This is a genomic window from Rhodoferax sp. OV413, from assembly GCF_900104385.1.
In the GTDB taxonomy this organism is placed as follows: domain Bacteria; phylum Pseudomonadota; class Gammaproteobacteria; order Burkholderiales; family Burkholderiaceae_C; genus Rhodoferax_B.
On the sequence record NZ_FNJA01000001.1, the window covers coordinates 57,672 to 160,375 of the forward strand.

The 102,704-nt window shown below is 64.5% G+C and carries 106 protein-coding genes (2 of these 106 cut by a window edge); 71 read left to right on the top strand and 35 right to left on the bottom strand.

The window, feature by feature from the left end:
• Position 1, bottom strand: a 1-nt sliver of a protein-coding gene (locus BLT66_RS00225; protein WP_092754199.1) for a hypothetical protein. It extends 401 nt beyond the left edge of the window; only 1 of the gene's 402 nt is visible here; its start codon straddles the left edge of the window (only 1 of its three bases is visible, at position 1); its stop codon lies beyond the left edge, outside the window.
• On the bottom strand, positions 1-291 hold the 5' portion of the coding sequence (locus BLT66_RS00230) for a heavy-metal-associated domain-containing protein (protein ID WP_255406701.1). The gene continues 3 nt to the left of window position 1, outside the view; the window shows 291 of its 294 coding nt (coding positions 1-291); it begins with the start codon at positions 289-291; its stop codon lies beyond the left edge, outside the window. The genes BLT66_RS00225 and BLT66_RS00230 overlap by 4 nt, the downstream gene beginning before the upstream one ends.
• 87 nt (positions 292-378) lie before the next feature.
• On the bottom strand, positions 379-1,014 hold the full coding sequence (locus BLT66_RS00235; protein ID WP_092754205.1) for a hypothetical protein: 636 nt from the start codon (positions 1,012-1,014) through the stop codon (positions 379-381).
• A gap of 100 nt (positions 1,015-1,114) precedes the next feature.
• Entirely contained in the window at positions 1,115-1,507 is a 393-nt protein-coding gene (locus tag BLT66_RS00240; RefSeq protein WP_092754208.1) for a hypothetical protein, read from the bottom strand.
• Positions 1,508-1,603: 96 nt separating this feature from the next.
• Here BLT66_RS00240 and BLT66_RS00245 point away from each other — a divergent pair, with 96 nt between their 5' ends.
• Entirely contained in the window at positions 1,604-2,647 is a 1,044-nt protein-coding gene (locus BLT66_RS00245) for a DMT family transporter (protein WP_092754222.1), read from the top strand.
• Between the two features lie 4 nt (positions 2,648-2,651).
• Here BLT66_RS00245 and BLT66_RS00250 read toward each other — a convergent pair whose 3' ends face one another.
• Entirely contained in the window at positions 2,652-3,353 is a 702-nt protein-coding gene (locus BLT66_RS00250; RefSeq protein ID WP_092754226.1) for a heavy-metal-associated domain-containing protein, read from the bottom strand.
• Between the two features lie 20 nt (positions 3,354-3,373).
• Positions 3,374-5,656, bottom strand: coding sequence for a heavy metal translocating P-type ATPase (locus BLT66_RS00255; protein ID WP_092754229.1), 2,283 nt, complete (start codon positions 5,654-5,656; stop codon positions 3,374-3,376).
• Between the two features lie 83 nt (positions 5,657-5,739).
• On the opposite strand from BLT66_RS00255, the gene BLT66_RS00260 reads away from it, so the two are divergent.
• Complete coding sequence (locus BLT66_RS00260; RefSeq protein ID WP_092754232.1) at positions 5,740-6,153, top strand: MerR family transcriptional regulator; 414 nt, start codon at positions 5,740-5,742, stop codon at positions 6,151-6,153.
• On the opposite strand, the gene BLT66_RS00265 is transcribed toward BLT66_RS00260, so the two are convergent.
• The 9 genes from BLT66_RS00265 to smpB form a co-directional block, all read right to left on the bottom strand.
• Entirely contained in the window at positions 6,154-6,453 is a 300-nt protein-coding gene (locus tag BLT66_RS00265; protein ID WP_092754235.1) for a copper-binding protein, read from the bottom strand.
• A 16-nt stretch (positions 6,454-6,469) separates the two neighbouring features.
• The gene (locus tag BLT66_RS00270; protein WP_092754238.1) at positions 6,470-6,967 is read right to left on the bottom strand and encodes a cupredoxin domain-containing protein; all 498 of its coding nucleotides are present in this window, start codon (positions 6,965-6,967) and stop codon (positions 6,470-6,472) included.
• 89 nt (positions 6,968-7,056) lie between these two features.
• Positions 7,057-8,421 carry a multicopper oxidase family protein gene (locus tag BLT66_RS00275; RefSeq protein ID WP_092754241.1) on the bottom strand — a complete coding sequence of 455 codons (1,365 nt, stop codon included), beginning with the start codon at positions 8,419-8,421 and terminating at the stop codon, positions 7,057-7,059.
• Between the two features lies 1 nt (position 8,422).
• Positions 8,423-9,826: a TolC family protein gene (locus tag BLT66_RS00280; protein ID WP_092754243.1), complete on the bottom strand. Its 1,404-nt coding sequence runs from the start codon at positions 9,824-9,826 to the stop codon at positions 8,423-8,425.
• Between the two features lie 7 nt (positions 9,827-9,833).
• Positions 9,834-10,100, bottom strand: a complete 267-nt coding sequence (locus BLT66_RS00285; RefSeq protein WP_092754246.1) for a hypothetical protein — start codon at positions 10,098-10,100, stop codon at positions 9,834-9,836.
• A gap of 82 nt (positions 10,101-10,182) precedes the next feature.
• Positions 10,183-10,410 carry a hypothetical protein gene (locus BLT66_RS27005; protein ID WP_255406702.1) on the bottom strand — a complete coding sequence of 76 codons (228 nt, stop codon included), beginning with the start codon at positions 10,408-10,410 and terminating at the stop codon, positions 10,183-10,185.
• 209 nt (positions 10,411-10,619) lie between these two features.
• The gene (locus tag BLT66_RS00295; protein WP_092754252.1) at positions 10,620-12,212 is read right to left on the bottom strand and encodes a methyl-accepting chemotaxis protein; all 1,593 of its coding nucleotides are present in this window, start codon (positions 12,210-12,212) and stop codon (positions 10,620-10,622) included.
• A 62-nt stretch (positions 12,213-12,274) separates the two neighbouring features.
• Complete coding sequence (locus tag BLT66_RS27355; protein WP_143029120.1) at positions 12,275-13,813, bottom strand: methyl-accepting chemotaxis protein; 1,539 nt, start codon at positions 13,811-13,813, stop codon at positions 12,275-12,277.
• A gap of 142 nt (positions 13,814-13,955) precedes the next feature.
• Positions 13,956-14,429 carry an SsrA-binding protein SmpB gene (smpB, locus tag BLT66_RS00305; RefSeq protein WP_092754255.1) on the bottom strand — a complete coding sequence of 158 codons (474 nt, stop codon included), beginning with the start codon at positions 14,427-14,429 and terminating at the stop codon, positions 13,956-13,958.
• Between the two features lie 60 nt (positions 14,430-14,489).
• Between smpB and BLT66_RS00310 the strand changes: the two genes are divergently transcribed.
• Positions 14,490-14,930, top strand: coding sequence for a type II toxin-antitoxin system RatA family toxin (locus tag BLT66_RS00310; protein WP_092754258.1), 441 nt, complete (start codon positions 14,490-14,492; stop codon positions 14,928-14,930).
• Positions 14,923-15,264 (top strand): RnfH family protein, encoded by a 342-nt coding sequence (locus BLT66_RS00315; protein ID WP_092754261.1) that lies wholly within the window; start codon positions 14,923-14,925, stop codon positions 15,262-15,264. The genes BLT66_RS00310 and BLT66_RS00315 overlap by 8 nt, the downstream gene beginning before the upstream one ends.
• Before the next feature lie 7 nt (positions 15,265-15,271).
• On the opposite strand, the gene BLT66_RS00320 is transcribed toward BLT66_RS00315, so the two are convergent.
• Positions 15,272-15,760, bottom strand: a complete 489-nt coding sequence (locus tag BLT66_RS00320) for a DUF4124 domain-containing protein (protein WP_092754264.1) — start codon at positions 15,758-15,760, stop codon at positions 15,272-15,274.
• A gap of 120 nt (positions 15,761-15,880) precedes the next feature.
• Between BLT66_RS00320 and guaB the strand changes: the two genes are divergently transcribed.
• Both guaB and guaA read left to right on the top strand, forming a co-directional pair.
• Positions 15,881-17,350 (top strand): IMP dehydrogenase, encoded by a 1,470-nt coding sequence (gene guaB / locus BLT66_RS00325; protein WP_092754267.1) that lies wholly within the window; start codon positions 15,881-15,883, stop codon positions 17,348-17,350.
• 70 nt (positions 17,351-17,420) lie between these two features.
• Entirely contained in the window at positions 17,421-19,037 is a 1,617-nt protein-coding gene (gene guaA / locus BLT66_RS00330) for a glutamine-hydrolyzing GMP synthase (protein ID WP_369821580.1), read from the top strand.
• Between the two features lie 24 nt (positions 19,038-19,061).
• Here the strand turns inward: guaA and BLT66_RS00335 are convergent, their stop codons facing one another.
• The gene (locus BLT66_RS00335; RefSeq protein ID WP_092754273.1) at positions 19,062-20,042 is read right to left on the bottom strand and encodes a LysR family transcriptional regulator; all 981 of its coding nucleotides are present in this window, start codon (positions 20,040-20,042) and stop codon (positions 19,062-19,064) included.
• A gap of 100 nt (positions 20,043-20,142) precedes the next feature.
• On the opposite strand from BLT66_RS00335, the gene BLT66_RS00340 reads away from it, so the two are divergent.
• The 18 genes from BLT66_RS00340 to BLT66_RS00425 all read left to right on the top strand — a co-directional run bounded on the left by BLT66_RS00340 (position 20,143) and on the right by BLT66_RS00425 (position 40,084).
• On the top strand, positions 20,143-20,844 hold the full coding sequence (locus BLT66_RS00340) for a pirin family protein (RefSeq protein ID WP_092754276.1): 702 nt from the start codon (positions 20,143-20,145) through the stop codon (positions 20,842-20,844).
• A gap of 163 nt (positions 20,845-21,007) precedes the next feature.
• Positions 21,008-21,661, top strand: a complete 654-nt coding sequence (locus BLT66_RS00345; protein WP_092754279.1) for an isochorismatase family protein — start codon at positions 21,008-21,010, stop codon at positions 21,659-21,661.
• Positions 21,662-21,712: 51 nt separating this feature from the next.
• Positions 21,713-23,599, top strand: a complete 1,887-nt coding sequence (locus BLT66_RS00350; RefSeq protein WP_092754281.1) for an amidohydrolase — start codon at positions 21,713-21,715, stop codon at positions 23,597-23,599.
• A complete protein-coding gene (locus BLT66_RS00355) occupies positions 23,599-24,027 on the top strand; it encodes a DoxX family protein (protein WP_092754285.1) in 429 nt (142 codons plus the stop codon). Before BLT66_RS00350 ends, BLT66_RS00355 begins: the two co-directional genes overlap by 1 nt.
• Complete coding sequence (locus BLT66_RS00360; protein WP_092754289.1) at positions 24,017-25,654, top strand: MFS transporter; 1,638 nt, start codon at positions 24,017-24,019, stop codon at positions 25,652-25,654. The genes BLT66_RS00355 and BLT66_RS00360 overlap by 11 nt, the downstream gene beginning before the upstream one ends.
• Complete coding sequence (locus BLT66_RS00365; RefSeq protein ID WP_092754292.1) at positions 25,651-26,634, top strand: SLAC1 anion channel family protein; 984 nt, start codon at positions 25,651-25,653, stop codon at positions 26,632-26,634. The genes BLT66_RS00360 and BLT66_RS00365 overlap by 4 nt, the downstream gene beginning before the upstream one ends.
• Positions 26,635-26,707: 73 nt before the next feature.
• Positions 26,708-27,544, top strand: a complete 837-nt coding sequence (locus BLT66_RS00370) for an alpha/beta fold hydrolase (RefSeq protein ID WP_092754296.1) — start codon at positions 26,708-26,710, stop codon at positions 27,542-27,544.
• Positions 27,541-27,903 (top strand): helix-turn-helix domain-containing protein, encoded by a 363-nt coding sequence (locus tag BLT66_RS27015; RefSeq protein ID WP_255406703.1) that lies wholly within the window; start codon positions 27,541-27,543, stop codon positions 27,901-27,903. Before BLT66_RS00370 ends, BLT66_RS27015 begins: the two co-directional genes overlap by 4 nt.
• A gap of 133 nt (positions 27,904-28,036) precedes the next feature.
• Complete coding sequence (locus tag BLT66_RS00380; RefSeq protein WP_092754299.1) at positions 28,037-28,951, top strand: AraC family transcriptional regulator; 915 nt, start codon at positions 28,037-28,039, stop codon at positions 28,949-28,951.
• A 235-nt stretch (positions 28,952-29,186) separates the two neighbouring features.
• A complete protein-coding gene (locus tag BLT66_RS00385; protein WP_092754301.1) occupies positions 29,187-29,693 on the top strand; it encodes a sigma-70 family RNA polymerase sigma factor in 507 nt (168 codons plus the stop codon).
• Positions 29,690-30,670, top strand: coding sequence for a FecR domain-containing protein (locus BLT66_RS00390; protein WP_092754304.1), 981 nt, complete (start codon positions 29,690-29,692; stop codon positions 30,668-30,670). Before BLT66_RS00385 ends, BLT66_RS00390 begins: the two co-directional genes overlap by 4 nt.
• A 224-nt stretch (positions 30,671-30,894) precedes the next feature.
• On the top strand, positions 30,895-33,375 hold the full coding sequence (locus BLT66_RS00395) for a TonB-dependent siderophore receptor (RefSeq protein WP_092754307.1): 2,481 nt from the start codon (positions 30,895-30,897) through the stop codon (positions 33,373-33,375).
• A gap of 4 nt (positions 33,376-33,379) precedes the next feature.
• Positions 33,380-33,649, top strand: a complete 270-nt coding sequence (locus BLT66_RS00400; RefSeq protein ID WP_092754310.1) for a hypothetical protein — start codon at positions 33,380-33,382, stop codon at positions 33,647-33,649.
• Positions 33,646-35,301, top strand: coding sequence for a PepSY-associated TM helix domain-containing protein (locus tag BLT66_RS00405; protein ID WP_255406704.1), 1,656 nt, complete (start codon positions 33,646-33,648; stop codon positions 35,299-35,301). The genes BLT66_RS00400 and BLT66_RS00405 overlap by 4 nt, the downstream gene beginning before the upstream one ends.
• Entirely contained in the window at positions 35,298-35,636 is a 339-nt protein-coding gene (locus BLT66_RS00410; RefSeq protein ID WP_092754316.1) for a DUF3325 domain-containing protein, read from the top strand. Before BLT66_RS00405 ends, BLT66_RS00410 begins: the two co-directional genes overlap by 4 nt.
• A 10-nt stretch (positions 35,637-35,646) precedes the next feature.
• Entirely contained in the window at positions 35,647-36,813 is a 1,167-nt protein-coding gene (locus BLT66_RS00415) for an efflux RND transporter periplasmic adaptor subunit (RefSeq protein WP_092754318.1), read from the top strand.
• Complete coding sequence (locus BLT66_RS00420) at positions 36,810-38,780, top strand: MacB family efflux pump subunit (RefSeq protein ID WP_092756945.1); 1,971 nt, start codon at positions 36,810-36,812, stop codon at positions 38,778-38,780. The genes BLT66_RS00415 and BLT66_RS00420 overlap by 4 nt, the downstream gene beginning before the upstream one ends.
• A gap of 8 nt (positions 38,781-38,788) precedes the next feature.
• Positions 38,789-40,084, top strand: coding sequence for an efflux transporter outer membrane subunit (locus tag BLT66_RS00425; RefSeq protein WP_143029121.1), 1,296 nt, complete (start codon positions 38,789-38,791; stop codon positions 40,082-40,084).
• Here the strand turns inward: BLT66_RS00425 and BLT66_RS00430 are convergent.
• From BLT66_RS00430 to BLT66_RS00440, 3 genes are read right to left on the bottom strand one after another with little or no spacing between them, the layout of a single operon-like run.
• Entirely contained in the window at positions 40,081-40,953 is an 873-nt protein-coding gene (locus BLT66_RS00430; protein ID WP_176954931.1) for a patatin-like phospholipase family protein, read from the bottom strand. The two genes, BLT66_RS00425 and BLT66_RS00430, sit on opposite strands and share 4 nt — an antisense overlap.
• On the bottom strand, positions 40,946-41,527 hold the full coding sequence (locus BLT66_RS00435; RefSeq protein ID WP_092754327.1) for a GNAT family N-acetyltransferase: 582 nt from the start codon (positions 41,525-41,527) through the stop codon (positions 40,946-40,948). The genes BLT66_RS00430 and BLT66_RS00435 overlap by 8 nt, the downstream gene beginning before the upstream one ends.
• A gap of 50 nt (positions 41,528-41,577) precedes the next feature.
• Positions 41,578-42,135: a DNA-3-methyladenine glycosylase I gene (locus tag BLT66_RS00440; protein ID WP_092754330.1), complete on the bottom strand. Its 558-nt coding sequence runs from the start codon at positions 42,133-42,135 to the stop codon at positions 41,578-41,580.
• Positions 42,136-42,241: 106 nt separating this feature from the next.
• Here BLT66_RS00440 and BLT66_RS00445 point away from each other — a divergent pair, with 106 nt between their 5' ends.
• Together BLT66_RS00445 and BLT66_RS00450 are read left to right on the top strand one after the other, a co-directional pair.
• Entirely contained in the window at positions 42,242-42,946 is a 705-nt protein-coding gene (locus BLT66_RS00445) for a response regulator (RefSeq protein WP_092756946.1), read from the top strand.
• A complete protein-coding gene (locus BLT66_RS00450; RefSeq protein ID WP_092754332.1) occupies positions 42,912-44,828 on the top strand; it encodes a sensor histidine kinase in 1,917 nt (638 codons plus the stop codon). Before BLT66_RS00445 ends, BLT66_RS00450 begins: the two co-directional genes overlap by 35 nt.
• A 9-nt stretch (positions 44,829-44,837) precedes the next feature.
• On the opposite strand, the gene BLT66_RS00455 is transcribed toward BLT66_RS00450, so the two are convergent.
• Complete coding sequence (locus BLT66_RS00455) at positions 44,838-45,173, bottom strand: hypothetical protein (RefSeq protein ID WP_092754335.1); 336 nt, start codon at positions 45,171-45,173, stop codon at positions 44,838-44,840.
• 130 nt (positions 45,174-45,303) lie between these two features.
• On the opposite strand from BLT66_RS00455, the gene BLT66_RS00460 reads away from it, so the two are divergent.
• From BLT66_RS00460 to BLT66_RS00530, 15 genes are all read left to right on the top strand, one after another.
• On the top strand, positions 45,304-45,507 hold the full coding sequence (locus BLT66_RS00460; RefSeq protein ID WP_092754338.1) for a hypothetical protein: 204 nt from the start codon (positions 45,304-45,306) through the stop codon (positions 45,505-45,507).
• An 86-nt stretch (positions 45,508-45,593) separates the two neighbouring features.
• Positions 45,594-46,685: a tRNA adenosine(34) deaminase TadA gene (gene tadA / locus BLT66_RS00465; RefSeq protein WP_092756947.1), complete on the top strand. Its 1,092-nt coding sequence runs from the start codon at positions 45,594-45,596 to the stop codon at positions 46,683-46,685.
• Complete coding sequence (locus BLT66_RS00470) at positions 46,682-47,707, top strand: LD-carboxypeptidase (protein ID WP_092754341.1); 1,026 nt, start codon at positions 46,682-46,684, stop codon at positions 47,705-47,707. Before tadA ends, BLT66_RS00470 begins: the two co-directional genes overlap by 4 nt.
• A 72-nt stretch (positions 47,708-47,779) precedes the next feature.
• Positions 47,780-48,709 carry an adenylate/guanylate cyclase domain-containing protein gene (locus BLT66_RS00475; RefSeq protein ID WP_092754344.1) on the top strand — a complete coding sequence of 310 codons (930 nt, stop codon included), beginning with the start codon at positions 47,780-47,782 and terminating at the stop codon, positions 48,707-48,709.
• A 51-nt stretch (positions 48,710-48,760) separates the two neighbouring features.
• Positions 48,761-49,447: a flagellar brake protein gene (locus BLT66_RS00480; protein ID WP_092754347.1), complete on the top strand. Its 687-nt coding sequence runs from the start codon at positions 48,761-48,763 to the stop codon at positions 49,445-49,447.
• Between the two features lie 38 nt (positions 49,448-49,485).
• Entirely contained in the window at positions 49,486-50,400 is a 915-nt protein-coding gene (locus BLT66_RS00485; protein WP_092754350.1) for a branched-chain amino acid ABC transporter permease, read from the top strand.
• Position 50,401: 1 nt separating this feature from the next.
• The gene (locus BLT66_RS00490) at positions 50,402-51,553 is read left to right on the top strand and encodes a branched-chain amino acid ABC transporter permease (protein WP_092754353.1); all 1,152 of its coding nucleotides are present in this window, start codon (positions 50,402-50,404) and stop codon (positions 51,551-51,553) included.
• Entirely contained in the window at positions 51,550-52,305 is a 756-nt protein-coding gene (locus BLT66_RS00495; RefSeq protein WP_092754355.1) for an ABC transporter ATP-binding protein, read from the top strand. The genes BLT66_RS00490 and BLT66_RS00495 overlap by 4 nt, the downstream gene beginning before the upstream one ends.
• Positions 52,305-52,991, top strand: coding sequence for an ABC transporter ATP-binding protein (locus tag BLT66_RS00500; RefSeq protein ID WP_092754358.1), 687 nt, complete (start codon positions 52,305-52,307; stop codon positions 52,989-52,991). The genes BLT66_RS00495 and BLT66_RS00500 overlap by 1 nt, the downstream gene beginning before the upstream one ends.
• A gap of 99 nt (positions 52,992-53,090) precedes the next feature.
• Entirely contained in the window at positions 53,091-54,404 is a 1,314-nt protein-coding gene (locus BLT66_RS00505; protein ID WP_092754361.1) for a lactonase family protein, read from the top strand.
• 121 nt (positions 54,405-54,525) lie between these two features.
• On the top strand, positions 54,526-56,625 hold the full coding sequence (locus tag BLT66_RS00510; protein ID WP_092754364.1) for a 3-hydroxyacyl-CoA dehydrogenase NAD-binding domain-containing protein: 2,100 nt from the start codon (positions 54,526-54,528) through the stop codon (positions 56,623-56,625).
• A 12-nt stretch (positions 56,626-56,637) separates the two neighbouring features.
• Positions 56,638-57,813, top strand: coding sequence for an acetyl-CoA C-acyltransferase (locus tag BLT66_RS00515; protein ID WP_092754367.1), 1,176 nt, complete (start codon positions 56,638-56,640; stop codon positions 57,811-57,813).
• 114 nt (positions 57,814-57,927) lie between these two features.
• Positions 57,928-58,137, top strand: a complete 210-nt coding sequence (locus BLT66_RS00520) for a hypothetical protein (RefSeq protein WP_092754370.1) — start codon at positions 57,928-57,930, stop codon at positions 58,135-58,137.
• A gap of 33 nt (positions 58,138-58,170) precedes the next feature.
• Positions 58,171-59,100: a glutathione S-transferase family protein gene (locus BLT66_RS00525; protein WP_092754373.1), complete on the top strand. Its 930-nt coding sequence runs from the start codon at positions 58,171-58,173 to the stop codon at positions 59,098-59,100.
• A gap of 2 nt (positions 59,101-59,102) precedes the next feature.
• Complete coding sequence (locus BLT66_RS00530) at positions 59,103-60,023, top strand: SDR family oxidoreductase (protein ID WP_369821562.1); 921 nt, start codon at positions 59,103-59,105, stop codon at positions 60,021-60,023.
• 8 nt (positions 60,024-60,031) lie between these two features.
• On the opposite strand, the gene BLT66_RS00535 is transcribed toward BLT66_RS00530, so the two are convergent.
• The gene (locus BLT66_RS00535; protein ID WP_092754376.1) at positions 60,032-60,235 is read right to left on the bottom strand and encodes a hypothetical protein; all 204 of its coding nucleotides are present in this window, start codon (positions 60,233-60,235) and stop codon (positions 60,032-60,034) included.
• Between the two features lie 110 nt (positions 60,236-60,345).
• Between BLT66_RS00535 and BLT66_RS00540 the strand changes: the two genes are divergently transcribed.
• Both BLT66_RS00540 and BLT66_RS00545 read left to right on the top strand, forming a co-directional pair.
• Complete coding sequence (locus tag BLT66_RS00540) at positions 60,346-60,840, top strand: hypothetical protein (protein ID WP_092754380.1); 495 nt, start codon at positions 60,346-60,348, stop codon at positions 60,838-60,840.
• Between the two features lie 9 nt (positions 60,841-60,849).
• Complete coding sequence (locus tag BLT66_RS00545) at positions 60,850-61,074, top strand: helix-turn-helix domain-containing protein (protein ID WP_092754383.1); 225 nt, start codon at positions 60,850-60,852, stop codon at positions 61,072-61,074.
• On the opposite strand, the gene BLT66_RS00550 is transcribed toward BLT66_RS00545, so the two are convergent.
• Positions 61,071-61,697, bottom strand: coding sequence for a DUF1223 domain-containing protein (locus tag BLT66_RS00550; RefSeq protein ID WP_255406706.1), 627 nt, complete (start codon positions 61,695-61,697; stop codon positions 61,071-61,073). The genes BLT66_RS00545 and BLT66_RS00550 overlap by 4 nt on opposite strands.
• Before the next feature lie 319 nt (positions 61,698-62,016).
• On the opposite strand from BLT66_RS00550, the gene pgm reads away from it, so the two are divergent.
• The 9 genes from pgm to BLT66_RS00595 all read left to right on the top strand — a co-directional run bounded on the left by pgm (position 62,017) and on the right by BLT66_RS00595 (position 71,090).
• Positions 62,017-63,663 carry a phosphoglucomutase (alpha-D-glucose-1,6-bisphosphate-dependent) gene (gene pgm / locus BLT66_RS00555; RefSeq protein ID WP_092754389.1) on the top strand — a complete coding sequence of 549 codons (1,647 nt, stop codon included), beginning with the start codon at positions 62,017-62,019 and terminating at the stop codon, positions 63,661-63,663.
• Between the two features lie 10 nt (positions 63,664-63,673).
• Positions 63,674-64,021, top strand: coding sequence for a winged helix-turn-helix domain-containing protein (locus BLT66_RS00560; protein ID WP_092754392.1), 348 nt, complete (start codon positions 63,674-63,676; stop codon positions 64,019-64,021).
• Positions 64,022-64,061: 40 nt separating this feature from the next.
• Complete coding sequence (modB, locus tag BLT66_RS00565) at positions 64,062-64,736, top strand: molybdate ABC transporter permease subunit (RefSeq protein ID WP_369821563.1); 675 nt, start codon at positions 64,062-64,064, stop codon at positions 64,734-64,736.
• Between the two features lie 23 nt (positions 64,737-64,759).
• On the top strand, positions 64,760-65,494 hold the full coding sequence (gene modA, locus BLT66_RS00570) for a molybdate ABC transporter substrate-binding protein (RefSeq protein ID WP_092754398.1): 735 nt from the start codon (positions 64,760-64,762) through the stop codon (positions 65,492-65,494).
• Entirely contained in the window at positions 65,491-66,270 is a 780-nt protein-coding gene (locus tag BLT66_RS00575) for an ABC transporter ATP-binding protein (protein WP_092754401.1), read from the top strand. Before modA ends, BLT66_RS00575 begins: the two co-directional genes overlap by 4 nt.
• A gap of 105 nt (positions 66,271-66,375) precedes the next feature.
• A complete protein-coding gene (locus BLT66_RS00580) occupies positions 66,376-68,733 on the top strand; it encodes a Tex family protein (protein WP_092754404.1) in 2,358 nt (785 codons plus the stop codon).
• Positions 68,734-68,823: 90 nt separating this feature from the next.
• Positions 68,824-69,648: an HDOD domain-containing protein gene (locus BLT66_RS00585; protein WP_092754408.1), complete on the top strand. Its 825-nt coding sequence runs from the start codon at positions 68,824-68,826 to the stop codon at positions 69,646-69,648.
• 78 nt (positions 69,649-69,726) lie between these two features.
• Entirely contained in the window at positions 69,727-70,656 is a 930-nt protein-coding gene (locus BLT66_RS00590) for an alpha/beta hydrolase (RefSeq protein ID WP_255406707.1), read from the top strand.
• Positions 70,653-71,090: a GNAT family N-acetyltransferase gene (locus BLT66_RS00595; protein ID WP_092754414.1), complete on the top strand. Its 438-nt coding sequence runs from the start codon at positions 70,653-70,655 to the stop codon at positions 71,088-71,090. The genes BLT66_RS00590 and BLT66_RS00595 overlap by 4 nt, the downstream gene beginning before the upstream one ends.
• Here BLT66_RS00595 and BLT66_RS00600 read toward each other — a convergent pair.
• Positions 71,076-71,981 (bottom strand): CAF17-like 4Fe-4S cluster assembly/insertion protein YgfZ, encoded by a 906-nt coding sequence (locus BLT66_RS00600; protein ID WP_092754417.1) that lies wholly within the window; start codon positions 71,979-71,981, stop codon positions 71,076-71,078. The genes BLT66_RS00595 and BLT66_RS00600 overlap by 15 nt on opposite strands.
• 47 nt (positions 71,982-72,028) lie before the next feature.
• Between BLT66_RS00600 and mltG the strand changes: the two genes are divergently transcribed.
• From mltG to BLT66_RS00630, 6 genes are read left to right on the top strand one after another with little or no spacing between them, the layout of a single operon-like run.
• The gene (gene mltG / locus BLT66_RS00605) at positions 72,029-73,012 is read left to right on the top strand and encodes an endolytic transglycosylase MltG (protein ID WP_092754420.1); all 984 of its coding nucleotides are present in this window, start codon (positions 72,029-72,031) and stop codon (positions 73,010-73,012) included.
• On the top strand, positions 73,009-73,662 hold the full coding sequence (gene tmk / locus BLT66_RS00610) for a dTMP kinase (protein WP_092754423.1): 654 nt from the start codon (positions 73,009-73,011) through the stop codon (positions 73,660-73,662). Before mltG ends, tmk begins: the two co-directional genes overlap by 4 nt.
• Positions 73,659-74,672: a hypothetical protein gene (locus tag BLT66_RS00615; RefSeq protein WP_092754426.1), complete on the top strand. Its 1,014-nt coding sequence runs from the start codon at positions 73,659-73,661 to the stop codon at positions 74,670-74,672. The genes tmk and BLT66_RS00615 overlap by 4 nt, the downstream gene beginning before the upstream one ends.
• Positions 74,673-74,692: 20 nt before the next feature.
• Positions 74,693-75,052 (top strand): PilZ domain-containing protein, encoded by a 360-nt coding sequence (locus tag BLT66_RS00620; protein ID WP_092754429.1) that lies wholly within the window; start codon positions 74,693-74,695, stop codon positions 75,050-75,052.
• 35 nt (positions 75,053-75,087) lie between these two features.
• On the top strand, positions 75,088-75,882 hold the full coding sequence (locus tag BLT66_RS00625; protein ID WP_092754432.1) for a TatD family hydrolase: 795 nt from the start codon (positions 75,088-75,090) through the stop codon (positions 75,880-75,882).
• On the top strand, positions 75,879-76,538 hold the full coding sequence (locus BLT66_RS00630; RefSeq protein WP_092754436.1) for an ankyrin repeat domain-containing protein: 660 nt from the start codon (positions 75,879-75,881) through the stop codon (positions 76,536-76,538). Before BLT66_RS00625 ends, BLT66_RS00630 begins: the two co-directional genes overlap by 4 nt.
• A 160-nt stretch (positions 76,539-76,698) precedes the next feature.
• Here BLT66_RS00630 and BLT66_RS00635 read toward each other — a convergent pair whose 3' ends face one another.
• Positions 76,699-77,718, bottom strand: a complete 1,020-nt coding sequence (locus BLT66_RS00635; protein ID WP_092756949.1) for a LacI family DNA-binding transcriptional regulator — start codon at positions 77,716-77,718, stop codon at positions 76,699-76,701.
• A gap of 270 nt (positions 77,719-77,988) precedes the next feature.
• On the opposite strand from BLT66_RS00635, the gene BLT66_RS00640 reads away from it, so the two are divergent.
• The 6 genes from BLT66_RS00640 (at position 77,989) to tauD (ending at position 86,367) form a co-directional block, all read left to right on the top strand.
• Positions 77,989-79,260 (top strand): ABC transporter substrate-binding protein, encoded by a 1,272-nt coding sequence (locus BLT66_RS00640; protein ID WP_176954932.1) that lies wholly within the window; start codon positions 77,989-77,991, stop codon positions 79,258-79,260.
• A 174-nt stretch (positions 79,261-79,434) separates the two neighbouring features.
• Positions 79,435-80,424: a carbohydrate ABC transporter permease gene (locus tag BLT66_RS00645; RefSeq protein WP_092754439.1), complete on the top strand. Its 990-nt coding sequence runs from the start codon at positions 79,435-79,437 to the stop codon at positions 80,422-80,424.
• 10 nt (positions 80,425-80,434) lie between these two features.
• Entirely contained in the window at positions 80,435-81,499 is a 1,065-nt protein-coding gene (locus tag BLT66_RS00650) for a carbohydrate ABC transporter permease (RefSeq protein WP_092754442.1), read from the top strand.
• Positions 81,500-81,517: 18 nt separating this feature from the next.
• Positions 81,518-82,519, top strand: a complete 1,002-nt coding sequence (locus BLT66_RS00655) for an ABC transporter ATP-binding protein (protein WP_092754444.1) — start codon at positions 81,518-81,520, stop codon at positions 82,517-82,519.
• Positions 82,520-82,539: 20 nt separating this feature from the next.
• Positions 82,540-84,954, top strand: coding sequence for a glycoside hydrolase family 31 protein (locus BLT66_RS00660; RefSeq protein ID WP_092754446.1), 2,415 nt, complete (start codon positions 82,540-82,542; stop codon positions 84,952-84,954).
• A 579-nt stretch (positions 84,955-85,533) separates the two neighbouring features.
• A complete protein-coding gene (gene tauD, locus BLT66_RS00665; RefSeq protein ID WP_092754449.1) occupies positions 85,534-86,367 on the top strand; it encodes a taurine dioxygenase in 834 nt (277 codons plus the stop codon).
• Between the two features lie 30 nt (positions 86,368-86,397).
• On the opposite strand, the gene dnaE is transcribed toward tauD, so the two are convergent.
• Positions 86,398-89,928: a DNA polymerase III subunit alpha gene (gene dnaE, locus BLT66_RS00670; RefSeq protein WP_092754452.1), complete on the bottom strand. Its 3,531-nt coding sequence runs from the start codon at positions 89,926-89,928 to the stop codon at positions 86,398-86,400.
• A gap of 47 nt (positions 89,929-89,975) precedes the next feature.
• Here dnaE and BLT66_RS00675 point away from each other — a divergent pair, with 47 nt between their 5' ends.
• Entirely contained in the window at positions 89,976-90,728 is a 753-nt protein-coding gene (locus BLT66_RS00675) for a sulfurtransferase (RefSeq protein WP_092754455.1), read from the top strand.
• 53 nt (positions 90,729-90,781) lie between these two features.
• Here BLT66_RS00675 and BLT66_RS00680 read toward each other — a convergent pair whose 3' ends face one another.
• Both BLT66_RS00680 and BLT66_RS00685 read right to left on the bottom strand, forming a co-directional pair.
• Positions 90,782-91,240 carry a CYTH domain-containing protein gene (locus BLT66_RS00680; protein WP_092754458.1) on the bottom strand — a complete coding sequence of 153 codons (459 nt, stop codon included), beginning with the start codon at positions 91,238-91,240 and terminating at the stop codon, positions 90,782-90,784.
• Positions 91,230-91,706, bottom strand: coding sequence for a MarR family winged helix-turn-helix transcriptional regulator (locus BLT66_RS00685; RefSeq protein ID WP_092754461.1), 477 nt, complete (start codon positions 91,704-91,706; stop codon positions 91,230-91,232). The genes BLT66_RS00680 and BLT66_RS00685 overlap by 11 nt, the downstream gene beginning before the upstream one ends.
• 126 nt (positions 91,707-91,832) lie before the next feature.
• Between BLT66_RS00685 and BLT66_RS00690 the strand changes: the two genes are divergently transcribed.
• Positions 91,833-93,107 carry an MFS transporter gene (locus BLT66_RS00690; RefSeq protein ID WP_092756951.1) on the top strand — a complete coding sequence of 425 codons (1,275 nt, stop codon included), beginning with the start codon at positions 91,833-91,835 and terminating at the stop codon, positions 93,105-93,107.
• A 67-nt stretch (positions 93,108-93,174) separates the two neighbouring features.
• Here BLT66_RS00690 and BLT66_RS00695 read toward each other — a convergent pair whose 3' ends face one another.
• The 4 genes from BLT66_RS00695 to BLT66_RS00710 form a co-directional block, all read right to left on the bottom strand.
• Entirely contained in the window at positions 93,175-94,056 is an 882-nt protein-coding gene (locus BLT66_RS00695; protein ID WP_092754464.1) for a pirin family protein, read from the bottom strand.
• Positions 94,057-94,091: 35 nt separating this feature from the next.
• Positions 94,092-94,646, bottom strand: a complete 555-nt coding sequence (locus BLT66_RS00700; protein WP_092754467.1) for a flavodoxin family protein — start codon at positions 94,644-94,646, stop codon at positions 94,092-94,094.
• Between the two features lie 64 nt (positions 94,647-94,710).
• Positions 94,711-95,115: a DoxX family protein gene (locus BLT66_RS00705; protein ID WP_092754470.1), complete on the bottom strand. Its 405-nt coding sequence runs from the start codon at positions 95,113-95,115 to the stop codon at positions 94,711-94,713.
• A 39-nt stretch (positions 95,116-95,154) separates the two neighbouring features.
• A complete protein-coding gene (locus BLT66_RS00710) occupies positions 95,155-95,856 on the bottom strand; it encodes a pirin family protein (RefSeq protein WP_092754471.1) in 702 nt (233 codons plus the stop codon).
• A 130-nt stretch (positions 95,857-95,986) separates the two neighbouring features.
• On the opposite strand from BLT66_RS00710, the gene BLT66_RS00715 reads away from it, so the two are divergent.
• From BLT66_RS00715 to BLT66_RS00735, 5 genes are all read left to right on the top strand, one after another.
• Entirely contained in the window at positions 95,987-96,928 is a 942-nt protein-coding gene (locus BLT66_RS00715) for a LysR family transcriptional regulator (RefSeq protein WP_092754474.1), read from the top strand.
• 235 nt (positions 96,929-97,163) lie between these two features.
• Positions 97,164-98,234 (top strand): NAD(P)/FAD-dependent oxidoreductase, encoded by a 1,071-nt coding sequence (locus tag BLT66_RS00720; protein ID WP_143029122.1) that lies wholly within the window; start codon positions 97,164-97,166, stop codon positions 98,232-98,234.
• 6 nt (positions 98,235-98,240) lie between these two features.
• Positions 98,241-99,194: a tRNA glutamyl-Q(34) synthetase GluQRS gene (gene gluQRS / locus BLT66_RS00725; RefSeq protein WP_092754477.1), complete on the top strand. Its 954-nt coding sequence runs from the start codon at positions 98,241-98,243 to the stop codon at positions 99,192-99,194.
• Between the two features lie 63 nt (positions 99,195-99,257).
• Positions 99,258-99,983, top strand: a complete 726-nt coding sequence (gene trmB / locus BLT66_RS00730) for a tRNA (guanosine(46)-N7)-methyltransferase TrmB (protein ID WP_255406709.1) — start codon at positions 99,258-99,260, stop codon at positions 99,981-99,983.
• Positions 99,980-100,855: an RluA family pseudouridine synthase gene (locus BLT66_RS00735; protein ID WP_255406710.1), complete on the top strand. Its 876-nt coding sequence runs from the start codon at positions 99,980-99,982 to the stop codon at positions 100,853-100,855. The genes trmB and BLT66_RS00735 overlap by 4 nt, the downstream gene beginning before the upstream one ends.
• On the opposite strand, the gene BLT66_RS00740 is transcribed toward BLT66_RS00735, so the two are convergent.
• The 3 genes from BLT66_RS00740 to BLT66_RS00750 all read right to left on the bottom strand — a co-directional run bounded on the left by BLT66_RS00740 (position 100,845) and on the right by BLT66_RS00750 (position 102,462).
• Positions 100,845-101,141 (bottom strand): hypothetical protein, encoded by a 297-nt coding sequence (locus tag BLT66_RS00740; protein ID WP_143029123.1) that lies wholly within the window; start codon positions 101,139-101,141, stop codon positions 100,845-100,847. The two genes, BLT66_RS00735 and BLT66_RS00740, sit on opposite strands and share 11 nt — an antisense overlap.
• 77 nt (positions 101,142-101,218) lie before the next feature.
• The gene (locus BLT66_RS00745; protein ID WP_176954933.1) at positions 101,219-101,935 is read right to left on the bottom strand and encodes a response regulator transcription factor; all 717 of its coding nucleotides are present in this window, start codon (positions 101,933-101,935) and stop codon (positions 101,219-101,221) included.
• 173 nt (positions 101,936-102,108) lie between these two features.
• Positions 102,109-102,462 carry a hypothetical protein gene (locus BLT66_RS00750; RefSeq protein WP_092754492.1) on the bottom strand — a complete coding sequence of 118 codons (354 nt, stop codon included), beginning with the start codon at positions 102,460-102,462 and terminating at the stop codon, positions 102,109-102,111.
• Between the last annotated feature and the right edge of the window lie 242 nt (positions 102,463-102,704).

A 102,704-nucleotide genomic window follows, 5' to 3' on the forward strand; every position in this document is an offset into this window, starting at 1 on the left:
TTTTTGCGCCCGGGTGGCGGCCTGGATATCGGCCACCGACTGCGGCACGGTCTCCATGCGCACCACGTCGTAGCCCGCGTCCACGATCTCGGCGGCAATCGCTTTGCGGTCCAGCGCGTGGCCGTCCTTGGCCTCTACCGCAACCACCTTGTGTTTCAGGTCGACGAACACCGCCTTGGTGGCCGGCATGGCGGACAGGCCTTTTTCTATGCCCTGGGCGCAGAACGCGCAGACCATGCCGTTGACGGTGACCTTCAGGGCTTCGCCCGCCAGTGCAGCATGAAAAGGCATGCTGGCGCTTATGAATACAGCGGTAGCAGCTATGGAACTAGTAGCAAAACGGATCATGGTGTATCTCCGGTAACAGGGGAAATGGGTTTAAAAAATGAACATGAAATTGGCCCGCGCCTCGCGCTGCTGGTTCATGCCCAGCTCCACGAAGTAGCGCTTGTGGATCAGCCGCAGCATGGGTGTGACTTCGGTGCGCTCGGACAAGCCGCGCATGCGCCGCGCCTCGACCACCAACCAGGGCTGCACCTCGTCGTAATCGACGGGGTAGAACGAAAACCCGGCACGGGCTGCTGCGTAGTCGTGCCGCAAGCCAGGTGCGCGGTACAGCCGGGCCGACGCCGACAGGTAGACCCGGGTGGTCTCGAAGTCAGCCGACAGGCCCGGTGCCAGCATGCCACGGCTACCGCCAAAGTCGTTGCCGGTGACCGGGCCCGCACCCAATACGAACCACACATTGGCCTGCGAATGCTCGCCGTTCCAGCGCTGCACCAGCCGGGTGTAGCTGAGCTCGCTGAAGGTCCGGCTGCGCAGCCGGTCGTCCGAGCGCATCCACAGTGCGCCCGCGCCAAAAGCGTCGCGCGGCGTGGTCGCGTAGTTGACCCAGCCCTCGCGCCAGTTCGGGCCAAAGTCGCCCATGGCCATAGTGCTGCCTTTAAAGCCCATGGGGCCGGCCTGAGCCGCGGCGCAGAGCCACAGCGCACAGGCCATCAATGGTTTTTTCATCCTGCTGTCTCCGATGCCGGTACAGAGCCGGCGCGAGCACGGTTGTCTGCCGCGGTGCACCCTGGTGGGGCCGATGGCAGACGCACTTTGGGCGTGGAGCTCAGGAAATCGGTGGTTTCAGGGCCGGCGCGGCGGTGGCGCTGCGAAAGTCGCCACCTTGCCAGTGCGGCAGGGCGGGTGGCCAGGCGCTGCTGAGGATAGATGCGCCGTGCGACCAGGCGGCCAGCGGCAGGCACAGCTTGCAGGTATCGCAGGCCGTGCAATGTGGCACTTCCTGGCGGTCTGCGGGCGCCGCCAGCATCTCGCAGTCGGCCGGCATGGCGGCCAAAGAATCTGCATCGAATATGCCGTTGGCGCTTTGTGTGCCAGCGCTGGCAGCTATTGTTTGCATAGCGTGTAGCTGCTGAGCCGCCATGTCCAGCGCCATCGCGTCGCCGACCCAGCCGCGCAAGGGCAGCAGGACGACCATGAGGGCGATGAGGATGTGGCGCATGTGCAGGCTGGGACCAGGTGGCGTGGCTAAAGTTCCAGCGCACTATGTTAGCCAATCTGCGTACCTAGAATTGCCTAAAGCCCCAAGGAGCCCCAGATGCCCATCCACGCCCTGTACGCGCTAAGCGCCGCGCTGTTGTTCGGCATGGCCACGCCGCTGGCCAAGCTGCTGCTGAATAGCGTCAGCCCGCTGATGCTGGCGGCCCTGCTGTACCTGGGCTCGGGCCTGGGTCTGGCCTGCGTGCGCCTGCTGCGGCGCCAATCCACCGTGCTGCCGCAGGGGCCTGAATGGCTGTGGCTGGCGGGCGCGGTACTGGCTGGTGGCGTGGCCGGCCCGGTGTTGCTGATGCTGGGCCTGGGCGGCTTCAGCGCCTCGGGTGCGTCCTTGCTGCTGAACAGCGAAGGCGTGCTGACGGCCTTGCTGGCCTGGTGCGTGTTCAAGGAAAACTTCGACCGCCGCATCGCCCTGGGCATGCTGGCGATTGTGGCCGGTGCATTGGTGCTGGGCTGGCCTGGTCCTGCGGGTCTGCAGGGCGGCAGCCTGGCGAGTGCGGGGCTGATCGTCGCCGCTTGCCTGGCCTGGGCCATAGACAACAACCTCACGCGCAAAGTGTCCCTGGCCGATGCCGGCTTTATCGCCATGGCCAAGGGCCTGGCGGCTGGCAGCGTGAGCCTGCTGCTGGCCTGGGCCAGTGGCGCGGTGCTGCCGCCGGCTGGCGTGGTGGCGCAGGCGGCGCTGCTGGGCTTTGCCAGCTATGGCGTGAGCCTGGTGTTGTTTGTGCTGGCATTGCGGCATCTGGGCACCGCCCGCACCGGCGCGTATTTTGCGGTGGCACCGTTTGCCGGCGCGCTGCTGTCGGTCTGGCTGCTGGACGAGCCCGTGACCTGGCAGTTGCTGCTGGGCGGGGCACTGATGGCCGTGGGTGTGCTGCTGCATCTGGCCGAACGCCATGTGCATGCCCATGCGCATGGGCCGCAAGAGCACGACCACATGCACACCCATGGCGCTGATGAGCACCACCACCACGACCATCCGTTCCCGGTGGCCGCTGGCACATCGCATCGGCATCTACACCAGCACCTGCCGCTGGTGCATACCCATCCGCACTTCCCCGATGCCCACCACGGGCACAGCCATTAAGGCCTTATAGCCAGAGCGCCGCAGCGGCCATCAGCACCATGCCGACGTCTTCGATGATGGTCACGGTGGACATGGGCAGCTGGAACACCGTGCCCAGGCAGGCACAGCGGATCGCGCGTTTGTCCAGCACCGCGCCAATCACGCCGATGGCCGAGAAGCCCATCACCACCAAGGTCACTGCATTGGTCCACAGCGGCGCGAAGTTGGCCAGATAGGCCACGCCCAGCGCCAGCTCGACATACGGGTAGATATGGCCCCAGGGCCGCCAGCGCCGTGCCAGCAGGTCGTAGCCCGCATAGGCATCGGCAAATGCGGGCACATCCAGCAGCTTGAAGAACGAGAACACCAGGAAGAAGCCGGCCATGAAGTAGCGCATGGTTTCCATGCCGTGGACCTGCGCGCCTTGCACCAGCATGCTGGCACCGAGGATGTAGGCCAGGATCAGGAGCAGCGGGCGGTAGGTGGCGAACCAGCTGGGGGCGAGGGCGGCTGGCACGGGTGGAGGCTCGACCACGGCAGGGGCTGTGACTCCGTAGTGACTGCCCGCCAGCGCGGCTTGCAGGGTGTTGACATCCGCCGGGCCTGGCACCGTGGCCTGCGGTGGTTTCAACTGGACTTGTACGCCAGGGGCGACGGCTTCCAGTTTGGCTTGCACGCGCTTGACGCAGCCGCCGCAGGTCATGCCGGTGATTTCAAAGGTGGTCATGGTGGTTTCACTCCAAGTGTTTAGTGTGTATCGGTTTTCAGCTTCGCATGGCGCAGCCGCAAGGCATTGCTGATGACGGAGGCCGAGCTCAGGCTCATGGCCAGCGCCGCCACCATCGGCGACAGCAGCCAGCCGGTCCATGGGTACAGCACGCCGGCCGCCAGGGGCACGCCCAGCGCGTTGTAGACAAAGGCGAAGCCCAGGTTCTGCCGCATATTGGCAATCGTGGCCTGCGACAACGCCCGCGCCGTGGCAATGCCGCGCAGATCGCCTTTGACCAGGGTGACCTGGGCGCTGTTCATCGCCACATCGGTGCCAGTGCCCATGGCGATGCCTACATCGGCCTGGGCCAATGCCGGCGCATCGTTGATGCCGTCACCGGCCATCGCCACCTTGCGGCCTTGTTGCTGCAGTTTTTTGACCAGGGCCAGCTTGTCGGCCGGCTTGACTTCGCCGTAGACCTCGGTGATGCCCAGCTGCCGGGCCACCGCCTGTGCCGTGCCCAGGCCGTCGCCGCTGGCCATCACGATGCGGATGCCCGCTGCCGTCAGCGCGGCCAGGGCTTCGGCGCTGCTGGGCTTGATGGGGTCGGCCACGGCCAGCAGCCCGGCCAGCCGGCCATCGACCGCCAGGTAGATGACGCTGGCGCCCTCGCTGCGCAAGGCTTCGGCCTGTGCCGCCAGCTCGGCCACCTCCACCCCGGCCTGCTGCATCAGTGCGGTATTGCCCAGGGCCAACGCTTGTCCATCCACCTGGCCGCTTACGCCTATGCCACTGGCAGACTCAAAGCCCGTGACCGCCGACAGCGCCAGATTGCGGCTACGGGCGGCACGCAGGATGGCGTCGGCCAGCGGGTGCTCGCTGCCCTGGTCCAGGCTGGCGGCCAGGCGCAGCAGTTCGTCGGCCTGGAAGCCGTTGCTAGGGATGACGCGGTGGAAGACCGGCTTACCTTCGGTCAGCGTGCCGGTTTTGTCGACGATCAAGGTGTCGATCTGGCGGAAGTTCTCTATCGCCGCGGCATCGCGGAACAGCACGCCGTGGCTGGCGCCGCGCCCGGTGGCCACCATGATGGACATGGGCGTGGCCAGGCCCAGCGCGCACGGGCAGGCAATGATCAGCACGGCCACCGCATTGATCAGGCCGTAAACCCAGCTGGGCGCGGGGCCGAAGATGCCCCAGGCCAGCAGGGTCAGCACGGCTACCGACACTACGCCGAACACAAAGTAGCCGGCAACAGAGTCGGCCATGCGCTGCATGGGCGCTTTGGAGCGCTGGGCCTGCACCACCATCTGCACGATCTGCGCAAGCATGGTGCTGGAGCCCACGCGTTCGGCCCGCATGGTGAGCGCGCCCGTGGTGTTCAGGGTGGCGCCGATCAGTTTGTCGCCGCTGCGCTTGGTGACGGGCATGGGCTCGCCGGTCAGCATGGATTCGTCCACCGCGCTGCTGCCGTCCAGCACCAAACCGTCTACCGGCAGTTTTTCGCCGGGGCGCACGCGCAGGCGGTCGCCTATGTGCACATGGCTGAGCGGGATGTCGGCTTCGCTGCCGTCGTCGGCGATGCGGCGGGCGGTTTTCGGCGCCAGGCCAAGCAGGGATTTGATCGCCGCCGAGGTCTGCGAGCGGGCTTTCAGCTCCAGCAACTGGCCCAGCAGGGTGAGCGAAATGATCACCGCCGCCGCCTCGAAGTACACCGCCACCCGCCCCATGGACACAAAGGACGCGGGAAACACCTGCGGCGCTAGCGTGGCCACCAGGCTGTAGACAAAGGCCGCGCCCGTGCCCAGGCTGATCAGGGTCCACATATTCGGGCTGCGCGTGCGTACCGACTGCCAGCCCCGGACAAAAAACGGCCAGCCCGCCCACAGCACCACGGGCAGGCTCAGCAGCAGCTCGATCCAGCTTTGCACCTGCATGTCGAACCACTGCAGGCGGTGGCCGAGCATGGCTAGCAGCATCACCGCGGCACTCAGCGGCAGGGTCCACCAGAAGCGCCGGCGAAAGTCGGTCAGCTCGGGGTTTTCTGCCTCGTCCAGGCTGGGCATTTCGGGCTCCAGCGCCATGCCGCAGTGCGGGCAGCTGCCCGGGTGGTCTTGCCGCACCTCGGGGTGCATGGGGCAGGTGTAGACCGTGCCGACCACCGCCGCTTCCTGCTTACTCGCCGGAGGTGCCAGGTATTTTTGCGGGTTGGCGGCGAACTTGGTTTTGCAGCCTGCGCTGCAAAAGTAATAGCTGTGGCCCGCGTGGGTGTGGGCGTGGGCGGACTGTGCGGTCACCGTCATGCCGCAGACAGGGTCTTTCATGGCGGACTCCTTTGCAAACTGAATGCGCCGAGCATAAACTCCGTAGTCAACCCCAGAGTCAAGGGGTTTTACAAAGGTTTTTTATGGATGCAGCCGCGACCACCCATCTCACCATTGGCAAACTGGCCAAAGCCGCCGGCGTGGGGGTGGAAACCATCCGTTACTACCAGCAGCGCAATCTGCTGCCGGTGCCCGCGTCTTCGGGCGCCTACCGCTACTACCCGGTGGCGCTGGGCCAGCGTATACGCTTCATCAAGCGCGCGCAGGAGCTGGGCTTCTCGCTGGACGAAGTGGCCGAGCTGCTGTCGCTGGAAGACGGCCTGGACCGCCAGTCGATACGCCAGATCGCCGGCCAGCGGCTGGACGAAATCCGCAGCCGCATGGCCGACCTGCAGCGCATGCAGCAGGCGTTGTCGCATCTGATAACCACCTGCGAGCACACGGGCAAGGAGCAGCCTTGCCCGATCATCGACACCCTGGCGGCGGACCGCCACTGATTACGGCGCGGGCTGGATATCGGTCACCACCAGCGCGCTGCCGATCTGCTCGGCGGTGAACTTCACCTTGTCGCCGGCCTTGATCTTCTCCAGCAGCGCCGGATTCTTCACCTGGAACACCATGCTCATGGGCGGCATCTCCAGGTTCTTGATCTCGCCGTGCTTGAGGGTGATTTTCTGGGCCGACAGGTCGACCTTGCGGACTTCGCCGTCGGTGTAGGGCAGGGCGGTCTGGGCCAGGGCTGCAGCGCTGATGCAGGCGATGGCCAGGGCTTTGAGCAAAGTGTGGGTGAACTGCATGTTGTTTCCTTGAAAGTTATTTGGCGGCGACGGTGATCTTGCCGACCATGCCGGCCTGGTAATGGCCGGGGATCAGGCAGGCAAAGTCGAAGTTGCCGGCGCGGTTGAAGGTCCAGACGATGTCGCCGGCTGCCTTGGGCCCTACATGCGCCATATAGGGTTCGTCGTGCTCCATGGTGGAGAACTTGGCCATCAGGGCTGCGTGCTCGTCCAGCTTGGCCTTGGTGCCGATCACCAGCTCGTGGCCCAGCGCGCCGGTGTTCTTCATGCGGAAGCGGATGGTCTCGCCCAGCTTCACGGCGATGTTGTCGGGGCTGAAGCGCATGGTGTCCAGCATAGTGATCTGCACGGTGCGCTTTACTGCTTTGGCATCGCCGGCAATGCCCCATTCGGTTTGCTCCTTTTTCACCGGACCATGGGGTTTGTCGTGGCCGGGGCTAGCCACTGCGCGGCCGACTGCGGCCATGAGTGCGGTGGAAGCCAAGGTTTGAAGTGCGTGTCTGCGGTTTTTCATGTTTGCCTTTAAGAAGAAGTTATGAATGAAATCGGGCTCTAGCGCATATTTAATCTGCGCGAGCGGCTATAAAGTTGATAGCGGTTGCTTCAGTGGCTGGTATGTGCGCCTCCGCTGGGTTTGCGTACCTGTAGCGCCGCAGTCGGGGCTACGGCGGCGGGCCGGGCGGGTTCGGCCAAAGCGCCAGTCCATTCGAACGCCTGTGTGCCCGGTGGCTGCCGATAAGCACCGGGGTCGCTGTAGTCGCCGGGCTTTTGCTCCTTGCGCACCTTGAGGGTGGTGAACATGCCGCCCATCTCAATCGGGCCGTAGGGGCCGCTGCCGCTCATCATGGGCAGGGTCTGGTCGGGGATGGGCATCTGCATTTCGCCCATGTCGGCCATGCCGCGCTCGCCCATCAGCATGTAGTCGGGCACCAGCTTCTGGATCTTTTGCACCAGGCCGCGGTGGTCCACGCCGATCATGTTGGGCACGGTGTGGCCCATGGGGTTCATGGTGTGGTGGCTCTTGTGGCAGTGCAGGGCCCAGTCGCCGGGCTCGTCGGCCAAGAACTCTATCTGCCGCATCTGGCCTACCGCAATGTCGGTGGTGACCTCGGGCCAGCGCGCGCCGTGCGGCACCGGGCCGCCGTCGGTGCCGGTGACCATGAACTCGTGGCCGTGCAGGTGGATGGGGTGGTTTGTCATCGTCAGGTTGCCCACGCGAATGCGCACCTTGTCGCCATGGCGCACGTTCAAGGTGTCGATGCCGGGGAAGGCCCGGCTGTTCCAGGTCCACAGGTTCTGGTCCAGCATGGTGTTGGGCCGCGGCGTGGTGCTACCGGGGTCGATGTCGTAGGCGTTCAGCAGAAAGCAAAAGTCGCGCTGCACGGTGTCGATCAGCGGATGTTTGGCCTTGGGGTGCGTGACCCAAAAGCCCATCATGCCCATGGCCATCTGCACCATTTCGTCCGCATGCGGGTGGTACATGAAGGTGCCGGGGCGGCGCGCCTCGAACTCGTAGACAAAGGTCTTGCCCACCGGGATCTGCGGTTGCGTGAGGCCACCCACGCCGTCCATGCCGTTGGGCAGGCGCTGGCCGTGCCAGTGGATGGTGGTGTGCTCGGGCAGGCGATTGGTGACGAAGATGCGCACCTTGTCGCCTTCCACTACTTCAATCGTCGGGCCGGGCGACTGGCCGTTGTAGCCCCAGAGCGTGGCCTGCATGCCGGGGGCGATTTCGCGCACCACCGGCTCGGCCACCAAGTGGAATTCTTTCACCCCGGCGTTCATGCGCCAGGGGCAGGTCCAGCCGTTCAGGGTGACTACTGGGTTGTACGGCCGGCCATTCGGTGGCACGAGCGGCGGGGCGGTTGCGGGCGTGGTGGCGATCACCGGCTCGGGCAGGGCGGCCATCGCCACCTTGCTGACGCTGGCAACCAGCACAGCGCCGCCAAAAAATGTTCTGCGGTCCATTTCAATGTCCTTGGGTAGCGGAGGCTTCTGCGGCAGCGCCGGAAGCCAAAGAGGCGGGGGCGCCGGGCGAGGTGCCGCTGAGTACGGTTTGCAGATCGGTCTCGGCCAGCCAGAAGTCGCGCTGGGCCTCGATGGCGCTGTTCACGCTCAGCACCTGCTGGCGTGTATCGGCCAGCAGCTCCCATACACTGGCCAGCATGCCGCTGTAGCGCAGCACCAGCTCGTCGTTGATGAACTTGCGCAGCGGCACGATCTCGTCGCGGTAGTGCACTGCCAGGTCGTAAGCCGTGCGGTAGCCGAAGTAGGCTTCGCGGGCTTCCGACCTTGCCTGCACCGCCACGCCGCGCACCCGCGCTGTTGACTGCAAGACCAGCGCCTTCGAGCGCGCATGGCGGGCACTGCCCCAGTCGAATACGGGCAAGGGCAGCTCCAGCTCCCAGCCGCGCTTGGTCTCCTTGCTGCCTGCGGCGTTGTCGAACGTGGTGTTGCGGGTGTAGCCCATAGTCAAGCCGTCGAAGTAGCCCGCCACGTCGCTGAAGCCCTGCTGCCGGGCCACATAGCCCGCTGCCGCAACAGCCGAGCGCACATCCAGCCGCTCACGCAGTGCGCGCGCTTCGATGTCTTGCATGTTCGTCACCGTCTTGGGAATGTCGGGCAGGCGATGGGCCAGGGTGAAGCCGGTTTGCGCGCCCCACAGACCCATCAGGCGGGTGAGCTTTTCGCGCGCGCTGAAGGTGGTCTGCTGGGCCCGGGCCAGCTGGGCCGTGGCATCGGCCAGGAACACCTGTTCGCGCGCCTGCTCCAGCCGGCTCCAGTTGCCGACGCGGGCCATGCGCCGGGCCAGCTCGGCGCCGGCTTCGGCTGCGTCTTTCACGTCGCGCAGGTAGAGCGCGCTTTGCTGGGCCGCCACCGCGCTGATCCAGGCCTTGCGGGTGTCGGCCGCCAGCCGCACCACGTCCTGCGCGGCCTGCAGCTTGGCCAGCTCGTGCTGCTGGCCTTGCCACTCGGCGCGCCAGGGCAGGGCCAGTAGGCCCAGCACATTGAAGCTGAGCACGCGTTCGATCTCCCGCGTGCTGCCTTCGGTGAAGCGGCCAATGGCGAAGTGCGGATTCGGCAAACGGTCCATTTGTACCCGTTCGGCATCGCTCAGGCCCAGCGTGGCCAGCGACTCCTGCATTTGCGGGTTGTTCAGCAATGCGATGCGTACCGCGGCTTCGGCATCCAGCGGCTGGGCCAGCAGGCCGGCCACCGCCTGCGGGTCGGGGCGCAGGCTGGCGGTGCCGATGCGGGGCTGTGCGAGCTGCTGCACCGCACCCAGGTCGCCATCGGGCGAGAGCGTGGCGCAGCCGGTGAGCGCCAGCATCAGCAGGGCCGCAGCGCTGCGTTGGATTGAAATGGTAGACATCAGCGGCCTACCGTTTCTGCGCGTCGGGGTGCGGTGCGGGCGGCTGGGCCTGCTCCCACTTCAGCACATCGGCATGGCCGCGGTGGAACTGGCCGACGTCGGCATTGGCCTTCTTCCAGTCGAGCGACTGGGTTTCGACGCCGCGGGCGGTGGTATCAAACACCGAGCGGTAGGGCACAGCGGGCACGGCAGCCGCAGGGTCGGCGGCAGCCGGCAGCTGGGCGAGGGCCGGTAGGCACAGCAGTGCCCCGGCCAAAAAGAATGGGGTTTTCACAAAAATCTCCTGAACGACACAAGCAAACCCTCTGCACGCCGCCGATCGGGGGCGGATTACAGACGGACTAAGGCTGGGACGTTCAGGAAATGGGTGGCTTGAGCGCGAACGCGGCGGGCGCGCTGGCGAAGCGGGTGTGCGCCACGTCGGGCAGCGCATGGCTCAGCCAGCCGCTGGGCTGGGCGGACCAGGGTGCCGGCGCTGCCACGGTATGGCAGATCTGGCAGAGAGGGCAGCTGCCGCAATGGTTTGGAGTTGTATCGCTGGCTGGCGTCACCGACTCCGCATGGCCCGGACATTCGGCTTGCATTTCTGCATCAAACAGCTCGCTAGCGCTTGATGTATCTGCGCTGGCAGCTATATTTTGCATAGCAATTGGGTGCTGCACCAGCATCTCCATAGCCATCGCATCACCGACCCAGCCGCGCAAAGGCAGCAGGGCGATCATGAGGATGAGGAAAAACCGGCGCATGCAGGAATGATAGCGGGGGCGGCGAAAGGTTCCCTGGTTTTGCCTGCTCAGCGGTTGAATCCCAGCGACAAGCCCTGGGCTCCATCGTGCTGGCCTAGCTTGAATACGGCTACCACCTGCACCAGGTCTTGCGCCTGGGTGCGCAGGCTGCTGGCGGCGGCGGCCATTTCTTCTACCAAGGCGGCGTTCTGCTGGGTGGCCTGGTCCATCTGCGTGACGGCTTCGCCAACCTGGGCCACGCCCAACGACTGCTCATTACTGGCCGCGCTGATCTCGCCCATGATGTCGGTGACCCGGCGGATGGAATTGACCACCTCGGTCATCGTCGATCCCGCCTGGTCGACCAGGGCTGTGCCCTGGGCCACGCGGTCCACGCTGGCGCCGATCAGGTTCTTGATTTCCTTGGCGGCTTCGGCCGAGCGACCGGCCAGGCTGCGCACCTCGCTGGCCACCACCGCGAAGCCGCGGCCTTGTTCGCCGGCGCGGGCGGCTTCCACAGCGGCATTCAGCGCCAGGATGTTGGTCTGGAACGCGATGCCGTCGATCACCTGGATGATGTCCGAGATCTTGCGCGAGGATTCGTTGATGCCCTTCATGGTTTCCACCACCTGGGTCACCACTTCGCCGCCGCGGATGGCCACGGTAGATGCGCTCATGGCCAGCTGGTTGGCCTGGCGGGCGTTGTCGGCGTTTTGCTTGACGGTGGAGCTAAGTTCTTCCATCGAGGCAGCCGTCTGCTCTAGCGCGCTGGCCTGGCTTTCGGTGCGGGCGCTGAGGTCGTTGTTGCCCTCGGCAATCTGGGCGCTGGCAGTGGCCACGCTCTCGGAACCCGAACGCACATTCGCCACCACCTGCACCAGGCCCGCTTGCATGGTCTTCAGGCTGGTCAGCAGCTGCCCGAGCTCATCGCTGCGCTGGGTGTCGATGCGTGCGGTCAGGTCGCCCGAGGCCACCTGGCGGGCGATCACACTGGCTTGCGCCAGCGGGCCGGTGATGGTGCCCGACAGCAGCCAGGCGATCACGATGCTCAGCAGTACGCTGACCACGCCCAGGGCGACCATCAGGTTGCGGCTGGTGGCATAGCTGTCCTGGATGGTGCGCGACTGGTCGTCGATGTCCTTGCGCTGGGTGTTCAGCAGCTCTTCCATCTTGGACATATAGGCCTTGGACGCAGGGGTGAACTTCTGGTCCAGCATCTGGCTGGCTTCTTCTGCCTTGCCTTCCTTCTTCAGGTCCAGGATGGCGTCACGCACCAGGATGTAATTTTTGCGCTCTTCCGATATCTGCTTGAACAGGGTTTTTTCTACATCCGTGTCCATCAAAAGCTCTACCTGCTTTTGAAATTCGGAGGAGCTTTTGGTCGAAGCCGCCTGGTCTTCGGCGAAGTAGGTGGCAACGGCGGGGTCGTTGCTCTTGGCAATGGCTCCGGTACGGCGCACACCTGTGTGGATGTTGCGGTACCAGTCGCTCACGATGCGCTCGGTCTTGATGGGGCTGGCTACCATGTACTGCGCGGCTTCGGCCACCGCATTCAGGCGCGAGATGCCGAAGATGATGGTAATAACCGACAGCACCAGCACCAGGGCAAAGCCCAGGCCGAGCCGTTTGGCCACCGAGAGGCCGGCGATGAATGAGGGCATTTTGTCTTCCTGTCGTTATAAAAATACTTTTACGGAATCCGCCCCGCGCGGCCCCGGGAGAACTAGGCGCGGTGGCTGAGCTTGAAGACCGCCACACCTTGCACCAGTTCGTTGGCCTGGTTGTTCAGACTGCTTGCGGCAGCGGCCATTTGCTCGACCAAGGCCGCGTTCTGCTGGGTCGCCTGGTCCATTTGTGTGACGGCTTCGCCGACCTGGGCCACACCCGAAGCCTGCTCGCTGCTGGCGGCGCTTATTTCGCCCATGATGTCCGTGACGCGGCGGATCGCGCTGACCACCTCGGTCATGGTGCTGCCGGCCTGGTCCACCAGGCTCGTGCCCTGGGCTACGCGTTCCACGCTGACGCCGATGAGGTTCTTGATCTCCTTGGCGGCCTCGGCACTGCGACCGGCCAGGCTGCGCACCTCGCTGGCCACCACCGCGAAACCGCGGCCTTGTTCGCCGGCGCGGGCGGCTTCTACGGCGGCGTTCAGGGCCAGGATATTGGTCTGGAAGGCAATGCCATCGATCACGCTGATGATGTCGGCGATCTTGGTGGAGCTGTCATGTATGCCCTTCATGGTCTCGACCACCTGGCCCACCACCTGGCCGCCTTGTACCGCAACCGCCGAGGCGCTCATGGCCAACTGGTTCGCCTGGCGTGCGTTGTCGGCGTTCTGTTTGACGGTGGAGCCCAGTTCTTCCATGGAGGCGGCGGTCTGCTCCAGTGCACTGGCCTGGCTTTCGGTGCGCGCGCTCAAGTCCTGGTTGCCTTGCGAAATTTCTGCGCTGGCGGTGGCCACGCTATCGGCATTGCTCTTCACGGTGTGGACGATGCCAGCAAAGTTGGTTTGCATGTGCGCCATCGACTTCAGCAGGCGCACGGTTTCTTCGTTGCCCGTGGGCTGCACCGACATCGATAAATCCCCTTGGGACAGCTGGTCGGCGATCTGCATCGCGTAGTCCATGGGGCGGGCCAGGTACTTGGCCAGCCACAGCGCAGCCACCACCAGCACCGCGCTGGCCAAGGCCAGGGCTACGCCGATCTGTACCAGGGCCAGGCTCGCATAGTCTTGGGCCGCCTGGTGCATGTCGCGGCCGCTTTTTTCGATGGCGTCGGACTGCTCGGCCATTTGTTTTTCCAGGTCGGTAAAGGCCTTCTGGAAGGCTGGCACCGCCGCCTGCGCCGCCGCCGGATCGGTGGCAGCCAGCCCGAGAACCGTGGCAGCCGAGTCGGTGTAGCTCTTCACCATGGGCAATGTTTTTTCGATCACCGCCTTGACCTCGGGCGAGATCGGCAGGCCTTGCAAGGTCTTCAATGCGTCGTTGAAGGTCTTGGCATGCTCGGGCAACCCCTTCTTGGCCTCGTCGATCTGGCCCTCGTCTTTGCTGATCGCACCCAGCAGGGCCAGCAACACGTCGCCGCGCACCGCGTCGTGCATCATGTCGGCCTCCTGGCTGCTTTGCAGGGCCACGCCCATGCCGATGGAGTCGCCGATCGCTCCCGTCAATCGCTTGGCGTTCAGCAGGCCGATGCCGCCGACCAAGCCAGCCATCAGGATACCGACCAAACCCAAGGAAAGAATCTGGTTGCGTAGTTTCATAGTGGCCTTTCGTCGCAAGAAGGAGTGCGTATCCGCCGCACCCTGCGACAGCAGGGGGCGTTACATATGCTAACGAACATTGTGGGCCGAAGCCAGAGGCAGTTTTACCAAGGCCGCCGGCCCGGGCCAGCGCCCCGTGCGCCTAGCGCTGGCGGGACTTCATGGCGCGCTCGACCTCGCGCTTGCCTTCGCGGTCCTTGATGGTGTCGCGCTTGTCGTGCTCGGCCTTGCCCTTGGCCAGAGCGATTTCGCATTTGATCTTGCCGGCCTTCCAGTGCAGGTTCAGCGGCACCAAGGTGTAGCCTTTTTGCTCGGTCTTGACGATCAGCTTCTTGATCTGCTCCTTGTGCAGCAATAGCTTCTTGGTGCGCACTTTGTCTGGGCTGATGTGGGTCGAGGCCGAATTCAGCGGGTGGATCTGGCAGCCGATGATGAACAGCTCGCCATTGCGCACCACCACATAGCCGTCGGTCAGCTGTACCTTGCCTTCGCGCAGGGACTTGACCTCCCAGCCTTCCAGTACCAAGCCGCACTCGATGCGCTCCTCGAAGAAGTAATTGAAGGCGGCCTTTTTGTTGTCGGCAATGCGGGTATTGGTATCAGGTTTTTTGGCCATGGGGTACGAGGTGAGGGGAGCGCAAAGCTGGTTCTACAATCCCGCGCAGCCCTCCATTCTATGAAAAACGTCCATAAGTCCGTCCTCATCTGGTACAGCGCCGAAGAAATGTTCGCGCTGGTCACCCAGGTTGCGCAATATCCGCAGTTTTTACCTTGGTGCGACCATGCCGCAGTGCTGTCGGAAGACGGCAGCGGTATGACGGCCGAAGTCGGTATCGCTTTCAGTGGTCTGCACCAAAAGTTCATCACCCAGAACACCCATGTGGAGGGGCGCCAGGTGGTGATGAAATTGATCAAGGGGCCGTTTTCCAACCTGGACGGTACCTGGAGCTTTACCCCGGTGGGCGACGGCACACAGCGCGCTTGCCGGGTCGATCTGCAGCTGCACTATGGCTTCGACAACATCGCGCTCTCAGCCTTGATCGGCCCGGTATTCGACCGGATTGCCGGCAGCTTGGTGGACGCCTTTGTGAAGCGTGCCGAACAGGTGTATGGCTAAGCTGCTGCAGATCACTGTGGCCTGGTCTCCTGCGCCGCGCGAGGCCTATGAGTTGGTGTTCGAGCTACCCGAAGGGCAATCCGTAGGCGATGCCTTGGCTGCCTGCCAGGGATTGGAGCCGTTTGCCGGCCTGGATGTGACTGGCTATACGCTGGGCGTGTGGGGGAGGTCGGCTGTACCCGGCCAGCTGCTGCAAGCCTACGACCGGGTGGAGCTGTACCGCCCATTGACCGTAGACCCCAAGGTGGCCCGCCGTGAGCGCTTTGCCAGCCAGGGTGCGCGGGGCACCGGTTTGTTTGCCAAGAGGCGCGCCGGGGCGAAGGCCGGTTACTAGCCGCTTGTTACTGACAGTCCGACGCCATCACGTCCTGCAGGCGCTTGGTCTCAGCAGCCCGAGCGGCATCGTCCAGAATTTCCCGCTCGCCTTTTTCATTGACCCGAGCAATGCGCATGCCAGAGTCGTAGTTGGCCTTGGATTGCTTGGCGCGTTGGCAGTTTTCTGCCTTGGTCGCTGCAATTTTGTCGGTTTCGGCTTTGCGTTTGGCGGCTTCTGCGTCTTCTGCTTGCTTCTTTTTTTCTTCCAGCGCTTTGTCGGTACCGCTGATTTTGGGCGCCGAGGCTGCGGAGGCAGGAGCTTCGGCGGCCGCTACGGCCTTCGGCTTGGGCGTTCCGCCGGGCTGGCGCAGGATGTTCTTGCTGGGGATGTCAGGCGGTGGCGCTCGGTCGCTGAAGACCTTGTTACCACTGTTGTCCAGCCACTGCCATTGCGCAGATGCGGCCAGCGAAAGGACACATCCAAAGGCGACGACGAGGGCTTTGTGAATTTGCATTCCGCAAGTTTAGCTGGGGCAGGCGCACTTTTCCAAGGGGAGTAGGGTTGGGATTGTCATAACCCGGTAAAGAAAAGGGCGGGCGCAGGCTAGTACAATCTGCTTTTTGGAGCTTTGTATATGCGCCTGCTAGGAAAAGCGCTCACTTTCGACGATGTGTTGTTGGTGCCAGCGTTCTCCCAAGTCCTTCCCAAGGACACGTCTCTTGCGACCCGTCTGTCGCGCAATATCACCCTGAACCTGCCGCTTGTGTCCGCCGCTATGGACACCGTGACCGAAGCCCGTCTGGCCATCGCCATGGCGCAAGAAGGTGGTATGGGCATCGTGCACAAGAACTTTACGCCCAAGCAGCAAGCCGCTGAAGTGCTCAAGGTCAAGCGCTACGAGTCCGGCGTGCTGCGCGATCCGGTGATCATCACCCCGACCCATACCGTGCGCCAGGTGATCGATATGTCGGCCCAGCTGGGCATTTCCGGCTTCCCCGTCTGCGACGGCGGCAAGGTGGTCGGTATCGTCACCAGCCGCGATTTGCGCTTTGAAACCCGTTACGACGTGCTTGTCAGCGAGATCATGACGCCGCGCGAAAAACTGGTCACCGTCCAGGAAGGCGCTTCGCTGGCCGAAGCCAAGGCGCTGCTGAACAAGTCCAAGCTGGAGCGTCTGCTGGTCATCAACGACGCGTTCGAGCTCAAGGGCCTGATCACCGTCAAGGACATCACCAAGCAGACCAGCTTCCCGAATGCAGCGCGCGATGCCCAGGGCCAGTTGCGTGTAGGCGCAGCGGTCGGCGTGGGTGAGGGCACTGAAGAGCGTGTTGAAGCCCTGGTGCGTGCCGGTGTTGACGCTATCGTGGTGGACACTGCCCATGGTCACAGCAAGGGCGTGATCGATCGCGTGCGTTGGATCAAGCAAAACTACCCGAATATCGACGTCATCGGCGGCAATATCGCCACCGGCGCGGCAGCTTTGGCCCTGGCGGAAGCCGGCGCCGATGCAGTCAAGGTCGGTATCGGCCCCGGCAGCATCTGCACCACGCGCATCGTGGCCGGTGTCGGCGTGCCGCAGATCATGGCCATCGATAACGTGGCCACCGCCTTGCGCGGTTCGGGCGTCCCCCTGATTGCCGACGGCGGCATCCGCTACAGCGGCGACATCGCCAAGGCCATCGCCGCCGGTGCCAGCACCGTGATGATGGGCGGCATGTTTGCCGGCACCGAGGAAGCACCGGGCGAAGTGGTGCTGTTCCAAGGCCGCAGCTACAAGAGCTACCGCGGCATGGGCAGCATTGGCGCGATGCAGCAGGGCAGTGCCGACCGCTACTTCCAGGAAGTCAGCACCGGCAATCCGAACGCCGACAAGCTGGTGCCCGAAGGCATCGAAGGCCGGGTGCCGTACAAGGGTTCCATGGTTTCGATCATTTTCCAGATGGCCGGTGGTATCCGCGCCAGCATGGGCTATTGCGGTTGCGCCACCATCGACGAGATGAAGGACAAGGCCGAGTTTGTGGAAATCACCTCGGCCGGCATCCGCGAAAGCCATGTCCATGATGTGCAGATCACCAAAGAAGCCCCCAACTACCGCTCGGAATGAGCGCAGTCGGTAAGTAGTCTCCATCCGGGCAGCCAAGCGCTGCCCGTTTTTGATTTTGACCCCCATGTCCATGTCTACCCATCAAAAAATCCTCATCCTCGATTTCGGCTCCCAAGTCACCCAACTCATCGCTCGTCGCGTGCGCGAAGCCCATGTGTTTTGCGAAGTCCACCCCTGCGATGTGAGCGATGAGTGGGTCCGCGCCTATGCAGCCGATGGCAATCTGAAGGGCGTCATCTTGTCTGGCAGCCACGCCAGCGTGACCGAAGATACGACCGACCGCGCGCCACAGGCGGTTTTCGATCTGGGCCTGCCGGTGCTGGGCATTTGCTACGGCATGCAGACCATGGCCCAGCAGCTGGGTGGCAAGGTGGAAACCGGCCATACCCGTGAATTCGGCTTTGCTGCCGTGCGCGCCCGGGGCCACACTGCGCTGCTGAAAGACATTGCCGACTTCACCACGCCGGAAGGCGAGGGCATGCTGAACGTCTGGATGAGCCACGGCGACAAGGTCACCGAGCTGCCACCGGGCTTCAAGCTGATGGCCAGTACCGACGGCTGTCCGATTGCCGGCATGGCCGACGAGGCGCGCAAGTTCTACGCAGTGCAATTCCACCCCGAAGTGACCCACACCGTGCAAGGCCAGGCGCTGCTGAACCGTTTTGTGCTGGGCATTTGCGCCACCAAGCCCGACTGGGTGATGGGCGACTACATCAGCGAAGCCGTCGCGCATATCCGCGAACAGGTGGGTGATGAAGAAGTGATCCTGGGCCTGTCCGGCGGTGTTGATTCGTCGGTGGCGGCTGCTCTGATCCACCGGGCCATCGGCGACCAACTGACTTGCGTCTTCGTCGACCACGGCCTGTTGCGCCTGAACGAAGGCGATATGGTGATGGACATGTTCGTTGGCAAGCTGCACGCCAAGGTAATCCGTGCCGACGCTTCTGATCTGTTCCTCGGCAAACTGGCCGGTGTCAGCGACCCGGAAGCCAAGCGCAAGATCATCGGCGGCGAATTCGTCACCGTGTTCAAACAAGAGGCTGCCAAGCTCAAAGGCGAGGGCGCCAAGGGTGCTAAATGGCTGGCCCAGGGCACGATTTATCCCGATGTGATCGAGTCTGGCGGCGCCAAGAGCAAGAAGGCCGTCACCATCAAGAGCCACCACAACGTCGGCGGCCTGCCGGCCGAGCTGGGCCTGAAGCTGCTGGAGCCACTGCGCGAACTGTTCAAGGACGAAGTGCGCGAACTCGGCGTGGCCCTGGGCCTGCCGTACAACATGGTGTACCGCCATCCGTTCCCTGGCCCCGGTCTGGGCGTGCGGATTCTCGGCGAAGTCAAAAAAGAATACGCCGATCTGCTGCGCCGCGCCGACGCGATCTTCATCGAAGAGCTGCACAACTTCAAGGACGAAGCCACCGGCAAGACCTGGTACCAGCTGACCAGCCAAGCCTTCACCGTGTTCCTGCCGGTGAAGAGCGTAGGCGTGATGGGCGACGGCCGTACCTACGACTACGTGGTGGCCTTGCGCGCGGTGCAAACCAGCGACTTCATGACCGCCGACTGGGCCGAGCTGCCCTACGCGTTGCTGAAGAAGGTGTCGGGCCGCATCATCAACGAAGTGCGCGGCATCAACCGCGTGACCTACGACGTATCGAGCAAGCCACCGGCCACGATTGAGTGGGAATGATGGTGCGGTTCAGCCGTCTCTTACTCAAGGAGATGGCTGCTTCGGCCTCGGCTTAGTTCCGTCGGCCGGTGCATCCTCGGGCCCGGTCGCAGGCTCATGGGCCCAGGGGGCTTGCGCGAAATGACGCGCCAAAAACTCGATCAAGGCTTGCACCCGTGCAGGCCTTGCACGGCCCGGCGGGGTGACGATGTGCAGGGCGATGGGCGCGACCTGCCATCCGTCCAGCGCGGTCACCAATACGCCGGACTGCAGGTCTTGCCAGGCTAGAAATTCCGGTTGCAACGCCAGCCCCAGGCCGGCACGTAGCGCGGGGATCAAGCCCTCGGCATTATTGACCCGCAGCTTGGCCGGGACCACCTGAGCGAACTCGCCCAACTTCGGATGCTGGAAACGCCAGGCCTCGCCAGTGCGAGTGTGCACGTAGCGCAGCGCGCGGTGTGTCGCCAGGTCACGCGGATGGCTGGGGCTGCCATGCTGGGCAAAGTACGCAGGCGCACCCACCAACAGCAGCCGCACCGTACATAGCCGGCGCGCCAGCAGGCTGGAATCGGGCAGGTTCGAAATGCGCAGCGCCACGTCAAACCCGTCAGCCACCATGTCGATCAGCTCGTCGCTGAAATGCAGATCGGGGGCCACGTCTGGATGCAAGGCCATGAATGCGGGCAGGGCGGGCGCCAGGTGCGACACGCCAAACGACATCGGCGCTGCAATGCGAATGGGGCCGCGCAGGTTCTTGGATTGCTCGGTCACTTCCGCCTCCACCGCCTCACCCTCGCTCAGGATGCGCGCTGCCCGCTCCAGTGATGCCTGCCCGCTAGCGGTGAGCGACATGCGCCGCGAGGTGCGGTGGAACAAGGTGGTTTTCAGCCGGCTCTCCAGGCGCGTGAGCGCCTTGGACACCGTGGGCTGCGAGATCGCCAATTCGGCAGCCGCCTTGGCGAAAGATCCGGTTTCGGCCACCTTGGCGAATATCGCCCATGCTTCCAGATCAGGCAATCTAGTCATAGCATTTTTGGAATGAATTGTTTTCCATATTTTCTATTCTCTTAATGGTCTGTGGATCATAAAGTCTCTCCATCGCAACACAAACTTTTGGAGAAACAGCATGATTGAACGCAGACCTTTCGACTCCCTCGGCGGTGCAGACCACGGCTGGCTCAATGCCAAGCACCATTTTTCGTTCGCCGAATACCACGACCCTGCACGCATGGGCTGGGGTGCATTGCGGGTGTGGAACGACGACGCGATTGCCGCCGGCACCGGCTTCCCGCCGCATGCCCACGCCAACATGGAAATCATCACCTACGTACGGGAAGGTGCGATCACCCACCAGGACAACCTTGGCAACAAGGGTCGCACTGAAGCGGGCGACGTGCAGGTCATGAGTGCGGGCACCGGTATCCGCCATTCGGAATACAACCAGGAGCCCGGCGAGACCAAGATTTTCCAAATTTGGATCATGCCGGACGGCCGCGGCCTGCCCCCTTCCTGGGGCGCCAAGCCTTTCCCCAAGGGCGACCGGTCGGGCAGCTTCGTGGCGCTGGCCAGTGGCCTGCCGGGTGACGAAGGGGCCTTGCCTATCCGCACGAATGCACGGGTGTCCGGCGCCACACTGAAGGCGGGCGAAACAGCGGAATACCACCTGGGCAAGAACCGCCGTGCCTACCTGGTGCCCGCCATCGGCGAAGTGGACGTGGACGGCGTGCGCCTGCTGGCCCGCGACGGCGCTGCCATCAGCGATGTGGACACCATCCGCGTGACCGCCATCGCTGATGCGGAACTGGTGCTGGTGGACACTGCACCTTGAGTTCAGCTTGTCATCGCAAGGGCTTGTTACAAGCCCTTGCATTGGCAGCACACATTCATCCAAGAAATCGCACAAACGGTCTATCCGTTGCGAGCCGGTGCATCTAACGTACACCGGGTTAGTACCTAGTCATTCCCTTTTTCATATCCAAGGAGTTCTCACCATGGCCATTACCGCTACGCCCACCGCAGGCGCCAAGTTGCTCACCCCCCACGACCACACCCTGGTGATGATCGACTTCCAGTCGCAAATGGCGTTCGCCACCAACTCCATCGATCCGGTGCTGCTGCGCTCCAACGCGGCCCTGGTGGCCAGCGCCGCCGCCGGTTTCGGTGCATCGACCATCCTCACCACAGTGGCCGAGAAAAGCTTCTCTGGCCCGATGTTTGAAGAGGTGACCGCCCCTTTCCCTGGCCAGGCCCTGCTGGACCGCACCTCCATGAACACCTGGGAAGACGCAGCTGTGATCAAGCGCATCAACGAAATTGGCAAGAGTCGCATCGTGCTGGCCGGTCTGTGGACCAGCGTGTGCATCGTTGGCCCAGCTCTGTCAGCCATCGACCAGGGCTTCGAGGTGTATGTGATTGCCGATGCCTGCGGCGATATCTCCAATGAGGCCCACAACCGCGCCATGGAGCGCATGGTGCAGGCCGGCGCGCAGCCTATGACTTCGCTGCAATACCTGCTGGAACTGCAGCGCGACTGGGCACGCACCGACACCTACGACATGACCACCGGCGTTGCCAAGAAGTTTGGCGGTGGCTACGGTATCGGCATCAACTACGCCCGCGCCATGTTTGGTGCGCACGAAGGCTAAGCCGCTACCGACGCAATACACCCCCATCCGACCGACTGAGAAAGACCCACCATGGCTGAAGCAAGCTACCCCGACCTGATCCTGCACCGCGGCCTGTTCACCACACTGGACCGCGCCAACCCAACGGCCAGTGCGGTGGCGATCCGGGACGGCCGCTTCACCCATGTGGGGCGTGACCACGAGGTCATGCCGCTGGCCGGGCCGAACACCCGCGTGATCGACATGCGCGGCAAGCGTGTGCTGCCTGGCCTGATCGACAACCATCTGCACATCATCCGGGGTGGACTCAACTTCAACCTGGAACTGCGCTGGGACGGTGTGCGCAGCCTGGCCGATGCCATGGGCATGCTCAAGCGCCAGGTGGACATCACGCCCGCGCCGCAGTGGGTGCGCGTGGTGGGCGGCTTTACCGAACACCAGTTTGTCGAGAAGCGCCTGCCCACCATTGCCGAGCTGAATGCGGTGGCGCCGGACACCCCGGTGTTCCTGCTGCACCTGTACGACCGCGCTTTGCTCAACGGCGCCGCACTGCGGGCTGTGGGCTATACCAAGGACACGCCCGCGCCACCCGGCGGCGAAATCGTGCGCGACAGCGCCGGCAACCCGAGCGGCCTGCTGCTGGCCAAACCCAACGCTTCCATCCTCTACGCCACGCTGGCCAAGGGCCCGAAGCTGCCGTACGAGTACCAACTGAATTCCACGCGCCACTTCATGCGCGAACTGAACCGCCTGGGCGTGACCGGCGCCATCGACGCCGGTGGCGGCTTCCAGAACTACCCGGACGACTACCAGGTCATCGAAGAACTGGCCAAGGCCGACCAGCTGACCATTCGCCTGGCTTACAACCTGTTCACCCAAAAGCCCAAGCAGGAGAAGGCCGATTTCCTGAACTGGACGGCAACGTCCCAATACAAACAGGGCACCGACTATTTCCGCCACAACGGTGCGGGCGAGATGCTGGTGTTCTCCGCAGCCGACTTCGAAGACTTCCGCCAGCCGCGCCCCGACATGGCGCCCGAGATGGAAGGCGAGCTTGAAGAGGTGGTGCGCCTGCTGGCGCAGAACCGCTGGCCTTGGCGCATGCACGCCACCTACGACGAAACCATCAGCCGCGCGCTCGATGTGTTCGAGCGTGTCAACCAGGACGTGCCATTGCAAGGCCTGAACTGGTTCTTTGACCACTGCGAAACCATCTCCGACCAAAGTATCGATCGCATCGCCGCACTCGGCGGTGGCATTGCCGTGCAGCATCGCATGGCCTACCAGGGCGAATACTTTGTCGAGCGCTACGGCCATGGCGCAGCCGAAGCCACGCCGCCGGTGAAGAAGATTCTGGAGAAGGGCGTAAAGGTCTCCGCTGGCACCGACGCCACCCGCGTTGCCTCCTACAACCCCTGGGTTTCCCTCTCGTGGCTGGTCACGGGTAAGACCGTCGGCGGCATGCAGCTGTATCCGCAGCGTAACTGCCTGGACCGCGAAGCCGCGCTGCGCATGTGGACCGAGAACGTCACCTGGTTCAGCAACGAAGTCGGCAAGAAGGGCCGCATCGAAGTCGGCCAGTTCGCCGACCTGGTGGTGCCCGACCGCGACTTCTTCGCCTGCGCCGAATCCGAGATTGCCGACACCACCGCGCTCTTGACTGTGGTCGGCGGCAAGGTGGTCTACGGCGCGGGTGACTTTGCATCGTTTGACGACACACCCCTGCCACCGGCCATGCCGGACTGGTCTCCCGTGCGCCGCTTCGGCGGTTATGCCGGCTGGGGCGAGCAGGGCGCGCCGCTGCAGGCCGTGATGAAGCAGGCGGCTGCCGCCTGTGCCTGCGCCAACGACTGCAATGTGCATGGCCACCAGCATGCGACGGCCTGGAGCAGCAAGCTGCCGATTGCCGACCTCAAGAGCTTCTGGGGCGCGCTGGGCTGCGCCTGCTGGGCAGTCTGATGCTGGATTTTTTACACGAAGGGCGCTCAGCTTTCACTGCGCCCTGGGTGCACTGGTTGGCGCTGTTGTTTCTGTGTGCGGCCTATCTGCAAGGTGCATTCGACAAGGCCCGCGATTTCCCCGCGGCCGTGGCCGAGATGCGGCGATTCGGCCTGTCGCCGGCGGCGCCGCTGGCGGCCGCCACCATCGCCATGGAGTTCGTGGCCTCGGCCCTGATCCTCACGGGTTACCACCGCTGGCTGGGCGCGCTGGCGTTGGCCGGCTTCACGGTAATGGCGAACTTTCTGGCCGACCGCTTTTGGCAGATGGACGACAAGCCCAAGTCCCAGCGCGTAATGGTGGCCAATTCTTTCTTTGAACACTGGGGCCTGGCAGGCGGATTTCTGCTGGTAGCTTGGTACGACCTCGGAGGTGCCCATGTCGGATAACGCAAAAGCCGTCGATAAAGCCGGCGGCAGCTTCGCCCCACTGGCCCAACCGGTGTTCGCCGTGTTGTGGGTTGCCACGGTGCTTGGCAACATCGGCAGCTTCATGCGCGACGTGGCCAGTTCGTGGATGGTCACCGAACTGTCGGCCAGCCCGGCTGCGGTGTCGCTGATACAGACCGCGGCAACCTTGCCGATCTTCCTGCTGGCGATCCCTGCCGGCGTCTTGTCGGATATTTTGGACAGGCGCCGCTTCCTGATCGGCGTGCAGATACTGTTGGCCTGCGTCAGCGGTACCTTGCTGTGGCTGTCCAAGACCAATGCCTTGACCGTCGAATACCTGGTGGCGCTGACCTTCGTCGGTGGCATTGGCGCTGCGCTGATGGGGCCGACCTGGCAGTCCATCGTGCCCGAATTCGTGCCGCGCAAAGACCTCAAGAACGCCGTGGCGTTGAACTCGCTCGGCATCAACGTGGCGCGTGCGGTGGGGCCGGCCGCGGGCGGGTTATTGCTCGCGAGTTTTGGTGCCAGCATGGCCTATGGCGCCGATGTGTTGAGCTATGTGTTTGTGATCGCCGCGCTGCTGTGGTGGAAGCGACCGGCTACCGTGGATACCGGTTTGTCGGAACAGTTCTTCGGTGCATTCCGCGCAGGCTTGCGTTATGCCAAGGCTAGCCGTGAACTGCATGTAGTGCTGCTGCGCGCCGCTGTGTTTTTTCTGTTCGCCAGCTCAGTATGGGCGCTGTTACCGCTGGTATCGCGGCGCATGCTGCATGGCACGGCCGGCTTCTATGGCGTCATGCTCGGTGCCGTTGGCGCAGGGGCGATTCTTGGCGCCTTGTTGTTGCCCAGGATGCGTCAGCGCCTGGATGCCGATGGCCTGGTGTTTACCGCATCGGTCCTGAGCGCTAGCGTGATGGGTGTGCTGGCGCTCGCGCCTCCGCAGTGGGTGGCGGTGCTTCTGATGCTGGTGCTCGGCATGGGCTGGATCATTGCGTTGACCACGCTCAATGGCGTGGCCCAGGCGGTGTTGCCCAACTGGGTGCGCGGCCGCGGCCTGGCGATCTACCTCATGGTGTTTAACGGCGCCATGGCAGCGGGCAGCCTGAGTTGGGGCCTGGTAGCGCAGGAGATTGGTATTCCGGCGACGCTGCTGGCCGGTGGCGTGGGCCTGCTGGTGGTGGCCGTGATTTTTCACCGGGTGAAGCTGCCCACCGGCGAAGCCGATCTGCAGGCCTCGAACCATTGGCCTGAGCCGATGCTGACCGAGCCCGTGGCACACGATCGTGGTCCGGTGCTGGTCCAGATCGAATACCGCATACGCAAGCAGCATATCCCCGCGTTTTTGCAGGCCATGCGCCATGTGGCTCAGGAAAGGCGGCGCGACGGCGCCTATGCCTGGGGTGTGGCTGAACACACGGGTGAGCCCGAGCGGGTGATCGAGTGGTTCATGGTCGAGTCCTGGGCCGAGCATCTGCGCCAGCACCGCCGGGTGTCCAAGGCAGATGCCGATATGCAAAGCGAGGCATTGGCCTTCCAGATCGGGCCGGACAAACCGATGGTGCACCACTTTTTAGCGCTGGACATGGCCCATGCTCGCGCTGCTGCCGCAGACAAGGGAGTCGCATGAGCCAAGAAATCATGCCTATGCCGGCCGTCGAAAAGCCACTCTTGGCGCGCCTGTCCATCTCCATGTTTTCCATGGTGATGGGCATCGGCGGTCTGGCCAATGCCTGGGCGGCCGCACACCGGGTGTTTGGCCTGCCTTTGCTCATCAGCCAAATCTTGTTGTTCATCGCCGTGCTCAGCTTCGTGGTGCTGGTGTTGCTGCACCTGGCCAAGCTGCGGTTTTGCTTTGCCGAGGTGATGGAGGAGTTTGCGCACCCGGTGCGGTCGAGCTTCTTCCCGGCGGTGTCGGTGGCCATGGTGGTGTTGTCGATTGGTATTCGCGCGTATTCCTGGGCCTTGGCCGATGCACTGTGGTGGATAGGCGCGGGCATGCATTTCCTATTCGCCGTGACCCTGATCCGGCGCTGGATCTTGCACGCCCAGGACGAAGGCGTGCTCACGCCGGCCTGGTTTATCCCGGTGGTGGGCAACATCTTGGTGCCGGTAGGCGGTGTGCCGCTGGGCCACGTGGAAATCAGCTGGTTCTTCTTTTCCATCGGGCTGATTCTGTGGCTGTCGTTCTTCACCATCGTGCTGCACCGTGTGCTGTTTGTGCCTGCGATGAGCCAGCGCAGCATGCCTACGCTGTTCATTCTGCTGGCGCCGCCGTCCATCGGTTTGTCAGCCTATCTTGCGTTTACTGGCGGGCAGGCCGGTGCGCTGGGTGACATGCTGTACTGCCTGGCATTGTTCATCGCCATCCTGCTGGCCAGTCTGGGCCGGCATCTGGCCCACGGCACATTTTTCATGAGCTGGTGGGCCATGACCTTCCCGGCCGATGGTTGGGCCGGTGCCGCGTTGAACTACTACCTGGCGCGCCCCATGCCCTACACCCTGGTAATCGCCGCCGTAGCGCTCACGGCAGCCACTCTCATCGTGTCATGGATCGCAGTGCGCACGGCGCTGCATATGGCCAGCGGCGCAGCGTTCCGCGAAGACTAGGCCCTTGCCCGCTTCCATTCTTTTCTCAACCGCAGCACAAGCCGCTGCAACAACCCTCGGAGATATTTCAAGCATGTCTACTGTTACGACCAAAGACGGCGTCCAGATCTTCTACAAAGATTGGGGCCCCAAAAGCGCACAACCCATCATGTTCCACCATGGTTGGCCCCTGTCCAGCGACGATTGGGATGCGCAGATGCTGTTCTTCATACAGCATGGCTACCGCGTCGTCGCGCACGACCGGCGCGGCCACGGGCGCTCAGCACAGGTGGGCGAGGGTCACGACATGGACCACTATGCTGCCGATGCCTTTGCGGTGGTGGAGGCGCTGGACCTGAAGAACGTGGTCCACATCGGTCACTCCACCGGAGGGGGCGAGGTCGCGCGTTACGTTGCCAAGCACGGCCAGCCCAGCGGCCGCACCGCCAAGGCGGTGTTGGTGAGCGCGGTCCCGCCGTTGATGCTCAAGACGGCCAGCAATCCCGAGGGCCTGTCCATGGAGGTGTTCGACGGCTTCCGCAAGGGCGTGGCCGAAAACCGCGCGCAAATGTTCATGGATGTGCCTGCAGGGCCGTTCTACGGCTTTAATCGCCCGGAGGCCAAGGTCTATCCGGGCGTGGTCCAGAACTGGTGGCGCCAGGGCATGATGGGTAGCGCCAAGGCGCATTACGAGGGTATCAAAGCCTTCTCGGAAACCGACCAAACCGAGGACTTGAAGGCGATCACCGTGCCCACGCTGGTCCTGCACGGTGACGACGACCAGATCGTACCGATTGCGGACTCCGCCCTGAAGGCCGTCAAGCTCTTGAAGAACGGCACACTCAAGGTCTACCAAGGCTACCCCCACGGCATGCTGACCACCCAGGCCGACGTGATCAATCCAGACTTGCTGGCTTTCGTACAGTCGTGACGCGCCAGGCGCCCCTGCCACCGGGGGCGCCCGTACCCCCGGGGCAGGAGCACGAGGCGATTCTGCAGGCGCTGGTGGAGGCCTTGCTGGCGGCGCTGGAAGCCCCGTACCCCCTTGAGAGCCCGTTCATTTGGCAATTGCTGCGGGCGCTGCAAACCCATGTGCTGGCGCAGGTGGGCACGGCCTACCTTGGCCGCTTGCTGCCGCAGCAGCGGTCTCTGTACCACCGGCTTGCGCTGTCGGTAGTGCTGCTGAAGAGCGATATGTCTCTGCCCGATATTGCCGCAGCATGCGGCTTCAAGGACGTGCGCCATTTCTCGCGCAGTTTCCGTCGCGTGATGGGCACTCCACCGAGGTAAGCGATATGGGCGATACCCATCGGCTGTGGCTGGTTGTACAGCCACTTGCCACTAAAAAGTGCTACCGTACTTACACCTATGCTTCTTGAACTCTCTTCCGCTCTGCCCACTTGCTCGGGCTCAAAGGCGCGCCATGCGGCTTGAGCATGTGCCAGCTGTGCCGCCGCAGGTGCAAGCCAAGGATTCCCTGGGTTGCGTGGCCAGCCACCTCCACCAAGACCAGGAGCTGGCCGGCGCGGGTGCACGCTTCTACCGTAAACGCGTCGAAAACCCCGGCCTGAGCCCGGTCTTCACCCCGGCCAGCGACCGCGGCTACCTGGTGGGCATTTCGTTGAATGGGGGCCACCGCCGCCGCATCTTCCACGGGCACCATGCGTCCTCGCATGAGTTCGAAGCCAGCGCGGTGTATGTACGGAATTTTGCCGACGATTACCGGGCGGATCTGCAAGGGCCGTTCGACTTTTTGCTGGTGGAAATTTCGCGTGAATTTTTCGACAACGCCACCGATGAGCGCGACGGCCGGCGTGTCACCGGTCTGGAGTGTGTGACCGGCATGCATGACCCGGTGCTGGCCAACCTGGCCCGCGCCATGGCCCCTACGCTGGCGCGGCCGCATGAAGCCAGCAAGCTGTTTGTGGACCAGATGAGTGTGGCCATGGGCACCTACCTGATCGAACAATACGGTGGTGGGGCGGCGGCGCCATCACCGCGGCGCAACCGGCGCTTGTCGCGGCAGCACGAGGAGCGCGCCAAAGAAATGCTGCTGGGCAACCTGGACGGCAAGCTGGCGATCAGCGACATCGCCCAGGCCTGCAATCTGTCGCGCAGCTATTTCACCCGTTCGTTCCAGGAAACCACGGGCCAAACGCCACACCAGTGGCTGATGCAGCAGCGGGTGGAGCTGGCCTGCCGTTTGCTGTCGCACAGTACGCGCTCGCTGGCCGATATCGCAGCGGGCTGCGGCTTTGCCGACCAGAGCCACTTCACCCGGGTCTTCACCCAGCTGGTAGGGCGCCCGCCTGGCACCTGGCGGCGACTGCATGGCTGATCAAGCCATCTTCATAATGCAAAAATGATAGCTGCTTGCGCTGATTGAATAAGCGCATAAGGCTTATTTAATACCCAACAAAGCCTCTTCCTACCCGGTGTATGGAGAGGCTTTGTTGTTTGCGCCACGCGGGCGGCCGTGGCCATCCGGCCGGGCAAGGCGCCTGCATCTTCATGGATAATCGAGATTAATTCTTATTTAGATTGGCGCCGCATGCGGGGCCGGCTCTCGCACCGTGAACGTCACCCGCTATGCGTCTTTTCCCACTGTCGAAACCCTGTACGGCGACCACCACGGCTGGCTGCAGGGCTGGTTGCGCCGCAAGCTAGGCAATGCCTGTGACGCGGCCGACCTGGCGCAAGACACCTTTGTGCGCCTGCTGGCCAAGCGCGAAACGCCTGAGCTGCAAGAGCCGCGCGCCTACCTGAGCACCATCGCCAAAGGGCTGGTGGCCGACTTCTTCCGCCGCCAGGACCTGGAGCGTGCCTACCTGGAAGTGCTGGCAACTCTGCCGGAAGCCAGCATGCGGTCGCCCGAAACCCGGGCCATCCTGCTTGAAGCCCTGACGGCAATCGACGCCATGCTCGACGGCATGAAGCCCGTGGTGCGACAGGCCTTTTTGCTGTCTCAGCTCGAAGGCCTGGGCTATGCCGAGATCGCCGAGCAGCTGGGCATCAGCGTGCGCACCGTCAACAACTACATGTGCAAAGCCATCGAGCATTGCTATCTGCTGGCGCCATGACCCCCCAGCCCCGCGACGAAAACGCCTTGCGCCAGGAAACTGTGGCCTGGTACGCGCGCCTCTGCTCGGGCGAGGCCACCGAGGCCGACCAGCAGGCCTGGCAGCAATGGCACCAGCAGCACCCCGACCACCAGCGCGCCTGGCAGCGCATCGCCGCCTTTCGCACCGCGGTGCAACGCGTGCCCAGCCGCATCGCCCTGCCTACGCTGCTGGCGGCGGGCCAGAGCCGCCGCCACGCGCTGCGCGGCATGGCCGTGCTGGCTGGCACTGGCTTGCTAGGCTACGCCTCGTACCGCACGCTGGCGGAGGGCAAGGACATCTGGCTGGCCGACTACCGCACCGGCGTGGGCGAGCAGCGCAGCGTGGCGCTGGCCGATGGTTCGCGTATGCTGCTGAACACCGACAGCGCCGCCGATGTGCTGTTCAGCAGCAGCCAGCGTGTCGTGCGGCTGTGGGCCGGCGAGGTGTTGGTAGAGACAGCCAGCCACCGCGCGCAAGGCGATGCCGCCAGCAACCACCGGCCGTTCACCGTGGCCACCCGCCACGGCAGCGTGCGCGCGCTGGGCACCCGCTTCAGCGTGCGCCAGCAGGCTGCGCAGACCACGGTGGCAGTGCTGGCCGATGCGGTAGATATCTACCCGCAAGAACTGTCCGGCCGGCCACAGCGAATGCACGCGGGCCAGCAAGCCAGTTTCGATAGCCAGCGCACCACCGCGCCGCAGGCGGTAGACGACAGCGTGGCCGCCTGGGAATACGGCAGCATCGTGGCCAGCGATTGGCGCCTGGGCGATCTGCTGGCCGAGCTGGCCCGCTACCGGCCCGGCCACCTGGCCTGCGACCCGGCCGCGGCGAGCCTGCGCGTGTCGGGCGCTTTCCCCATCGCCGATACCGACAAGGCCCTGCGGGTGATTGCCAAATCGCTGCCGGTACGGGTTAGCCAGCGCACGCGCTACTGGGTGCGGGTCGAAGCGCTCTGAACAGTTTTTCTACCGTCACGTACCGTGCGGTTGGTATCAATTTGATAGCTGCTTGCGCAGTTTCTACCTGTGCTGCGGGGCTATTTCATTCTCAATTCAGCCGTCGCAGGCTGTGGTGGCTGAAAAATATTTTGCAAACAAGTTGCATGTTTTTGCATCTCGTACGGCCTACCCATTAGGAGCACATCCACCGCACCCCGTTTTTATCTTTCTCAAGGCCATCCATGTCCCCATCCCGTTCCGCACGCCAGCGCCTGTTTGCGATTTCGCCCCTGGCGCTGGCCGTCCACGCCGCCGTGTTTTCTGCTGCCACGCTGGCATTGCCCGCCTGGTCGGCCGAACAGGCGCAGACCAGCGCCGTTGCCAAGTCCTACCAAATCCCGGCCGGGCCGCTGGCCTCGGTGCTGGCCAGGTTTGCCGGTGCCGCCGGCGCCGCGCTGTCGTTCGACCCGGCCATCGCCAAAGACCTGCAGTCGCCCGGTCTGCAAGGCAGCTATACCGTGCACGCGGGCTTCGCGGCCTTGCTGACCGGCTCCGGCCTGGAAGCGCTGGACCGGGGCAATGGCGAATACACCTTGCGTAAGTACGAGCCCAAGGCCGTGGCTGCGCCGGCTGCTGCGGCAGCAGCTGTGTCTTTGCCCGCTGTCACCGTCAAAGCCATGGTGGACAAGGCCAGCACCGAAGGCACTGGCGCCTACACCGCCCGGGTTGCCAGCAGCGCTACCAAGCTCAATTTGTCGCTGCGCGAAACACCGCAATCGGTCACGGTGATCACCAGCCAGATGATCGAAGACAAGGGCCTGACCACCATGGAGCAGGTACTGAACCACACGCCCGGTGTCTCCATGGTGGGCGATGCGTCGGAAAACAGCCAGATCTTTGTGCGCGGCTTCTACATGGACACCGGCATCCAGGTCGATGGCTTGAACGCCACCTCGGCCCAACCGGTGTACGAAGGCTCGATCAGCCAGGGCTTGGACCCGGCGATTGCCGACCGGGTCGAGGTCATCAAGGGGGCGGCGGGCATTGTGGCCGGCCTGGGCGAGCCTTCGGCCGCTGTCAACTTCATCCGCAAGCGCCCCACGGACACGTTCCAGGCGCATGTGCAAACCAGCGTCGGCAGCTGGGACCGCGATAGCGTCGAAGGCGACATCTCGGGGCCACTGACCGAAGACGGCCGTATCCGCGGTCGCCTGGTCGGCGCTTACCGCCATGCTAATTCCTTCATGGACCGCTACGGTTCCGACAAAAGCGTGGTCTACGGCGCACTGGAGGTCGACCTGACCCGGCAAACCCTGCTGTCGCTGGCGCTGGACCAGCAGCGCTCGGATACCGACGGGGCCTACAACTACAACTCAAATCCGGCGTTCTACCTGGACGGCGGTATCTTCAACAGCCGCCGCTCCTTCTCCGCCGGCCAGGAATGGACCTACTGGAACGTGCAGCAACGCACTTTCACCCCGAAGTTGGAGCACCGCTTCGACAACGGCTGGAAAGCCGTGGCTTCGGCACGCATAGCCCGTGCCGACATCGACCGCGTGAGCTTTTACCCCGGCGAATATGTGGACCGCGCCAGCGGCACGCTGGTCGGTGCCTGGAACGATGCCTATGCCGACCGCAGCCTGCGCAAATCGGATACCAACAGCGTGGACGCCTACGCCACCGGCCCGTTCAGCTTGCTCGGCCGCAAGCACGAGCTGGTGGTCGGCATGAGCCAGGGCCGCAACAAGTTCGACATGGCAACCTTCCAGAGTGCCACCATGGCGCCCTACAGCGTAAGCAGTGGCACCGTGGCCCAGCCGGCGATCTCCAGCACCGCCAGCTACGACAATGGCTACGACCAGCAGCAGATCGGCGCCTTCAGCACCGCGCGGCTGAACCTGGCCGACGACTGGAAGCTGATGGTCGGCGGCCGCTTCAGCAACTGGAAGTACACCACCACCGACCGCATCAACAGCAGCGCCGCCACGGTGCAGCACAAGAACATTTTCACGCCCTACCTTGGCCTGGTGTACGACCTGAACAGCAGCACATCGCTGTACGCCAGCTACACCGGTATCTTCAAGCCCGTGACCTATTACGGCGCCAGCGGCAAGCTGCTGGACCCCACCGAAGGCCGCAATATCGAGGCCGGGGTGAAGTGGGCGTTCTTTGAAGACCGGTTGAATGCTTCGATGGCGGTCTACGAAACCCTGCAGGACAAGTACGCCGAATACGCCAACCAGGGCAAGCTGCCCAGCGGCGAATGGATCTACCGCAGCATCGACGGCGTGAAGACCACCGGCTTCGAGGTCGAGGTGTCTGGTCGGCTGGCCCCGGGCTGGGAGGTCGGCGGCGGCTTCACCCATAACACAGCCAAGGACGCCACCGGCGCCCGCAAAAACACCTACATCCCGGACAACCTGTTCAAACTCAGCGTCAACCACAGCATGGACCGCCTGAACCTAGGTGCCAGCCTGCGCTGGCAAAGCGCCACCTACTACGACACCGCCATCTACGCCGCCAGCCCGACCATTGCCGTGCGCCAGGAGCAAAAGGCCTACACCCTGCTGGATCTGATGGCCCGCTACCGCTTCAACGACACCTGGTCGGTTACGGGCAATCTGAACAATGTGTTTGACACGGTCTACAACCGCTCGATGTGGGGCTATGCCGACTACGGCACGCCCCGCAACTTCAGCATCAGCCTGCGGGCTGACTGGTAAAGCAATGGCACAGAGCGCAAAGCTGCGGCTGCTATCCCGCGTGCTGGCCGCCATCTTCGGCGGCTACGCGCTGGCGTCGGCCTGGGCGGTGTTTCTAGGCGCAGTGCTGCCCGGCACGCGCGCCGAGGCGGTACTGGTCGGCGTGCAATCCAGCTTTGTGGTCTACACCGCGGCGGTGGTCTGGGTGTTTGCGGTGCACGACCTGCGCCGCGCCTGGCTGGGCCTGCTGCTGCCTGCGCTGCTACTGGGCGGGCTGGGAGTGTGCTGGCCATGAGCAAGCCGACAAGCAAAACACCGGGTGGCTTCCGCCAGTCCATGGCATGGCTGCATACCTGGTGCGGGCTGTGGTTTACCTGGCTGCTGTACGCCATCTTTCTGACCGGCACGCTGGCCGTGTTTGCCGAGCCCATCGGCCACTGGATGACGCCGGAACACGCCTTGGCCGAGTCCCATGCGGGCACCGAGCCGCCCGCGCCTATTGACCGCGCCAAGCGCTGGGCGTTGGGTCTGGCTTACATGGCACAGCAGCACGCGAACGCCGGCATGTGGGAAATCTGGCCTACCCGCGCAGCCGATGGCGGCGGGCTGATGGCCTACTGGTTCGACGCCGGCGGCGGCTACGCTGCGGCCCAGCTCGACCCGGTGACCGGCGCGGTGTTGGCCCCCGGCGCTGAGGTGGTGGAGCGCGCCACCCATGGCGGCAGCCACTTTGTGAGCTTTCATTACGAGCTGCACGCGGGCCGCATCGGCCTGTGGATCGTCGGCTTTGTGGCCATGGCCATGCTGGTGGCGCTGGTGTCGGGCATCGTCACCCACAAGCGTCTCTTCAAAGACTTCTTCACCTTCCGTCCGGCCAAAGGCCAGCGCTCCTGGCTGGACGCGCACAACGCGCTGGCGGTGCTGACGCTGCCGTTTTTATTCATGATTGCCTATACCGGCATCGCCATCTCGGGCCTGAGCTTCATGCCGGCCGGCGCCTGGTCGTTCAACCGCGCAGATGCCGCACAGCTGTGGACCGCCTTGAACGACCCGGCCAAACCCGTGCGCACTGGCCAGCCGCTGGCAGTGCCGGATCTGGAAGCCTTTGCCCTGCGGGCCGAGGCCTTGATCGGCCAGCAGATCCGCTGCATCGTGGTGGACCACCCGGGCGACAGCGCCATGCGCATCAGCGCCTACGGCTGGAACGGTGAGGAAGAGCAAATAACCCGCATCAGCACCAGCACCGGCATGGTCTCGTTCTCGGCGGCCTCTGGCCAGATATTGAACCTCCGTTTGCCTGGCCAGGTGGACGGCGGCGCGGCCTCGCTGGTGCAGCAGGTGATGGGCGATCTGCACATGGCGCGCTTTGGCGGGCTGGTGGTCAAGTGGCTGTACTTCGTCTGCGGCCTGGCCGGCACGGCCATGGTGGCCACCGGCGCAATCCTGTTCATGGTGAAGCGCCGTGGCAAACATGGCGCGGAGTTCGGTGCCGCCACGGCACGCGTGTACCGTTTGGTCGAAGGCCTGAACGTGGCAGCCATTGCCGGCCTGGGCGTGGCCTGTGTGGCCTATCTGTGGGCCAATCGCCTGATTCCGGTGGCCATGCCGCAGCGCGACGATGCCGAAATAGGGGGCTTCTTCGCCGTCTGGATAGGGATGTTGCTCCACGCCTTCATCCGGCCGCCGGGCCGCGCCTGGGTGGAGCAGCTGGGCCTGCTGGCAAGCCTGTGCCTGCTGCTGCCACTGCTGAACCTGCTGAGTACCGGCGACCACATCCCCGCCCAGATCGCCCGCGGCGACTGGGAGAGCGCCGGCGTGGAATTGACCGTGTTGGTATTCGGCCTACTGGCTGCATGGACGACGCGGCGCGTGGCCGCAAAGCTGCGTGCCGGCCCCGCTATGCCGCGCCGCGCCAAGGCATCGCCCACGGCGGAGCTGGCCCGATGAGCGCCGCTTCTGCTTTGGCGCTGCTGCTGGCCTATGCCGGCATGGCCGGCCTGTGCCTGGCGATGGACCGCCACCATGCGCAGGTCTGGGGCCGCGATGCGCTGCCGGCCACCCGGCGGATGCTGCAAATCCTGGGTGCTGTGCTGCTGGCGCTGGCCTTGTGGCCTTGCGTGCAGGCCTGGGGCGCGACGGTCGGCGTGGTGGTCTGGCTGGGCTGCGTGTCGGCCGGCGCCTTGCTGCTGGTCGGGCTGCTGCCGTATGCGCCGCGGCTGGCGGTGCTGCTGGCTGCGCTGGGCGCCGTGCTGGGCGTGGTGGCTGTGTTTGTGGTTCCTTAATTTCATCACCATGTCTTTTTTCAAACTACGCCCGCGCAGCCTGGTGGCAGGCGCGCTGCTGGCCCTGGGCCTGGCCGCCTGGTATGTGCACAGCCGGCCCGCCACTGCCTGGGACACCACGGCGGTGCGCCGCACCCATATCGAAACCAGCGTCACCGCCATGGGCACCTTGCAGCCGCGCCGCTACGTGGACGTGGGCGCCCAGGTGTCGGGCCAGGTGAACCGCCTACATGTGCAGCCCGGTGCCCAGGTTGGCAAGGGCCAGCTGCTGGTGGAGATCGACCCCAGCGTGCAGCAGGCCACGGTGGACGCCAGCCGCGCCGCGCTGGCCGGGCTGCGCGCCCAGCTGGCAGACCAGCAGGCCCAGTACCGGCTGGCCGCGCACCAGCATGCGCGCCAGCTGCAGATGGCCCGCGACGAGGCCACGCGCCTGGAGGACGTGCAAACGGCCGAAGCCACCCTGGGCTCGGCGGCCGCCAAGATCGACAACCTGCGGGCCCAGATCGACCAGACCCAGGCCACCTTGAAGGCCGACGAGGCGCGGTTGGGCTACACCCGCATCTTTGCGCCCATGGCCGGCACTGTGGTGTCACTGGAAGCCCGCGAAGGCCAGACCCTGAACGCCACCTACCAGACGCCCAACATCCTGCGTATCGCCGACCTGTCGGCCATGACCGTATGGACCGAGGTGTCGGAGGCCGATGTGCGCCGCGTCAAGCCCGGCATGCCGGTGTACTTCACCACCCTGGGCGGCGATGCGCGGCGCTGGCAGGGTAGGGTGCGCCAGGTGCTGCCCGCGCCCCCGGTGGCCGAGGCCAAGGCCGCCGCCGCCGGGCAGGCGGCGACCAGCAAGGTGGTGCTATACACCGTGCTGTTCGATGTGGACAACCTGGACGCCGAACTGATGCCGCAGATGACGGCCCAGGTCAGCTTCGTCACCGCCTCGGCGCAAAACGTGCTGACTGTGCCCATGCCGGCCCTGAAGCCGGTGCCCGGCCAGCCCGATCGCTACACCGCCCGCGTGCTACGCAGCGACGGCCAGGTGGAGAGTCGCACGGTGCGCCTGGGCGTGAAAACCCGGCTGACCGCCGAGGTGCTGGACGGCCTGCAGGAGGGCGAGCAGCTGGTGACCGGCGAGCGCGTCGCCGCCAGCGGCCTGTCGCGCTTCCAGTGGTGAGCGTCCCGGTGATCGCGCTGCAGGACCTGCGCAAGCGCTATGGCGGGGAGGGCGGTGGCGCCCCGTCAGTCGAAGTGCTGCGCGGCATCAGCCTGCAGATCCACGCGGGTGAGTTCGTCGCCATCGTCGGTGCCTCGGGCTCGGGCAAGTCCACCTTGATGCACCTGCTGGGCTGCCTGGACCAGGCCAGCAGCGGCAGCTACCACTTCAACGGCCAGGATGTGGCGTCCATGGACGCCGACCAGTTGGCCTGGCTGCGCCGCGAAGCCTTTGGCTTCGTGTTCCAGGGCTACCACCTGATCGCCACCGAATCGGCCTGCGAAAACGTCGAAGTGCCGGCCCTGTATGCCGGCCTACCCGAAGCCGCACGCCGTGCGCGCGCCCAGCAGCTGCTGCAGCGCCTGGGCCTGGGCGACAAGCTGCAGCACCGGCCGCACCAGTTGTCCGGCGGCCAGCAGCAGCGGGTGTCGATTGCCCGCGCGCTGATGAACGGTGGCCAGATCCTGCTGGCCGACGAGCCCACCGGCGCCCTCGACTCGCACAGCGGCACCGAGGTGATGGCGCTGCTGCATGAGTTGGCCGACGCGGGCCACACCGTGATCCTGATCACCCACGACCGGGCGGTGGCCGCGCAGGCACGCCGGGTCATCGAGATCCGCGACGGGCAGATCGTGGCGGATTCGGGTCGTTTACAAGCCAAATCGGCCTCTGGCGCAGGTAAAACCAACGCAAGCAGCTATCAAAACAATAGTAAATCGACTCGACAGACAGAACGCCGAGTTCTCTGGGCCGAGCTGCGCGACGCGCTGCGGGCTGCCTGGCGGGTCATGGCGGCGAACCGCTTTCGCACCGCGCTGACCCTGCTGGGCATCGTCATCGGCGTGGCCTCGGTGATCGTCATGCTGGCGGTGGGCACCGGTTCGCAGCAGAAGGTGATGGCCGACATGGCGACCTTTGGCGCCAAGGCCATGTATGTCTCGGCCATGCAGGGCAGCAGCCGCGACCGGGCGGCGCCGCTGACCCTGGCCGACGCCGCCACCATCCGCCTGCTGCCCAACATCCAGTCGGTGGCGCCGTATATCGAAGGCCGGCTGGTGGTGCGCCGCGGCAATATCGACCACCAGACCGAGGTCGGCGGCGCCACCACCGACTTCAGTGAAGCGCTGAGCTGGCCGCTGGCCGAGGGCGTGTGGTTCGACGCGGCCGACGAGCAGCGCCTGGCCAAGGTCGCCATCCTCGGCCAGACCGTGCGCAAGGCGCTGTTTGCCGACGGCAGCAGCCCGCTGGGCCAGGACATCCTGGTCGAGGGCGTGCCGTTCCAGGTGATAGGCGTGCTGGCGGCCAAGGGCGCGTCCGGCGGCGACGACCAGGACGAGCGGGTGGTGGTGCCGTTCTCGGCCGCCAGCGCCCGGCTCTACGGCCACCCCAACCCGGGCTGGATCTCGGTGCTGATACGCGACATGGACCAAGCCAGCGCCACCGGCGACGCGATCCTGGCCAGCCTGGCCGAGACCCGCGGCGCCAAGGACGTACGCCTGTGGAACCAGGCAGAGTCGATCCGCGTGCAGGGCGAAACCGAACGCACTATGACCCTGATGCTGGGCCTGATCGCCGCCATCTCGCTGGTGGTCGGCGGCATCGGCGTGATGAACGTAATGCTGATGACGGTGCGCGAGCGCACCCGCGAGATCGGCATCCGCATGGCCACCGGCGCCCGCCAGCGCGACATCCTGCGCCAGTTTTTGACCGAGGCGGTGCTGGTCACCGTGGTCGGCGGCGCCATCGGCGTGGCCCTGGGCCTGGCGCTGGGCGCCGTGCTGCTGGCACTGGGCGTGCCGGTGGTGTTCTCGCTCAGCGCCATGCTCGGCGCCTTCGGCTGCGCGGTCGCTACCGGCATTGTTTTTGGCTACACGCCGGCGCAACGGGCCGCCCGGCTCGACCCGGTCGTGGCCCTGGCATCGGAATGAATAGCTTGTTGAAATCACTTCTCTTAACCCTAGCCGTGCTGCTGGCCGGTTGCGCCAGCACTCCGCCCGAAACCGCGGCGCCGGTGCCTGCCGAACCCTGGGGCTGGTGGCAGAGCTTTGGCAGCCCCGAACTCGACCAACTGGTTTCGCTGGCCCAGCGGCAAAGCCTAGACAGCGCCGCCGCCCTGGCCCGGCTGCGCCAGGCCCAGGCCAGCAGCCGCATCGCCGGCGCGGACCTGTGGCCCCAGGCCAGCGCCAGCCTGCGCGCCAGCCGGGAAAGCGGCAACCCCAGCGCAGCCGGCAGCGGACTGGCCCTGGGCTTGTCGGCCAGCTACGAGGTCGATTTCTGGGGCCGCCAGCGGGGCGCCCAGGATGCGGCACTGGCCGAGCTGCGTGCCAGCCAGTTCGACCGCGACACCGTGCGGCTGGCTTTGACCGCCCGCGTCGCCAGCAATTGGCTGCAGGTACTGGCGCTGCGCGAACAGCAGGCACTGGCCGAGCAGCAGCTGGCCCACGCCCGGCGCCTGCTGCAGTTGGTGGAATCCCGCTCGCGCGCCGGCGCCGCCTTGCCGCTGGACCTGGCCCAGCAGCGGGGCCTGGTGGCGGCCCAGCAGCGCAACCTGGCCGCGCTGGCCCAGCAGGTGGTGGATAGCCAGACCAGCTTGGCCGTGTTGCTTGGCCAACCGAATGCCGAGTTGTCGCCGCTGGCAGCCCTTTGGGCCGACGTACGCGTACCCACGGTTGCACCCGGCTTGCCGTCTAGCCTGCTGGTGCGCCGCCCCGACATCGCCCGGGCCGAGGCCCGGTTGGCGGCTGCCGACGCGCGCGTCGCCGTGGCCCGCGCGGCCATGCTGCCCAGCGTCAGCCTGACGGCCGACATCGCCAGCGACGGCCCGCGCCTGCGCCGCCTGTTCGACAACCCGCTGTACACCCTGGCAGCCGGCCTTACGGCCCCGATCTTCGACGCAGGCCGCTTGAGCGCGGGCCATGACCTGGCCCAGGCGCAGCGCGAGGAGCTGCTGGCCAACTACCGCGCCAGCATCGTGGCGGCGTTTGGCGACATGACCCAGGCCTTGAATGCCATCGCTGGCCTGGACGCCCAATTGCTGGCCCAGCACGAAGCCCTGGCCCAGGCCCGGCGGGCACTGCAGCTAGCCGAGTCGCGCTACCGCGCGGGTGCCGACACCTTGCTGGTCTTGCTGGACGCCCAGCGCACCCTGGCCAGCACCCAGGACAGCCTGGTGCAGCTGCAACTGGCGCGGCTGCAGGCGGCGGTGGCGCTGTTCCAGGCGTTTGGCGGCTAAGCTGCCACCAGCTGCGGCCGCCGCTCCAGCAACGCGATGATGTTGGGTAGCAGCGCCTCGGTGGCCAGCCGGCCTTGTTCCACCAGGTAGGGCATGGCTGCGGTATCGAACAGGCCAACCCGGCGCTCCAGCCGGGGAAAGATGCGCAGCAGGCGCATGCCGTCGGCCTCGGCGGCGGCCAGGCGGGCGTACATCAGGTTGTTGGTCATGGCCGAGGTGGTCTGGGCCAGCAGGCGCGAGGGCTTGTTGACACGCTGCGGCATCAGCGCCTCAAAACCCAGGGCGATCACCGCATAGGCGTCGTCGGCAGCGCTGACCGGCAGCGGGTCGGACACAAAGCCGTCCACCAGCCGCTGGCCGTCCACATGCTGGGGCGCAAACATGAAGGGCATGGCGATGCTGGCGCGCAGCGCATCGGACACCCGGCCATGGCGCAACACCACGGCAGCCCCGGTGGCGGCATCGGTGGCGGTGACCCGCAGCGGAATCGGCAGCTGCTCCAGCCGCAGCTCGCCCAAGGCTTTGTGCAGGCGGGCGCGGATCAGCCGGTCGTCGCGCAAGGCGAAGTCGGCGCCAAACCGGCCCCAGCCCGGCCAGACCATCTGCGGAATCGCCAGCCAGCGGTGGGTCTGGGTCAGCTCGGCGGTCCACAGCGTGGTGGCGATGCGCACTGCCTCGGCGGCCGGGATCTGCTGGGCAATCAGCGCGCCGAACATCGCGCCCGCACTGCAGCCGACCACCAGGTCGGGGGCGATGCCTTCGCGGGCCAGCACCTCGACCATGCCCAGGGCCGCAATGCTGCGCACACCACCGCTACCCAGCACCAGGGCCAGGTGCGGGGCAGGTGGATGGTAGGCGGGGCTATGCACGGCGGGCGATGTGTAAAGCAGACTCGGCATGCACCAGGCGCGGGTCTTCGGCGTCGGGGGTGCAGCAAAAGCGGCAGCGCCGCATCAGCGCCAGCATAGCCCGGTTGTCGGCCAGCACCTCGCCGTGCAGCCACCGCAGGCCGGTGTGGGCGGCGGTGTTGGCCAGGGCCCGCATCGCGCGTTCGCCCAGGCCGCGGCGCTGCCAGCGCTCGTCCACCACCACCGCGAATTCGGCGCAATCGCCCTGGCTGTCGACGGCGTAGCGGGCCTCGGCAACCACCTGCAGCTGCTGCTGCCGCTCGGCGGTGACGATAAAGGCGATTTGGCCGGGCGCCTGCAGGCAGCCCAGCAGCGCCGGCCGGCTGTTGACGCCGCCGTGGAAGCGGTTGCGCCGGGCGCCGGGCGACAGGCGCTCCAGCATGTCGTCGAGCAGCGGGCCGTCTTGCGCCTGCATGGGCCGCAGGGTCAGCTGTGTGCCGTCGCGCAGACGCCAGTGGTCACGGTCCTCAAGCCGAGGGGGCGGGGTCTGGAGGGTTTGGAAGGTGAACATGGCATCCCAGGAATGGCAGTGCATTCTTGGGCTTTTGCCGCGCCCGGTCTGTCCCTACCCGTAGCGACAGAGGGCTAGCGTTTCGCCCGCTTGAAGCAAATGGCCGCGTGGTCGTCCACCAAGCCCACGGCTTGCATCCAGGCGTAGACGATCACCGGGCCGACAAACTTGAAGCCGCGCTGCTTGAGCGCCTTGGATATCTGCTCGGACAGCGCGGTCTTAGTCGGCACCGGGCCATCGCCCAGCACGATGGGCGTGCCGCCTACCTGCGCCCAGATCCAGCTGGAGAAGTCAACGCCTGCCGCCTGCATGGCCAGGTAGGCGCGTGCGTTGCCGATGGTGGCTTCGATCTTGGCGCGGGAGCGCACGATGCCCGGGTCCAGCACCAGCCGGTCTACGTCGGCGCTGGTAAAGCGGGCCACAGCCTCGGGGTCGAACTGGGCAAAGGCCGCGCGGAAGGCATCGCGCTTGCGCAAGATGATGCTCCAGGCCAGGCCGGCCTGGAAGCCGTCGAGCATCAGCTTTTCCCAGAGCGCGCGGCTGTCGCGCTCGGGCACGCCCCATTCCTCGTCGTGGTAGGCGGCCATCATGGGGCTGCTGTCGGCCCAGGCGCAGCGGCAAATCGGGGTCATAGGCGGAGTTCTCCAATGCAAGAGCCGCAGTGTAGGCGGGCGCTTGTCTGTAGCTATTCGTAGCGACACGCGCACAGAACCCGGCCTGCTGGCCGACAATGCCGCCATGTTCAAGCCGTCCATCCTGCCGCAGATACAGGTCGCCCTGGTGGAGGACGACGTGTTTTTTGCGCGTGCGCTGGCCGATGCCATCCAGGCCGCGCCGGACATGCGCTTGCAGGGCTCGGCGGCAAACTGCCGCCAGGCCTTCCAGATGCTGACCCAGCCGGCCGCCGATGTGCTGCTGGTCGACCTGGGCCTGCCCGACGGGCCGGGCATGGACATCATCCGCGCGGCCCAGCGCCAGTGGCCGCGCTGCATGGTGATGGTCAGCAGCGTGTTTGGTGACGAGGCCCATGTGATTCAGAGCCTGGAGGCCGGCGCCACCGGCTATCTGCTGAAAGACAGCACGCCGGTGCTGATGGTGGAAGAAATCCGCAATGTGCATGCCGGCGGCAGCCCGATCAGCCCCTTGATCGCGCGCCAGTTGCTGACGCGCTTTCGCCATGCCATGGCCAGCGAATCCGCACCCATGCCACTGCCCTTGCAGCCTAGCGGCCCGCAGGAAGAACAGGCGCGCCTGTCGCCGCGCGAGCGCCAGGTGCTGGACTACATCACCAAGGGCTTCAGCTACGAGGAGATCGGCGGACTGATGGGGGTGTCGCGCAACACGGTGCTGAGCTTTGTGCGCCGCATCTACGCCAAGCTCAAGGTGCGCTCGCAGCTGGAAGCCATTTATGAAGCCCGGGTTCAAGGCCTACTTCTTTCTTAGCCTGCTGTTTGCCGTGCTGGCCGGCCTTGCCGGCGGCCTGGTCCTGTGGCTGGAGATCGGCCGCTCGGCCCCGACCACCTTGCACCTGCAGGCCGCGCAGCTGACCAGCGGTCCGGGTGGCTCGTTTGCGCCGCTGCCGCCCAAACTTGACACCGCCTTGCCCACCGACTGGCGCACCGTCGCGCTGCCTTACACCTGGCCGCAATCGCTGGAACTGCAGACCGGCGCGCCGCCGCGCGTGACCTGGCTGCAGGTGCGGCTGGACGGCCTGCCAGCCACCCGCGGCGGCCTGGTGCTGTACCTGCCGCGCTGGCAAACCATAGGCCGCATCGCGGTGTACGGCGACGACCAGCTGCTGTACCGATCCGTTGGCGATGTGGTGTGGAACGGCTTCAACCACCCGCTGTGGGTGCCGCTGGACGGCAACGGCATGGGCCCGCGGCCGCAGCTGCTGCGGCTGCGCATCGACAGCCTGGCGAATGCCGGTGGCACGGTGTCCAGCGTCTGGGTGGGTGAGGCGGCGGACCTGCAGCCGCGCTACCGGCTGCGCCGCATGCTGCAAACCGGCGTGGCCGAGGTGATGGGCATGGCCTTCCTGGGCCTGGGCGGGTTTGCGCTGGCGGTATGGCTGCTGCGCCGCGAGCGTACCTACCTGCTGTTCGCGCTGTTCACCCTGCTGTGGGTGCTGCGCAGCCAGCGTTTCCTGGTGGGGCTGGAGCCGCTGGCCATCTCCAGCGCCTGGTTTGGCTGGATGACCATCAACACCGGCAATGCCTTGCTGGTCACCTGGTATGCGTTCATGACCACCCTGGTGCCCACCGCGCCACGCTGGCTGCTACGGGCACTGCTGGGCTTGTTGCTGGTGTCCAGTGCGGTGACCTTGCCGCTGATCACCAACCCGGGCTGGATCGCTGCGCTCTCGCCCTTGCCGTACCTGGTGACCAATCTGGCCGGCATACCGGCGACCCTGCTGATGGCCTGGGCTGCCTGGCGCTATGGCGGGCGCGAGGGTCTGGTGGCGGCCAGCATTGGCCTGCTGCATTTGCCGGTGGCCTGGCACGACTGGGCAATGCAAAGCTATCTGGTGGACCCGGAGCACATCTACGCCTGGCCGTTCTCCACCATGGCGCGGATCGGCATGTTTTTGTACGTCATCCTGAACCGCTACGTGGGCGCGCTGGCCACCGCCGAGCAGTCGAACGCCGTGCTGGCCCAGCGCCTGCGCACCCGCGAGGCCGAGCTGGCCGAGAGCTACGAGCAACTGCGCAGCGTGCAGCAGCGCCAGCTGCTCAGCCAGGAGCGGCACAGGCTGATGCAGGACATCCACGACGGCATGGGTTCGCAGCTGATGAGCGCGCTGAAGGTGGCCGAATCCGGCGGCCTGAGCGAGGCGCAGATGGCGCTGGTGCTGCGCGAATGCATAGACGACCTGAAGCTCACCGTGGATTCGTTGGAATCGGTGGAAGCCGATTTGCTGTTGCTGCTGGCCACCTTGCGCTACCGGCTGGCGCCGCGCCTGCAGGGCTCGGGCCTGCGCCTGCGCTGGGAGGTGGCGGACGTGCCGGCACTCGACTGGCTGGACCCGCGCAGCGCGCTGCATGTGCTGCGCATCTTGCAAGAAGGCATCTCCAACATCCTGCAGCATGCGGGCGCCACCGAGCTGCGGGTCGCCACGGGCGAGGCCGATGGCGGCGTGTATGTAGTGCTGGAAGATAACGGCCAGGGTTTTCGCGCCCATCCCTCGGGTGAGGTGGGGCGCGGCCTGTCGAATATGGCGCGCCGCGCGCATGCGATTGGCGGCCAGGTGGCCTGGGACACGGTGCCGGGCGGCACCCGCTTCAGGCTGTGGCTGCCGCTGCGGCGGCTGGAAGCCGTGGCCTGAAGCTCAGACCTACTTGGTGGCGTGCTGGGTGTCGCGCGCGAGATCTTTGGGCCAGAAGTCCATGATCTCCTGAGCCGACAGATTGCGGCACTGGCCCTGGGCGGTCAGCAGAAAGTTCTTTTGCGCGCTGCTCAGGCCGGGCGTCTGGCTGTTGAAGCACTGCTGGGCGTCGCACATGATGCCGTTGGTGGGCTGGCCTACTGCCGCCATGATGGACGGCGGGCAGTAGAAGACGCTGTTGTCGTCCAGCTCGACGGCGGCAGCGGGCAGGCAGGCTGCCAGACCCAGCAGGGCGGCACTGAAGACGAGGGCGGGGCGGGGCAGGGTGGGGTGGAAAACGGGCATGGTGGACTCCTGGGAATATGGCTTTGGATTATTCGATTTGCCCCGCCCACGGTCTGTAGCTATCCATAGCGACAGCGCCCGCGCACCGTAAAATCAACAGCTTTCAGCCGGCCGGCCAAGGGAGTTTTTCATGCGCGCCATCTTCAGCGTTCTGGGCTTGCTAGCGGTGGTGCTGGTGGTCAGCCTGCTGGCCAAAAAGCAGCTGGCACCGCCCGCCGTATTGGTCCCGTCGGCATCCGCACCCATGCCCGCCGCCTCGGTGCCGCAGCAATACAAGCAGGCGCTGGACGCCGCGTTGCAGCAGCCACGCGCCATGCCCGATGACAAACCATAAGCCTTTTAGGCCTGTAGCGTAGGTAATTCCTGCGCAAGCAGCTACATAAGTAATAGCAATTGCCAGCCCTCACCGATTTTGACGCCATGCAGCTTGCGCTGGACCAGGCGCGCCTGGCCGCTGCTGCGGGCGAGGTGCCGGTGGGCGCGGTGGTCGTCAAGGACGGCGTCGTCATCGCCACCGGCCGCAACGCCCCCATCGATGGCCACGACCCCACCGCACATGCCGAGATCACGGCCTTGCGCGCCGCCGCCCAGGCCCTGGGCAACTACCGGCTGGACGGCTGCGAGCTGTTCGTCACGCTGGAGCCTTGCACCATGTGCAGCGGCGCCATGCTGCATGCGCGGCTGCAGCGCGTGGTGTTCGGCGCGGCCGACCCTAAAACCGGCGCCGCCGGCTCGGTGCTGAACGTGTTTGCCCAGCCGCAGCTGAACCACCAGACCCAGGTGCTGGCCGGCGTCCAGGCCGAGGCCTGTGCGGGCTTGCTGCAGGACTTCTTCCAGCAGCGCCGGACCGCGCAGCGCCTGGCCCACCACCCGCTGCGCGAAGACGCCTTGCGCACGCCCGATGCCTGCTTTGCCGCCAGCTTCAATACGTCGTCCTTTGTGCCGCACTACCTCAGCGACCTGCCGTCGCTGGCCGGTCTGCGCCTGCACTACCTGGACGAAGGTCCGCGCGATGCCGCCACCAGCTTCGTCTGTCTGCACAGTCCCACCGGCTGGAGCGCCCAATACCACGCCATGCTGGCCACCCTGGTGGCTGCCGGCCACCGGGTGCTGGTGCCGGATCTGGTGGGCTTTGGCCGCAGCGACAAACCCAAAAAAGAATCGGCCCACAGCCTGGACTGGCACCGGCTGATCCTGCGCGAATGGGCCGAGCGGCTGGGCTTGCAGAACCCGGTGCTGGTGGTGCAGGGCGATGGTCCGGCCTGGCTGTCCGCCGAGCGCTGTCGCGCCCGCCTGGTGCTGGACGCCGATACCGTGCCCGCCGACGCCACGCCGTTCCCCGACAACGGCCACCGCGCCGCGCTGCGCGCATTTGCCCGCCCGGGCTTTTACGGCGTGCCGCAGCCCTGGGCCGGACAGAACTGGCGTTTTAACGGCCCGCCGAGCGCCCAGGCGGCGCAGCAAGCTACGATTTTTCTTGAAGCCTACCGGGATGGGATACTCAAAACGTGACAAAACATATCTACATCTACTCTCCCTCTGGCGCGGTGCGCGACAAAGCTGCTTTCAAGCGTGGCGTGGCCCGGCTCAAGACCCTGGGCCATACGGTGGAAGTCGACCCCGACGCGCTGAAAAGCCATATGCGCTTTGCCGGTGACGACGCCACCCGGGTGGCCGCCATCCACCGCGCGGCGGCCAGCGGCGCCGACATCGCGCTGACCACCCGCGGCGGCTACGGCCTGACGCGCATCCTGGGCAGCATCGACTACGAGGCCGTATCCAAAGCCATAGAAAACGGCTTGCAACTGGTGGGCTACAGCGACTTCACCGCGCTGCAGAACGCCTTGCTGGCCACCACCGGCGCCATCACCTGGGCCGGCCCTGTGGTCGGTGGCGACTTTGGCGTGGAGGGCGAGCCCGACGACATCATGGAAGCCTGCTTTGACGACCTGGCCTGCGGCCAGGGCGAGGGCACGGGCTGGCGCCTGGGCCGCGAAGACGCCCAGCTTGCTATGGATTCAGTAGCTGCTCCCGCAGGTAATACCAGCGACGAAGCCGATTTTTACTTAAAAGATGCGGTCCTGTGGGGCGGCAATCTGTCGGTGCTGGTGTCGCAGCTGGGCACGCCGTATTTTCCGCAGATCAGCGGCGGCATCCTGTTCCTGGAAGACGTGGGTGAGCCACCCTACCGCATCGAGCGCATGCTGACCCAGCTGTTGTATGCGGGCGTGCTGGGCCGGCAGCAGGCAGTTGTGCTGGGCCAGTTCACCGAGTTCACCAAGGTGCCGCACGACGGCAACTTCCGCCTGGCTACGGTGGTCGCCTGGCTGCGCAGCCAGCTCAAGGTGCCGGTGCTGACCAATCTGCCCTTCGGCCATGTGCCGACCAAAGTGCTGCTGCCAGTCGGCGCCAAGGTGGAGCTGGCCCTGCAAGGCCGGGACGCGTTGATGGTCTGGGGCCATGTGTCGCACGGAGCCCATACAGGCCATGCACACCACGGCCACGAGCACCATCACGACCACCACCACGGATAATCAGAGGCGCAGGCGGCAAAGAACATACTTTGTATGCACTAAACTTGGCTTTCAACTAACAAAGTCTCCAGCATGGTCGTCCAGGCTACCGTCGTATTTGCCGATCTCACCGGAAGCACCGCGTTCTTTGAAGCCCTGGGCAACGAAAAAGCCACCAGGGCTGTGACGCGGCTGACGCAGTGGATCAGCGACGTCTGCCTGGCCCACCACGGCCGGGTGGTCAAAAAGCTGGGCGATGGCGTGCTGGCCGTGTTTGCCGACGCCAGCGACGCCACCAATGCGGTGATTGCCATCCAGCGCGGCCACCAGCTGCGCCTGCTGAAGTGGCCCAGCAGCATCCGCATGGAAGTCAAAGCCGGCATCGCCCGCGGCGAAGTGGTCGAGGTCGATGGCGACTGCTACGGCGACGCGGTCAACGTGGCCTCGCGGCTCAGTGACTTGTCAGGCGGCAACCAGATCTGGGTCACCGAATCGGTGGTCGATGAAGTCGATGAAACCCTGGGCCTGCGATTTCTGAGCCTGGGGCCGGTGAGCCTGCGCGGCCGCTTGGGGCCGATTCCGCTGTACAAGCTGGAATGGCAGGAGGGCGCGGTCACCGAATTCGTCACCATGCAGGCCTCGCTCGCCGAAATGGAGCGGCCCGACGCCCACGCAATGGGCAAGATCCATCTGGTTTACCTGAACACCAGCCGCAGCTTTTTGTCGTCCGAGATGCCGGTGCACCTGGGGCGCGGTGACCAGGCCGAGTTTTTTATCGACGACCCGCGGGTGTCGCGCCTGCATGCGCGCATCGAATGGCGCAATGGCGCGTTTTTCCTGACCGACCTGAGCAGCTTTGGCACCTGGGTGCGGTTTGCCGGCAGCGACACCGATGTGCCGCTGCGCCGCGATGACTGCCAGCTGCACGCCACCGGCGAGATTGCGCTGGGCATGCCGTTCAATGATGTCAGTGGCCCCACCGTGCACTTCACGTTTTCACCTACCCATTCGTCGTTCTACTAGTTTTATCTGCGCTTTGATTTCAGATACCTTCTGGACTACAACTTCAACACCATGACCAAAAAATCCAACATCGAATTTGAAGACATGAACCTGCAGGTCGGTGTGCGGCTGCAGATCATGCCCAGCAAGGCTGCCAACCCCAGCGTGCACTACACCAGCCTGATCGGCTTTGTGTCCGGCGAATACCTGTTGCTGAAGATCCCGCAGGAAGGCGCTGTGCTGCACGAGGGCGATTCGGTCATCATCCGGGTGTTCTCCGGGGTATCGGTCTACACCTTCAGCAGCCAGGTGGAGTCGGTGCTGAAGTCGCCCCACGCCATGATGGTGCTGGCTTTTCCCGCGGCGATCCAGAAGGTCGGCCTGCGCAAGGCGGTGCGGGTCAAGGCCAATCTGCCGGTCAAGATCAAGAACCCGCAGGACCCGGCCAACTTCAAGATGGCCACTCTGTCCGACATCAGCCTGAGCGGAGCACTGGTGTCCACAGCCCGGCCGCTGGGCACGGCGGGCGACACGGTGGACATCGAGTTCTCGCTGCGCGACCAGGCTTCGAACCAGGAGGTGACGATTGCCACCACCGCGTCCATCCGCAGCGTCCAGCAGTCGGCAGGCAGCACGGCCGATGGCGCCACCTTCCAGACCGTGTATTCGCACGGCATCAACTTCCACGACCTGGGCACGCGCGAACAGGCGATCCTGCAGAACTTCGTCTACGAAACCCTGCTGATCCACCGCACCTGATGGCCGCTGCGGCAGGCTGACCGGGCAGCGCAGCCTGCATGGAGTTTCTTACCCTTTCCCTGTTGAACGGCCTCAGCTACGGGCTGATGCTGTTCATGCTCAGCGCCGGCCTGACGCTGATATTCAGCATGATGGGCGTGCTGAACCTGGCGCATGCCAGCTTCTACATGCTGGGGGCCTACTTTGCCTACAGCCTCACCTTGTTTGTAGGCTTCTGGCCCGCGCTGCTGCTGGCGCCGCTGCTAGTCGGCCTGCTGGGCGCGGGGTTTGAAAAATACTGTCTGCGCCGGGTCCACGCCTTCGGCCATGTGCCGGAGATGCTGGTCACCTTCGGGTTGAACACGGTGCTGGTTGAGCTGGTGCAGCTTGTCTGGGGCCGGGGCCCGGTCGACTACCGCATTCCCGCCGGGCTGGAAGGCCCGCTGTTCGCGCTCTGGGGCACGCCGTTTCCCACTTACCGCGGCTTCATGGTGCTGGTGGCGCTGGCCATGCTGGCCGCGCTTTGGCTGCTGCTGAAGCGCACCCGCATCGGCCTGGTGGTGCAGGCCGCGCTGACCCACCCGGACGCAGTGCAGGCCCTGGGCCACAACGTGCCGCGGGTGTTCATGGGGGTATTCGGCGGCGGTGCCGCGCTGGCTGGGCTGGCCGGCGTGGTCGGCGGCAATGCGTTTGTCACCGAGCCCGGCATGGCGGCCACCGTGGGCTCGGTGGTGTTCGTGGTGGTGGTAGTCGGCGGTATGGGCTCGCTGGCCGGGGCCTTCTGGGCGTCGCTGCTGATCGGCGTGCTGCAGACCTTGGCAGTGGGTATCGACCTGCCGGTGCTGGGCTGGACCGGCGTGGACGCGCTGGGCCGCATCAAGCTCAGCCAGCTGGCGCCGCTGCTGCCGTATGCACTGCTGGTGCTGGTCTTGCTGCTGCGCCCGCAAGGGCTGTGGGGCCAACGTGCCGACTGATATGCGCCAGCACAACATACGCACCTGGGGCCTGTTCGCCCTGGCTTTGCTGGCCGCGCCCTGGGTGTTTACCAGCAGCCTGGGCCACAGCCTGCTGACCCAGATGGGCATCGCCGCCATCGTCTGCCTGAGCTACAACATCCTGCTAGGGCAGGGCGGCATGCTGAGTTTTGGCCACGCGGTGTATTCGGGCCTGGGCGCGTTTGCGGCCATCCATGCGCTGAATGCAGCGCTGCTGCCGGTCAGCCTGGTACCTATCGCCGGCGGAGTGGCCGGGGCCGGGGTGGCGCTGCTGCTGGGCGGCATCACGGCGCAACGCTCGGCCACCACCTTTGCCATGGTGACCTTGGGCCTGGGCGAGCTGGTCGGGGCCATGGCCTGGCTGTTCCCCGGGGTGTTTGGCGGCGAGGGCGGTATCGCCGGCAACCGGGTCAGCGGCAGCGCGCCGTTTGGCATCAGTTTCGGGCCGCAAGTGCAGGTGTACTACCTGGTGGCCGTCTATACCTGGGTCTGTGCGGGCCTGATGTACGCCTTTACCCGCACGCCGTTGGGCCGCATGCTGAATGCGGTGCGCAACAACCCCGAGCGCGTCGAGTTCGTGGGCTACGACACCCGGCGCATCCGCTACCTGGCTATTGTGGTGGCCGGTTTTTTTGCCGGCATCTCGGGCGGCCTGGCGGCCCTGCATTTCGAGAGCGTGACAGCCGACGTGCTGGGCAGCCAGCGCTCGGGCGCTTACTTGCTGTTCACCTTTCTGGGCGGCTCGGGCTACTTTTTCGGCCCTGTCATCGGCGCGGTGCTGATGGTGCTGGCTTTTGTGCTGCTGAGTGGTATCACCAAGGCCTGGCTGCTGTACCTGGGTCTGGTGTTCGTCGCCATGGTGGTGTATGTGCCGGGCGGGGTCGCCAGCCTGCTGCGCGGGCCCAAGCCACAGCTGCGCCGTCTGCCCCAGTACGCGGCTTTTGCGCTGGCCTGCACCGGCCTGGCGGCCATGGTGGAAATGGTCTACCAGCTGCAGCTCCAAGCTTCGCTGGGTTCGGAATTGCGTTTCTTCGGCACCACGCTGGACGCGGCCAGCTGGCCCAGCTGGGCCGCGGCGGCTTTGCTGGTGCTGCTGGGCGCCGCCGGGTTTGCGTGGGCGCGCCGCAAATGACCAGCCGCCCGCCCGCACTGGAAATCCGCCAGCTGCGCAAAAGCTTTGGCCTGAGCGAGGTCATCCGCGGCGCCAGCCTGAGCGTGGCCGCGGGCGAGCGCGTGGCCATCATCGGCCCGAACGGCGCGGGCAAGTCCACGCTGTTCAACCTGGTCAGCGGCCGGTCCAAGCCCAGCAGCGGCCAGATTCTGCTCAACGGCCAGCCCATCCAGGGCAAGAAGCCGTTTGAGATCAACCGCCTGGGCCTGTCGCGCAGCTTCCAGGTGAGCAATATCTTCCCGCAGCTCAGCGTGTTCGAAAACCTGCGCTGCAGCGTGCTCTGGAGCCTGGGCTATGGCTACAGCTTCTGGCGCCTGCTGGGCGGCTTGCAGGACGCCAACGCGCTGGCCGAGCGCACCATGGCGCAGGTGCAGCTGGTGGATAAGCGCGAGGTGCTGGCCACCCACCTCAGCTACGCCGAGCAGCGCGCGCTGGAGCTGGGCATTGCCATCGCCGGCGGTGCCGGTGTGGTGCTGCTGGACGAGCCCACGGCCGGCATGGGGGCCTCGGAAACCGGCCGTTTCGTCCAGCTGATCCGCGAGGTGACGGCGGGTAAAACGCTATTGATAGTAGAGCATGACATGCAGGCGGTATATGCGCTGGCCGACAAAATAGCTGTATTGGTAGCGGGCGAGGTAATAGCTTTTGGCACGCCCGACGCGATCCGCGTCGATCCGCAGGTGCAGGCGGCCTACCTGGGTGGGGGCGCCTGATGCTGCAAGTCGCCCAGCTGCACGCCTACTACGGCCAAAGCCATGTCCTGCACGGCGTGTCGTTTGAGGTCCGCCCCGGCGAGATCGTGGCCCTGCTGGGGCGCAACGGCGCGGGCCGCTCTACCACCGCCAAGGCCTTGATGGGCCTGGTGCGCTGCGAGGGCATGGTCCGCTGGCAGGGCCAGGATCTGCGCGGCCGGCAGCCGTTTGAAATCGCCCAGCAAGGCATCGCCTACGTGGCCGAGGGCCGCGATATTTTTCCGCGCCTGACGGTGCAGCAAAACCTGTTGCTCGGCCAGAAGGGCACAGGTCGCTGGAACTTTGCGGCGATCTACACCCTGTTCCCGCAGCTGCAGGCGCGCCAGCACACCCTGGGCGGCGTGCTGTCGGGCGGCGAACAGCAGATGCTGGCCCTGGGCCGCGCGCTGATGGGCAATCCGCAGCTACTGATCATCGACGAGCCCACCGAAGGCCTGGCTTCCCAGGTGGTGGCCCAAGTGGCGGCCTGCCTGCAGCAGCTGCAACAGCAGGGCATTGCGGTGCTGCTGGTCGAGCAGAAGCTGGCAATTGCGCTGGACATTTCCAACCGCGTGCTGCTGATGGGCCGCGGCAGCGTGGTGTTCGACGGCACGCCGCAGCAGCTGCGCGCCGATGCCGCAGTGCGCCGCGAATGGCTTGAGATTTAGCCCGCAACGCGCTTGCTACAAAGCCGAAGCATTTGCGCTAAAAAACTTTATCTGCCGCTGCTACCGTGAAGTTTTTACCCGACTCCACGGAGCAACATCTTGATCACACGGCCGCGCATCTGCCACATCTTCGTCACCCTGGCTCTGGCCTCCCTGCTGGCCGCTTGCGGTGGCGGCAGCGATAGCGACGACTCCGAATACACCCTGGGCGGCACGGTCAACGGCCTGAGCACCAGCGGGCTGGTGCTGGCCAATGGCACGCTGACACAGGCCGTGGCCTCCGGCGCCACCAGCTTCAGCTTCAGCAGCAAGGTCACCGGCAGCTACGCGGTCAGCGTGGCCACCCAGCCCGACGGCCAAACCTGCGTGGCCAGCAATGCCAGCGGTGGTGGCGGCAGCGATGTCTCCAGCGTGGTCATCAACTGCCGCAGCTACGCGGCCTACACCAGCAACTGGCTGGGCGGCAACATCGGCCAGCTCAGCGTGGGCAGCACCGGCGCGCTGGCCGCGCAGTCGACAGCGGCGGTCAGCACCACCTATCTGCCGTCTAGCATCACCACCAGCAATGATGGCAAGTTCGCGTTTGTGAACTTCCAGGACAGTAGCGCGATCGGCGTCTACACCGTGTCCGACACCACCGGCGCGCTGGCCATGCTGGGCTGGACCAGCGCCGGAAGCGCTGGCTACGGCATGGCCATCAGCCCCGACGGCAAGTATCTGTACGTGGCCAATTTCGGCAGCGCCACGCTGTCGCAGTTCAGCGTGGCCTCCACCGGCGTGCTGAGCGCCATGTCTACCGCCACCGTGGCCACCGGCGTGAACCCGTATGGCGTCGCCGTCAGCCCGGATGGCGCGTACGTTTATGTGAGCAATAGCAGCGGCAACAGCATCTCGCAGTACAGCGTGGGCAGCACTGGCGCGCTGACGGCCTTGTCCACGGCCACCGTCAGTCTGTCGTCGCTGGGTAGCACGCCTACCGGCATCGCCATCGACCCGGCGAGTAACTACGTCTACGTCACCTTATCGGGCAGCGCCAAGCTGGCCCAGTTCAGCATAGGCTCCGGCGGGCTGCTGACAGCCTTGTCGCCGGCCAGCGTCAGCACCGGCACCACGCCGCGCAGCGTGGCCATCAGCCCCAGCGGCCGCTATGCCTACGTGACCAACGGCGGCGACAACACCGTGTCGCAGTACAGCATCAGCAGCGGCAAACTCACCGCCTTGCCCACCACGACCATCGCTACCGGCAGCAGCCCGCGTGGCATCGCCATGGCCCCCAGCGGCAGCTTCGCCTATGTCACCAACTACAGCGACGCTACTGTGTCCTCGTATAGCGTGGGGTCTGCCGGGGCGTTGACTCTGCTGGGTACGGCGGCGACGAATGGGGCGGGGCCTACGGGGATTTCGGTGCGCTAAGACGGTGTACTTCTGAGGGGATGGCTTGTCCCGACTGGGACAAACCATCACACGCCGCATCCTTTCCAGCCTCTAGAATTAAAAATCGCACGATCGTTCGATTTAAACCTGAGGTTCCTCCATGGCGGCGCAATACCAAGTTCACGGCGACATCGCCGTAATCACCCTGAACAACCCACCGGTAAACGGCCTGGGCCTGGCAACCCGCCGGGCCGTGACCGACGGCCTGGCCCAAGCGAATGCCGATGCGGCCGTCAAGGCGATAGTCTTGACTGGCGCCGGCAAGGCGTTTTCCGGCGGGGCGGACATCAAGGAATTCGATACCCCCGAAGCCATGCGCGAGCCGAATCTGTTGAGCATGATTCTGGCCATCGAGAACTCGGCCAAGCCGGTGGTTGCGGCCATCCATTCGGTGTGCATGGGCGGTGGGCTGGAGACGGCTTTGGGTTGCCACTACCGCATGGCGGCACCTGGTTGCAACGTGGCCTTGCCCGAGGTCAAGCTGGGCCTGATCCCAGGTGCTGGCGGCACGCAGCGCCTGCCGCGCGTGCTGGGCGTGGAGGTCGCGCTGAACATGATCGTCAGCGGCGAGCCGGTAAAGAGTGAGTTGCTGGCCTCGCTGCCCGGCCAGAAGCTGTTCGACAAGCTGGCCGCATCGCCTGAATCGCTGCTTGAGGAAGCGCTGGTTTTTGCCCGCTCCATTGCCGATGCACGGCCCTTGCCGCTGGTACGCAACCTGAAGTGCAAGCACCCGCAGGGTGACGCCTATTTCCAGTTCGCCCGCAACATGGTCAAGGGCATGGCGAAGAACTACCCGGCGCCGCTGAAGTGTGTGGACGCCGTGGAGGCCGCTACCAAGCAGAAGTTCGACGCCGGCATGGCGTTTGAACTCAGCACTTTCTTAAATCTGATGTGGACGCCCGAGAGCCGTGCGCTGCGGCATATCTTTGCGGCCGAGCGCGCAGCATCCAAAATACCAGACGTGCCCGCAGATACTGCTCAGCGCGCTATTAACAGCATAGCAATCATCGGCGCCGGCACCATGGGCGGCGGCATCGCGATGAACTTCCTGAACGCCGGCATTCCGGTCAAGCTGCTGGAAGCCAAGCCCGAAGCGCTGGAGCGCGGCCTGGCCACCATCCGCAAGAACTACGACGCCCAGGTGGCCAAGGGCAAGCTGAAGCAAGACAAGCTGGACCAGCGCATGGGTTTGCTCAGCACCACGCTGAGCTACGACGACCTGGGCGATGCCGACATGGTGATCGAAGCCGTGTTCGAAGACATGGGCGTCAAGAAAGCTGTGTTCCAGGAACTCGACCGGGTGATGAAGCCTGGCGCCATCCTGGCGTCGAACACATCCACGCTGGATCTGGACCAGATCGCCAGCTTCACCCAGCGCCCGCAGGACGTGGTCGGCACGCATTTCTTCAGCCCGGCGAACGTGATGAAGCTGCTGGAAGTGGTGCGCGGCAAGGCCACGGCCAAGGACGTGCTGGCCACGGTGATGGCACTGGGCAAGAAGATCAAGAAGACCTCGGTGGTCTCCGGCGTCTGCGACGGCTTTATCGGCAACCGCATGATCGAGCAGTACGGGCGCCAGGCCGGCTTTCTGCTGGACGAAGGCTGCACACCGGCCCAGGTGGACAAGGCGGTGGAGAAGTTCGGCTTCGCCATGGGCCCGTTCCGCATGGGCGACCTGGCCGGCAACGACATCGGCTGGGCGATACGCAAGCGCCGCTATGTGGAAATGCCCGGCATGAAGTACAGCAAGACGGCGGATCTACTGTGCGAACTCGGCCGCTTTGGCCAGAAGACCGGTGCCGGCTGGTACGACTACCGGGCCGGCAAGCGCGACGCGGTACCGAGCGCGCTAGTGGAAAAAATGGTGGCCGACCACCGCGCGTCCCTAGGCATCACGCCGCGCAAGATCAGCGACGAAGAAATCGTCCAACGCCTGGTGTATTCCATGGTGAACGAGGCCGCGCACATCCTGGAGGAGGGCATTGCCTCCAAGGCTGGCGACATCGACATGGTGTACCTGACGGGCTACGGCTTCCCGATCTACCGCGGTGGCCCCATGCATTACGCCGACCAGGTGGGCCTGTTCAACGTGGTGCAGGCCATGCAGCGCTTTGCGCAGAACCCGCTGGACGATGCCGCTTTCTGGACGCCCGCGCCCTTGCTGGCCAAGCTCGCCGCCGAAGGCAAAACCTTCAATTAAGGAGTACAGAACATGACCGCCGCCGTAATCGTTTCCACCGCCCGCACCCCTCTGGCCAAAAGCTGGAAGGGCTCTTTCAACATGACCCATGGCGCCACCCTGGGCGGCCACGCGGTGCAGCACGCCATCCAGCGCGCCGGCATCGAGGCGGCTGAGGTCGATGACGTGATCATCGGCTGCGCCACGCCCGAGGGCGCGACCGGGGCCAACATCGCCCGCCAGATCGCCTTGCGCGCCGGCTGCCCGGTGACGACCTCCGGCGTCACCGTGAACCGCTTCTGCTCGTCCGGCCTGCAGACCATCGCCATGGCTGCGCAGCGCATCATCGCCAACGAAGGCGATGTGTATGTGGCTGGCGGTGTGGAGAGCATTTCCTGCGTGCAGCAGGAGATGAACATCCACATGTTGAACGACCCCTGGCTGGTAAAGAACAAGCCCGAAATCTACTGGAACATGCTGCAGACCGCCGAGCAGGTGGCGCAGCGCTACGGCATCAGCCGGGAGCAGATGGACGAATACGGCGCGGCCAGCCAGCAGAAGGCCGTGGCGGCCCTGGCTGCCGGCCTGTTTACCGCCGAGATCGCACCCATCACCGTGACCATGGGCGTGGCCGACAAGGTGCGCGGCCTGATGACCAAGGAAGTGACGGTGAGCCAGGACGAAGGCATACGCGACGGCACGACCAAGGAAGGCATTGCCGGCCTGCGCTCGGCCTTGCCCGGCGGCCTGATTTCGGCCGGCAACGCCAGCCAGTTTTCTGACGGCGGCGGCGCGGTCGTGGTGATGAATGAAACCCTGGCCAGCCAGCGTGGCCTGCAGCCGTTGGGCCGCTTTCTGGGCTTTGCCGTGGCCGGCTGCGAGCCGGACGAAATGGGCATAGGCCCGGTCTTCGCCATCCCCAAGGTGCTGAAGCGCCTGGGCCTGAAGGTGGAAGACATCGACCTGTGGGAGCTGAACGAAGCCTTCGCGGTGCAGGTGATCTACTGCCGCGACAAGCTGGGCATTCCGGGCGGCCGGTTGAACGTCAACGGCGGCGCGATTGCCGTGGGCCACCCCTATGGCGTGAGCGGCCAGCGCCTGACCGGCCATGCGCTGATCGAAGGCAAGCGGCGCGGCGCCAAGCGCGTCTGCGTGACCATGTGCATAGGCGGCGGCATGGGCGCGGCCGGGGTGTTTGAGGTCTTGTAGGTCTGGGCCCAAACACTACAAAATAGATAGCTGCTGGCGCTGGTACTACCTGCGCCAGCGGCCTATTTCTTGTAAATATTTCACAGCCAGCCGCGCATTGGTTACAGTGGCCGCATGTTGACACCCAAAACCATCTCCCGGCTCGAAAAAACCATCTGGATCCTGCTCTACGGCGGGCTGCTGAGCCTGGTGCTGGGCCTGTTTACCCAACGCGTAGACGACGACCTGGGCCTGACGTTGGTGATCGGCGGCGGCGTGGCGGCAGCGCTGGGCGCGGTGCTGATTTACGTACGTTCCCGGGTGCGGGCCAATACCGAAAAGTAACGCATAGACCAACAAATAACGACGGAGACTGCCATGGCTGACCTGGTCCTGCACCACTACAAAACCTCGCCGTTCGCGGAGAAGATCCGCCGGGTACTGGGCTTCAAGCAGCTGCCCTGGCAGTCGGTGAATATTCCGCCGATTGCGCCCAAGCCGGATGTGGAGGCGCTGACCGGCGGCTACCGCAAAACCCCGATCCTGCAGATCGGCGCCGACATCTACTGCGACACCGCGCTGATCTGCGACGTGCTGGAGCACCGCCAGCCCCAGCCATCGCTGTCGCCGCCCACCCACAAAGGCTTGGCCCGGGTGCTGGCCCAGTGGGCCGACACCACGCTGTTCAACACCGCCTTGGCCTACAGCTTCCAGCCCCAGGGCCGCGAGCAGATGTTCGGTAATGTGCCGCCCGGTTTCGCCCAGGCCTTTGCCGACGACCGTGCCAAGATGGTGGGCAGCGCGCCGCGCCTGCGCGTGGGCGATGCGACCACGGCTTACCGCTCCTATCTACGCCGCCTGGCCACCATGCTGGAAGACCAGCCGTATCTGGTCGGCAACGTGCCCTGCATGGCCGACTTTGCCGCCTATGCGCCGCTGTGGTTCACCCGCGTCAATGTGTCCAGCCTGGCCGGGATTCTGGACGCCACGCCCAGCGTCCTGGCCTGGATGGACCGCATGGCTGGCTTCCAGCAGCTCGAGGCCGGCCGGCTCAGCTCCACCGACGCCATTGCCATCGCCGCCAGCAGCACGCCGCTGCCGGTGGACGACGAGGTGTTCCAGGACGACCATGGCATTCCGCTGGGTAGCCGGGTCAGCGTGCATGCCGAAAGCTTTGGCCTGGAAGCCAGCGAGGGCGAGCTGGTGGCCGCCACCCGCATGCACCTGACCCTGCGCCGCGTCGACGCACGGGCTGGCACGGTGCATGTGCACTTTCCGCGCATCGGCTACGTGCTCAAAGCCGCTTAGGCATGGACACCATGGATTCGCTGCGCGGCCAGACCGCGGTACTGACCGGTGCCGGCTCCGGCCTGGGTCTGGAGTGCGCGCGCATCGCCGCCCGCCTGGGCATGCGGCTGGTGCTGGCCGATGTGCAGCCCGATGCGCTGCAAGCCGCCACCGCCGAGATGCAGGCGCTGGGCGCCGAGGTGTTGCCATTCCAGCTGGATGTGTCTAAGGCCAGCGCCGTCGATGCGCTGGGCCAGGCCACGTTCGAGCGCTTTGGCGCGCCGCATTTCGTCTTCAACAACGCTGGCGTGGGGGCAGGGGGCCTGGTCTGGGAAAACTCGGCCGCCGACTGGGAATGGGTGCTGGGCGTGAACCTGATGGGCGTGGTGCACGGCGTGCGCGTGTTCACCCCGATGATGCTGCAGGCTGCGCAACATGACCCGGCCTACCGCGGCCACATCGTCAACACCGCCAGCATGGCCGGGCTGCTGAACATGCCGAACATGGGCGTCTACAACGTCAGCAAGCACGCGGTGGTGGCGCTGTCGGAAACCCTGTACCAGGATCTGGCGCTGGTGACCGACCAGGTCAGCGCATCCGTACTGTGTCCGTATTTCGTGCCCACCGGCATCCACCAGAGCCAGCGCAACCGACCGGCCAAACTGGCTGCCGGCACGGCCACCCGCAGCCAGCGCATCAGCCAGGCCATGGTGAATACCGCCGTGGACGCGGGCAAGGTCACGGCGGCCGAGGTGGCGCAAAAAGTTTTTGACGCGCTGCGCGACCGGCAGTTCTACATCTACAGCCACCCGCAAGCCTTGGCGGCGGTGCAGACCCGCATGGACGACCTGCTGCAGGCGCGCAACCCGAGTAGCCCGTTTGCGCAGAAGCCGTCGCTGGGCGAGGACTTGAAGCGGGCTTTGCGCGGCGAGCCCAAGCCTTAGTCGCCTTCTTAATCCCCTTTGGCGCGGCTGCGTTCCTTCTCATAGCGGCTGTAGTCGGGCACCGTGGGGCAGGGCGCATTACCCGGCCGGGCCGACGCACGGCATTGGTCGGCCGAGCTGCGCACACCCTCGTACAGGCTGCGTTCCCAAGGCATATCGGCGCAACCCGACAGGCAAACAGCCAGCAAGGCAATGGCGGCGTAATTCGGCATGGAGTCTCCTGCGGCCAGCGCAGAGCCAGCGATAATGAATGAATTGGAACAATAAATTATTGTTTTACAGAAATGTATGGCAGTATGGCGTTTTTGACAAGAGGCATCGCATGGACTCCACTCCCAGCTTGCCCGCGCACGGCGGGACCCGTTTGAGCCAGACCCTGGCCTACAGCTGCCTGGCGCTGGCCCTGGTGTTGCCGCTGGCCACGCTGTATGGCTTGTGGACGGCACCGGGCGGATCGCCGGGCTGGCTGTTAACCGCCCTCGGCATGCTTCCGGTATGCGGGTTGGCCTACGGTCTGCTGCAGGCGCGCCAGTGTTTCCAGGGCTTTGTGCGCGGCGAAACCTTCAGCCAGTCCACGGTGCACCACCTGCGCGGCTTTGCGGCTGGGGTGATGGTGGCGGCGGTGGCCGGGCTGGTGCTGCCCACGTTGCGCAGCCTGTTGCTGTCGGTGAGCGGGCCGGCAGCCAGCCGTGCGCTGGTAGTGGAGTTCAGCTCAGACCACATGCTGCTCTTGCTGTTTGCCGGCATCGTTTGGCAGATTGCGCATGTGATGGCGCAGGCTGCCGCGCTGGCCGATGAGCATGCTCAAATCGTTTAGGACGCAGCTGTGCCCATCCATGTGCGGCTGAACGTCATGCTGGCCGAGCGCAGCGTCAAGTCCAAGGACCTGGCCGAGTACGTGGGCATCACCGAGGCCAATCTGTCGCTGCTCAAGCAGGGCAAGGTCAAAGGCGTGCGCTTCGACACCTTGCAGCGTATCTGCGAGTACCTGCAGTGCCAGCCTGGCGACTTGTTGGTGTCCAAGCCCGATAGTTCTGAACCCGTTGCCTAGCAGGGCGCGGTGATCGCCTGCAAAGTCTTGCCGGTCTGCGGATCGAACACCACCAGATTCAGCTGCCGCGCATGCTCGGGCGTGCCGGCAATGCTTCGGAACACCAGCTTCTGCGCAGTCATACCGTCGCTGGCGTAAACGCCCGCCGCCACATACTGGCGCACTACGAAGTCGTGCTTCAAGAACTCGCCAGCGTTTTCTCCGGCCTTCACTTTGGAGCTGTGGCCGTGTTCGGTCACCGTCCAGTAGGCCGACCAGCGGCTGGGCGCGCCGGCCAGCGGCGTCACCAGGGCTTCGAACTGGTCGGGTGCCAGCTGGCGCAGGCTGATCTGGGCCAGGCCGGGCTCGGCAGGTGGGGTGGTCAGTCGGCCGCCCCAGTTTCGCCAGTCCCGGCCGTTGAGCACCGCTTGCGGTGTGTAGATGGAACCCTGCTGGTTCCAGGCGGCGATTTGCCGTTGGCGCGCGGTGTGGGCGGGCGTGGCAAAACGGTCGACCCAACCCAGTTGGTCCCAGTAGCCGACGTGGAAGGCCTGCACCACGGCCGGCTGGCCTTTGAGCTGGCTTAACCATTGGTCGGCCGGCGGGCAGGAGCTGCAGCCTTCGGAGGTGTAAAGCTCCAGCACCGGCAGCAGGTTCTTGCCGGATTGCAGTGTGCAGCTATTTTCAGCAGAAAAACTGGCTCCAGCGCATATGGATAATGCGCAAGCAGCTATCGATTTAATAGTATTCAGCATAAAAACTCCGTATCTATACACCCAAATACGCCTTGGTCGCGCACGCGGCCCGTACCTTACAAACTGATGCAAAAAACCCGTGTGCATGCACCCGATGCACAGCCAAACCGCTTCGTTTTGCCATGCTCTGTGTGGTTCAATAATGTGTACCTGATGGTCCATAGGCGGTTCAACCGACTAAACCTCTTAACAAGAAAAGGTCTTAACCATGCGCCTCAGCCCTTTGGCCGGTCACACCGCGCCGCTATCACTTCTGGTCAATCTGCCTCGGCTGGTGACTGCCTATTACAGCCTGCGCCCCGACCCCGCCGAGGCCAGCCAACGCGTGGCGTTCGGCACCTCGGGCCACAGGGGCAGCGCGTTCAGCAGCAGCTTCAACGAGCAGCATGTGCTGGCCGTCACCCAGGCGATCTGCCAATACCGTGAAAAGAGTGGCATCACCGGCCCGCTGTTCCTGGGTATAGACACGCATGCGCTGTCCGAACCCGCGGCGGCCACCGCGCTGGAGGTGCTGGCCGCCAACGGCGTGCATGTGATGCTGTCGCTGAACGACGAGTACACGCCCACGCCCGCGGTGTCGCACGCCATCCTGGTCTACAACAAGGGCCGTAGCTCGGGCCTGGCCGACGGCATTTTGATGACGCCGTCGCACAACCCGCCCGAAGACGGTGGTTACAAATACAACCCTACCAATGGCGGCCCGGCCGACAGCGACATCACGGGCTGGATCGAAAAAGCCGCCAATGTGCACCTGGAAACCGGCCTCAAGGATGTGAAGCGCATGCCGTATGCGCAGGCGCTGCGGGCCAACACCACGCACCGCCACGACTACCTCACGCACTACGTGGACGACTTGGCGAATGTGATCGACATGGAGGCCATCCGCATCGCTGGTGTGCGCATGGGTGTGGACCCGCTGGGCGGCGCTGGCGTGCACTACTGGGCGCGCATCGCCGAGAAGTACAAGCTGCGGCTGGACGTGGTGAGCGACCAGGTGGACGCTACCTTCCGCTTCATGACGGTGGACTGGGACGGCCGCATTCGCATGGACCCGTCGAGCAAGAGCGCCATGGCCTCGCTGATCACGCTGAAGGACAAATACGACATCGCCTTCGCCTGCGACACCGACCACGACCGCCACGGCATCGTGACCAAGAGCGTAGGCCTGCTGCCGCCCAACCACTACCTGGCGGTATGCATCGACTACCTGTTCCAGAACCGTCCGGGCTGGAGCCCGAATGCCGGCGTCGGCAAGACCCTGGTCAGCAGCGGCATGATCGACCGCGTGACCGCGCGGCTGGGCCGCAAGCTGTACGAGGTGCCGGTGGGCTTCAAATGGTTTGCCAGCGGCCTGAACGACGGCTCGCTGGGCTTTGGCGGCGAGGAGAGCGCGGGTGCGTCTTTCCTGCGGCGCGACGGCGGCGTCTGGACTACCGACAAGGACGGCATCGTGCCGGCCCTGCTGTCGGCCGAGATCATTGCCCGTACCGACCTCGACCCCGGCGAGGCCTACCAGAAGCTCACCGCGGCCTTTGGCGCACCGGCCTACGACCGCATCGACGCACCGGCTACGCCCGAGCAGAAGAAGAAGCTGGGCAAGCTTACGCCCGAGCAGATCACCAGCTCCGAGCTGGCCGGTGAGTCCATCACCAAGGTGCTGACCAATGCGCCGGGCAATGGCGCCAGCCTGGGCGGCCTGAAGGTGATGACCGAAAGCGGCTGGTTCGCCGCACGCCCCTCGGGCACTGAGAACATCTACAAGATCTACGCCGAAAGCTTCCAGGGCGAGGTGCACCTGCGCCACATCATCAAGGAAGCCCAGAAGATCGTGGACCTGGCGCTGGCGAAGGGCTGACGCCGCGCGCATGGCATCCAAAGCCCAGTTCCGCCTGCGCATTTACCGCGACGACAGCATTGCCATAGGCCCGGGCAAGGTTGCCTTGCTGGAGGCGATTGCCGACACCGGCAGCATCTCGGCCGCCGCCCGGCAGCTGGGCATGTCGTACCGGCGCGCCTGGGTGCTGGTCGATGAAATGAACCGCGCCCTGGCATCGCCCGCCGTCAGCACCGCCGCCGGTGGCGTGCAGGGCGGCGGTACGGCGCTATCGCCGCTGGGCGAAAAGCTGGTCCGGCATTACCGCGCGGTAGAGCAGGCCGCCCGGACCGCCGCCGCAGCGGACATTGCCGCGCTCCAGGAATTGCTCGCGCTTTAGCGCTCCCTATCGTTATATCTGGCTGGATACAATGCGGGCCATGTCTGCATTGCTCCCCTCCATGGACTGGTTTCCGCTCATCCTGTCGCTCAAAGTGGCGGCGGTGGCGACGCTGCTGGCCACCATTCTGGGTGTGGCGCTGGGCTGGATTTTTGCGCGCAAACAGTTCCCCGGCAGCACGCTGCTGGAGGCTGCCTGCATGCTGCCGCTGGTGCTGCCACCCACCGTCATCGGCTACGCGATCCTGGTAGCCGCTGGCCGGCGCAGCCCGCTGGGCAGCTGGCTGCGCGAGCATCTGGACTACACCATCATCTTCAGCTGGCATGGCGCGGTCGTGGCATCCAGCATCGTGGCACTGCCGCTGGTGCTGAAGTCGGCCAGCGCGGCATTCAGCGCGGTCGACCGCTCGCTGGAGGCCGCAGCCAGCACGCTGCGCCAGTCGGCCTGGTCGGTGTTCTGGCGCGTGACCCTGCCTCTCGCCTGGCCCGGCATCCTGGCTGGCACTTTGCTGGCCTTTGCCCGCGCCATGGGCGAGTTCGGCGCCTCGCTGATGGTGGCCGGCTCGATTCCGCAGCAAACCCAGACCCTGTCGATGGCGATCTACGACGCAGTGCAGGCCGGGCAGGACGATCTGGCGCTACTGCTGGTGCTGATCACCTCGGCACTGTCGATTGCGGTGCTGGTGCTGTCGAACCGTTTTTTCTCTCTTCGTTAACTTTCACGTTAAGGAAACCTGTGATGCGTCTTTTCAGCCTGATCTTGCTCGTGCCGTTTGCTGTGGGTGCCCAGCAGATCACCGTCTCCACCGCCGCCAGCCTGACCGATGCCTTCAAGGAACTCGGCCCCAAGTTCGAAGCCAGCCAGCCCGGCGCCACCGTGCGCTTCAACTTCGCCGCCTCCGGCGTACTGCTGCAGCAGATCAGCCAAGGCGCGCCAGTGGACGTGTTCGTCAGCGCCGACCAGGACACCATGGACCGGGCTGCAACGCAGAAGCTGGTCGACACGGCCAGCCGCAAGAACTTCGTCAGCAACAGCCTGGTACTGGTTGAGCCGGCCAAGGAAGGTACGGGCATCCAGAGCCTGCAAGACCTGGCCAAACCCGCCGTGCGCAGGATTGCCATCGGCAAGCCCGCCACCGTGCCCGCCGGCCGCTACACCCAGCAGGTGCTGGAAGGCGCCAAGCTGTGGACCGTGCTGGAGCCCAAGTTCGTGCAGGCCGACAATGTGCGCCAGGTGCTCGACTACGTGAGCCGCGGCGAGGTCGAGGCCGGCTTCGTCTACCGCACCGATGCCACGCTGCTGGGCGACAAAGTGAAGATCGTGCTGACGCCGGCCAACCATACGCCGGTGTCGTACCCGATTGCCGTGGTCAGCGACAGCAAGCAGAAGGCCGTGGCGCAGAATTTCATCGCCTTCTTGTTCACCGATGCAGCCCAGCAGGTACTCACTAAATACGGCTTCGGCAAACCTTGATCGATGTAGACATCCAACTGACGGTGGCCGATGGCCGCCGGCGCTTCGACCTGGCGGTGCGCTTCGCCAGCGATGTGCCGTTTGCCGCGCTGTACGGCCCGTCGGGTGCGGGCAAGACCCTGACCTTGCAGGCGATTGCCGGCCTGCTGCGGCCCAGCCGTGGCCATATTCGGATTGATGGCCGCACCTTGTTCGATTCCGCCGCCGGCATCGACGTGCCCGCATCGCAGCGCCGCGTCGGCTACCTGCCGCAGAACTACGCGCTGTTTCCGCATCTGTCGGTGCGCCAGAACATAGGCTTCGGCCTGACCTCCTGGCGCAAACGCCGCCTCAGCAGTGAGGAACAATCCCAGGTGCAGAGCCTGCTGGACAGCTTCGGCCTGAACGCCATGGCCGACAGCCGACCCAGCAGCCTGTCCGGCGGCCAGCAGCAGCGCGTGGCCCTGGCGCGGGCTCTGGCTTGCGCGCCGCAGGTGCTGCTGCTAGACGAGCCGTTTGCCGCGCTGCACCCCAGCCTGCGCCTGAACCTGCGCGAAGAACTGGCCCAAGCGCGCCGCCAATGGGGCATTCCGGCGCTGATGATCACCCACGACGTAGAAGACGTGCTGGCGCTGGCCGACGTGGCCTTTGTTTTCGACCAAGGCCAGGTGGTGCAGGAGATCCATCTGATGGACGCCAGCAGCCGCAGCCTGGCGCGGCAAGAGTTGGGCGGAGCGGGCCCCGCAGAGCCAACGGCTTTGCAACACAAGGTACGCAGTTTGCTATTGAATAGATAGCTTCCAGCGCAGGTATCTTCAGCGCTAGAGTCACTTTTTATATACAAAATATGGGCTAGGGTGGCTGTGGCAAACTCACGCCCCTTGCCTTACTAGTTCCCGTTCATGCAGAAAATCATCCGCCAGCTGGCCACCGAGATCCAAGTCCGAGAAGAACAAATCCGCTCCGCCGTCGAGCTGCTGGACGGGGGCGCCACCGTGCCCTTCATCGCCCGCTACCGCAAGGAAGTCACCGGCGGCCTGGACGACATCCAGCTGCGCGAGCTGGAAACCCGCCTCGGCTATCTGCGCGAACTCGAAGACCGCCGCGAAGCCATCGTGAAAAGCATAGAAGAGCAGGGCAAGATGACCGACGCGCTGCGTGTCGCCATCTTCTCCGCCGCCACCAAGCAGGAACTCGAAGACCTGTACCTGCCGTTCAAGACCAAGCGCCGCACCAAGGGCCAGATCGCCCGTGAAAACGGCATCGAGCCGCTGGCCGACAAGCTGTTCGCCAATCCACTGCTAGTGCCGGCCGACGAAGCCCAGGCCTTCGTCAAGGCCGAGAAGGGCGAAAACGGCGACGACTTCACCAGCGTGCAGGCGGTGCTGGACGGCGTGCGCGACATCCTCAGCGAGCGCTGGGCCGAAGACGCCGCGCTGATCCAGAACCTGCGCGGCTGGCTGTGGAACGAGGGCCTACTGCGCAGCAAGCTGGCGGCCGGCAAGGACGAAAACAACCCCGACATCGCCAAGTTCCGCGACTACTTTGACTACGACGAGCCGATCGGCCGCGTGCCCTCGCACCGCGCGCTGGCCGTGTTCCGCGGCCGCGGCCTGGAATACCTGGACGCCAAGCTGGTGCTGCCGGTCGAACCCGAGCCCGGCAAACCTTCGCTGGCCGAAGGCCGCATCGCCATCCACCTGGGTTGGAGCCACCAGAGCCGCCCAGCCGACGATTTGATCCGCAAGTGCGTGGCCTGGACCTGGCGGGTCAAACTCAGCCTGTCCACCGAGCGCGACCTGTTCGCCAAGCTGCGCGAAGACGCCGAAAAGGTGGCGATCAAGGTGTTTGCCGACAACCTGCGCGACCTGCTGCTGGCCGCACCGGCCGGCCCGCGCGTGGTGCTGGGGCTCGACCCCGGCATCCGCACCGGCGTCAAGGTGGCCGTGGTCGACACCACCGGCAAGCTGGTGGAAACCGCCACCGTCTTTCCGCACGAGCCGCGCAAGGACTGGGAAGGCTCGTTGCACACCCTGGGCAAGCTGTGTATCAAGCACGGCGTGAACCTGATCGCCATCGGCAACGGAACCGCCAGCCGCGAAACCGACAAGCTGGCCGCCGACCTGATGAAGCTGCTGGAAAAGCACAACGATCCGAACAGCCCGCCCAAGACCGCGATGCAGCGCGTGGTGGTCAGCGAAGCCGGCGCTTCGGTGTATTCGGCCAGCGAATTCGCCAGCCAGGAAATGCCCGATGTGGACGTGAGCCTGCGCGGCGCCGCCAGCATCGCCCGGCGCCTGCAGGACCCGCTGGCCGAGCTGGTGAAGATCGACCCCAAGTCCATAGGCGTCGGCCAGTACCAGCACGACGTGAGCCAGAACGACCTGGCGCGCAGCCTGGAAGCCGTGGTCGAAGACTGCGTGAATTCGGTGGGCGTGGACCTGAACACCGCCAGCGTGCCGCTGCTGAGCCGGGTCTCCGGCCTGTCGGCGACGGTGGCCAAGGCGGTGGTGCGTTGGCGCGAGGCCAATGGCGCTTTCAAGAACCGCAAGCAGCTGATGGACGTGAGTGGCCTGGGCGCCAAGACCTTCGAGCAGAGTGCGGGCTTCCTGCGCATCCGCGGCGGCGACAACCCGCTGGACATGACCGGCGTGCACCCCGAAACCTATCCGCTGGTGGAAAAAATCATCGAAGTGACCAAGAAGCCGGTGACCGAGCTGATGGGCCGCGCCGAGATGCTGAAGACCCTGCGTCCCGAGCTGTTTGCGAACGAGAAATTCGGTGTCATCACCGTCAAGGACATCATCGGTGAACTGGAGAAACCTGGCCGCGACCCGCGCCCGGACTTCAAGGTGGCGCGCTTCAACGACGGCGTGGAAGACATCAAGGACCTGGTCGAAGGCATGGTGCTTGAAGGCACGGTCAGCAACGTGGCGGCCTTCGGCGCCTTTGTCGACCTGGGCGTGCACCAGGACGGCCTGGTGCATGTCAGCCAGCTGAGCCACAAGTTCACGAACGATGCGCGCGAGGTCGTCAAGACCGGCGACATCGTCAAGGTGCGGGTGGTCGAGGTGGACGTGGCGCGCAAGCGGATTGCCTTGAGCATGAAGCTGGACGCGGCACCGGCCCGCAGGGATGGTCCACGCGACAACCGCTTTGAAGGCGCGGCCCGCGGCCAGCAGCAGCCGCGCCGGGACAACAGCCCCGCGCCACAGTCGGCCATGGCCTCCGCCTTTGCCAAGCTGCAAGGCGGTCGGTAAATATCCTTAGGGGAAATGGGCGGGGCAGGGGTGGCTGAGGCCGGCGTTTGCCTTACCATTCCCCATCCCCCACGCCAGGAACCCGCCCCCATGGAGTTAAAAGAACTACTAGCCTCGGAAGCGGCCTTGCCCAGCATCCCGAAGTCGGTGGCTCTGTTGCTGAGCGAACTGGCCCGGCCCGAGCCCGACCTGCGCAAGCTGGGCCAGCTGATCGGCACCGACCCGGTGCTGACCACCCGGCTGCTGACCCTGGCGAATTCCGCCATGTTCCAGCTGTCGCGCAAGGTCAGCAGCATTCCCGAGGCGCTGGCGATTCTGGGTCTGGACCATCTGCGCAGCCTGGCGCAGGCGGCCGCGCTGGGCCTGAGCTTCAAGGCGGTACCGGGCATCAATCTGCAGCAGTTCTGGCGCTACAGCCTGAACGTGGCCAAGCTCACCCGTGCGCTGGCCGGCATGGTGCGGCAAAACCCGGCCACGGCGTTTACCGCCGGCCTGGTGCATTGCGTGGGCGAACTGGTGATGCACATCGGCATGCCGAAAGACATGCTGGCCCTAAACCAGCAGCTGCTGCCACTGGACCTGCGCCGCGCCCGCATCGAACACAAGCGCCTGGGCTTTTGCTATGCCGAGGTGGGCGCCGGGTTTGCGCGCAAATGGCAGTTCCCTGACCGCATCGTCGACGCGCTGCAGTCGCAGATCAACCCGTTCCACGACGAGGTCTATGAGCCGCTGGCCGGCCTGGTGCACCTGGCCACCTGGCGCGCCCGGGCCAATGAAATCGATATGGACGAAAACGGCCTGGCGGTGAGCTATCCCGGCGAGGTCGGCCTGGCCCTGGGCCTGGACATCGACATGGTGCTGCAGCAAGACCCGATAGACTGGTCGGCCAAGACCGAGCTGGGTGCGTTTATTTAAGCTTTTTGCTATTTATTCAATAGCTGCCTGCGCAGATACTAGCTGCGCCAGAGCCCCGAAATTCTCAAGAAATTTGCTATGCCATCTGATGCGCCTTTAACCCCGCAAATGCGCTCGGTGCTGCAGCGCATGGCGCGGGCCCAGCGCACGCCCATGCATTTGCTGACACCCCAACAGGCGCGCGATGCCTACGAGCAGGGCGCCGGCGTGCTGGAAGTGCCCAAGGCCGCCTTGGCGCGGGTCGAAGACTTTGTCATCCCGGCCCGCGACGGCACGGCGCTGCACGCCCGGCGCTACGCCCCATCGTTTGACGCTCTGCCGACCCTGCTGTACCTGCACGGCGGCGGCTTCACCGTGGGCAGCGTGGCCACCCACGATGTGCTGTGCCGCGAACTGAGTCGCCTCAGCGGCTGCGCGGTGGTCTCGCTCGACTACCGGCTGGCGCCCGAACACACATTTCCCACCGCAGTGCACGATGCCTGGGACGCACTGGCCTGGCTGGCCACCCAGCCCGCTGCCGGCCCGCTGGCCGTGGGCGGCGACAGCGCGGGCGGCACCCTGGCCGCAGTCTGCGCCATTCTGGCCCGCGACGCCGGCATCCCGCTGGCGCTGCAGCTGCTGTTCTACCCGGGCTGCGCAGCCCATGCGGATACGCCATCGCACAGCCGTTTTGCCCATGGCCTGGTGCTGGAGCGCGAGCACATCGACTTCTTTTTCGGCCAGTACCTGCGGCACCCGGCCGAGTACGAGGACTGGCGCTTTGCGCCGCTGAACGCGCCCGATGTGGACGGCGTGGCCCCGGCCTGGTTCGGCCTGGCCGAATGCGACCCGCTGGTCGACGAAGGCGTCATGTATGCCGACAAGCTGCGCCTGGCCGGCGTGGCCGTCGACCTGGAAATCTACCGCGGCGTGACCCACGAGTTCATCAAGATGGGCCGCGCCATCCCCGAAGCCCGCCAGGCCCACCAGGCCGCGGCCCAGGCCTTACGACAAGCATTAGATCTATGAGCACCACATTGACCGTCGGCCCCTGGAGCGCCCTGGGCAGCGCCGCATCGCAGGTGCGCAACGCCGTTTTCGTGCAAGAGCAGGGCATTCCCGCCGAGATGGAATGGGACGTGGCCGACCAGGATGCCGTCCATGCCGTGGTCTACGACGCACAGGGCGCGCCGGTAGCAACCGGCCGCTTGCTGCCGCAGTCGCCCGGGGTGGCCCGCATCGGCCGCATGGCGGTATTGAAGACGCTGCGCGGCAGCCACCTGGGTCAGCGGGTGCTGGAAGCCCTGGTGCAAGCGGCCCGCGAGCGCGGCGACGTTGAGGTCTGCCTGCACGCCCAGACCAGCGCGCAAGGGTTCTACGAGCGGCTGGGCTTCACGCCGCGCGGTGCGGTGTATGCCGAGGTCGGCATTCCGCACATCCAGATGTTTTTAAATATCGGCTAGCAGTTCGTAGGGCAGGGGTAGCAAGGTCAGCGCGTGGCCGGCTACGCTGCCCACGGTCAGCGTGCCGTCCTGCATGGAGGCAATCTGCAGCGAGACGATGGCGTCCCAGCCGCCTTCGGGTGCCGCGGCGGCCTGCACCACCACGCCACAGGGCTGCTCGGTGTCGCTGCTGTGGAACACCTTTTGCCCCGCCATCAGGGCCGCATCGGCATGCACGATGGCCGCGCGCCGCTTCAAGGTGCCGCGGAACTGGCTGCGCGCCACGATCTCCTGGCCGGGGTAGCAACCCTTTTTGAAGTTCACACCGCCGACCGACTCGTAGTTCAGCATCTGCGGCACCAGGGCTTCGAAGATAGGCTGCGACACGGTGGCAATGCCGCTGCGCACCTCGCTCCACAGCCAGAGCTCTTCGCTCAGCGTCGGGCCGGTGGGTGCAGGGGCACTGGCCGGTGCCACCCGCAGAGCGCGGGCCTGGCCATCGGCCGGGTACAGCGAAATCGTCGTTGCGTCGCCGGCGGTGGCGATGCTCCAGGCGGGCTGCGGCGTGTCGGCAGCCTCGCCGACCAGGCCGTACAGGGCGAAGTCGGCTGTCGCATCGCTGAGCTTGGCCTGGGCGCGCATCACGAACATGCTCAGGCGCTTCAAGGTTGGCGCCAGCAGCTCACGGTGGCAAATCAGCAGAATTTCGGTCGGGCTGCGCTTGAAGCCGATGAAGCTGGCCTGCATGCGGCCCTTGGCATTGCAGAACGCCGCCAAGCGGGCCTCGGACTGCCCGAGCAGCGCAAAGTCCTGCGTCAACTGGCCGTGTAAAAACTTGGCCGCGTCGGCGCCTTCGGCGCGGATCACGCCCAGGGTGGTGAGGGGGGCAGAGCCGTTCAGGGAATAGGTCATGGCCTGAATTATCATGCCCCATCATTTTTCGTAGAGGCTGTAAGGTTGTGCGTCGTCTGTTTCTAAGTTTGCTTGTGCTGGCCGGCCTCTGCGGCGGTGCGGCCTGGTGGTGGTTAAACCAGCCGCTGGCGCTGGCTGCGCCCTCGCTGGATCTGTCGATTGAGCCCGGCACCAGCGCCCGCGGCGTGGCCCAGGCGGTGGCGGATGCCGGTGTGCAAACCCCGTCAGTCCTGCTGTACGCCTGGTTCCGGGTCTCGGGCGACGCCCGCCAGATCAAGGCCGGCAGCTATGAAATCAGCAGCGGCACCACACCCATCAGCCTGCTGCGCAAGCTGGTGCGCGGCGATGAAGCCTTGCGCGCCGTCACTCTGGTCGAGGGCTGGACCTTCCGCCAGGTGCGTGCCGCCCTGGCCAAGGCCGAGCAGCTCAAGCCCGACAGCTCGGCGCTCAGCGACAGCTCGGTGATGGCTGCGCTGGGCCGGCCCGGCGTGCACCCCGAGGGCAGGTTCTTCCCCGACACCTATACCTATTCCAAGGGCAGCAGCGATTTCGCGGTGCTGACCCGGGCCATGCACGCCATGGACAAGAAACTGGCCGCCGCCTGGGCGCTGCGCCAGCCCAGCAGCCAGGCACAAACCCCCGAGCAGGCCCTGACCCTGGCCAGCATTGTGGAAAAAGAAACCGGCCAGGCCAGCGACCGCCCAATGGTGGCCGGCGTGTTCAACAACCGACTGCGCGTCGGCATGCCGCTGCAGACCGACCCGACCGTAATCTACGGCCTGGGCGCGGCCTTCGACGGCAATCTGCGCAAGCGCGATCTGCAGGCCGATACCCCTTACAACACCTATCTGCGCACCGGCCTGCCGCCCACGCCCATCGCCATGCCCGGCACCCAGTCGCTGCTGGCCGCGGTGCAGCCGGCCCCCACCTCGGCCCTGTACTTCGTGGCGCGCGGCGACGGCAGCAGCCAATTCAGCAGCAGCCTCGAAGAGCACAATCGGGCGGTGAACAAATACCAACGCAAGCAATGAAGCAGCCCGGCATTTTTATCAGCTTTGAAGGCATAGACGGCGCCGGCAAATCCAGCCACATCGAGGCCCTGGCGGCCGCGTTTCGAGCCCAGGGCAGGGCGGTCACGCTGACCCGCGAGCCCGGTGGTACGCCGCTGGCCGAGAAGCTGCGCGCCCTGGTGCTGAACGACGCCATGGACCCGTTGACCGAAGCCCTGCTGGTGTTCGCCGCCCGGCGCGACCATCTGCAACAGGTGATCGAGCCGGCCCTGGCGCGCGGTGAGGTGCTGATCTGCGACCGCTTCACCGATGCCACCTTTGCCTACCAGGGTGGCGGCCGCGGCTTCGATTGGGATGTGCTATCAAATCTAGAGCTGTGGGTGCAAGCTATACCTGCGCTGGGGGCTGATTTCATTCGAAATCCGGATGCCACCCTGTGGTTCGACCTATCGCCTGAAGTGGCGGCCGAACGGCTGGCTACTGCCAGGGTGCCCGACCGTTTTGAGTCGCAGCCCGCCGAATTCTTCCGCCGGGTGGCCGAGGGCTACGCCAAGCGCGCGGCCCAGGCACCCCAGCGGTTTGCGCGCATCGACGCCGCCGTTAGCCGCGAGGCGGTCTGGCAGCAGATTGCCGCCGCGATGGTGCAGCGGCACTGGCTGGAGCAGGCATGAGCGAAGCCCTAAGCACTGGCGTTCTGCCGCCCTGGGTACAGCGGCAACGCAGCACCCTGCTGGCCCAGCGCGGCCATGCCTGGCTGCTGCAAGGGCCTAGCGGCCTGGGCCAGTATGGTCTGGCGCTGGAGCTGGTACGCGCCTGGCTGTGTGACGCGCCGACAGAGCAGGGCGCTTGCTGCCAATGCGGCAGCTGCCATGCGATCGAAGTACATGCCCACGCGGACCTGTGCCTGCTGATGCCCGAGGCCATGATGATCGAACAAGGCTGGCCCTTGAGCGAGAAAGCCCAGTCCGACATTGACGACAAGAAGCGCAAGGCCAGCAAGGAAATCCGCGTCGAGGCGATGCGCGAAGCCGTGGAGTTCTCGCAGCGCACCAGCGCCCGTGGCCGTGGCAAGGCCGTGCTGGTCTATCCGGCCGAGCGCATGAACCACATTACCGCCAACGCGTTGCTGAAAACCTTGGAAGAGCCGCCGGGCGACGTGAAGTTCGTGCTGGCCACTGGCGCCGCGCACCAGTTGCTGCCGACCATCCGCAGCCGCTGCATGGGCCACAACATGGTCTGGCCGGATGCGGCCGAATCCACCGCCTGGCTGGCCGCCGAAGGTGTGGCGCCGGCCGATGCCCACGTCTTGCTGGCCGCGGCCGGTAGCCGGCCCGAGGATGCATTGCAATGGGCGCGGGCTGGACGGACGGCGCAAAGCTGGTCGGCCGTGCCGCGCGCGGTGGTGCAGGGCGCATTGAATGTGTTTGCCGACTGGGGGCCGGCGCAGGTAGTCGACGCGCTGCAAAAGCTTTGCCACGACCTCCAGCTGGTGCGTGTAGGCGCTACGCCGCGCTTCTATGCGGCGGCCGACCTGCCAACCGCACCATCGCTGGCGGCGCTGACCCAGTGGGCGAAAGACCTGAATGCCACTGCGCGTGTCGTCGAACACCCATTTAATGCAGGTTTGCTGCTGGAATCGCTGGTGGGCCGCGCGCAAAACGCCCTAAACTCGCGTCTTTAACGCTTTCATGGTACGTGCCAATGAGCAGTAACAACGCCTCGCCCCGCCCCAGCGTCATCCAGTTAGCCATCAAGGAAAAAGGCGCACTGTATGCCGCTTACATTCCGATCTTTGCCGATGGCGGCATGTTCATTCCAACCGTGCGCGACTACCAGCTGGGCGACGATGTGTACGTGCTGTTGTCGCTGCCCGACGATCCGCAACGCTATCCGGTCGCCGGCCGCGTCGCCTGGGTCACACCGGCACGCGCTGCTGGCAACCGCACCCAGGGCGTGGGCATCCAGTTTCCCAAAGAGGAAAAAGCCCGTTTGCTGAAGCTCAAGATCGAAGAGATTTTGGGTGCCCATCTGGCCTCTGACCGGCCAACGCAAACGATCTGATTTTTTACTGCTTTCGCCGCTATTGAGCGGTTGCTATGTTCACCGATTCCCATTGTCATCTCAGCATGCCCGACCTGGTCGCGCAGCTGCCCGCCATCCGCACCGCCATGGCGGCCGCCCACGTAGACCGTGCCTTGTGCATCTGCACCACGCTGGAGGAATTTGGCGACGTGCACGCCCTGGCCACCGGCTACGACAACTTCTGGGCTACCGTCGGTGTACATCCCGATAACGAAGATGTGCAGGAGCCCAGCCTGGACGACCTACTGCAACGCTCGGCGCTGCCCCGTGTGGTCGGCATCGGCGAAACCGGGCTCGACTACTACCGCCTGGGTGATCGCAGCGTGGCCGATATGGAATGGCAGCGCACGCGCTTTCGCACCCATATCCGCGCCGCGCGCCAGGTGGCCAAGCCGCTGGTGATCCACACCCGCAGCGCATCGGACGACACCATAGCCATCTTGAAGGAAGAGGGCGAAGATGGCTCGGCGGGCTCTGCCGGCGGCGTATTCCATTGCTTTACCGAAACTGCGGCGGTGGCCAGGGCGGCGCTGGACCTGGGTTTTTACATCTCGTTTTCCGGCATTCTGACCTTCAAGAATGCCCAGGACATCCGCGATGTAGCGGCTTTTGTGCCCATGGACCGACTGCTGATAGAGACCGACAGCCCGTATTTGGCGCCCGTGCCGTACCGAGGCAAAACCAATAATCCGTCCTACGTACCCTTTGTGGCCCAGCAGATTGCGCAACTGAAAAACACCAGCGTGGAAGAGATTGCCCACAAAACCAGCGCCAATTTTGACCGTCTATTCAACGGAGTTTTGGCATGAGACTTCACTTTAAGAAAATTGTCTATCTAGTTGTTCTAGCTGGATTTAATCTGGCGCATGCGGGTTCTTTTGAAGACTTTTTCATTGCCATCAAAAGAGACAACGCGGGCACTATCCAAAACCTGCTCAAGCGCGGTTTCGACGGCAATACCAGCGACGAGCAAGGCCAGTCGGGCTTGTACCTGGCGCTGAAAAGCGAATCCCTGAAAGCTGCCAACACTTTGCTGGACTGGCCCAAGATCGAGGTAGAGACCCGCACCGCCAAAGACGAGAGCCCGCTGATGATTGCCGCTTTGGCCGGCGAGTTGGAAATCTGCCAAAAGCTGATCGCCAAAGGTGCCGACGTCAACAAGACAGGCTGGACGCCATTGCATTACGCCGCGACGCGCGGGCATATCGAGGTGATCCGGCTGCTGCTGGAAAACAGTGCCTACATCGACGCCGCATCGCCCAATGCCACCACACCCTTGATGATGGCCGCCCAGTACGGCACCACAGCCGCCGTTAAACTGCTGCTGGAAGAAGGCGCCGACGCGACGCTCAAGAACCAGCGCGGCCTGACGGCCTTGGACTTTGCACAGAATGCCAGCCGACCCGATGCCGTAGAAGCCTTGACCGCCGCCATGCGCACCCAGCGGCCTAAGGGGACTTGGTAGCGGCCGGAACCTTGGATGGCTGGCCTGAAGACCTGCCAATTTCGGTGTGCTTGGCAAGTCAATTACTTCATACGATGTATATTATGTTAATAAATAGATTGATGAAGCAAGGCCGTTGGGTTTGTTCTTGAAGCTAACTGTGTCAATGCTTTGGCCTCCACTATCTTTCCAGCGCAACTGCTACCCGATGCGGCATCAAATGTTCCCGCGGCGGTTCACCGCCCCAGAGGCTGACCAGCAGCTCTACGATGCTGGGGCCAAATTCGGGATGCGGAATTTCGACCGACGTTAGCCAGGGTGCTAGCCAGGCGTTGAGAGGACTGCCATCAATGCCCACAATTTCACAATCATGGGGAACCTGCACTCCGCTCTCGCGGGCCAATCTGTGGACACCATAGGCGACCTGGTCGCTGATGCACATGGCACCACGGGGCCACGCATGGGGTGCCGAGAAATGCTGGGCTGCCGCGTAGCCGATCTCCAGATGCGATATCCCCGGCCCATCGGCCCGCCGGATGCGGTCGGCCGGGATGCCTCTGGCGATGACTCGGTCGCAAAAACCTTTTACCCGCTCGCGTGTGGTGGACGATTCCCGTGATGGGTAGACCACGGCCGGTTCCTCCATGCCGCGGTCCAGCAGATAGTCGGCGGCAGCGGCGCCTGCGGCGATGTTGTCGGGACCGACAAACGAGCATTCGCCAAACGGGCTGCGTCGGCTGACAAAGACCATGGGCGCGCCGCGCTCCACGAAGTCGCGCAGCCCGGGGCTGGGTTGGCTGGCGACCATCACATAGCCCTGCACTACCTGTGAGCGCATCGCGTTCAGGTAGTCGTCTTGCAGGTCTGCGCGGTCATGTGTGTCGCAAAGAATCATCACGTAGCCGGCCTGCCGCAGCGCCGCTTCGGTAGAGGCGGCGATGGTGGCCATCACGGGGTTGTCGAGGTTGGCTGCCAGCATTGCAACCAAGCGGCTTTCGCGGTTGCGCAACGCCCGCCCTAGCTGGTTGGGATGGTAGCCCACGGCTTTGATGGCTTGCCGGACGCGCTCCACCGTTTCCGCCGAGGCGCGACGGGTTTCGCCGTTGACGATGCGCGACACGGTGGCAATCGAAACGCCGGCCTGCGCGGCGACAGTGGCAAGCGATACCGGGCCTACGCCTGGGCGACTTTCGTCTGTCATGTTTTCCTTGATCTCCCTATTCAGCACAACCGCTTCAGGCGTCATTTTTTCCGTCGGTCATTGTCGCAGCCCTGGCGCTGCGCCCTTCTTCGAGCGGCCTAATCAGGGTTTTCCCGAGCGTACCCGGAAATCCTTGGTATTTTTGGCAAACGTTTGCCATAATAATTCACAGGCGGTGAAAATAGCGAAAAACGCGCTTTTCACCGAGCGATGGTCCGGCTCGGGCTGGCTACCGCACCGGAGAAAAACCACCCAAGAAAGCAGAGACAAATGAAGTTCCAATCCAAATTTCTGAACCTGGCCATCGGCGCCGGACTGATGGGCCTGGCCACCGCCACACTCGCCGATATCCGTGTGATGTGCTACCAGGACGGCATCGAATGCGACGTGACCGCCGACCTGATCAAGCGCTACGAGAAACAAAACCCCGGTGCCAAAGTGGCCCTGGACATCGTGCCCTACAAGACGGTGGTGGAACAGCTGCCTATCCAGCTGGCTGCCGGGCAAGGCCCGGACATTGCCCGCGTGGCCGAAATCGGTGGCCTGTCGAAGAACTACATCGACATCGGCCCCTACCTGAAAGACCGCAAATACTGGGAAGCTAACTTTGGCAGCACCCTGCCCTGGATGCGCAACAAGGCGGGCGACAAGGGCATCTACGGCATGTTGTCGCAGCTCACCATGACCGGCCCCTTCGTCAACAAGACGCTGTTCGAGCAGGCCAAGATCCCCCTCCCCGGCCCCAAGGCTACCTGGGACGAGTGGGCAGACGCGGCACGCAAGGTGGCAAAAGCCACCCAGACCCCAGCCGCCATGGCTTGGGACCGTTCGGGCCATCGTTTCGCCGGTCCGGCCGTCAGCTATGGCGCCAAGATATTCGACGCCAAGGGCAATCTGGCGCTCGACGACGGCTACAAGACCGCCGTGACCAAGTTCGTCGGCTGGCACAAAGATGGCACCATGCTGAAGGACGTCTGGGGCGGCTCGGGTGGCTCCAGCTATGCCGATACCGTGGGCGAATTCAAGAACGGACGGCTGGTGATGATTCTGTCGGGCTCCTGGCAGATCAACCGCATGCAAAAGGAAATCGGCAATGCCTTTGACTGGGTGGCGGTGCCCAACCCTTGTGGCCCGGCCGCCTGCTCGGGCATGCCCGGTGGCTCGGCCTGGGTGGCTCTGAAAACCACCAAGTCACCCAAGGAAGTGGCGCAGTTCCTGGACTTCATGGCGCAGGAAGCCAATGTGGCTGAATTCGCCTCGCGCACCAACACCATTCCGGCCCACGCCGAGGTAGCCAAGCGGGGCCTGGCGTACACCAGTGCCGGCCCGGCCGCCAAGGCGGCACTGACCGTGTTCACCAACGGCACGCCGACCGTAGCACCTGCGGCCTACGCACTGCAAGGCTACAAATACAACCGCGCGCTGATGCTGCCCACCGTGACCCGCGTCACCCAGGCCATCGTCGGCGAAATCAGCGTGGACGAAGCCGTCAACAAGATCAGCACGGACATGGCAGAGGCTGTCAAACAAGCCGAAAAGTAAGCCGAAAAGTAAGCGGCCATTCTGCGCTGATTAATGGTCTTTTCGGCCTCCAGCGCATATAGATAGTGCGCAAGCCGCTATTAAATCTGTAGTAATTTGACTAGCCAATCCCCTGCCGCCGCTGCGGCGGCGGGTAGATGCCTGCGTCTGCGCGGGCCGCTGGAGAGGAAAGATATGTCTGTGTTCCTGCGCCTTTTGGGCTTGTTCTTCAATCTGTTTGAGCCGGTGTTCCGGTTGGGCCAGAAATGGCTGGGGGCCTCCCGCATAGGTTGGTTGTTTGTCGGCCCCAACCTGGTGGTGATTGGCATCTTTACCTTCCTGCCGATAGCCATCAACCTGGTCTACGCGGTGACGGGCGGGGTGAATCTGCTGCCGACACAGCGGCCGTTCACCGGGCTGGAGAACTTCTCCATCCTGCTCGAATGCCGCGACTACACCGACCTGCAAAGCTGCCGCACCGACATCTTCTGGCGCTCCATCTTCAACACCATGAAGTTCAGTGTCATCCAGGTGGCGTTGATGCTGTTCTTCTCGCTGGTCACGGCCTTGGTGCTGAACCGCAAGATCATCGGCCGCGGCTTCTGGCGCGGCGTGTTCTTCTACCCGGTGCTGCTGTCGCCGGTGGTGGTGGCGCTGATCTGGAAGTGGCTGCTGCAAAGCCAGGGCGTATTCAATGCCGGCCTGGTGGCCATGGGCTCGCAGCCGATGGACTGGCTGCTGGACCGGCATTGGGCCTTCTTCTGGGTGGTGGTGGTGTCGATTTGGGCCCACATGGGTTTCTACACCCTGATCCTGTTGGCCGGCCTGCAAGCCATTCCCAAAGACGTGTACGAGGCCGCCGAGATGGACGCCGCGCCGCCGTTCCGTGTGCTGCGCCGCATCACCTTGCCGCTGCTTATGCCCAACCTGATCGTGGTGCTGGTGCTGGTGATGATCCGCGCGGTGCAGAGCTTCGACGAGGTGTTCGTGCTTACCGGCGGTGGCCCGGGCTCGGCCACCACCTTCATCGTGCAGTACATCTACCAGACCGGTTTCGCCGAGCAGATCCATTTGTATGGCTTAGCCGCTGCGGCCTCGCTGATCCTGGCGGCGGGACTGATGGCGCTGACGCTGATGCAGTTGCGCCTGTCCAAGGCCGGTGAGGCCGGCAAGGTCAAGAAATAAGGACATAGAGATGGCTAACTTCCTCACCCGTACCCAGGGTAAAAAATATGGCGGTTCGGGCCTGCACTGGACCGACTGGGTCTCCTACGCCTACCTGCTGGCCGGCCTCATCGTGATGTTCGGCCCGGTGCTCTGGCTAGTGATGTCGTCGTTCAAGACCGAAAGCGCAATCAGCCAGTTCCCGCCGACCTTTCTGCCATACAGCCAGAAGGAAGTGGTGGTGGCTGGCTTCGACAAACCATTGCCGCTGTTCCGCGCCAAAGACGCGCAGGGCCAGACCCGCGAGCTGGCCCAGGTGCGCCGCATCGGCTTGGTCGCCACCATGGTCGACCCGGCCGCGCCAGAGAGCGACAGAACCGAGATACGCATCAACATCAATGACCGCCAGCCAGTGAATGAGCTCAAGTTCGCCAGCGGCAACTACACAGAATTGTTCGGCAAGTTTGCCTTTGGCACCTACCTGTGGAACAGCGTGTTCATCACCGTGGTGGCCACCATTCTCACGCTGCTGTTCAACTCGATGGCGGCGTTTGCCTTGTCCAAGTACCAGTTCACCGGGCAGAAGACGGTGTTCGTGCTGATCATCGCCACGCTGATGATTCCGCCCACCATCATCCTGGTGCCGGCTTTCCTGGTGATCTCGGAGCTGAACCTGTTGAACAACCTGTGGGGCGTGATCCTGCCGGCGGTGGCCACGCCCACCGGTGTGTTCCTGCTGCGCCAGTACATGCTGACCATTCCCGACGAGCTGCTGGAAGCCGCGCGCATGGACAACGCCAGCGAGTGGCGCATCTACTGGAAGATCATCCTGCCGCTGTCGGCTCCGGCCATGGCGGTGTTGGCCATCTTCTCGTTCATGTGGCGCTGGAACGACTTCCTGTGGCCGCTGATCGTGCTGTCCAAGTCGGAGAAATTCACCCTGCAGCTCGCGCTCAACGCCTTCCAGGGCGAACTGAACACCCAATGGCACTACCTGCTGGCCATGACCGTCATCACGCTGATACCGATCAGCCTGGTCTTTACCTTTTTGCAGAAATACATCGCCACCGGCATCGCCAGCGCCGGTGTGAAGTAACCCGTCTAGGAATCTCCCATGGCTACTCTTGAACTCTCCAACGTCGTCAAAAGCTTTGACAAGACCACCATCATCCATGGTGTGGAACTGGCCGTTTCCGACGGTGAATTTGTGGTGTTTGTCGGCCCATCGGGTTGTGGCAAATCCACCCTGTTGCGCATCATCTCCGGCCTGGAGCCTGCTACCAGCGGCGATATCCGTATCGACGGCCAGCGCGTCAACGACGTCACGGCCGCACACCGCGGTTGCTCCATGGTGTTCCAGTCGTATGCGCTGTATCCGCACATGAGCGTCTACGACAACATGGCCTTCGGCCTGGAAAACCTGGGTGTCGCCAAATCGGTGATCGAAAGCAAGGTCACGGCCGCCGCCACCATGCTGCAACTGGGCCCGCTGTTGCAGCGCAAGCCTACGCAGCTCTCGGGCGGCCAGCGCCAGCGCGTAGCCATCGGCCGCTCCATCGTGCGCGAACCCAAGCTGTTCTTGTTCGATGAGCCCTTAAGCAACCTGGATGCCGAGCTGCGTGTCTCGATGCGCGCTGAGATCCGCGATCTGCACGCCCGCCTGGGCGCCACCATGATCTACGTCACCCACGACCAGGTCGAGGCCATGACCATGGCCGACAAGATCGTGGTACTGCGCGCTGGCCGCATCGAGCAGGTTGGCTCACCGCTGGAACTGTACAACCAGCCGTGCAACCAGTTCGTGGCTGGCTTCATCGGCAGCCCTCGTATGAACTTTGTACCCGCGGCGGAATTCCCCAGCGCCCTGCCCGGCACACACACTGTGGGCATCCGACCCGAACACGCGCAGCTGTCCGACAACGGGCCGCTGCAGCTGAAGATCAAGCAGGTGGAACAGCTGGGCAGCACGAGCATCCTGCATGGGCATGTGGTGCCCGATGCGCCTTTCGAGCTGATCTTGAATGGCCAGACAAGCATCCAGCGTGGCGACACCGTGCGTGTCAGCGCACCGCAGGAGCAGCTGCACTGCTTTGACTCCAACGGCCTGCGGTTGTAAACCCCTCTCCCCTTTCAACTATGCGACTCGATCAAGCTCCCCTATTCAGCCTGCAATCCCGCAACGGCAACCACCTTGTGCTGCACAGCGCTGGCGGTGCCATCGCCCATGTCTGGGTACTTGAAGAAGACATTTTGCGGGTGCTCGTGCTGCCGCAGGGCACGCTGCAGATGCCGCGTAGCTGGACGGTTGCGCCCGGCCTGGAAAATCTGCCGGTTGAAGGGCGAGACCGCTTCGACACCAGCGGCTTTTCGTTGCCCACCTTCGATCTCACACACGACGCGGTGCTGCTGCAGATCACCACTCGTGCCGTGCGCCTGACCATCACCCTAGCCGGCTTCTTCTGCCGCTGGGAAAGTCAGCACCGGGGAGAATGGACGAATGCCGCAGTCGACCGCTCCACGCAAAGCTACAACTTTGGCTGGTGGGACGAGAAGGTCTACCACTACCTGCAGCGTGAACGCGGCGAGGCCTACTTCGGCCTGGGCGAACGCGCCGGCGACGCCAACCGCGCCGGCCAGCGCTACCGCATGTGCAACCTGGACCCGATGGGCTACAGCGCGCGCAACACCGACCCGCTGTACAAGCACATCCCGTTCTACATCACCCGCAAGGGCGGTGAAAAAGATGCAGGCTTGTGCTTTGGTCTGTTCTACGACACCTTGTCCGACTGCAGCTTCGACATGGGCCGCGAGCTAGACAACTACCACGGCCACTACCGTTACTTCGTGGCCGACCATGGCGATCTCGACTTGTACTACATCGCCGGCGCTGACTCCGCTGCCATCACGCGGCGCTATACCTGGTTGACCGGGCGCCCGATCTTTCCACCGCGCTACGCGCTGGGCTATTCGGGCTCGACCATGAGCTACACCGACGCGCCCAACGCGCAGGAGCGCATGGGGGAGTTTCTGGAACGCTGCGAAGAACACGACATTCCTTGCGACTCGTTCCACCTGTCTTCGGGCTATACCTCCATCGGCCCGGGCCGCTACGTGTTCAACTGGAACCGCGAAAAATTCCCCGACCCGGCCGCCTTCGTGCAGAGCTACCTGGCCAAGGGCGTGCGCCTGGTGCCCAACATCAAGCCCGCCCTACTGCGCGACCACCCACGCTTCGACGAAGCCCGCCAAGCCGGCCTGCTGGTGCAGGACCCCGACGGCCAGCCCACAGCCATTCAGTTCTGGGACGGCACCGGTGCCTACCTGGACTTCACCAACCCCGCCACCATCGCCTGGTGGAAGCAACAGGTCACCGAGCAGCTGCTGCAGTACGGCATCCCCACCACCTGGAACGACAACAACGAATACGAGATCTGGAGCGACCAGGCCCTGGTGCACGGCTTCGGCACGTCGCGCCGCGCCCGCGAAGCCAAGCCGCAGCAGACCCTGTTGATGATGCAGGCCTCGCATGCCGCGCAGACCGAGTTCGCGCCACAAGAGCGCCCCTACCTGGTATCCCGCTCGGGTGCCGCTGGCATGCAACGCTATGTGCAAACCTGGTCGGGCGACAACTACACAGACTGGGAAACCCTGCGCTACAACATCCGCATGGGCCTGGGCCTGGCGATGTCGGGTGTATCGAACACTGGGCATGACATCGGCGGTTTCTCTGGCCCGGCGCCAGGTCCCGAGCTGCTGGTGCGCTGGGTGCAGCACGGCATCTTCTTGCCGCGCTTCAGCATCCATTCGTGGAACGACGACCAGACGGTAAATGAACCCTGGATGTACCCCGCGGTCACGCCACAGATCCGCGAACTCATAGCCCTGCGCTACCGGTTGATGCCCTACCTGTACGACCTGGTGTGGCGCTACCACCGTGCATTCGAGCCCATCATCCGCCCGACCTACCATGACTTCCCCGAAGACCCGCGCTGTCTGGAGGAAAACGACGAAATGCTGCTGGGCGCCCACTTGCTGGTGGCCTCGGTGGTGGAACAAGGCCAAAGCCAGCGCGATGTATGGTTGCCGGGTACCGGCGGCTGGTACGAGTGGCATACGGCACGGCACCACCAGGCTGGACAGCAAATCACACTCGACGCCCCGCTAGACGGCCCTCCCCCGCTGCTAGCCCGCGAAGGCTGCGCCATTCCGATGAATTTCGGTGAAATTCATTTCGGGCAAGTAGAAGACCTGCGCGGCTTCCAGGTGTTTCCGTTCCTCGGAGACGGCGTATTCGAAGCCACCTGCTTTGAAGACGACGGCCATTCCCAAGCCTGCCGCGATGGTAATTTTGGCCAGTGGCGGCTGCAGCTGCGCTGCAGTGCGCAGAGCCTCGTGATCGGTGTACAGCGCGAAGGCACGCGGCCGCCGCAGCAAGACAGCCTGGTGCTGCTTCTGCCAGCGGCTGAACGGCGCAGCCTCAGCTTTAGCGGTGCAACGCTGACGGAAGATGTGCCCGGGGCTAGCTGGCGCCGACTGACTTTGAAGCTCTAGCTTGCGATCGTCTTGGGTGGCTCGCCATCCGTCGATGGTCGCGGGCGGAGAAACGGCAGCGATGGCCCTTCCTGCCGCCATACAGGCCTCACTGCAAAGTGCCTGGCCTTAGGCGTTTTTGTCACTTGGTAGTGACTTTTCATTCGTTCTGTTCGCACACCACTCTGCGCACAATCCAAATCCAAGCATGTACTGCTTCAAGGAGACGTTTGATGCAAGGAAGTCGTCCAAGTCCCGGAGGCCCCATACGGGCCCCTGGGCCACCCGGCACAGAAGATATGCAGCGCAATTTTCTGCGTGTTCTGGCGGTGACCTCCGGCTCCTGGGGACTGGTCCCTCGCAGCCGAACCAGCCACTACAAAGCCTTGCGCCAGGCTACCCATTTCCCCGTACTCGCTTACAGCGCATCGCGCAATGTGCGTCAAGCGCCGTACCGCTTGCAGTTCGCTTGGTAGTCTTCGCGCCCAGAATCCCACCATAGAAGATTGGCGCACTAGCAAATGCAAATAACGCGCAAGCGCGGAGACTGGCGTCCGCTAGGCTTGGGCACCTCTTTGCTTCACGCCTTCGCCCACCACCATGACTCTCGACATCCGCCCCCTCGGCCCCGCAATTGGCGCCGTCGTAGGAGGCATAGACCTGACCACGCCTTTGCGGGACGAAGACCGAGACAGCCTGCTGACTGCTTTGCTGCAACACCATGTGCTCTTCTTCGAAAACCAGCCAGTCACGCCGGTACAGCAGCGCGACCTGGCCAGCGCCTTCGGTGAACTCCACATCCATCCGGTGTATCCGCAGCACCCTGATGCCAAGGAAATCATCCTGCTCGACACCGATGACAACAACCCGCCAGACAACGATAACTGGCACACCGATGTGACTTTTATTGACCGCCCACCCATGGGGGCGCTGCTATCGGCCCGCCAGCTACCACCGTCTGGCGGTGACACTCTGTGGGCCAGCTGCATTGCAGCGTATGAGGCATTGTCTGAACCGCTGCGTAAGTTCTTGGACCCATTGCATGCCGAGCACAGCTTTGTGCAGTCCTTCCCCGCCTGGCGCTACGCGCGTACCCCTGCAGAGCGCAAGATCTGGGAAGCTGCGGTGGCCAAGAACCCCGACATTTCGCACCCCGTGGTCCGCACCCATCCGGTCAGTGGCAAGCGCGGCCTGTTTGTGAACGAAGGTTTTACAAGCCGCATCGTGGAACTGGGTAAGCAAGAAAGTGATGCCATCCTGGCCTACCTGCGCCTGCATGTGGCCAGACCGGAATTCACTGTGCGCTGGCGCTGGAAACAGTACGACCTGGCGTTCTGGGACAACCGCCTGACCCAGCACTACGCCACGGTGGACTACCTGCCACATCGCCGGGTGATGCACCGGGCCACCATCCTGGGAGACGTGCCCTTTTAAGCCCAGTGCGGTCGCCCGCCTGGCTTTGTCTTACTCTTCGTAAGCCACGACTGCCTGCGACGCCTGGGCCAGGCAGAAGGCCAGCGCGGCATCCGTGGGGTAGAAGCGGGCTTTTTCACCCAACTGCACCTCGGCCACGGCAGCGCCCTGCTCCGTCTTGCGCTGCAATGACAAGCGCACCGGCAGCCCGCGCAGCACATCGCCTTGTTCGGTCGTATCCAGGAACGGTGGAAAGTCCTTGACCAGCTTGGCGATGTCCAGACCGGAGCCCGTGGCATTCGGTGGCAGCTGCAAGCGCAAGAACTTCGCATAGCGGCAGCGCGCACCCGCCAAGTCCCAGGCTTCGGTAATGTTCATCTGCAGGCCACCGCCGCCAAAGCGGTCGGTCTGCACCTTGCCCATGGCGATGATGAGTTCGTCGTCCTTGAACAAATCCTTGTTGGCCTGCATCAGCGCGTCGCTGACGCGGGCGTCGATCATGGCAGACCCATCGTCCAGCCGGAACAATCCCAGCTTGCCACGCTGGCCGTTGATGACCCGCAAATCGCTGACGATGCCGGCGAACATCACGATGTCGCGGCTGTCCACCGCATCGGCGAGTTCACGCTTGGCAAAGCGGCGCACTTCCTTGCGCACCTCGTCGAACAAATGGCCGGACAAGTAGAAGCCGACAGCGGTTTTCTCCAGAGTCAGGCGCTCCTTGATGCCCCACATCGGGGCGTCGACCAGGTCCGGCTCCTGGGTGCTGGAGCCGTGGCTGTCGTCCATGTCGAACAGGCCGCCCTGGTCGGCATTTGCCAGGGTGGCGGCGGCAAAGGCAAAAGCCCGGTCGACAGAGGCGATCAGCGAGGCGCGGTTGATCTCGATGGCATCAAAGGCGCCGGCCTTGATCAAGGCTTCGACCGTGCGCTTGTTCAGCTTGGCCTTGTCGACCCGCACACAAAAGTCGAACAGACTCTTGAACGGCCCACCGGCTTCACGCGCCGCCACGATGGCGTCAATCGCCTGCTGGCCCGTGCCTTTGACGGCACCCAGGCCGTAGCGGATGATCTTGTCGGTCACCGGCTCGAAGCGATGCCGGCCCAGGTTCACATTCGGCGGTTCAAAGCTTAGACCCATCTTCACCGCGTCTTCAAACAGCAGCTTGAGCTTGTCGGTGTCGTCCATTTCCACCGTCAAGTTGGCGCAGAAGAATTCGGCACAGTAATGCACCTTCAACCAACCCGTGTGGTACGCCAGCAGCGAATAGGCTGCGGCGTGCGATTTGTTGAAACCGTAGCCGGCGAACTTCTCCATCAAGTCGAAGATTTCGTCAGCCTTGGCTTCAACGATGTCGTTCTTGGCCGCGCCGGCGCGGAAGATGGCGCGGTGTTCGGCCATTTCCTCCAGCTTTTTCTTACCCATGGCGCGGCGCAGCATGTCGGCGCCACCCAGGCTGTAGCCACCCAGGATCTGCGCGGTCTGCATCACCTGCTCCTGGTAGACCATGATGCCGTAGGTCTCGCTCAGCATCTCGGCCACCATCGGGTGCGGGTACTCGACCACCTCGCGGCCGTGCTTGCGCGCCACGAAGCTGGGGATCAGGTCCATCGGGCCGGGGCGGTAGAGCGCGTTCAACGCGATCAGGTCTTCCAGGCGTGTCGGTTTGGCGTCTTTCAGCATGCGCTGCATGCCGGTACTTTCAAACTGGAACACGGCTTCGGTCTTGCCCTCGGAGAACAGCCGGTAGGTCTTGGCGTCGTCCAGCGGGATGTTCTCGAAGGCGAAGTTCTCCTGGCCCTTGTGGCGCTTGACGATGAACTCCTTGGCGATCTCCAGAATCGTCAGCGTGGCCAAGCCCAAGAAGTCGAACTTCACCAGGCCAATGGCTTCCACGTCGTCCTTGTCGTACTGGCTGACGGCCGATTCACTGCCGGGCTGTTGGTACAACGGGCAGAAGTCGGTGAGCTTGCCCGGCGCGATCAGCACGCCACCGGCGTGCATGCCGATGTTGCGGGTCATGCCTTCGAGCTTTTGCGCCAGCTCGATCAGCAGCTTCACGTCTTCCTCGGCCTCGATGCGCTCGGCAAGGATAGGCTCCATCTCGATGGCGTAGTTGTTCTTGTCGCCGTCTTTCTTCACCGCTGGCGGGTACTGCAGAGTCACCGACATGCCGGGCTTGTTCGGAATCAGCTTGCTGATGCCGTCGCAGAAGTTGTAGCTCAGGTCCAGTACCCGGCCCACGTCGCGGATCGCCGCGCGCGCCGCCATGGTGCCGAAAGTGGCGATCTGGCTGACGGCGTTCTTGCCGTACTTTTCCTTCACGTAATCGATCACGCGGTCGCGGTTGCTCTGGCAGAAGTCGATGTCGAAGTCGGGCATCGATACCCGTTCCGGGTTCAGGAACCGTTCGAACAGCAGCTTGTATTGCAGCGGGTCCAGGTCGGTAATCTTCAGCGCATAGGCCACCAGCGAGCCGGCACCAGAACCCCGGCCCGGCCCAACCGGGCAGCCGTTCAGCTTGGCCCAGTTGATGAAGTCGCCCACGATCAAGAAGTAGCCGGGGAAGCCCATCTTCAGAATCGTGGTGATCTCGAACTCCAGCCGCTCGATGTAGCTTGGGCGCACTTCTTCGCGCTTGGCTTCATTCGGGTACAGGTGCAGCAGCCGCTCTTTCAGACCCTCGTGCGACGCGTAGCGGAAATAGTCCTCGGGCGTCATGCGCACACCATCCACCAGCGGCGTCGGGAAGTCCGGCAGCTGCGGCTTGCCCAGCACCAGGCTCAGGCTGCAACGCTTGGCAATCTCCACCGTGTTCGCCACGGCGGACGGAATGTCTTTGAACAGCGCCTCCATCTGCGCGCTGGACTTGAAATACTGTTCGCGGGTAAAACGCCGCACGCGGCGCTGGTTGCCCAGGATTTCGCCGTCAGAAATACACACCCGCGCCTCGTGCGCGTCGTAGTCGTCTGGCTCGGTGAACTGGATCGGGTGCGTCGCCACCACCGGCAGCTGCAACCGTGCCGCCAATTGCACTGCAGCCACCACATGGGCCTCGTCGTCGGGCCGGGCTGCGCGCTGCAGCTCGATGTAGAAGCGCTGCGGGAACAGGCTCGCCAGCTGCTGGGCCATGGCATCGGCCCGCGCCGTATCGCCCTGCACCAGCGCCTGGCCCACCGGACCGGCCTGCGCGCCGGCCAGGCAGATCAGCCCATCACCCAGTTCGCGCAGCCAGGCGAACTTGATCACTGCCTGGTTCTTCACGATGTTCTGGGTGAAGCCGCGGGCCAGGATTTCAGACAAGTTCAGGTAACCCTGCTTGTTCTGCACCAGGACGATGACGCGCGATAAGGCGGTTGCGTCCAGGCCCTGGCCTTCCAGGAAGATCTCGGCGCCGATGATGGGCTTGACGCCCTTGCCTCGGCCTTCCTTGTAGAACTTGAGTGCGCCAAACAGGTTGCTCAGGTCGGTGATCGCCAGGGCCGGCTGCTGGTCTTTGGCGGCGACTTTGACGGCTTCGTCGATGCGGTTGGTGCCGTCAACGACGGAAAATTCGGTATGGAGGCGGAGGTGAACAAACATCCGGCCATTTTAGAAGGCCCGGGTGGCGGGCCTCTTAAAATCACCGGGTGAACTCCATCCTGAACATCTCTGCTTACAAATTCGTCAACCTGCCAGACGCTCCTGCCCTGCGCGACCTGCTGCACGGCTGGGCACAAGAGCTGGAACTCAAAGGCACCATCCTGCTGGCTGGCGAGGGCATCAACCTTTTTCTGGCCGGGCCCGCAGACACGGTGCGCGGCTTTGTCGCTCGCCTGCACCAGGACGCCCGCTTTGCCGACATTGCACCCAAGGAAAGCTGGTCCGCCAGCCAGCCGTTCAAGAAGATGCTGGTCAAGGTCAAGAACGAAATCATCCGCATGGACCACCCGGCCATCCAGCCCGCCGCAGGCCGTGCGCCGGCCGTCAGCGCCGCCACGGTGAAGCGCTGGCTGGACCAGGGCGTGGACGACAACGGCCGCCCGGTGGTCACGCTGGATACGCGCAATGCCTTCGAGGTGGACCACGGCACGTTTGACGGTGCGATCGACTGGCGTATCGACAAATTCAGCCAGTTCCCGGCCGCTCTGAACGAACACAAGGCCGAGCTGGAAGGCAAAACCGTGGTCAGCTTCTGCACCGGCGGCATCCGCTGCGAAAAGGCCGCGATCCTGATGCGTGAAGTCGGGCTGGACAGCGTGTACCAGCTCGAAGGCGGCATCCTCAAATACTTCGAGGAAACCGATGGCGCGCACTACCACGGCAGCTGTTTCGTGTTTGACGAGCGGCGCACCCTAGAGGCGGATTTATCGGCCAGCGACCTGGCTGCTACAAAAATATGAGCTACTGGCGCAGGTGGTACCTGCGCTAGCAGCCAATTTCTTATAAATTCTGGCTACCAGGCGCTGAACGGTGTGGTGGCCAGATTCGAGTTGAAATAGCGCGCGTCGTCGGTCACCTCGCGGCCCAGCCAGGCCGGATGTTCGAAGGCTTGGTCCTCAGCCGTCAGCTCGATCTCGGCCACCACCAAGCCGGCATTCAGGCCTTCAAACTCATCCACCTCCCAGCTAGACCCGGCATGCACCAGCACCCGGCGCAGCTTCTGGATGATCGGGCCCTCGCATAGCGCGAGTAACTGCTCGGCGTCCGCCAGCGGAATTTCGTATTCGAACTCGGCCCGGGTGGCGCCCTGGTTCGCGCCCTTGATGGTCAGAAAGCCCTGCGCGCCGGCTATGCGTACGCGCACCGTGCGCTGCTTGTCGCGGTTCAGATAGCCCTGGCTGAAGACCGTGCCGGCGCCTTGGCGCCAGTCGCTGCCGGTGACCAGGAATTTGCGTTCGATCTCAATCCCCATGGGGTGCACCCTCTGCCGCTTCTGCCGCGCCCACGGCCATGCGTTCGATGTTGTCGTTCATCCGCGCCAGAAAGGCGCCGAACTGCGTAAGTTCTTCAGGCGTAAAGCCGGCCAGCGCCTGGCTGGTCAGCGTTTCCATCTGCCGCTTTGCCCGGGGCAGGCGCTCCGAGGCGGCGGCCGTCAGCGAAATCAGCCGGCTGCGTTTATCCTGCGGATCGGGCAGGCGCTCGACCAGTCCGTCGCGTTCCATGCGGTTCAGCAGTTGCGCCATGCTGGGCTGCTCGACCTGGGCGATACGTGCGAGCTCGGCCTGCGACAAGGCTTGGCCGTTCTTCAGGCTGACCAGCACCGGCAACTGCCCGGTAGCCAGGCCGTACGGCCGCAGCTCTACGTCGGCGAGCCGGTAGAAGCCGCGTGTCACCCGGCCCAGCAGCTTCATCGGATGGGGTACGTGCAATTCAGTCATGCGCCTCGACTTGACAGTACATAGGAGGCTATATTAATATACATAGGAGCCTATTAAGAAATGTAAACATACCGCATCATAGGCACCCGCTCCCTGGGCTGCCATTCCCGAATGCGTAACGACACCATGCCAACACCAAACTCTTCCTCCGCCGGCGCCGCGCCGGACACTTTTACCCCCTACCAGCGCTTCGTCGCCGGGTTGCTGGCGTTCCTGCAGTTCGCGGTGATTCTGGACTTCATGATCATGTCGCCGCTGGGCGCGCTGATCATGCCCACCCTGCAGATGTCGACCCAGCAGTTCGGTCTGGTGGTGTCGGCCTATGCATTCAGCGCCGGCGCGTCCGGGTTGCTGACGGCCGGCTTTGCCGACCGCTTTGACCGCAAGAAGCTGCTGCTGTTCTTCTACACCGGCTTTGTGCTGGGCACGCTGTGGTGCGGGCTGGCGCAGAGCTTCGAGTCGCTGCTGGCGGCACGCATCGTGACCGGCCTGTTTGGCGGTGTGATCGGCTCGGTGGTGCTGGCGATTGCCACCGATTTGTTCGCGCCGCAGCTGCGCGGCCGGGTGATGGGCGTGATCCAGACCGCCTTCGCCGCCAGCCAGGTGCTGGGCTTGCCGGCCGGGCTGTATCTGTCGAACCACTGGAACTGGCATGCGCCGTTCATCGCCATGGTGGTACTGGGCACCGTGGGCGGGCTGGTGATTGTCTGGCGCATGCAGCCGGTGGCCGACCACCTGGCAGTGCGCCAGGAAAAAAGCGCCTTTCTGCACCTGGTACACACCGTGGCCGATCCGCGCTACCTGGCGGCGTTTGCCACCACCGCGCTGCTGACCACCGGCGGCTTCATGCTGATGCCCTTCAGCAGCGCGTTCACGGTGCACAACCTGGGCATCCCGCTGGAGCGGCTGCCCACCATCTACCTGATCACCGGCATGTGCACCATCTTCATCGGGCCGCTGGTTGGCAAGGCCGCCGACGCCTGGGGCAAGCTGCCGGTGTTCTTTGCGGGCAGTGCGCTGACTATCGTGATGGTGCTGGTCTACACCCACCTGCAGGCGGTGCCGTTTGCGGTGCTGGTGCTGGTCAACGTGGTGCTGTTCGTCGGCATCTTCTCACGCATGATCCCGTTCCAGGCGCTGGTCAGCTCGGTGCCTGATGCCACGCAGCGTGGCTCGTTCAACGCCATCAATGCGGCGATCCAGCAGCTGTCGGGCGGCGTAGCGTCCTTGGTGGCCGGGCACATCGTGTCTTTCGGCGCCGATGGCAAGCTGCAGCACTTCCCGGTGGTCGGCTATGTGGTGGTGGCGTCGACCCTGGTGGCAGCCAGCCTGGCGTGGCGGGTGCACAAAGGCTTGCAGCAGCGCAGTGCTGCCCCGATGCCACAGAGCGCTGCGGGCTAACTGCTATTAAAAAAATAGCCGCTAGCGCAGACAGTACCTGCGCTAGCGGCCTATTTCTTATAAATTTCTAGGCGGAGGGCCGGCGCTCGGGCAGCGGGATGAATTCCGCATCGCCGGGCACGGGCGCCATGCGCTGGGCCCGCCAGTCTTCCTCGGCCTGCTGGATGCGCTGCTTGCTGCTGGAGACGAAGTTCCAGCTGATGAAGCGGTGGCCGTCCAGCGCGTCACCACCCAGCACCACCAGGCGAACGGCGGACGGGGCACAGATCTGCGTGGACTGGCCGGGTGTCAGCAGCGCCAGCGTATGGGCTGGCAGCAGCGTGCCGTCTATTTCCACATCGCCATCTACCGGGTACACCGCCAGCTCCTGCGCCAGCGGCGGCAGCTCCAGCAGGCCGCCGGTGGGCAGTGCAATGTCCAGGTAAATGGTGGGTGCGAAAGTGGCGACCGGCGAGGTCTGGCCCCAAGCCTGGCCGATCAGCACGCGCACATCGGCGTCGCCCACCGTCAGCTCGGGAATCGTGTCGGCCGGCGTATGGGTAAAACTGGGTTCGACTTCCTCGAAGGCCTGCGGCAGCGCCGCCCACAGCTGGATGCCGTGGTTTACGTAGGTGGAGTCTTTGAGCGCTGGAGACTGGCGCTCGGAATGCACAATGCCGCGCCCGGCGGTCATCCAGTTGATGGCGCCCGGCTCGATGAGTTGCACCGAGCCCAGGCTGTCGCGGTGCATCATCGCACCTTCGAATAAATAAGTGACCGTGGCCAGCCCGATATGCGGATGTGGCCGCACATCGTGGCCGGCGCCCGGCAAAACAGTAACCGGACCGAAGTGGTCGAAAAACAGGAACGGGCCAACCGACTGGCGCGCCGCCGAGGGCAGGAAGCGGCGGACCAGAAAGCCGCCGCCCAGGTCCTTGGCGTGGCCTGTCAGTTGTGATGCGATACCCATGGCCCGGCTCCTGTTTTTAAATTCAGTCTGACAGCTTAACCGCGAAACTTGGTGGCGATTTCGGCCACGCGCTTGCCGAACAGGCTGGCGGTTTCCAGGTCGCCCGGCAGCATTTCGGCTGCGCTGGCATCCGATGGCGACTGGGCCATGGCGCCGCTGAAGGTGCCCAGGTAGCCCACGTCATTGCGCTGGGCGGCCTTGCTGTTGGCCGGCATTTGCGCCGTGCCCACCCACACGCCGCCGTGCTGCATCGCCAGGGTGATCAGGTACTGGATGGTCGACAGCTTGTCGCCGTTCATCGACGCGCTATTGGTGAAGCCGGCGAAGATCTTGTCCTTCCAGGCCTGGCCGAACCAGGGCTTGCTGGACGCGTCGGCAAACTTCTTGAACTGCCAGCTGACCATGCCCATGTAGGTGGGCGAGCCCATGATGATGGCATCGGCCGCGGCCAGGGTTTCCCAAGCGCCTTCGGCCAGGTTGCCGTCGGCATCGATGGGCACCAGGGTAGCACCAGCGCCTTCGGCAACCGATTGCGCCATGCGCAGGGTGTGGCCGTAGCCGGAATGGAATACAACAGCGATTTTTGCCATACAAACTTTCAAAAAAGTGGAGGGAGATTAAACCAAGGGCACACGGGAAATACTGTAACGGAGCTTATTTACGGCCATCCAGGCTCCAGGCGCCGGGGCCCCAGGCCGCCAGGGTCAGCAAGCCACCGATGACGGCAATGTTCTTGATGAACAGCAGTTGGGTCACCATGACGGCCTCGGCGGGCACGGCCCAGAACGCGTGGAAGAAGATGCTGGCCGCCAGGGTGAAGGCCGCCAGAATCAGCGCTGCCCAGCGGGTACCCAGGCCAAAGATCAATGCCAGGCCACCGCCGACTTCGACCACGATGGCCAGGGCCGCGCCCAGCGTGGGAAACGGCAGGCCGACCGAGCCGATATAGCCCACAGTGCCGGCAAAGCCGGTGATCTTGCTGATGCCCGCGGGCAGGAACAACACGGCCAGCAGCAGACGGCCCAGCAGGCTCAGGGGATTTTGGAGAGATGCAAACATGGAATTTCCTTCGGTTAAATAGGGAGACGGTTAAAAAATTCAGGCAGCCAGGTCAAACACCAGAACCTCGGCTTGTTTGCCGTGGCGCAGTGTCAACGCAGACTCGTTTTCGATCAAGGCCGCATCGCCGGTAGACAGTGCGGTGCCATTGACTTCCAGCGCACCGCTGACCAGGTGCACATAGCTCTTGCGGGCCGGGTTCAGCGCCAGCGTAGCCGACTCGTCGCCGTCCAGCAAACCCGCATACAGCGCCGCGTCGGCGTGGATGGTCACCGAATCCTGGGCGCCGTCGGGCGACGCCACCAGGCGCAGCGTGCCACGCTTTTCGCTCTCGGCAAAGCTCTTTTGCTCGTAGCTGGGCTGGATGCCTTTCACATTCGGTTCGATCCAGATTTGCAGGAAATGCGTGCTTGCATTGTCGGCATGGTTGAACTCGCTGTGCTGGACGCCGCGGCCGGCGCTCATGCGCTGCACGTCACCGGGCGGAATGGCTTTGACATTGCCCATGGTGTCGCGGTGCGCCAGTTCGCCTTGCAGCACGTAGCTGATGATTTCCATGTCGCGGTGGCCGTGGGTGCCAAAGCCGGCGCCGGGGGTGATGGTGTCTTCGTTGATCACCCGCAAATTGCCCCAACCCATGTACTTGGGGTCCATGTAGCCGGCGAACGAAAAGCTGTGGTGGGACTTGAGCCAACCATGGTCTGCGTGGCCGCGGTCTTGGGATTTACGAATGGTCAACATAAAAGCTCCTTGGTGTGGTGAGGACCCGCTTGCCGAATCCATGGACTGAACTTTAGGCCTTAGGTGGGTTCCTGCAGTCCATCGCATTTGATGGCATCATTCGAATAATTTCAATGGAAGTTGATCGACCATGCAAACAGCCCGCGATGTACTGACGCCCGACGCCCTCTCCATGCTGGTCACCATCCACGCCCAGGGCAGCTTTGCCGCCGCCGCGCGCAGCCTGGGCATGGTACCCAGCGCCCTGACCTACCGGGTGCGCAATATCGAAGACGCGCTGGACGTGCTGCTGTTCGACCGCAGTTCGCGCCAGGCCAAGCTCACCGTGGCCGGGGCCGAGCTGCTACGCGAAGGCCAGCGCCTGCTGGAAGAGATCGACGCGGTGGCGAACCGGGTCAAGCGCGTGGCCACCGGCTGGGAGCCGCAGCTGACGATTGCTGTCGACAGCGTCATCTCGCGCTCCACGATCATGGAGCTGTGCGAAGCCTTTTTTGCCATGAGCCCGCCAACTCGCGTCAAGATCCGCGAAGAGGTGCTGCACGGCACGCTGGACGCATTGGTCACCGGCCAGGCCGACTTGTCGATTGGCGTGGCGATGCAAAGCATATCGAACAGCAACATCCTGAGCGAGGTACTGGGCACGATGGACTTCATCTTCGCCGTGGCGCCGCACCACCCGCTGGCTAACATGCCCGAGCCTCTGAGCGACACCTTGATCGAAAAACACCGGGCGGTCGCCGTGGCCGACTCGGCGCAGCGCGGTAATACGCTGACCTTCGGCCTGCTGGGCGGGCAGGATGTGTTCACCGTGCCCAGCATGCGCGCCAAGCTGGAAGCCCAGTTGCGCGGCCTGGGCTGCGGCTTTTTACCCGAAGGCCTGGCCCGGCCCTATCTGGAAACCGGACGCCTGGTCAGCCGCACCGTAGAACGGCCGTCACGCGTCATCAGCAGCAGCTACGCCTGGCGTGCCGAAGCCGGCAGCACCCATGGCCGGGCCTTGCAATGGTGGCTGCAGCAGCTGAAAAGCCCGGCCACCCGCACCGCGCTGCTGGAGCGCCAGCAAAGCAATTGAAACGGTGGCTCACCCCCAGGCTGCGCTTCGCTGCGCCCCCCTTGCAGGGGGGCGATGCCAGCGGCCCGGCAAAGCCGGTTCCACGGCATCTTCGGGGCAGACAGGGGTGCTAATGCACGTTGTGCGGTATCCGGTAATCGACCCCGTATGCTTGCCCTGCCCATTCCGGGTGCCGACTGCGTGTAGAGTGTGTCTGGTCGATTACCTGTAGCCACTTCATAGAAAACCAAAACATATGACATCCAAACCCAGTGCTACCGCTCCCCGCCAAATCGCCGTGATCGGAGCCGGCATGGCCGGCATCGCCTGCGCCCGCACGCTGGCACAGGCCGGGCACAACGTATCGGTGTTTGACAAGAGCCGCGGCGTGGCCGGGCGCATGGCCACCCGCAGCACCAGCTTTGGCACGTTTGACCACGGCGCCCAGTACTTCACGGTGCGCGATCCGCGCTTTGCGCTGGCCCTGGAAACCGCCAAGGGCGTGAGTAAGCCCTGGAGCGCCAACTCGGTCCGCGTGCTCGACACTTTTGGCCGCGTGGCCGCTGCCGCCCTGCCCTCGCGCGAACCGCACTGGGTGCCGGCACCCGGCATGAGCGCGCTGGTCAAGCACTGGGCCACGCCCCTGGTAGAAGACGGCCGGGTCGAACTCGAAACCCAGGTCACGCGCATCGAACGCGACCCCTTGAACAAAAAACAGTGGCAGCTGCGCACCACCGGCATGCCTGGCGCCCCGGACGCGCAGCATGTGTTCTCCGGTTTTGACGCCGTGATCCTGGCCATGCCGCATCCACAGGTGCAAAACCTGCTGCAGAACTCGGCCCAAGCTGCCCGGCTGGTGCGCGACATCCACCACGTACAGGTCGCCCCCTGCTGGACGCTGATGCTGGCGTTTCCACAGGCCATCCAGCCGAACCTGGCCCACCTGGGCCCGCAGTGGAATGCCGCCCGCAGCACCCACCACCGCATCTCCTGGCTGGCGCGCGAATCCAGCAAACCCGGCCGCGCCGGTGTGGAGCGCTGGACTGTGCAAGCCAGCCCCGCCTGGTCGCACGAACACCTGGAAGACGACAGCGCCCGGGTGCAGGCCAAGCTGCTCAAGGCCTTTACCGAAGTCACAGGCATCCGTGCCGAACCGGCCCATGCCGCGGTGCACCGCTGGCGCTATGCGCAGACCGTGCAGCCCCTGGGCCGCAGCCATCTGTGGGATGAAAAGTCCAACATCGGCGCCTGCGGCGACTGGTGCATAGGCCACCGGGTGGAAGACGCGTTCATCTCCGGCCTGGAGATGGCGCTGGCCATTGCCTGAGCGGACTTGACGGTGTTTGCCGGGCGCTACATAGGCCGGTTCGCGCCCTCGCCCACCGGCCCCTTGCATGCCGGATCTTTGGTAGCTGCGCTGGCCAGCTGGCTGGACGCTCGCGCCCATGGTGGCCAGTGGCTGGTGCGCATCGAAGACGTGGACACGCCACGCTGCGTGCCGGGCGCCGATGCGCTAATCCTGCAGCAGCTGGCCGCCTGCGGCCTGCTGCCAGATGCGCCACCCACGGTCCAGTCGCAGCGCGGCGCCCTGTACCAACATGCGCTGGACCAGCTGGTGGCTACCGGCTGGGCCTACCCCTGTGGCTGTTCGCGCAAAGACGTGGAAGCCGCCTGCGCGGCACGCGGCCAGCTGCGCGAGCGCAATGCCGAGCTGGTCTATCCCGGCACCTGCCGCAACGGCCTGCAGGGCCGGCCGGCCCGGGCCTGGCGTTTACGCACCGATAAATTGATAGAAAACAAGGCTCTGGCGCACATTCATCCTGCGCAGGCAGCTATCAATTCTGTAGTAAGCGATGTGCTGCACTGGAGCGACCGGCTGCTCGGCCCGCAACGGCAGGACTTGGCTACCGCGGTGGGCGACTTCGTGCTGCGACGTGCCGACGGCCTGTGGGCCTACCAGCTGGCGGTGGTGGTGGACGATGCGGCCCAGGGCATCAGCCATGTGGTGCGCGGCCAGGACCTGGCCGACAACACACCGCGCCAGATCCTGCTGCAGCAGGCGCTGGGCCTGCCCAGGCCGCAGTACCTGCATACGCCGCTGGTGCTGGGCGCCAATGGCGAAAAGCTGTCCAAGCAAAACGGCGCCCAGGCGCTGGACACCCGTGCCCCGCTGGCCACCCTGAACGCCGCGGCCCAGGTGCTGGGCCTGCCGCCGCAAACCGACATCCCGGCCATGGCGCTGGCGCACTGGGTCGAGGCCTGGCGCGCCCGGCTGGCCATCACCTGAACTGCGCGCGCAACCAGACGGGCGGCGCGGGGCCGCGCAGAAATGGAATATCCTCTGCAATCCATGCATAACGAATCCTCCCCCCCCAGCGTGGCGACCGACGGTGCTCCCGCTGCCGTGTCCCACCCCAAAACCATCAAGAGCTTTGTGCTGCGCGCCGGCCGTACCACCAGCGGGCAAGCCAAGGCCTTTGAGACCCTGGGGCCGCAATTTCTGCTGCCCTACCGCGCCGCGCCGCTGGACCTGGACGCCGCCTTTGGCCGCAGCGCCCCTAACATCCTGGAAATCGGTTTCGGCATGGGCGAAGCCACGGCCTCGATCGCCGCGCTGCTGCCCGAAAAGAATTTTCTGTGCTGCGAAGTGCACCAGCCCGGTGTGGGCGCGCTGCTCAAACGCATAGGCGAACAAGGCCAGACGAATATCCGCATCTGCTCGCACGACGCGGTGGAGGTGATCGACCACATGCTGCCGCTGGCCAGCTTGGACGGCATCCACGTGTTCTTCCCCGACCCCTGGCACAAAAAGAAGCACAACAAGCGCCGCCTGCTGCAAGCTCCGCTGGTCGCCAAGCTGGCGGCACGCCTCAAGCCCGGCGGCTACCTGCACTGCGCGACCGACTGGCAGAACTATGCCGAACAGATGCTGGAAGTATTGGGCGCCGAGCCTTTGCTGAAAAACACCGCCGCCGACTACGCGCCCAAGCCCGACTACCGGCCGCTGACCAAGTTCGAGAACCGCGGCATCAAGCTCGGCCACGGCGTGTGGGATCTGGTGTTCACACGGGTGTGATCCCCACGCGCGACGGCGTGGGCCCCAGCACCGTCGGCCTGCCCGGCGGCAGCTGGCCCACCGTCATCGACTTCTTTCTGGAGCGATTCCCCACCGTAGACCGTGAAGTCTGGCTGCAGCGCATGCGCGACGGCCTGGTGCTGGACGAGCAGGCCCTGCCCGTACCACCAGATGCCGTCTACCGGCCCCACACCCGGCTCTACTACTACCGCCACCTGCCGCAGGAGCCGCGGATTCCGTTCAAAGCCCAGGTGCTGTACCAGGACGACCATCTGGTGGTGGTCGACAAGCCGCATTTCCTGCCCACCGTGCCCGCCGGACGCTTTGTACAGGAAAGCCTGCTGGTGCGCCTCAAGCAAAGCCTGGGCATAGACAGCCTCGCGCCCCTGCACCGGCTGGACCGCGAGACCGCGGGCGTCACCCTGTTTGCCATCCAGCCGGCCGAGCGCGGGCTGTACCACGCGCTGTTCAAGCAGCGCAACGTGCACAAACACTACGAAGCGATTGCGCCCTGGCGGGACGGGCTGCCGGCGGTTTACCGCAGCCAGATCGTGCCGGGTGAGCCGTTTTTTCGCTACCGCGAGGCGCCGGGCGAGCCGAATTCCGAAACCCATATCCAGCTGATGGAGCTGCACGGCGACTGGGCACGCTACCAGCTATCGCCGGTCACTGGCCGCACCCACCAACTGCGGGTGCACATGGCAGCACTGGGCGTGCCGATACGCAACGACCGCTTCTACCCCGAGGTGGTGAACATTGCCGACGACGACTACAGCGCGCCGCTGCAGCTGCTGGCCCGCTTCATCGCCTTCACCGACCCGATTTCCGGCCAGCCACGGGCCTTCCAGAGCCGGCAAGCGCTTACGGTGTAGGCGCCGCTGAGGGCGTGTCCAGGCGCTCGTTGGGGTACAGCACGGTCGCCGCCATGGGCACAGCCGAGTCCACGATATCGGAGACCAGGGTGGCGCTGGATGCGTTGGCGGTGCTGGGGATGACCAGGTCTTCGGCCGCGTAGGCCGCGCCGATCTTGGGTGTCAAAAATATGCCCACGGCCACCATGGCAATGCAGAACACCAGCCAGGCCAGTGCCGACAGCCAGGACTCGCGCCCGCCGCGGCGCCGGGGCATGGGTTTGGGGCGTACCGTTGTTGTGCGCATAAATACTCCTGATTCCAAAATTTGCCTGGCCAGGGCGCCATGCCCCAGTGCATCAGATGCGGTAGTTGCGTCTTGGTTCATTGAATTTGCGGCATATTGCCGGGTGCAGGTACGTAGGCGCCAGGGTCCAGTTCACTGGTGTCATAGACCATTTCGCCGCGCGCATGGGCGGCCAGCTTGCGGTAGATCTTCTTCACATGGACCAGCACCGAGGGCTGCGGGCTGGCCGCCAGCTCGCCGATTTGCTCCAGAGTCATGCCGCGGGCGATCCAGCGCAGGATGCCGGCCTCGCTGGCCGACAAAGGATGCGTCGATTCGCGCAGCGGAAACGCCCAGGCCGAGCCACTGCTGACGCCTGGCCGCAGCCGGAAGCGCCCCAGCACCCGGCGTGCCATGCCCGGGCTGATCGGGGCACAGCCCTCGCGCCAGGCGTGGATGTTGTCGGCCAGGCTGTCGGCCGCCGTTTCCTTGAATAAATAAGCGGTAGCACCGGCTTCGATGCAGGACAACACCTGTTCGTCATTGCCAAACTGGGTCAGCACCACGATGTCCGACTCAGGGAAGTGCCAGGCCGCATGGCGGATCACTTCAATTGCCGGCATGTCCTTGAGCTGTAGGTCCACCAGCACCACGTCGGGCGCGCACTGGTCCATCATGGCGATCGCGGCGGCGGCGGTCGATACGGCGGCTGCCAGGCTGAGTTCGGCATCCTGGTGGACAGCTTCGGCGCAGCGCAGCAAGCATTCGGACTGGCTTTCAGCGATCAGGACGCTGGTCGGTTTTTTACGAAACATTGTTATTTTCCTGAACTCCCAAACACTGGCGGATGCCCACTGCAAAGGTTGCAGGAGCTGCGGCAAAAGACGTTGCAGGGCTGGCGGAGACGGATCTGCGGAACTGCTTTTCCAACGTATGGATCGGCGGGTTGATCGCTGCATCTTATGAAGGCTGTTCATTGCGCGCATCCTCAAAATTGACGAAGAACAATAGGGGTGTTGGGGGTTTCACCTTGCGAGTGAGAAACCGCTCGTGTAGGCTCCCGGCGCTGGTTTTTCAGACCCTCCTGGGCCTGCTGCGGCAGGCTGGCAACGGCCGTCGAATGTTTGTCAAAAATCCCTATCGACACCAGGCTTTGGCGCACGCCGTCTGGCCCGGACAGCACGGGAATCAAATGCCCGGCGACGGTGGCAAACAGCAGGCTGGCGGCGATCCACAATATCCCGGGGCGGTCAAAATAATGCGGTTCGGGCGGGGCTGGAGAGGCTGCCGGGGCGGCCAGAGGTTCGGATGGCTCGAAGGGTTCAAAAGGTTCGAAGTTCATAGGTTTTGTCCTTGACAATCGGTACGGCGGAGTGGCTAGTGCCAACAAACTGGACTTTCCTCTCATCGCGTTTTGCTGTACTTAGGACACCTGAAGCCCGCCTGAAAACTTCTGAAACCGTGCGCTATCGCACATATCCGTCAAAATTCAGCATTTACGCCAGATTGACAAAGCCATTACGCAGCCGCCAGGCGCTGCCTACATGAACCATCTTTTGCTATTGGGATAAGGAAGTTTTGTTG

Coding starts and splice junctions, on each gene's coding strand:
- BLT66_RS00235 (WP_092754205.1), bottom strand. CDS start 1,014: ATGAAAAAACCATTGATGGCCTGTGCGCTGTGGCTCTGCGCCGCGGCT.
- BLT66_RS00240 (WP_092754208.1), bottom strand. CDS start 1,507: ATGCGCCACATCCTCATCGCCCTCATGGTCGTCCTGCTGCCCTTGCGC.
- BLT66_RS00245 (WP_092754222.1), top strand. CDS start 1,604: ATGCCCATCCACGCCCTGTACGCGCTAAGCGCCGCGCTGTTGTTCGGC.
- BLT66_RS00250 (WP_092754226.1), bottom strand. CDS start 3,353: ATGACCACCTTTGAAATCACCGGCATGACCTGCGGCGGCTGCGTCAAG.
- BLT66_RS00255 (WP_092754229.1), bottom strand. CDS start 5,656: ATGAAAGACCCTGTCTGCGGCATGACGGTGACCGCACAGTCCGCCCAC.
- BLT66_RS00260 (WP_092754232.1), top strand. CDS start 5,740: ATGGATGCAGCCGCGACCACCCATCTCACCATTGGCAAACTGGCCAAA.
- BLT66_RS00265 (WP_092754235.1), bottom strand. CDS start 6,453: ATGCAGTTCACCCACACTTTGCTCAAAGCCCTGGCCATCGCCTGCATC.
- BLT66_RS00270 (WP_092754238.1), bottom strand. CDS start 6,967: ATGAAAAACCGCAGACACGCACTTCAAACCTTGGCTTCCACCGCACTC.
- BLT66_RS00275 (WP_092754241.1), bottom strand. CDS start 8,421: ATGGACCGCAGAACATTTTTTGGCGGCGCTGTGCTGGTTGCCAGCGTC.
- BLT66_RS00280 (WP_092754243.1), bottom strand. CDS start 9,826: ATGTCTACCATTTCAATCCAACGCAGCGCTGCGGCCCTGCTGATGCTG.
- BLT66_RS27005 (WP_255406702.1), bottom strand. CDS start 10,410: ATGCAAGCCGAATGTCCGGGCCATGCGGAGTCGGTGACGCCAGCCAGC.
- BLT66_RS00295 (WP_092754252.1), bottom strand. CDS start 12,212: ATGCCCTCATTCATCGCCGGCCTCTCGGTGGCCAAACGGCTCGGCCTG.
- BLT66_RS27355 (WP_143029120.1), bottom strand. CDS start 13,813: ATGAAACTACGCAACCAGATTCTTTCCTTGGGTTTGGTCGGTATCCTG.
- smpB (WP_092754255.1), bottom strand. CDS start 14,429: ATGGCCAAAAAACCTGATACCAATACCCGCATTGCCGACAACAAAAAG.
- BLT66_RS00310 (WP_092754258.1), top strand. CDS start 14,490: ATGAAAAACGTCCATAAGTCCGTCCTCATCTGGTACAGCGCCGAAGAA.
- BLT66_RS00315 (WP_092754261.1), top strand. CDS start 14,923: ATGGCTAAGCTGCTGCAGATCACTGTGGCCTGGTCTCCTGCGCCGCGC.
- BLT66_RS00320 (WP_092754264.1), bottom strand. CDS start 15,760: ATGCAAATTCACAAAGCCCTCGTCGTCGCCTTTGGATGTGTCCTTTCG.
- guaB (WP_092754267.1), top strand. CDS start 15,881: ATGCGCCTGCTAGGAAAAGCGCTCACTTTCGACGATGTGTTGTTGGTG.
- guaA (WP_369821580.1), top strand. CDS start 17,421: ATGTCTACCCATCAAAAAATCCTCATCCTCGATTTCGGCTCCCAAGTC.
- BLT66_RS00335 (WP_092754273.1), bottom strand. CDS start 20,042: ATGACTAGATTGCCTGATCTGGAAGCATGGGCGATATTCGCCAAGGTG.
- BLT66_RS00340 (WP_092754276.1), top strand. CDS start 20,143: ATGATTGAACGCAGACCTTTCGACTCCCTCGGCGGTGCAGACCACGGC.
- BLT66_RS00345 (WP_092754279.1), top strand. CDS start 21,008: ATGGCCATTACCGCTACGCCCACCGCAGGCGCCAAGTTGCTCACCCCC.
- BLT66_RS00350 (WP_092754281.1), top strand. CDS start 21,713: ATGGCTGAAGCAAGCTACCCCGACCTGATCCTGCACCGCGGCCTGTTC.
- BLT66_RS00355 (WP_092754285.1), top strand. CDS start 23,599: ATGCTGGATTTTTTACACGAAGGGCGCTCAGCTTTCACTGCGCCCTGG.
- BLT66_RS00360 (WP_092754289.1), top strand. CDS start 24,017: ATGTCGGATAACGCAAAAGCCGTCGATAAAGCCGGCGGCAGCTTCGCC.
- BLT66_RS00365 (WP_092754292.1), top strand. CDS start 25,651: ATGAGCCAAGAAATCATGCCTATGCCGGCCGTCGAAAAGCCACTCTTG.
- BLT66_RS00370 (WP_092754296.1), top strand. CDS start 26,708: ATGTCTACTGTTACGACCAAAGACGGCGTCCAGATCTTCTACAAAGAT.
- BLT66_RS00380 (WP_092754299.1), top strand. CDS start 28,037: ATGCGGCTTGAGCATGTGCCAGCTGTGCCGCCGCAGGTGCAAGCCAAG.
- BLT66_RS00390 (WP_092754304.1), top strand. CDS start 29,690: ATGACCCCCCAGCCCCGCGACGAAAACGCCTTGCGCCAGGAAACTGTG.
- BLT66_RS00395 (WP_092754307.1), top strand. CDS start 30,895: ATGTCCCCATCCCGTTCCGCACGCCAGCGCCTGTTTGCGATTTCGCCC.
- BLT66_RS00400 (WP_092754310.1), top strand. CDS start 33,380: ATGGCACAGAGCGCAAAGCTGCGGCTGCTATCCCGCGTGCTGGCCGCC.
- BLT66_RS00405 (WP_255406704.1), top strand. CDS start 33,646: ATGAGCAAGCCGACAAGCAAAACACCGGGTGGCTTCCGCCAGTCCATG.
- BLT66_RS00410 (WP_092754316.1), top strand. CDS start 35,298: ATGAGCGCCGCTTCTGCTTTGGCGCTGCTGCTGGCCTATGCCGGCATG.
- BLT66_RS00415 (WP_092754318.1), top strand. CDS start 35,647: ATGTCTTTTTTCAAACTACGCCCGCGCAGCCTGGTGGCAGGCGCGCTG.
- BLT66_RS00435 (WP_092754327.1), bottom strand. CDS start 41,527: ATGCACTGCCATTCCTGGGATGCCATGTTCACCTTCCAAACCCTCCAG.
- BLT66_RS00440 (WP_092754330.1), bottom strand. CDS start 42,135: ATGACCCCGATTTGCCGCTGCGCCTGGGCCGACAGCAGCCCCATGATG.
- BLT66_RS00445 (WP_092756946.1), top strand. CDS start 42,242: ATGTTCAAGCCGTCCATCCTGCCGCAGATACAGGTCGCCCTGGTGGAG.
- BLT66_RS00450 (WP_092754332.1), top strand. CDS start 42,912: ATGAAGCCCGGGTTCAAGGCCTACTTCTTTCTTAGCCTGCTGTTTGCC.
- BLT66_RS00455 (WP_092754335.1), bottom strand. CDS start 45,173: ATGCCCGTTTTCCACCCCACCCTGCCCCGCCCCGCCCTCGTCTTCAGT.
- BLT66_RS00460 (WP_092754338.1), top strand. CDS start 45,304: ATGCGCGCCATCTTCAGCGTTCTGGGCTTGCTAGCGGTGGTGCTGGTG.
- tadA (WP_092756947.1), top strand. CDS start 45,594: ATGCAGCTTGCGCTGGACCAGGCGCGCCTGGCCGCTGCTGCGGGCGAG.
- BLT66_RS00475 (WP_092754344.1), top strand. CDS start 47,780: ATGGTCGTCCAGGCTACCGTCGTATTTGCCGATCTCACCGGAAGCACC.
- BLT66_RS00480 (WP_092754347.1), top strand. CDS start 48,761: ATGACCAAAAAATCCAACATCGAATTTGAAGACATGAACCTGCAGGTC.
- BLT66_RS00485 (WP_092754350.1), top strand. CDS start 49,486: ATGGAGTTTCTTACCCTTTCCCTGTTGAACGGCCTCAGCTACGGGCTG.
- BLT66_RS00490 (WP_092754353.1), top strand. CDS start 50,402: ATGCGCCAGCACAACATACGCACCTGGGGCCTGTTCGCCCTGGCTTTG.
- BLT66_RS00495 (WP_092754355.1), top strand. CDS start 51,550: ATGACCAGCCGCCCGCCCGCACTGGAAATCCGCCAGCTGCGCAAAAGC.
- BLT66_RS00500 (WP_092754358.1), top strand. CDS start 52,305: ATGCTGCAAGTCGCCCAGCTGCACGCCTACTACGGCCAAAGCCATGTC.
- BLT66_RS00510 (WP_092754364.1), top strand. CDS start 54,526: ATGGCGGCGCAATACCAAGTTCACGGCGACATCGCCGTAATCACCCTG.
- BLT66_RS00515 (WP_092754367.1), top strand. CDS start 56,638: ATGACCGCCGCCGTAATCGTTTCCACCGCCCGCACCCCTCTGGCCAAA.
- BLT66_RS00520 (WP_092754370.1), top strand. CDS start 57,928: ATGTTGACACCCAAAACCATCTCCCGGCTCGAAAAAACCATCTGGATC.
- BLT66_RS00525 (WP_092754373.1), top strand. CDS start 58,171: ATGGCTGACCTGGTCCTGCACCACTACAAAACCTCGCCGTTCGCGGAG.
- BLT66_RS00530 (WP_369821562.1), top strand. CDS start 59,103: ATGGACACCATGGATTCGCTGCGCGGCCAGACCGCGGTACTGACCGGT.
- BLT66_RS00535 (WP_092754376.1), bottom strand. CDS start 60,235: ATGCCGAATTACGCCGCCATTGCCTTGCTGGCTGTTTGCCTGTCGGGT.
- BLT66_RS00540 (WP_092754380.1), top strand. CDS start 60,346: ATGGACTCCACTCCCAGCTTGCCCGCGCACGGCGGGACCCGTTTGAGC.
- pgm (WP_092754389.1), top strand. CDS start 62,017: ATGCGCCTCAGCCCTTTGGCCGGTCACACCGCGCCGCTATCACTTCTG.
- BLT66_RS00560 (WP_092754392.1), top strand. CDS start 63,674: ATGGCATCCAAAGCCCAGTTCCGCCTGCGCATTTACCGCGACGACAGC.
- modB (WP_369821563.1), top strand. CDS start 64,062: ATGTCTGCATTGCTCCCCTCCATGGACTGGTTTCCGCTCATCCTGTCG.
- modA (WP_092754398.1), top strand. CDS start 64,760: ATGCGTCTTTTCAGCCTGATCTTGCTCGTGCCGTTTGCTGTGGGTGCC.
- BLT66_RS00580 (WP_092754404.1), top strand. CDS start 66,376: ATGCAGAAAATCATCCGCCAGCTGGCCACCGAGATCCAAGTCCGAGAA.
- BLT66_RS00585 (WP_092754408.1), top strand. CDS start 68,824: ATGGAGTTAAAAGAACTACTAGCCTCGGAAGCGGCCTTGCCCAGCATC.
- BLT66_RS00590 (WP_255406707.1), top strand. CDS start 69,727: ATGCCATCTGATGCGCCTTTAACCCCGCAAATGCGCTCGGTGCTGCAG.
- BLT66_RS00595 (WP_092754414.1), top strand. CDS start 70,653: ATGAGCACCACATTGACCGTCGGCCCCTGGAGCGCCCTGGGCAGCGCC.
- BLT66_RS00600 (WP_092754417.1), bottom strand. CDS start 71,981: ATGACCTATTCCCTGAACGGCTCTGCCCCCCTCACCACCCTGGGCGTG.
- tmk (WP_092754423.1), top strand. CDS start 73,009: ATGAAGCAGCCCGGCATTTTTATCAGCTTTGAAGGCATAGACGGCGCC.
- BLT66_RS00615 (WP_092754426.1), top strand. CDS start 73,659: ATGAGCGAAGCCCTAAGCACTGGCGTTCTGCCGCCCTGGGTACAGCGG.
- BLT66_RS00620 (WP_092754429.1), top strand. CDS start 74,693: ATGAGCAGTAACAACGCCTCGCCCCGCCCCAGCGTCATCCAGTTAGCC.
- BLT66_RS00625 (WP_092754432.1), top strand. CDS start 75,088: ATGTTCACCGATTCCCATTGTCATCTCAGCATGCCCGACCTGGTCGCG.
- BLT66_RS00630 (WP_092754436.1), top strand. CDS start 75,879: ATGAGACTTCACTTTAAGAAAATTGTCTATCTAGTTGTTCTAGCTGGA.
- BLT66_RS00635 (WP_092756949.1), bottom strand. CDS start 77,718: ATGACAGACGAAAGTCGCCCAGGCGTAGGCCCGGTATCGCTTGCCACT.
- BLT66_RS00640 (WP_176954932.1), top strand. CDS start 77,989: ATGAAGTTCCAATCCAAATTTCTGAACCTGGCCATCGGCGCCGGACTG.
- BLT66_RS00645 (WP_092754439.1), top strand. CDS start 79,435: ATGTCTGTGTTCCTGCGCCTTTTGGGCTTGTTCTTCAATCTGTTTGAG.
- BLT66_RS00650 (WP_092754442.1), top strand. CDS start 80,435: ATGGCTAACTTCCTCACCCGTACCCAGGGTAAAAAATATGGCGGTTCG.
- BLT66_RS00655 (WP_092754444.1), top strand. CDS start 81,518: ATGGCTACTCTTGAACTCTCCAACGTCGTCAAAAGCTTTGACAAGACC.
- BLT66_RS00660 (WP_092754446.1), top strand. CDS start 82,540: ATGCGACTCGATCAAGCTCCCCTATTCAGCCTGCAATCCCGCAACGGC.
- tauD (WP_092754449.1), top strand. CDS start 85,534: ATGACTCTCGACATCCGCCCCCTCGGCCCCGCAATTGGCGCCGTCGTA.
- dnaE (WP_092754452.1), bottom strand. CDS start 89,928: ATGTTTGTTCACCTCCGCCTCCATACCGAATTTTCCGTCGTTGACGGC.
- BLT66_RS00680 (WP_092754458.1), bottom strand. CDS start 91,240: ATGGGGATTGAGATCGAACGCAAATTCCTGGTCACCGGCAGCGACTGG.
- BLT66_RS00685 (WP_092754461.1), bottom strand. CDS start 91,706: ATGACTGAATTGCACGTACCCCATCCGATGAAGCTGCTGGGCCGGGTG.
- BLT66_RS00690 (WP_092756951.1), top strand. CDS start 91,833: ATGCCAACACCAAACTCTTCCTCCGCCGGCGCCGCGCCGGACACTTTT.
- BLT66_RS00695 (WP_092754464.1), bottom strand. CDS start 94,056: ATGGGTATCGCATCACAACTGACAGGCCACGCCAAGGACCTGGGCGGC.
- BLT66_RS00700 (WP_092754467.1), bottom strand. CDS start 94,646: ATGGCAAAAATCGCTGTTGTATTCCATTCCGGCTACGGCCACACCCTG.
- BLT66_RS00705 (WP_092754470.1), bottom strand. CDS start 95,115: ATGTTTGCATCTCTCCAAAATCCCCTGAGCCTGCTGGGCCGTCTGCTG.
- BLT66_RS00710 (WP_092754471.1), bottom strand. CDS start 95,856: ATGTTGACCATTCGTAAATCCCAAGACCGCGGCCACGCAGACCATGGT.
- BLT66_RS00715 (WP_092754474.1), top strand. CDS start 95,987: ATGCAAACAGCCCGCGATGTACTGACGCCCGACGCCCTCTCCATGCTG.
- BLT66_RS00720 (WP_143029122.1), top strand. CDS start 97,164: ATGACATCCAAACCCAGTGCTACCGCTCCCCGCCAAATCGCCGTGATC.
- trmB (WP_255406709.1), top strand. CDS start 99,258: ATGCATAACGAATCCTCCCCCCCCAGCGTGGCGACCGACGGTGCTCCC.
- BLT66_RS00740 (WP_143029123.1), bottom strand. CDS start 101,141: ATGCGCACAACAACGGTACGCCCCAAACCCATGCCCCGGCGCCGCGGC.
- BLT66_RS00745 (WP_176954933.1), bottom strand. CDS start 101,935: ATGTTTCGTAAAAAACCGACCAGCGTCCTGATCGCTGAAAGCCAGTCC.
- BLT66_RS00750 (WP_092754492.1), bottom strand. CDS start 102,462: ATGAACTTCGAACCTTTTGAACCCTTCGAGCCATCCGAACCTCTGGCC.